100 protein-coding genes, 5 tRNA genes and 1 pseudogene (2 of these 106 cut by a window edge) are annotated in these 114617 nt (G+C 53.6%); 44 read left to right on the plus strand and 62 right to left on the minus strand.

Features of this window, described 5'->3' with window-relative positions:
* A protein-coding gene (gene tamL, locus HNQ92_RS05915; protein ID WP_343062968.1) for a translocation and assembly module lipoprotein TamL crosses the window boundary here: on the minus strand, nt 1-319 show its 5' end (the start). The gene continues 2117 nt to the left of window position 1, outside the view; the window shows 319 of its 2436 coding nt (coding positions 1-319); it begins with the start codon at nt 317-319; the stop codon falls past the left edge of the window.
* A gap of 17 nt (nt 320-336) precedes the next feature.
* Between tamL and HNQ92_RS05920 the strand changes: the two genes are divergently transcribed.
* Nucleotides 337-1098 (plus strand): TrmH family RNA methyltransferase, encoded by a 762-nt coding sequence (locus HNQ92_RS05920; protein WP_184172176.1) that lies wholly within the window; start codon nt 337-339, stop codon nt 1096-1098.
* Nucleotides 1099-1118: 20 nt separating this feature from the next.
* Here HNQ92_RS05920 and HNQ92_RS05925 read toward each other — a convergent pair whose 3' ends face one another.
* Nucleotides 1119-1910 (minus strand): queuosine precursor transporter, encoded by a 792-nt coding sequence (locus HNQ92_RS05925; protein WP_184172178.1) that lies wholly within the window; start codon nt 1908-1910, stop codon nt 1119-1121.
* A 193-nt stretch (nt 1911-2103) separates the two neighbouring features.
* On the opposite strand from HNQ92_RS05925, the gene HNQ92_RS05930 reads away from it, so the two are divergent.
* Both HNQ92_RS05930 and HNQ92_RS05935 read left to right on the plus strand, forming a co-directional pair.
* Nucleotides 2104-6261, plus strand: a complete 4158-nt coding sequence (locus tag HNQ92_RS05930) for a response regulator (RefSeq protein ID WP_184172180.1) — start codon at nt 2104-2106, stop codon at nt 6259-6261.
* A gap of 120 nt (nt 6262-6381) precedes the next feature.
* The gene (locus HNQ92_RS05935; RefSeq protein WP_184172182.1) at nt 6382-6834 is read left to right on the plus strand and encodes a hypothetical protein; all 453 of its coding nucleotides are present in this window, start codon (nt 6382-6384) and stop codon (nt 6832-6834) included.
* A gap of 37 nt (nt 6835-6871) precedes the next feature.
* On the opposite strand, the gene HNQ92_RS05940 is transcribed toward HNQ92_RS05935, so the two are convergent.
* A complete protein-coding gene (locus tag HNQ92_RS05940; protein ID WP_184172183.1) occupies nt 6872-8116 on the minus strand; it encodes a pyridoxal phosphate-dependent aminotransferase in 1245 nt (414 codons plus the stop codon).
* 258 nt (nt 8117-8374) lie between these two features.
* Here HNQ92_RS05940 and HNQ92_RS05945 point away from each other — a divergent pair, with 258 nt between their 5' ends.
* Complete coding sequence (locus HNQ92_RS05945) at nt 8375-9784, plus strand: arylsulfatase (RefSeq protein ID WP_246439712.1); 1410 nt, start codon at nt 8375-8377, stop codon at nt 9782-9784.
* A gap of 88 nt (nt 9785-9872) precedes the next feature.
* Here HNQ92_RS05945 and HNQ92_RS05950 read toward each other — a convergent pair whose 3' ends face one another.
* Nucleotides 9873-10448 (minus strand): collagen-like triple helix repeat-containing protein, encoded by a 576-nt coding sequence (locus HNQ92_RS05950; RefSeq protein ID WP_184172185.1) that lies wholly within the window; start codon nt 10446-10448, stop codon nt 9873-9875.
* 146 nt (nt 10449-10594) lie between these two features.
* Nucleotides 10595-10741, minus strand: coding sequence for a hypothetical protein (locus tag HNQ92_RS05955; RefSeq protein WP_184172187.1), 147 nt, complete (start codon nt 10739-10741; stop codon nt 10595-10597).
* 79 nt (nt 10742-10820) lie between these two features.
* Between HNQ92_RS05955 and HNQ92_RS05960 the strand changes: the two genes are divergently transcribed.
* From HNQ92_RS05960 to HNQ92_RS05970, 3 genes are all read left to right on the plus strand, one after another.
* Nucleotides 10821-11243 carry an OsmC family protein gene (locus HNQ92_RS05960; RefSeq protein WP_184172189.1) on the plus strand — a complete coding sequence of 141 codons (423 nt, stop codon included), beginning with the start codon at nt 10821-10823 and terminating at the stop codon, nt 11241-11243.
* 107 nt (nt 11244-11350) lie between these two features.
* Nucleotides 11351-12010 carry a hypothetical protein gene (locus tag HNQ92_RS05965; RefSeq protein WP_184172191.1) on the plus strand — a complete coding sequence of 220 codons (660 nt, stop codon included), beginning with the start codon at nt 11351-11353 and terminating at the stop codon, nt 12008-12010.
* Nucleotides 11994-12704: a DUF3307 domain-containing protein gene (locus HNQ92_RS05970; protein ID WP_184172193.1), complete on the plus strand. Its 711-nt coding sequence runs from the start codon at nt 11994-11996 to the stop codon at nt 12702-12704. The genes HNQ92_RS05965 and HNQ92_RS05970 overlap by 17 nt, the downstream gene beginning before the upstream one ends.
* Nucleotides 12705-12706: 2 nt before the next feature.
* Here HNQ92_RS05970 and HNQ92_RS05975 read toward each other — a convergent pair whose 3' ends face one another.
* The 9 genes from HNQ92_RS05975 to HNQ92_RS06015 all read right to left on the minus strand — a co-directional run bounded on the left by HNQ92_RS05975 (nt 12707) and on the right by HNQ92_RS06015 (nt 24287).
* On the minus strand, nt 12707-12964 hold the full coding sequence (locus tag HNQ92_RS05975) for a SemiSWEET transporter (protein ID WP_184172195.1): 258 nt from the start codon (nt 12962-12964) through the stop codon (nt 12707-12709).
* A 117-nt stretch (nt 12965-13081) separates the two neighbouring features.
* Nucleotides 13082-13459 (minus strand): response regulator, encoded by a 378-nt coding sequence (locus tag HNQ92_RS05980; RefSeq protein ID WP_184172197.1) that lies wholly within the window; start codon nt 13457-13459, stop codon nt 13082-13084.
* 188 nt (nt 13460-13647) lie between these two features.
* On the minus strand, nt 13648-15156 hold the full coding sequence (locus HNQ92_RS05985; RefSeq protein WP_184172199.1) for a glutamate synthase subunit beta: 1509 nt from the start codon (nt 15154-15156) through the stop codon (nt 13648-13650).
* 60 nt (nt 15157-15216) lie between these two features.
* Nucleotides 15217-19791, minus strand: coding sequence for a glutamate synthase large subunit (gltB, locus tag HNQ92_RS05990; RefSeq protein WP_184172201.1), 4575 nt, complete (start codon nt 19789-19791; stop codon nt 15217-15219).
* Between the two features lie 301 nt (nt 19792-20092).
* Complete coding sequence (locus HNQ92_RS05995) at nt 20093-21040, minus strand: ribonuclease Z (RefSeq protein WP_184172203.1); 948 nt, start codon at nt 21038-21040, stop codon at nt 20093-20095.
* A 36-nt stretch (nt 21041-21076) separates the two neighbouring features.
* Complete coding sequence (locus HNQ92_RS06000) at nt 21077-21499, minus strand: anti-anti-sigma factor (RefSeq protein WP_184172205.1); 423 nt, start codon at nt 21497-21499, stop codon at nt 21077-21079.
* A gap of 60 nt (nt 21500-21559) precedes the next feature.
* Complete coding sequence (locus tag HNQ92_RS06005; protein WP_184172207.1) at nt 21560-22501, minus strand: phosphoribosylaminoimidazolesuccinocarboxamide synthase; 942 nt, start codon at nt 22499-22501, stop codon at nt 21560-21562.
* 69 nt (nt 22502-22570) lie between these two features.
* Entirely contained in the window at nt 22571-23284 is a 714-nt protein-coding gene (locus tag HNQ92_RS06010; RefSeq protein WP_184172209.1) for a hypothetical protein, read from the minus strand.
* Nucleotides 23285-23324: 40 nt separating this feature from the next.
* Entirely contained in the window at nt 23325-24287 is a 963-nt protein-coding gene (locus HNQ92_RS06015; RefSeq protein WP_184172211.1) for a vWA domain-containing protein, read from the minus strand.
* A 125-nt stretch (nt 24288-24412) separates the two neighbouring features.
* Between HNQ92_RS06015 and HNQ92_RS06020 the strand changes: the two genes are divergently transcribed.
* The 3 genes from HNQ92_RS06020 to HNQ92_RS06030 all read left to right on the plus strand — a co-directional run bounded on the left by HNQ92_RS06020 (nt 24413) and on the right by HNQ92_RS06030 (nt 24895).
* Nucleotides 24413-24502, plus strand: a tRNA-Ser gene (locus HNQ92_RS06020).
* A gap of 58 nt (nt 24503-24560) precedes the next feature.
* Nucleotides 24561-24634, plus strand: a tRNA-Pro gene (locus tag HNQ92_RS06025).
* A 187-nt stretch (nt 24635-24821) separates the two neighbouring features.
* Nucleotides 24822-24895, plus strand: a tRNA-Arg gene (locus HNQ92_RS06030).
* A 194-nt stretch (nt 24896-25089) separates the two neighbouring features.
* Here HNQ92_RS06030 and HNQ92_RS06035 read toward each other — a convergent pair.
* A pseudogene (locus HNQ92_RS06035) lies at nt 25090-25524 on the minus strand (PIN domain-containing protein).
* Nucleotides 25521-25667 (minus strand): hypothetical protein, encoded by a 147-nt coding sequence (locus tag HNQ92_RS28610; RefSeq protein WP_246439718.1) that lies wholly within the window; start codon nt 25665-25667, stop codon nt 25521-25523. Before HNQ92_RS28610 ends, HNQ92_RS06035 begins: the two are co-directional and overlap by 4 nt.
* Nucleotides 25668-26101: 434 nt before the next feature.
* Between HNQ92_RS28610 and HNQ92_RS06045 the strand changes: the two genes are divergently transcribed.
* The 3 genes from HNQ92_RS06045 (at nt 26102) to HNQ92_RS06060 (ending at nt 30567) form a co-directional block, all read left to right on the plus strand.
* Nucleotides 26102-27124 (plus strand): exonuclease domain-containing protein, encoded by a 1023-nt coding sequence (locus tag HNQ92_RS06045; RefSeq protein WP_184172216.1) that lies wholly within the window; start codon nt 26102-26104, stop codon nt 27122-27124.
* Between the two features lie 540 nt (nt 27125-27664).
* Entirely contained in the window at nt 27665-28465 is an 801-nt protein-coding gene (locus tag HNQ92_RS06050) for a hypothetical protein (protein WP_184172218.1), read from the plus strand.
* Nucleotides 28466-28842: 377 nt separating this feature from the next.
* A complete protein-coding gene (locus tag HNQ92_RS06060; RefSeq protein ID WP_184172222.1) occupies nt 28843-30567 on the plus strand; it encodes a hypothetical protein in 1725 nt (574 codons plus the stop codon).
* A gap of 414 nt (nt 30568-30981) precedes the next feature.
* Here the strand turns inward: HNQ92_RS06060 and katG are convergent, their stop codons facing one another.
* From katG to HNQ92_RS06075, 3 genes are all read right to left on the minus strand, one after another.
* The gene (katG, locus tag HNQ92_RS06065; RefSeq protein ID WP_184172224.1) at nt 30982-33270 is read right to left on the minus strand and encodes a catalase/peroxidase HPI; all 2289 of its coding nucleotides are present in this window, start codon (nt 33268-33270) and stop codon (nt 30982-30984) included.
* A gap of 339 nt (nt 33271-33609) precedes the next feature.
* Complete coding sequence (locus tag HNQ92_RS06070) at nt 33610-34491, minus strand: pirin family protein (RefSeq protein ID WP_184172227.1); 882 nt, start codon at nt 34489-34491, stop codon at nt 33610-33612.
* 33 nt (nt 34492-34524) lie between these two features.
* Nucleotides 34525-34905 (minus strand): DoxX family protein, encoded by a 381-nt coding sequence (locus tag HNQ92_RS06075; protein WP_184172229.1) that lies wholly within the window; start codon nt 34903-34905, stop codon nt 34525-34527.
* A gap of 95 nt (nt 34906-35000) precedes the next feature.
* Between HNQ92_RS06075 and HNQ92_RS06080 the strand changes: the two genes are divergently transcribed.
* Nucleotides 35001-35348 (plus strand): winged helix-turn-helix transcriptional regulator, encoded by a 348-nt coding sequence (locus HNQ92_RS06080; protein ID WP_184172231.1) that lies wholly within the window; start codon nt 35001-35003, stop codon nt 35346-35348.
* A 6-nt stretch (nt 35349-35354) separates the two neighbouring features.
* On the opposite strand, the gene HNQ92_RS06085 is transcribed toward HNQ92_RS06080, so the two are convergent.
* From HNQ92_RS06085 to HNQ92_RS06100, 4 genes are all read right to left on the minus strand, one after another.
* Nucleotides 35355-35960, minus strand: coding sequence for a 2OG-Fe(II) oxygenase (locus tag HNQ92_RS06085; protein ID WP_184172233.1), 606 nt, complete (start codon nt 35958-35960; stop codon nt 35355-35357).
* Nucleotides 35961-36270: 310 nt separating this feature from the next.
* Nucleotides 36271-37434 carry a n-acyl-d-glucosamine 2-epimerase gene (locus tag HNQ92_RS06090; RefSeq protein ID WP_184172235.1) on the minus strand — a complete coding sequence of 388 codons (1164 nt, stop codon included), beginning with the start codon at nt 37432-37434 and terminating at the stop codon, nt 36271-36273.
* A 21-nt stretch (nt 37435-37455) separates the two neighbouring features.
* On the minus strand, nt 37456-38658 hold the full coding sequence (locus tag HNQ92_RS06095) for a sialidase family protein (protein ID WP_343062969.1): 1203 nt from the start codon (nt 38656-38658) through the stop codon (nt 37456-37458).
* 3 nt (nt 38659-38661) lie between these two features.
* Nucleotides 38662-39366 carry a FadR/GntR family transcriptional regulator gene (locus tag HNQ92_RS06100; protein WP_184172237.1) on the minus strand — a complete coding sequence of 235 codons (705 nt, stop codon included), beginning with the start codon at nt 39364-39366 and terminating at the stop codon, nt 38662-38664.
* 207 nt (nt 39367-39573) lie between these two features.
* Here HNQ92_RS06100 and HNQ92_RS06105 point away from each other — a divergent pair, with 207 nt between their 5' ends.
* The 5 genes from HNQ92_RS06105 (at nt 39574) to HNQ92_RS06125 (ending at nt 47844) form a co-directional block, all read left to right on the plus strand.
* Nucleotides 39574-42849, plus strand: coding sequence for a SusC/RagA family TonB-linked outer membrane protein (locus HNQ92_RS06105; RefSeq protein ID WP_246439720.1), 3276 nt, complete (start codon nt 39574-39576; stop codon nt 42847-42849).
* 20 nt (nt 42850-42869) lie between these two features.
* The gene (locus HNQ92_RS06110; RefSeq protein WP_184172241.1) at nt 42870-44384 is read left to right on the plus strand and encodes a RagB/SusD family nutrient uptake outer membrane protein; all 1515 of its coding nucleotides are present in this window, start codon (nt 42870-42872) and stop codon (nt 44382-44384) included.
* A 96-nt stretch (nt 44385-44480) separates the two neighbouring features.
* Nucleotides 44481-45416: a dihydrodipicolinate synthase family protein gene (locus HNQ92_RS06115; RefSeq protein WP_184172243.1), complete on the plus strand. Its 936-nt coding sequence runs from the start codon at nt 44481-44483 to the stop codon at nt 45414-45416.
* Between the two features lie 25 nt (nt 45417-45441).
* Nucleotides 45442-46560 carry a Kelch repeat-containing protein gene (locus tag HNQ92_RS06120; RefSeq protein WP_221307397.1) on the plus strand — a complete coding sequence of 373 codons (1119 nt, stop codon included), beginning with the start codon at nt 45442-45444 and terminating at the stop codon, nt 46558-46560.
* A 27-nt stretch (nt 46561-46587) separates the two neighbouring features.
* Nucleotides 46588-47844, plus strand: coding sequence for an MFS transporter (locus HNQ92_RS06125; protein WP_184172245.1), 1257 nt, complete (start codon nt 46588-46590; stop codon nt 47842-47844).
* Between the two features lie 47 nt (nt 47845-47891).
* On the opposite strand, the gene HNQ92_RS06130 is transcribed toward HNQ92_RS06125, so the two are convergent.
* The 6 genes from HNQ92_RS06130 to HNQ92_RS06155 all read right to left on the minus strand — a co-directional run bounded on the left by HNQ92_RS06130 (nt 47892) and on the right by HNQ92_RS06155 (nt 52938).
* Nucleotides 47892-48170 carry a YidH family protein gene (locus tag HNQ92_RS06130; protein WP_184172247.1) on the minus strand — a complete coding sequence of 93 codons (279 nt, stop codon included), beginning with the start codon at nt 48168-48170 and terminating at the stop codon, nt 47892-47894.
* A gap of 72 nt (nt 48171-48242) precedes the next feature.
* A complete protein-coding gene (locus tag HNQ92_RS06135) occupies nt 48243-49526 on the minus strand; it encodes a citrate synthase (protein WP_184172249.1) in 1284 nt (427 codons plus the stop codon).
* A gap of 315 nt (nt 49527-49841) precedes the next feature.
* On the minus strand, nt 49842-50276 hold the full coding sequence (locus HNQ92_RS06140) for a hypothetical protein (protein ID WP_184172251.1): 435 nt from the start codon (nt 50274-50276) through the stop codon (nt 49842-49844).
* Nucleotides 50277-50349: 73 nt separating this feature from the next.
* The gene (miaA, locus tag HNQ92_RS06145; protein WP_184172253.1) at nt 50350-51282 is read right to left on the minus strand and encodes a tRNA (adenosine(37)-N6)-dimethylallyltransferase MiaA; all 933 of its coding nucleotides are present in this window, start codon (nt 51280-51282) and stop codon (nt 50350-50352) included.
* 15 nt (nt 51283-51297) lie between these two features.
* Complete coding sequence (locus HNQ92_RS06150) at nt 51298-52206, minus strand: hypothetical protein (RefSeq protein WP_184172255.1); 909 nt, start codon at nt 52204-52206, stop codon at nt 51298-51300.
* 108 nt (nt 52207-52314) lie between these two features.
* Nucleotides 52315-52938: a hypothetical protein gene (locus HNQ92_RS06155; protein ID WP_184172257.1), complete on the minus strand. Its 624-nt coding sequence runs from the start codon at nt 52936-52938 to the stop codon at nt 52315-52317.
* Nucleotides 52939-53151: 213 nt separating this feature from the next.
* On the opposite strand from HNQ92_RS06155, the gene HNQ92_RS06160 reads away from it, so the two are divergent.
* The gene (locus HNQ92_RS06160) at nt 53152-54057 is read left to right on the plus strand and encodes a prohibitin family protein (protein ID WP_184172259.1); all 906 of its coding nucleotides are present in this window, start codon (nt 53152-53154) and stop codon (nt 54055-54057) included.
* Nucleotides 54058-54277: 220 nt separating this feature from the next.
* The gene (locus tag HNQ92_RS06165; RefSeq protein ID WP_184172261.1) at nt 54278-54637 is read left to right on the plus strand and encodes a SpoIIAA family protein; all 360 of its coding nucleotides are present in this window, start codon (nt 54278-54280) and stop codon (nt 54635-54637) included.
* Nucleotides 54638-54650: 13 nt separating this feature from the next.
* Here the strand turns inward: HNQ92_RS06165 and HNQ92_RS06170 are convergent, their stop codons facing one another.
* Nucleotides 54651-55478: an SGNH/GDSL hydrolase family protein gene (locus tag HNQ92_RS06170; protein ID WP_184172263.1), complete on the minus strand. Its 828-nt coding sequence runs from the start codon at nt 55476-55478 to the stop codon at nt 54651-54653.
* Between the two features lie 107 nt (nt 55479-55585).
* Here HNQ92_RS06170 and HNQ92_RS06175 point away from each other — a divergent pair, with 107 nt between their 5' ends.
* Both HNQ92_RS06175 and HNQ92_RS06180 read left to right on the plus strand, forming a co-directional pair.
* On the plus strand, nt 55586-55747 hold the full coding sequence (locus HNQ92_RS06175) for a hypothetical protein (protein WP_184172265.1): 162 nt from the start codon (nt 55586-55588) through the stop codon (nt 55745-55747).
* Between the two features lie 35 nt (nt 55748-55782).
* Nucleotides 55783-56049 carry a hypothetical protein gene (locus HNQ92_RS06180; protein WP_184172267.1) on the plus strand — a complete coding sequence of 89 codons (267 nt, stop codon included), beginning with the start codon at nt 55783-55785 and terminating at the stop codon, nt 56047-56049.
* A 42-nt stretch (nt 56050-56091) separates the two neighbouring features.
* Here the strand turns inward: HNQ92_RS06180 and HNQ92_RS06185 are convergent, their stop codons facing one another.
* The 4 genes from HNQ92_RS06185 to mnmE form a co-directional block, all read right to left on the minus strand.
* Nucleotides 56092-56553 (minus strand): hypothetical protein, encoded by a 462-nt coding sequence (locus tag HNQ92_RS06185; RefSeq protein ID WP_184172269.1) that lies wholly within the window; start codon nt 56551-56553, stop codon nt 56092-56094.
* Nucleotides 56554-56569: 16 nt separating this feature from the next.
* Nucleotides 56570-57031, minus strand: coding sequence for a DUF6644 family protein (locus HNQ92_RS06190; protein WP_184172271.1), 462 nt, complete (start codon nt 57029-57031; stop codon nt 56570-56572).
* 2 nt (nt 57032-57033) lie between these two features.
* Entirely contained in the window at nt 57034-57387 is a 354-nt protein-coding gene (locus HNQ92_RS06195) for a DUF6152 family protein (protein WP_184172273.1), read from the minus strand.
* Between the two features lie 284 nt (nt 57388-57671).
* On the minus strand, nt 57672-59555 hold the full coding sequence (gene mnmE, locus HNQ92_RS06200; protein ID WP_184172275.1) for a tRNA uridine-5-carboxymethylaminomethyl(34) synthesis GTPase MnmE: 1884 nt from the start codon (nt 59553-59555) through the stop codon (nt 57672-57674).
* A gap of 90 nt (nt 59556-59645) precedes the next feature.
* Between mnmE and HNQ92_RS06205 the strand changes: the two genes are divergently transcribed.
* Nucleotides 59646-60173 (plus strand): SixA phosphatase family protein, encoded by a 528-nt coding sequence (locus tag HNQ92_RS06205; protein WP_184172277.1) that lies wholly within the window; start codon nt 59646-59648, stop codon nt 60171-60173.
* Here the strand turns inward: HNQ92_RS06205 and HNQ92_RS06210 are convergent.
* Nucleotides 60170-61198, minus strand: a complete 1029-nt coding sequence (locus HNQ92_RS06210; RefSeq protein ID WP_184172279.1) for an oxygenase MpaB family protein — start codon at nt 61196-61198, stop codon at nt 60170-60172. The two genes, HNQ92_RS06205 and HNQ92_RS06210, sit on opposite strands and share 4 nt — an antisense overlap.
* A 146-nt stretch (nt 61199-61344) precedes the next feature.
* Between HNQ92_RS06210 and HNQ92_RS06215 the strand changes: the two genes are divergently transcribed.
* From HNQ92_RS06215 to bshB1, 5 genes are all read left to right on the plus strand, one after another.
* Nucleotides 61345-61926, plus strand: coding sequence for a 7-carboxy-7-deazaguanine synthase QueE (locus HNQ92_RS06215; RefSeq protein ID WP_184173733.1), 582 nt, complete (start codon nt 61345-61347; stop codon nt 61924-61926).
* 29 nt (nt 61927-61955) lie between these two features.
* Nucleotides 61956-63854 (plus strand): OmpA family protein, encoded by a 1899-nt coding sequence (locus tag HNQ92_RS06220; protein WP_184172281.1) that lies wholly within the window; start codon nt 61956-61958, stop codon nt 63852-63854.
* 133 nt (nt 63855-63987) lie between these two features.
* A complete protein-coding gene (gene trxB / locus HNQ92_RS06225; RefSeq protein WP_184172283.1) occupies nt 63988-64944 on the plus strand; it encodes a thioredoxin-disulfide reductase in 957 nt (318 codons plus the stop codon).
* Nucleotides 64945-65030: 86 nt separating this feature from the next.
* Nucleotides 65031-66119 (plus strand): M23 family metallopeptidase, encoded by a 1089-nt coding sequence (locus tag HNQ92_RS06230; RefSeq protein WP_184172285.1) that lies wholly within the window; start codon nt 65031-65033, stop codon nt 66117-66119.
* Between the two features lie 13 nt (nt 66120-66132).
* Nucleotides 66133-66864 carry a bacillithiol biosynthesis deacetylase BshB1 gene (gene bshB1, locus HNQ92_RS06235; RefSeq protein ID WP_184172287.1) on the plus strand — a complete coding sequence of 244 codons (732 nt, stop codon included), beginning with the start codon at nt 66133-66135 and terminating at the stop codon, nt 66862-66864.
* A 97-nt stretch (nt 66865-66961) separates the two neighbouring features.
* Here bshB1 and pdxH read toward each other — a convergent pair whose 3' ends face one another.
* Nucleotides 66962-67603 carry a pyridoxamine 5'-phosphate oxidase gene (gene pdxH, locus HNQ92_RS06240; protein WP_184172289.1) on the minus strand — a complete coding sequence of 214 codons (642 nt, stop codon included), beginning with the start codon at nt 67601-67603 and terminating at the stop codon, nt 66962-66964.
* Nucleotides 67604-67706: 103 nt separating this feature from the next.
* Here pdxH and HNQ92_RS06245 point away from each other — a divergent pair, with 103 nt between their 5' ends.
* The 3 genes from HNQ92_RS06245 to HNQ92_RS06255 all read left to right on the plus strand — a co-directional run bounded on the left by HNQ92_RS06245 (nt 67707) and on the right by HNQ92_RS06255 (nt 70324).
* Nucleotides 67707-69605: a DUF349 domain-containing protein gene (locus tag HNQ92_RS06245; RefSeq protein ID WP_184172291.1), complete on the plus strand. Its 1899-nt coding sequence runs from the start codon at nt 67707-67709 to the stop codon at nt 69603-69605.
* 120 nt (nt 69606-69725) lie between these two features.
* A tRNA-Thr gene (locus HNQ92_RS06250) sits at nt 69726-69798 on the plus strand.
* Between the two features lie 247 nt (nt 69799-70045).
* Nucleotides 70046-70324 (plus strand): hypothetical protein, encoded by a 279-nt coding sequence (locus tag HNQ92_RS06255; RefSeq protein ID WP_184172293.1) that lies wholly within the window; start codon nt 70046-70048, stop codon nt 70322-70324.
* A 133-nt stretch (nt 70325-70457) separates the two neighbouring features.
* Here the strand turns inward: HNQ92_RS06255 and HNQ92_RS06260 are convergent, their stop codons facing one another.
* The 4 genes from HNQ92_RS06260 to HNQ92_RS06275 all read right to left on the minus strand — a co-directional run bounded on the left by HNQ92_RS06260 (nt 70458) and on the right by HNQ92_RS06275 (nt 74672).
* On the minus strand, nt 70458-71531 hold the full coding sequence (locus HNQ92_RS06260; protein ID WP_184172295.1) for a dipeptidase: 1074 nt from the start codon (nt 71529-71531) through the stop codon (nt 70458-70460).
* A gap of 81 nt (nt 71532-71612) precedes the next feature.
* Nucleotides 71613-72722, minus strand: coding sequence for a D-TA family PLP-dependent enzyme (locus tag HNQ92_RS06265; protein ID WP_184172297.1), 1110 nt, complete (start codon nt 72720-72722; stop codon nt 71613-71615).
* Between the two features lie 35 nt (nt 72723-72757).
* The gene (locus tag HNQ92_RS06270; protein WP_184172299.1) at nt 72758-73222 is read right to left on the minus strand and encodes a RidA family protein; all 465 of its coding nucleotides are present in this window, start codon (nt 73220-73222) and stop codon (nt 72758-72760) included.
* A gap of 145 nt (nt 73223-73367) precedes the next feature.
* Nucleotides 73368-74672 carry a gluconate:H+ symporter gene (locus tag HNQ92_RS06275; protein ID WP_184172301.1) on the minus strand — a complete coding sequence of 435 codons (1305 nt, stop codon included), beginning with the start codon at nt 74670-74672 and terminating at the stop codon, nt 73368-73370.
* Between the two features lie 327 nt (nt 74673-74999).
* Between HNQ92_RS06275 and gyrA the strand changes: the two genes are divergently transcribed.
* The 6 genes from gyrA to HNQ92_RS06305 all read left to right on the plus strand — a co-directional run bounded on the left by gyrA (nt 75000) and on the right by HNQ92_RS06305 (nt 84573).
* Nucleotides 75000-77528 (plus strand): DNA gyrase subunit A, encoded by a 2529-nt coding sequence (gyrA, locus tag HNQ92_RS06280; protein WP_184172303.1) that lies wholly within the window; start codon nt 75000-75002, stop codon nt 77526-77528.
* A gap of 62 nt (nt 77529-77590) precedes the next feature.
* Nucleotides 77591-79045, plus strand: coding sequence for a tetratricopeptide repeat protein (locus HNQ92_RS06285; protein ID WP_184172305.1), 1455 nt, complete (start codon nt 77591-77593; stop codon nt 79043-79045).
* Between the two features lie 275 nt (nt 79046-79320).
* Nucleotides 79321-80448, plus strand: coding sequence for an ice-binding family protein (locus HNQ92_RS06290; protein ID WP_246439724.1), 1128 nt, complete (start codon nt 79321-79323; stop codon nt 80446-80448).
* A gap of 182 nt (nt 80449-80630) precedes the next feature.
* Entirely contained in the window at nt 80631-81224 is a 594-nt protein-coding gene (locus HNQ92_RS06295; protein ID WP_184172309.1) for a hypothetical protein, read from the plus strand.
* Nucleotides 81225-81883: 659 nt separating this feature from the next.
* A complete protein-coding gene (locus HNQ92_RS06300; protein ID WP_184172311.1) occupies nt 81884-82471 on the plus strand; it encodes a hypothetical protein in 588 nt (195 codons plus the stop codon).
* Between the two features lie 191 nt (nt 82472-82662).
* Nucleotides 82663-84573 (plus strand): T9SS type B sorting domain-containing protein, encoded by a 1911-nt coding sequence (locus tag HNQ92_RS06305; protein ID WP_184172313.1) that lies wholly within the window; start codon nt 82663-82665, stop codon nt 84571-84573.
* Nucleotides 84574-84849: 276 nt separating this feature from the next.
* Here the strand turns inward: HNQ92_RS06305 and HNQ92_RS06310 are convergent, their stop codons facing one another.
* From HNQ92_RS06310 to HNQ92_RS06325, 4 genes are all read right to left on the minus strand, one after another.
* Nucleotides 84850-85908: an alpha/beta hydrolase family protein gene (locus HNQ92_RS06310; RefSeq protein ID WP_184172314.1), complete on the minus strand. Its 1059-nt coding sequence runs from the start codon at nt 85906-85908 to the stop codon at nt 84850-84852.
* A gap of 134 nt (nt 85909-86042) precedes the next feature.
* Nucleotides 86043-87011 carry a carboxypeptidase-like regulatory domain-containing protein gene (locus HNQ92_RS06315; RefSeq protein WP_184172316.1) on the minus strand — a complete coding sequence of 323 codons (969 nt, stop codon included), beginning with the start codon at nt 87009-87011 and terminating at the stop codon, nt 86043-86045.
* Between the two features lie 78 nt (nt 87012-87089).
* Nucleotides 87090-87524 (minus strand): helix-turn-helix transcriptional regulator, encoded by a 435-nt coding sequence (locus HNQ92_RS06320; RefSeq protein WP_184172318.1) that lies wholly within the window; start codon nt 87522-87524, stop codon nt 87090-87092.
* Between the two features lie 247 nt (nt 87525-87771).
* Entirely contained in the window at nt 87772-88581 is an 810-nt protein-coding gene (locus tag HNQ92_RS06325) for a 2,3,4,5-tetrahydropyridine-2,6-dicarboxylate N-succinyltransferase (protein WP_184172320.1), read from the minus strand.
* Nucleotides 88582-89307: 726 nt separating this feature from the next.
* On the opposite strand from HNQ92_RS06325, the gene gap reads away from it, so the two are divergent.
* Both gap and HNQ92_RS06335 read left to right on the plus strand, forming a co-directional pair.
* Entirely contained in the window at nt 89308-90324 is a 1017-nt protein-coding gene (gap, locus tag HNQ92_RS06330) for a type I glyceraldehyde-3-phosphate dehydrogenase (RefSeq protein ID WP_184172322.1), read from the plus strand.
* A gap of 90 nt (nt 90325-90414) precedes the next feature.
* Nucleotides 90415-90600 (plus strand): TlpA family protein disulfide reductase, encoded by a 186-nt coding sequence (locus HNQ92_RS06335; protein WP_184172324.1) that lies wholly within the window; start codon nt 90415-90417, stop codon nt 90598-90600.
* Nucleotides 90601-90646: 46 nt separating this feature from the next.
* Here the strand turns inward: HNQ92_RS06335 and trmB are convergent, their stop codons facing one another.
* From trmB to HNQ92_RS06370, 7 genes are all read right to left on the minus strand, one after another.
* The gene (trmB, locus tag HNQ92_RS06340; protein ID WP_184172326.1) at nt 90647-91309 is read right to left on the minus strand and encodes a tRNA (guanosine(46)-N7)-methyltransferase TrmB; all 663 of its coding nucleotides are present in this window, start codon (nt 91307-91309) and stop codon (nt 90647-90649) included.
* Nucleotides 91310-91313: 4 nt separating this feature from the next.
* Nucleotides 91314-92615, minus strand: a complete 1302-nt coding sequence (locus HNQ92_RS06345) for a bifunctional folylpolyglutamate synthase/dihydrofolate synthase (protein WP_184172328.1) — start codon at nt 92613-92615, stop codon at nt 91314-91316.
* A gap of 9 nt (nt 92616-92624) precedes the next feature.
* Nucleotides 92625-93551, minus strand: coding sequence for a hypothetical protein (locus tag HNQ92_RS06350; RefSeq protein WP_184172330.1), 927 nt, complete (start codon nt 93549-93551; stop codon nt 92625-92627).
* Between the two features lie 110 nt (nt 93552-93661).
* Nucleotides 93662-94741, minus strand: coding sequence for an HU domain-containing protein (locus tag HNQ92_RS06355; RefSeq protein WP_184172332.1), 1080 nt, complete (start codon nt 94739-94741; stop codon nt 93662-93664).
* 60 nt (nt 94742-94801) lie between these two features.
* Complete coding sequence (locus HNQ92_RS06360) at nt 94802-96472, minus strand: TonB-dependent receptor (RefSeq protein ID WP_246439725.1); 1671 nt, start codon at nt 96470-96472, stop codon at nt 94802-94804.
* Between the two features lie 58 nt (nt 96473-96530).
* Complete coding sequence (locus HNQ92_RS06365; protein WP_184172334.1) at nt 96531-99545, minus strand: tetratricopeptide repeat protein; 3015 nt, start codon at nt 99543-99545, stop codon at nt 96531-96533.
* 120 nt (nt 99546-99665) lie between these two features.
* The gene (locus HNQ92_RS06370) at nt 99666-99920 is read right to left on the minus strand and encodes a hypothetical protein (protein ID WP_184172336.1); all 255 of its coding nucleotides are present in this window, start codon (nt 99918-99920) and stop codon (nt 99666-99668) included.
* 43 nt (nt 99921-99963) lie between these two features.
* Here HNQ92_RS06370 and HNQ92_RS06375 point away from each other — a divergent pair, with 43 nt between their 5' ends.
* The gene (locus tag HNQ92_RS06375; protein ID WP_184172337.1) at nt 99964-101007 is read left to right on the plus strand and encodes a tetratricopeptide repeat protein; all 1044 of its coding nucleotides are present in this window, start codon (nt 99964-99966) and stop codon (nt 101005-101007) included.
* 31 nt (nt 101008-101038) lie between these two features.
* Here HNQ92_RS06375 and menD read toward each other — a convergent pair whose 3' ends face one another.
* The 6 genes from menD to HNQ92_RS06405 form a co-directional block, all read right to left on the minus strand.
* Nucleotides 101039-102760 (minus strand): 2-succinyl-5-enolpyruvyl-6-hydroxy-3-cyclohexene-1-carboxylic-acid synthase, encoded by a 1722-nt coding sequence (gene menD, locus HNQ92_RS06380; protein ID WP_184172339.1) that lies wholly within the window; start codon nt 102758-102760, stop codon nt 101039-101041.
* 75 nt (nt 102761-102835) lie between these two features.
* Entirely contained in the window at nt 102836-103699 is an 864-nt protein-coding gene (locus tag HNQ92_RS06385; protein ID WP_184172341.1) for a sigma-70 family RNA polymerase sigma factor, read from the minus strand.
* A 77-nt stretch (nt 103700-103776) separates the two neighbouring features.
* The gene (gene pnp, locus HNQ92_RS06390) at nt 103777-105918 is read right to left on the minus strand and encodes a polyribonucleotide nucleotidyltransferase (protein WP_184172343.1); all 2142 of its coding nucleotides are present in this window, start codon (nt 105916-105918) and stop codon (nt 103777-103779) included.
* 223 nt (nt 105919-106141) lie between these two features.
* Nucleotides 106142-106417, minus strand: a complete 276-nt coding sequence (rpsO, locus tag HNQ92_RS06395; RefSeq protein ID WP_184172345.1) for a 30S ribosomal protein S15 — start codon at nt 106415-106417, stop codon at nt 106142-106144.
* 82 nt (nt 106418-106499) lie between these two features.
* Nucleotides 106500-108023 (minus strand): LptF/LptG family permease, encoded by a 1524-nt coding sequence (locus tag HNQ92_RS06400; protein WP_184172347.1) that lies wholly within the window; start codon nt 108021-108023, stop codon nt 106500-106502.
* On the minus strand, nt 108023-108415 hold the full coding sequence (locus HNQ92_RS06405; protein ID WP_184172349.1) for an START-like domain-containing protein: 393 nt from the start codon (nt 108413-108415) through the stop codon (nt 108023-108025). The genes HNQ92_RS06400 and HNQ92_RS06405 overlap by 1 nt, the downstream gene beginning before the upstream one ends.
* A gap of 223 nt (nt 108416-108638) precedes the next feature.
* On the opposite strand from HNQ92_RS06405, the gene HNQ92_RS06410 reads away from it, so the two are divergent.
* Nucleotides 108639-108712, plus strand: a tRNA-Met gene (locus HNQ92_RS06410).
* An 83-nt stretch (nt 108713-108795) separates the two neighbouring features.
* Here the strand turns inward: HNQ92_RS06410 and holA are convergent.
* Both holA and HNQ92_RS06420 read right to left on the minus strand, forming a co-directional pair.
* The gene (gene holA, locus HNQ92_RS06415; RefSeq protein WP_184172351.1) at nt 108796-109815 is read right to left on the minus strand and encodes a DNA polymerase III subunit delta; all 1020 of its coding nucleotides are present in this window, start codon (nt 109813-109815) and stop codon (nt 108796-108798) included.
* A 31-nt stretch (nt 109816-109846) separates the two neighbouring features.
* Nucleotides 109847-110461 carry an acyl carrier protein phosphodiesterase gene (locus HNQ92_RS06420; RefSeq protein ID WP_184172353.1) on the minus strand — a complete coding sequence of 205 codons (615 nt, stop codon included), beginning with the start codon at nt 110459-110461 and terminating at the stop codon, nt 109847-109849.
* Between the two features lie 106 nt (nt 110462-110567).
* Here HNQ92_RS06420 and HNQ92_RS06425 point away from each other — a divergent pair, with 106 nt between their 5' ends.
* Complete coding sequence (locus tag HNQ92_RS06425; protein ID WP_184172355.1) at nt 110568-111080, plus strand: FKBP-type peptidyl-prolyl cis-trans isomerase; 513 nt, start codon at nt 110568-110570, stop codon at nt 111078-111080.
* A gap of 56 nt (nt 111081-111136) precedes the next feature.
* On the opposite strand, the gene HNQ92_RS06430 is transcribed toward HNQ92_RS06425, so the two are convergent.
* Nucleotides 111137-111628: a deoxycytidylate deaminase gene (locus tag HNQ92_RS06430; RefSeq protein WP_184172357.1), complete on the minus strand. Its 492-nt coding sequence runs from the start codon at nt 111626-111628 to the stop codon at nt 111137-111139.
* Nucleotides 111629-111698: 70 nt separating this feature from the next.
* On the opposite strand from HNQ92_RS06430, the gene HNQ92_RS06435 reads away from it, so the two are divergent.
* The gene (locus tag HNQ92_RS06435) at nt 111699-112778 is read left to right on the plus strand and encodes a DUF922 domain-containing protein (protein WP_184172359.1); all 1080 of its coding nucleotides are present in this window, start codon (nt 111699-111701) and stop codon (nt 112776-112778) included.
* Nucleotides 112779-112784: 6 nt separating this feature from the next.
* Here HNQ92_RS06435 and HNQ92_RS06440 read toward each other — a convergent pair whose 3' ends face one another.
* Both HNQ92_RS06440 and HNQ92_RS06445 read right to left on the minus strand, forming a co-directional pair.
* On the minus strand, nt 112785-114110 hold the full coding sequence (locus HNQ92_RS06440) for an ABC1 kinase family protein (RefSeq protein WP_184172361.1): 1326 nt from the start codon (nt 114108-114110) through the stop codon (nt 112785-112787).
* Nucleotides 114107-114617 carry the 3' portion of a TetR family transcriptional regulator C-terminal domain-containing protein gene (locus tag HNQ92_RS06445; RefSeq protein ID WP_184172363.1) on the minus strand. Its footprint extends 143 nt past the window's final position, so only the last 511 of its 654 coding nucleotides appear in the window; the start codon falls outside the window, past its right edge; the stop codon is at nt 114107-114109. Before HNQ92_RS06445 ends, HNQ92_RS06440 begins: the two co-directional genes overlap by 4 nt.

The raw sequence follows: 114617 nt of genomic DNA on the forward strand, positions 1-114617 counted from the left end.
GGTCGGGGGCGTTTTCGAGTCCGGCGGCCTTTTGCTGGTATTCCTGGGTGATCTCCCTTAACTTGCGCTGTTTTTCTTCCCGGCTGTACACTACCTGCCCGGCCCGGTAGAGCGCCAGGTAGGGGAAGATGGGCAAACCCAGAAAACGGCGGTTTGGTTTTTGAGGAATGAGGGCTTCCAGTTCGCTGTCTTTGATGGTACTGTTTCCTTTAATGGAAGAAGTACCCAGCAGGTAGCTTCGGGCCCCATTCGTGTTCAGGCTGGGGGCACAGCCCACCAGGCCCGCCAGCAGGAAGCCCAGCAGCCCAAGTACTATCACACAACGTTCGCGGTTCAATGCTTTCAAAGAGTCAGATCAAGTATATCAATTCCCTCAAAATCAAAAAGTACCGTCAGCAGGAGCGGGCGTTTGTGGTAGAAGGTACCAAAAGCGTACTCGAGCTGCTGGACTCTGATTTTGAGGTAGAGCTGGTGGTAGCTACGGACGAATTCCGGCAAAAATACGCAAGTATTCTGTCTCACCACGCAGCAAAGGCAGAAACTGCTTCGCTTGCGGAGCTGGAGCGGCTGGGAACTTTCCAGACCAACGACTCCTGCCTGGCCGTAGCTAGAACGAAAGAGAATGCTTTTTTATGTGCCCGTCCGGGCGAATACGCGCTGCTGCTGGACGATATTCGTGACCCCGGCAACCTGGGTACGATCCTGCGCATTGCCGACTGGTACGGAATCACGAAAATTATTTGCTCCGCCAATACGACCGACCTCTACAACCCCAAGGTGATTGCAGCCAGCAAGGGCTCCTTTACCCGCGTCGCCGTTTACTACACCGACCTGCCTGCTTTTCTGGCCGCGCAGGTACTTCCCGCCCAGCACGTCGTGGGTGCCTTTCTGGGAGGTACTTCGCTTTACAAGTTCGCCTTCCCGGCGGCCGGAGGGTACCTGGTGCTAGGCAACGAGTCGCAGGGCATTGGGGCGGAAGTAGGTACCTTCGTCACCGACCGCGTCACGATTCCGCGTTTTGGCGGGGCGGAGTCGCTCAATGTGGGCATCGCTACGGCGGTACTTTGCGACAACCTGCGGCGGCAACTACCCTTGTAAGCAGTACCTTTATTAGGGCACTACATATACGACGACGCGGCCGCTTCTTCTACCATTTTCTCGGCGTTTGCTTTACCTAAGTACCTGTCAATGAAGTAATGCGCTCCGTACAGCAAAGGGGTACTTAGGATAGCAATGGTACCTTTGTAAAGGTAGTTGACGGTACCTACCGAAAGTACCTGTGTCATGCTCCAGTTGCCAAAAACGTAAAAAGCCACCGAAATAACCACAAAGCTATCGACCAGCTGCGAGAACATAGTGGACCCGGTGGCCCTCAGCCAGATATGCCGACTGCCGGTGCGTCTGCGGAGCCAGGAAAAAATGGATACGTCGAGCAGCTGGCCCAGGAGAAAAGCCGTGATGGAGCCAATCATGATCCCCAACCCCTGCCGGAAAATCCGGGAGAAGGCTTCGTTGATGTTGAAGGCGTTGCCACTGCTGTCGGTGCTATTGAGCTCAAGCCAGAACTGCGCCGGAGGCAGGTTGGTGGTGGCGTAGACCGTGATGAACATGTACACGATGAAAAGGGCCGTCAGGAAGGAGATGCGCCGCACGCCGCGCCGCCCAAAGTACTCATTGATGATGTCGGAGGTAATGAATACCACCGGCCAGTTCACCACCCCCGCCGACATGTTGAAGTCCAGCATTTGCCCACCCAGCGGGATTTGGGCGGGGTTCCAACCCATGAGCGTTTCGACGGAGAATATCTTGGTGCCAATGATTTCGGCGATCAGGGCGTTGGTTAAAAATAAGCCACAAAGGAATAGGAAAAGTCGCTGCCGTTTACGCTCAAAGGAGGCTGGTTGTTCCATGCAGAAGTGAGGGGGTAGAGTGGTTTCTAGTGGAGCAAACGCCCGAAAGACGGGATTTGGTTCCTCCACGGAGCCCGTCCGGCTATTTTATAAACGCGATCGGTTATCTTTGAAAGGGCGTGAAAAAATGTAACCATTTCCTGGGTTTTATTTTATACCTTTCTACGCCGAAAAACGCGACTCTCCCAACCCTATGAATACTGATTTTTACAAAAAAATGATTGATCAATCGATCTTAGGCTATGCCTATTGTCGAATTATTGTCAATGACCAGCAGGAACCCATCGACTATGAGTTTGTTGAAGTAAATTCCGCCTTTGAACGCCTGGCCGGCCATAAACCCGGTACGGTTTTACACCAGAAGCTCTCGGAGCTTTTTCCGGACATTCATCAGGACAATCTGGACTGGATTCGGATCTGCGGCCAGGTGGCACTCAACGACGGCAACGAAGAGCGGATGCACTACTCCAAAAGGCTCGACCGCTGGTACAAAGTGCAGATCTATTCCCCCGAGAAGTACTACTTCATAGGTACTTTCTCGGACATCACGGCCGAAATTAAAGAAAAAGAAAAGCTGGAACGCTTTTTCTCGGTGAACCTGGATCTGCTCTGCATTGCCGACAGCGAAGGGAATTTCGTCAAGGTCAATAAAGCATGGGAAACCATTCTGGGTTATCCTTCGGCGGAGCTCGAGCAGAAGAAGTTTTACGAATTCATTCATCCGGATGACTTGCCCGCGACCCACGCGACCATGCAAAAGTTAGCCAGGCAGGAGAAGGTCCACCATTTCACCAACCGGTACCGAACCAAAGACGGATCTTTCCGCTACATCGAATGGTGTTCGCACCCTTATGGTGACCTGATTTACGCCTCGGCCCGGGATATTACCGAGCGAAGACTGGCCGAAGAAGAACTTAACGTCCATAAAGACCTTTTGGATGAAACCGGAAAAATGGCCAAAGTGGGCGGCTGGGAGCTGGACGTAAAAACGCATAAGACCAAGTGGACCGAGGAAATATTTCACATTTATGAATTACCGCTTGACTTTGATTCGAACCTGGTAAACGGCATTAGCTACTACCATCCACAGGATCGGGGCATCATTGAGAATGCGGTGGAGAATGCTATGGTGAATGGGCAATCCTATGACATGGAGGTGCGCTTTATATCGGCTAAGGGAAAGCATAAATGGGTACATTGCATCGGAAAGCCGTACTATGAAAATGGAGAGATTAAAAAAATTGTAGGGGCATTTCAGGATATAACCGACCGAAAAATAACGGAGGAGAAGCTTAATAGCCTGATTGATCTGGACAACTTGATTATCAGAGCGAGCTCGGCGTTGATCCAATTGGATGAAGATTCCTTGGACGCGACGGTCAATAAGGTGCTGGAGGAGGTAGGTACTTACGCCGGCGTTGACCGCGCCTACCTTTTCGTTTTTGCCGAAGACGCCTCCACCGTCAGCAATACCCACGAATGGTGCGCGGAAGGGATTGATCCCGAAAAAGACAACCTGCAGGATATTCCTCAAGAGCTAATTCCGACCTGGATCGACACCCTGCGGGCTAAGCAGGAAGTACATATACCAGAAGTAAGCCAACTGCCCGAGAGCTGGAAGGCGGAGCGGGAGCTGCTGGAAAGCCAGGGAATCAAAACCTTGCTGGCCCTGCCCATCCTGGTAGGCTCCCAACTGTACGGGTTTATTGGCTTTGACGCCGTAAGAAATACCAAATCCTGGAACGAAACCGCCCGGCAGCTCCTGCGCGTCATGGCCGACAACCTGGGAAGTACCCTGGCTCGCCTGAAGGAAATCAAGGAGCGCAAGCAAATTGCCGAAACGCTAAAGTTGCAGATAGACGAGTTCCACGGGATTTTTAAAGCCATTCCCGATTTGTATTTCAAGCTCAACAAGGAGGGGATCATTCGAAGCTTTATGGCGGGTAAAAAATCCTTGCTTTACGCCGAACCGGAAGCCTTTCTTGGTAAAAACCTGGCGGAAGTTTTGCCACCTCCCGTAGTTGAAGCCGTGAAACAGGGTATCCAGCGGGCGCTGGACCAAAATAACCTGGTGTTGGTGGAATATTCCCTGCTGCTGCCCGACGGGGAACATATTTTCGAAGCCCGCATTCATCCGGCCGAAAACCAAAAAGTCATTGCCGTTTCGCGGGACATCACCGAGCGGAAGCGCTCGGAGGAGGCGCTCAAGGAGCAGTACAAGTTAGGAGAAGCTATTACGCGCGCCCAAACTCAATTTATAAAGCAAACCCAGGTGCGGCAGGCTTTTGAAAGCCTACTGGCCGATTTGCTATCGCTGACCCGCAGCGAATACGGATTCATTGGGGAGGTACTTTTCCGGGAGGATGGACTTCCCTACCTGAAAACCCACGCCATTACCAATATTGCCTGGAATGAAGCTACCCAAGAACTCTACGAGAATAGCGCGGCCACGGGCATGGTGTTTGACAATTTGGAGAGCTTGTTTGGCGCGGCCCTGACCACCAGAGAGCCCGTCATTTCCAACGACCCCTACCACGACCCACGCCGGGGAGGGCTGCCCGACGGCCATCCGGCTTTAAATTCTTTTTTGGCTATTCCCATTAACGTTTCCGGTCGGCTGGTCGGCATGATGGGCATCTCCAACCGGCCCGGCGGGTATACGCCCCAGCTCGTCCAGTTTTTGAAGCCCCTGACGAGCGTGATCGGGCAACTAATTGAGGCCTTGCGCGTCAAAACGGCTCAGCAAAAAGCCGAGCTGGAGTTGCAGGCGGCCAAAGAGCAAGCCGAACGGGCCAACCGGGCCAAGTCCGAGTTTCTGGCCAATATGAGCCACGAAATCCGAACGCCGCTGAACGGAGTCATTGGTTTTACCGAGCTACTGGCCAATACGCGACTGGAATCCGTACAAAGGCAATACGTACACTACGCCAATACGTCGGCGCATTCGTTGCTGGACATCATCAACAACATCCTGGATTTCTCAAAAATTGAAGCGGGCAAGCTCGAGCTGGAAAGCATCAAAACGGATGTGATCGAGCTGGTAGAACAAGTAGCCGATATCATCAAGCACAGTTCCTCCCAAAAAGGACTGGAACTCCTGCTCAACCTGGATGCCCGCGCCCCCCGGTTTATCATGACGGATCCCGTTCGTATCAAGCAGGTACTGACCAACCTGCTCAGCAACGCCGTGAAATTTACGGAAAAAGGAGAGATTGAAATAAAGCTGGAGTTTGAGCCCTCGGGCGCGTCGGAGCAGCAGGGGTACTTTGTTTTCTCGGTGCGCGACACCGGCATCGGCATCACCGACACCCAGCGCGAAAAACTCTTCAAGGCCTTCACCCAGGCAGACACCTCCACCACCCGTAAGTACGGCGGCACCGGGCTGGGCCTGGTTATTTCCAATCGGTTGCTGCAGAAAATGGATAGCGTGCTGGATCTCGAAAGCCGGGATGGCCGTGGAAGTACCTTCTCCTTTCGGTTGCTGCTTGATTTTGAAAATGGCCCTCCGCTGCTTTCGGCCGCGAGTAAGCTGGTGAAACGAGCCCTGATCGTTGACGACAACGCCAATAATCGGCTCATTTTGCAAAATACCCTCCAGCAGTGGGACATCGAGGTAGAGAGCGCGCCCAATGGACTGGAAGCCCTCGGTACGCTCGAAAAGGCGGCTTCTTTCGACGTGATCATTGTGGATTATAACATGCCCTACCTCAACGGCATCGAAACCATCCGTATGATCCGGGAAAAGCTGCGCCTGAGTCCCGGAAAGCAGCCTATCATCTTGCTCCACAGCTCCTCCGACGACCAGACGATCCATGAGGAATGCAATAAACTCGGTGTGGTGTTTCGGCTGGTGAAGCCCGTGAAGCAGAGCGAGTTGCTGCACTGCCTTCGCAATGTACGTGATAGCCAGCCCGCAAGTAGTGCGGAGGGACCCGCACTCGCCATCCCCACGGGTACGGCTGCTGCGCCCTCTGGCGTTAAGGTCCTGATTGTAGAAGATGTATCCGTGAATATGCTCCTGATTAAAACGCTCGTCGAACGGCTCGTTCCGGGGGTATTTATTGTGGAAGCCCACGACGGACTACAAGCCGTTGAGAAGGCCGGTCAATTCCAGCCCGACCTGATTTTTATGGATATACAGATGCCCCATCTGGATGGGTACGCCGCTACCCGCGAAATACGCGCACGGGAAAAAGACCAGCGGGTGCCGATCATCGCGCTCACCGCCGGGGCCATCGAAGGCGAAAAAGAACGCTGCCTGGACGCGGGCATGGACGACTACCTCACTAAGCCCATCGCGCTGCCCGCCTTGAAGCAAGTACTAAGTCAGTATATGCAGGAATTATCGTGAAGTACTTGCGCTCAGCATGGTAGCTAGCGGGCCGGGTACTTTATAAAAAAAATGTTGCTATGTTTGTAAGCACCGATTGGCTCCGCTACCGGTTTTCCTTACTATTTCAAACCTAACCCTATGAAGCAAATCCTTTCGCTCTCCATCGTCCTGCTGGGTAGTTTGCTGGCCTGCACTACCACCACCTCCGACACCCAGGAGCCGGAAGAAGGGACCGAAAACATCGAGACCTTCGCGTGCTACGCCTATACCCAAAAGCAGGATACCGTTTCGTTTCGGATCAGCATCATCGGGACCCTAGTCGTGGGTGATCTGGAGTACCGGCTCTCGGAAAAAGACCGCAACGAAGGCCTTTTCCAGGGTACCTTGTCGGGCGATACGCTCCTGGGCGACTACACCTTTCGTTCGGAAGGCGTGTTGTCGGTGCGGCAGGTGGCTTACCTCAAGAAAGGAAAGGAGCTCCTGGAAGGCTACGGCGAGGTAGAGGAAAAAGCGGGAAAGACCGTTTTTAAAAATAGAAGTACCCTCCGTTTTGGCGAAGGGATCACCTTACAGGAAGTAGATTGTGAATAGTACGATTTCCATTATTAAACTACCTTCCTAAAGGTACTTACCCCAGCACCTCTTCCACCGTACGCAGCGAAGGTACCCGGTGCGCCTCGAAGAACGCCTCGAACTTATTCATGGCCAGGTGCAGCTCTTCGGCCGTGGGCAGAAACACGATCCGGAAATGGTCGTCGCGGAAGTAGTTGAAGCCCGTACCGGCCACGACAAGTACCTTGTGCTCGCTCAGCAGGTCAAAGACAAACTGCTCGTCGTTTTTGAAATCAAACTGCGTGAGGTCAATTTTGGGGAAAAGGTACAGCGCGCCTTTGGGCCGGACGCAGCTAAGGCCCGGAATGGCCGTGAGGCGCTCGTAGACAAGGGTCATCTGCTTGTGCAGACGGCCCGTAGGTAGTACCAGGTCTTTGATGCTCTGGTACCCGCCCAGGGCCGTCTGGATCGCAAACTGCGTGGGTACATTGGCGCAAAGCCGCATACTGGCCAGGAACAAAATCCCCTCAATGTAAGACTTGGCGTACTGCTTGGCCCCGCTCAGGATCATCCAGCCGCCCCGGAAGCCCGCCGCGCGGTAGTTTTTGGAAAGCCCGCCGAAGGTCACGCAGAGCGTGTCGTGTACGAGCGTGGCCATGGGGTAGTGTACGGCCCCGTCGTAGAGAATCTTGTCGTAAATTTCGTCCGAAAAAATAATGAGGCCGTGGGTTTCGGCAATGCGCGCGATGCGCTCAAGTACCTCCCGGTCGTAAACGGCCCCGGTGGGGTTGTTGGGGTTGATCAGCACCAGGCCGCGCGTGCGGGGCGTGATTTTGCTCTCCAGGTCATCGAGGTCGGGGTTCCAGTCGGCGGCCTCGTCGCAGACGTAGTGGACGGGCTTGCCGCCGCTCAGGGCCACGGAGGTAGTCCAGAGCGGGTAGTCGGGCGAGGGTACCAGGATTTCGTCGCCGGGGTTGAGCAGGGCCTGCATCGACAGCAAGATCAGCTCACTCACGCCGTTGCCAATAAAAATATCGTTGATCTCGACGTTCGGGATGCCCAGCGTTTGGGTGTAGTGCATCACCGCCTTGCGCGCCGGAAAGAGGCCGCGCGAGTCGGAGTAACCCTGCGCGTTGCGGATGTTCATGATGATGTCGTGCACGATCTCGTCGGGCGCGTCGAAGCCAAAGGGGGCCGGATTACCGATGTTCAGATTGATGACTTTATAGCCTTGACTTTCCAGTTCGAGGGCTTTTTCGTAGACCGGGCCGCGGATGTCGTATTTGAGTGGCTCGAGGCGTTTGCTTTTCTGAAATTCCATCGGATAATGCTCGGAACGGCCGGAGCGATACCCGCCGTCGTTTTAGTACGTATTTTTACAAAGCCAAATATACAAAAAATGTGGAGTACGCCTTCTCCTTGACCCCAAGGGTACTTATTATTTGCTCAGCAAACGTACCCACGAGCCCGCAAGGCCGACGGTTTTTCTTTTACATATAAAGCCGAAACTTAGAAAGCCAGGCGTTAGAAGTACCGGCCGGGGTACTTTAAAGAGGGTACTTTACTTCGTTGTATTTTCATGAAAAATCGAATGCTAGTGGTAGGCCTGGGGGTACTTTTGGCGGCTCTTTTTGCTTTTACGTATTCCAAAAAAGAAACCCGTAAGGTACCTGCCAAACCCAACTTCATCTTTATCCTGGCCGATGACCTGGGCTACGGCGACCTCGGCTGCTACGGCCAAAAGCGCATCCAAACTCCCCACCTGGACCAAATGGCCGCCAACGGGGTGAGGTTCACCGATTTTTACACCGGAAGTACCGTCTGTGCTCCCTCGCGCTGCGCGCTTATGACGGGCAAGCACATGGGCCACGCCTACGTACGCGGCAACGGTGAGATCCCCCTGCGGGCCGAGGACGTGGTTATACCGGAGCGGCTGAAAACCGTGGGCTACACCACGGGTATGTTTGGGAAGTGGGGCCTGGGGCTGGCCGGAAACGCCGGCGCGCCGCCCCTCAAAGGCTGGGACGAGTTTTACGGCCACACGCACCACGTGGCGGCGCACTTCCAGCGTCCCGACTCGCTCTGGACCATCCGCGACGGCCAGTTGGTGCCGGAAGCCCAGCCGAAGGGTACTTTTGCCAACGAGGTTTTTACCAATAAAGCCCTTGCGTTCCTGCAGGACCACCAGAAGGAGCCGTTCTTTCTGTACCTGGCTTTCACCATCCCGCACGCCGAGCTGCATTTGCCCCCCAAGTACCTCGCTCCCTACCTCGACCAAAACGGACAAAGTACCTTTGCGCCCGAAAAACCCTGGGCCGACGGCCAGCACTACGGCGGACAGCCCAACCCCAAAGCGGCCTACGCCGGGCTGGTGACGTCCATCGACGACTACGTGGGTAAGGTACTTCAAAAACTCAAAGCGTTGGGACTGGAAGAAAACACCGTAGTGCTATTTGCCAGCGACAACGGCACCCACGTCGAAGGCGGACGAACGTCCGCCGACGTGGAGTACTTTCAAAGCAGCGGCCCGTTGAGGGGCGTTAAGCGCGATCTGTACGACGGCGGCATCCGGACGCCGCTGCTGGTGCAGTGGAAGGGCCACGCGCCCCGCGGCAAGGTAAGCCGCCACGTAGGGGCGTTTTGGGATGTACCCGCCACGCTCTACGAGCTGGCTGGGGCCGCAGCGGGGGCCGAACTGGACGGAATCTCGCTGGTACCTTCCATTTTGCAGAAAGGTACCCAGCCCCGGCACGAGTACCTCTACTGGGAGTTTTACGAGCGCGGCTTCGACCAGGCCGTGCGGCAGGGGGACTGGAAGGCCGTCAAGCAGCGCGACAAAGGGAATACCCTTGAGCTCTATAACCTCAAAACCGACCCCGGCGAAACCCAGAACGTGGCCGCTAAGTACCCCGAGCTAGTAGCCCGCCTGGAGCAAATCCTGCGGCAGGCGCACGTGAAGTCACCCATTTTTCCGTTGGCCAAAAAATAAAGAGCAGGTACTTTACCAAAAAAACCAGCCGACCGGAGTAAAGTACCCCCGGTCGGCTGGTTTGTGGTAAAAAGTACCCCAGGTACCTTTATTTTTGCTTGGCCTGGTAGGTGGGGATGTCTTTTTCCTGCAGGTTGAAATGCTTCTTCACCTCTTCGTAGTTGCTCATGTCCACGGCCGCCTGGCGACCGTTCGCAGCAAAGTCGGCGGGTAGTACCACCACCCGGAAGCGCTGGTTTTGGGTCCACTGCGAGGCCAGCCCACTCAGGTTGAACTGGGCGTCGATGAACACGCTCACGTCCAGGAAGGAGTGGTCGAAGCTATATTGCATCAAGCCCTGGGGCAGAAAAACCGTCTGGGGCAAAAGGCGATACACCGGCACTGGAGCCTGGCCGGGGTCTTGTACGGTTTCCCAGAGGCGGTACACAAACACCGCGTCGGTATCAAATACTTCCAGCTCCGCGGGCGGGAAATCGAAGTAGATCCGGTAGTCGTTGTTGGCGTTGAAGCTTCCGGTAATATCAAATACCGCGCTGAGTACATTGGTACCTTGCGGGCCCTGCGGGCCGGGGAGCCCTTCGGGACCTACCGGGCCTTGCGGGCCCTGGCAGCTCCACGTAACCAAACTACCTACACAGAGTAAAGCAAACAGTATTTTTTTCATGGCCGTTGAATGGGGATTAGTTGGATGTAAAGGGACACATTTGGGTTTTAGATGGTGCTACTGCACCTTGGTTTAACCCCGCAAAGGCTTTTTTATTGTTTGGCCTTCCCGCGCCTTCGGGGGGGTACCTTATAACTCCTTCATCCCTAGGGTTGTTTAACGGCTACGCGTCCATCCTTTTTTAGGTACTTTTTATTCAACGGAAGTACCTCCGCCTCCCAATCCCGCGCCCCAGGTACCCCGGAGGCAGCCTGCCGCTGGGAAAGTACCTCTGTGCCCGCGCTACCGTTCATAAAATTCCCTGAACCGGGCGGAGGGCATTTGGGTTATATAGGCTACATTTGACGATTACCAACTAAACCTACATCAACTATGATCAACCGCAAGGCCACCGCCGTTTGGAACGGGTCCGGAAAAACCGGGAAAGGCGTCGTAAGTACCCAAAGTACCGTACTTAGCGAAACGCAATATTCGTTCAATACCCGTTTTGAAGAAGGCGTAGGGACCAATCCTGAAGAGCTTATCGCCGCCGCCCACGCCAGCTGCTTTGCCATGAAGCTCAGCTTCGTGCTCAATGAGGCTGGTTTTACCGCCGATGAGCTGCACGCCACGGCTACCGTTTCGCTGGACCCCGCCAAAGGAGCCGTTACCAAAAGCCACCTGGTACTTAAGGCTAAAGTACCCAACCTTGACGCCGAGCGGTTTGAACAACTTGCCGCCGATGCCAAGGAAAATTGCCCCATTTCCAAACTCCTCAACGCCGAGATTACGCTGGATGCAGAATTCATCGCCTAGCTAGTGGTGGATGACAGAAAACTCAAAACCCGTCGATTGGCGGGTTTTTTTATAGATTATTTTATTTATAATAACTAAATATAGATATATAATTCTATATTTGGAGCATGAACTACTATGAGGTACTTACGGGTGATGTGGTCAACTCGGCTTCGCTGAGCCACGCGCAGCGGACGGAGTTGAAGGCGCTCTTTGACCAGCTGGCAGGTACCTCGGCGGGTACTTACGAGTACTTTATTCGGGGCGATAGCTTCCAGGTACTTCTGCGGGCGGAAGCACTGCGGGAAGCGCTGCGCATCAAGACTTTGCTGCACTTCCGGCTGTCGGTCCGGGTCCGGATCGCGATTGGCCTCGGAGCGGTGGAGTACCGGCGCGAAAAACTAGCTGATTCGGACGGCGAAGCCTTTCGCTTGTCGGGCCGCGCACTAGATGACATGAAAGTACACAACCAGCTGCTGCGCCTAAGTACCCCCGCGCACTGGGCGCAGGCCGAGTGGGCTCGGGCCGAATGGGCCATTCACAGCCAGGTACTTGACTACCTCGAATGGAGCCGGAGCGAGTCGCAGTCGGAAGCGCTGTACTGGCTGCTCCAGCACAAAACCCAGCAGGAAATAGCCCGGCAGATCGGGATCTCGCAACCTTCCGTGCACAGCCGCGCCCGGGCGGCGGCCTGGCCCCTGGTGGAGGTATTTTTGCGGCGCTACGCCGAGCTGGGAATGGCTTTATCTACCCTGAATCCTACAAGTACCCATGACGACCTTCTTTGAGCCCCTGCAAGGGGTGCTGCTCGTAAAGTTGCTGGTGGCTCACCTGCTCACCGATTTTTTTCTGCAACCTAGTCGCTGGGTGGAAGACAAGCAAGTACGAAAGGTGCGGTCGGTCAAGCTGATCTACCACGTGCTGCTGACGGGCCTCGGGGCCGGGCTGGCCTCGGGCAGCGTAGGGCTGGCGGTTTTTGTGGCACTGACGCACTACGCCATTGATTTGGGGAAAGTGTACAGTCGTCGGCAGGGGCTGGGGGTTTTCCTGCTGGACCAGCTGCTGCTGCTGGTGGGCTGGCTGTACGTAACCGACGGCTTCGAAAACCTGGCCAAACTAGGTACCTGGGCCAATGCCAACCTGAAGCTGTGGGCGGTGCTGGGTACCTACCTGCTGGGCACCTACCCGTTGGGAATACTCATCGGCATGGCTACCAAAAGCTGGCGGGAGCAACTAAAAAAACCACGTCCATCGCTGAGTGAAGCGGGGAAGTGGATCGGGATGCTGGAGCGTACGCTCATCTTGACTTTTTTACTCGGCAACCATTTTGAGGCCATCGGGCTACTTATCGCCGCCAAAGCGTTGCTACGCTTCAAAGACGACGATTTACTGCTCACCGAGTATGTACTCATAGGTACCTTGCTCAGCTTTACGGCCACCATTTTGCTGGGGCTGGGGCTGCGGGCCCTGCTGCTGGCGTAGCGTTAGGCTACTTTGTTGTACTTAAACTTAAAGAACAAGATCAGCAGCGACAGCAGCAGGGTTACGGCGTTGGCCGCTACCACGGGGAAGGAGTTAGTCATGATGCCGTAGGCGAGCCACATAAATACGCCCAGGGTGAAAAGAAGGAACATGGCCAACGAAACGTCCTTGGCCGATTTCGTTTTGTAAATTTGTAAAACCTGAGGGATAAAGGCCAGGGTGGTCAACAGACCCGCCACGTAGCCTACTGTTTCTAACATAGTACTTGAATCATTTGATTACGTTTCAAATATAATGGAAAAGTAATACGAAATGTTCCGTACGGAGCTGCTAATGTTGGAAAAATACAACAACTGAATTATTTAAGATAAGATTGCTCAGGCTTTGACCAAAAGGGTACCCAGAATTCGGGTGAAATCGCTGATGCGGGAGGGCTTGGTGATAAAAGCCTGAGCGCCGCCCTGAAGGGCTTGGTCGACGTAGATTTGTTCCGAGGACGTAGAATATAGGTAGACGGGAATGGTTTCCCAGCCGGGCTCTTTCCGGATTTCGGCCAGGCACTGCAGGCCGTTGAGCTTGGGCATGTTGAGGTCAATGAAGATGTAGTCAGCAACTACTGCTCCGCTTCGGATCAGGCTCAGGGCATCGACGGCATTATTTGCAAAGGTACTTTGGTAGTTTTGACCCAGTTCTCCCAGCGCGATAGAAAAAATTTCCTGATCGTCGAGATCATCTTCTATAACAAGGCAAGTCACCAAGGTAGTTAGCTATTTGTAGCGTATTTCTATAACGTGCGCAGGGCCAACAGAATCTGTTTTAACCCTACTATATACGTCTAACTACAATAAGGCACCTAATGTTGTGGCTTGGTGAAGAAAAGTACCCGGAATAAAAAAAAGCCCCAAACACCAGAGCGGCATTTGGGGCTTTGGGCTAAGGGTACTTATACGTGAGAGAAAGCCGGATTGAACATGGAAACGGCCTTGGCTTCCAGCAGCGACTCGCCCATGAGGTACTCATCCACGGCCCGGGCGGCTTCACGTCCTTCGCTGATGGCCCACACCACAAGCGACTGGCCGCGTCGGCAGTCGCCGGCGGTAAATACTTTTTCCTGGGTAGTTGTCTGGTAGTTGGTGGCTTTGATGTTTCCCCGTTCGTCAAATTCGACTCCCAGGTCATGCAGTAGTCCTTCTGGCTGGGGGTACAGGAAGCCCGCCGCCAGCAGCGCCAGCTCACAGGGGATTTCCTCCTCCGAGCCGGGTACTTCTTTCATTTGCATCCGGCCGGTTTCGGGGTCTTTTTGCCAGTCCAGTCGCACCATTTGCAGCGCCCGCAGGTTTCCGTTTTCGTCGCCCAGAAACGCCTTGGTGTTGATGGACCAGTGGCGCTCGCAGCCTTCCTCGTGCGAGGTAGAGGTGCGGAGCATCATGGGCCAGTGGGGCCAGGGGGTCGTTACGTCGCGGTCGGCGGGAGGCATGGGGAGCAGCTCGATCTGCGTCACCGACTTGGCCCCGTGGCGGTTGGAAGTACCTACGCAGTCGGAGCCGGTATCGCCCCCGCCAATCACGATCACGTTTTTGTCGGTAGCCCACAGCTCGCCTTGGGCGTAGGCGACGCCCCGGTGGTCTTTTTGGGGCTCAATACCCGCCACGCGCTTGTTTTGCTGGCTCAAAAACTCCATGGCAAAATGAACGCCTTTAAAGTGCCGCCCTTCGATCTTGAGGTCACGCGGTACGGTAGAGCCCATGGTCAGTACCACGGCGTCGAAGTCGCGCAGGAGCTCGTCGCTGGTAATATCCACGCCCACGTTCACGCCCGTCCGGAACTCGACACCTTCTTGCTGCATCACTTCCAGGCGGCGGTCAATGACCCGTTTCTCGAGCTTGAAGTCAGGAATGCCGTAGCGCAGCAGCCCGCCGATCTGGTCGGCCCGCTCAAAGAGCGTCACGCTATGGCCCGCCTGGTTGAGCTGCGCGGCGGCGGCCAGTCCGGCGGGGCCGGAGCCTACTACGGCCACTTTTTTGCCGGTGCGTTTGCGGGGCGCACGGGCCTGAACCAGGTTCAGCTCGAAGGCTTTTTCGGCAATAGACTTCTCTATGAACTCAATGGCTACAGGGGGCTTATTGATCCCCAGCACGCAGGACGCCTCGCAGGGAGCCGGGCAGATCCGCCCCGTAAATTCGGGGAAATTGTTAGTGGAGGCCAGGATCTCGTACGCCAGGGCCCAGTTGCCATCGTACACGGCGTCGTTGAATTCAGGAATGATGTTGCCGAGCGGACAGCCGTTATGACAGAACGGAATGCCGCAGTCCATGCAGCGGGCCGCCTGCTGTTTGGAGGTATCTTCACTGAAGGGTGTTTCAATCTCATTATAGTCCCGCAGGCGCTCTTCTACGCTACGCTTTTTGGGTAATTCGCGATCAAATTCTAAAAAACCGGTGGGCTTTCCCATACCTATTTATCTACTTAAACGAGGAATATAACAATGTTAAAAATAAAAACAGCCGTAAACTTACTCGTGATCAATGTCCACAACGATGTCCTTGTACACTACGTTTTTGTCGGCGATCTGCTGTGACAGCGTAATGCCACGGCTGGCCAGCGCCTCTTTGAAGTCGTTGGGAAGTACCTTCACGAACTGCTTGATGGCGTCGTCCCAGTTTTGGGTGAGCTGGAAGGCCACGTTGCTGGTGGTGTACTGGAAATGCTTTTCCACGAATTCCCGCAGGATGTGCTGATCTTCTTCGTTCAGAGGCGTAACGGACACCATCTCGTAGTTGACCTTTTCGCTGAAGTCTCCGTCTTTGTCCCATACGTAGGCCACCCCGCCCGACATCCCGGCGGCAAAGTTGCGGCCCGTGCTACCAAGTACCACGGCCACGCCGCCCGTCATGTACTCGCAGCCGTGGTCACCGGTACCTTCTACCACCACTTTGGCTCCGGAGTTCCGTACGCAGAAACGCTCCCCGGCGGTACCCCGGATGTAGGCTTCGCCGGACGTAGCGCCGTAAAAGGCTACGTTACCGATGATGATGTTGTCTTCGGGCTTAAACTTGGCGTCGCGGTCGGGGTAGACGATCAGCTCCGCCCCGCACAGGCCTTTGCCGAAGTAGTCGTTGGCGTCGCCTTCGAGCTCCAGGCGCAAGCCCGAGGTATTAAAGGCTCCGAAGCTTTGCCCGGCCGTTCCTCTGAACTTGAAATGAATGGTCCCTTTGGGCAGGCCGGGGCCGCCGTAGCGCTTGGATATCTCGTTGGAGAGCATATTGCCAACCGAGCGGTTGAGGTTGTTGATCACAAACTCCCCGTAGGCTTCTTCGGATTTTTCCAGGGCCGGTTTAGCGGTTTCGATGAGCTTCCAATCCAGTACCGCGTCGATGCCGTGGTCTTGCTCTTCCTGCTTAAACTGCGCCACGTCCATGCCGGACTCTTCCTTGTGCAGGATAGCCCCAAAGTTCAGGTTCTTGTATTTCCAGTGTTTCAGGTCGCTGCGGGGCTCTAGGTATTGGGCCTGGCCTACCATTTCTTCGATGGTCCGGAAGCCCAGGTTGGCCATGATTTCCCGCAGCTCCTGCGCCATGAACGTAAACATGTTCACCACGTGCTCGGGCTTGCCCGTAAAGAGCGCGCGGAGCTCTTTGCGCTGCGTGGCTACCCCCACGGGGCAGGTGTTGAGGTGGCACTTGCGCATCATGATGCAGCCCGCGGCTACCAGCGCGGCGGTGGCTACGCCCCATTCTTCGGCCCCCAGCAGGGCGGCTACGGCCAGGTCGCGCCCGGTGCGGAGTTGCCCGTCGGCCTGGACGGTTACGCGGCCTCTTAGCTTGTTCTTTACCAGCGTTTGGTGGGTTTCGGCCAGGCCCAGCTCCCAGGGCAGGCCGGCGTGACGGATGGAGCTCAGCGGCGAGGCCCCGGTACCGCCGTCGTGCCCGGCGATCAGGATGTGGTCGGCGTGGGCCTTGGCTACTCCGGCCGCAATGGTACCTACGCCCGCTTCGGACACCAGCTTCACGCTGATGCGGGCGGCGCGGTTGGCATTTTTGAGGTCAAAGATCAGCTGCGCCAAGTCCTCGATGGAGTAGATGTCGTGGTGGGGTGGGGGCGAAATAAGCCCTACGCCCGGCGTGGAGTGGCGCGTGCGCCCGATCCAGTCGTCTACTTTGTGGCCGGGTAGTTGCCCGCCTTCGCCGGGCTTGGCGCCCTGGGCCATTTTTATCTGAAGCTCCTGGGCGTTGGTAAGGTAGTGGCTAGTGACGCCAAAGCGCCCTGAGGCCACCTGCTTGATGCCGGAGTTGAGGTTATCACCGTTTTCGAGGGGTTTGAAGCGAAGTTCGTCTTCGCCACCTTCACCCGAGTTGGACTTCCCGCCAATGCGGTTCATGGCTACGGCCAGGGTCGTGTGGGCCTCCCAGGAAATGGAGCCAAAGGACATGGCTCCGGTAGCAAAGCGCTTAAATATGCTTTCGATGGGCTCTACTTCGTCCAGGGGAATGGGGGTACTTTTCTTGAAGCGCAACAAGCCCCGAAGCGTCATGGCCTTTTGGCTCTGGTCGTCGATCAGCTTGGAGTACTTCTTGAAGAGCTCGTAGCTGTTCGTTTTGGTCGAATGCTGGAGGAGGTGGATCGTCTGCGGGTTAAAGATGTGCGCTTCGCCGCGTTGTTTCCATTGGTAAAAGCCTCCCACTTCCAGCCGGGGACTTAGTACGGGCTTTTCGGGATAAGCCACCTTGTGCCGTACCTGTACTTCCTTCGCAATTTCGTTGATGCCCATCCCGCCAATGCGCGAGATGGTACCCGTAAAGTACTTGTCAACGACCTCTTTATTAAGCCCCAGGCATTCGAAGATCTGCGCACCCTGGTAGGACTGGAGCGTGGAGATTCCCATTTTGGAGAAAATCTTCAGGAGCTCCTTGTTCACCGCCTTGATGTAGTTGGTATGCAGCTTCTCGTCCGTATAGGCGCCTTCGATCAGGTTTTTCCGGTTCATGTAGGAAAGCGTCTCGAACGCCATGTAGGGGCACACGCCCGATATGCCGTAGCCGATCAGCGTGGCGTAGTGGTGCGTTTCCCACACATCACCTACCTCGGCCAGCAGTCCCACTTTGCCACGTAAGCCCTTCCGGATCAGGTAGTGATGCACGGCCGATACGGCCAGCAAGGAAGGAATGGGCGCGTGGTCGGAGTCGATGGCGCGGTCGGACAGAATCAAAATTTCGAAACCGTCTTCGATGGCGTCTTCGGCGTAGCGGCAAATCCGCTCCAGGGCTCTTTCGAGGGCTTTTCCGCCTTCGTCGGCCTTGAAGTAAATGTTGATGGTTTTGGCCTGGAAATGATTTTTATCCACAAAGCGCAGCTTGTCGAACTCCTCGATGGTAAGTACCGGGTGCAGGAGCTCGATCTGGCGGCAGTGCTGGGGCGTTTCGGTCAGGATGTTCTCCGTGGCTCCCACAAACGAGATCAGCGACATGATGGACCGCTCCCGAATGGAGTCAATGGGCGGGTTGGTGACCTGCGCAAACAGCTGCTTGAAGTAGTTCGAGAGGTGCTGGCTCTGCTCGGAAAGAATGGCCAGCGGCACGTCGGTACCCATGGAGCCCACGGCTTCCTTGCCTTCCTGGGCCATGGGGGCCAGGATCATGCGTAAGTCTTCGGACGTAAATCCAAAGGCCATCTGACGCTTCAGGAGCGAGTGGTCTTCGTACTGGCGGTAAGTACGGATGGGTTGGTTCAGGTCATCAACGCGGAGCTTGAATTCATCGAGCCACTCCTGGTAGGGTTGGCGCGAGCAAATATCGGCTTTAAGTTCTTCGTCGGGGATGATGCGTCCCTGCTCCATATCGACCACGAACATCCGGCCCGGCTGGAGGCGTCCTTTCATCACTACCCGCGCCTGATCGACGTCAAGTACCCCCGCTTCCGACGCCATGATGACGGTGTCGTCGTCAAGTACCCAGTAGCGCGAGGGGCGCAGGCCGTTGCGGTCGAGGGTAGCACCCACGATTTTTCCGTCGGTAAATGAGATGGAAGCCGGGCCGTCCCAGGGCTCCATGATGGCCGCGTGGTACTCATAAAAGGCCTTCCGGACGGGGTCCATCTGTTCGTTGCCGTCCCAGGCTTCGGGCACGAGCATCATCATGACGTGGGGTAAGGTACGTCCCGAGAGGTACAGCAGCTCGATGGCATTATCCAGGTTGGCGGAGTCGGACTGCTTCGTGTCGCAGATGGGCAGGATCATGTCCATCTCCTCTTTGGTAAAGTACTCGGAGCTGAAGGACCGCTCGCCCGCCCGAATCCAGTTGACGTTGCCTTTTACGGTGTTGATCTCGCCGTTGTGGGCAATGTACCGAAACGGCTGCGCCAGCTTCCAGGAAGGGAACGTATTGGTAGAAAAACGCGAGTGGATCACGGCAAAGGCCGACACCACCGACTCGTTTTCGAGGTCAGGGAAGTAGTATTTGAGCTGGGCGGTGGTCAATTGCCCTTTGTACGAGATCGTTTGGCTGGAAAGCGACGAATAGTAAAAATGGTCCTTGGCGCCCTTCACCTCGGCAATGAGCCGGGTGGTGATCTGGCGCAGGATGTAGAGCTTCCGCTCAAAGGCGAGGTCGTCTTCCAGGTGGTCGGGACGCTTGATGAAAAGCTGCTCCACGTGCGGCTCTACCGACAGCGAGCCTTCCCCCAGCGTATCGTTGAGGGTAGGTACTTTGCGGTACCCGAGCAGGGTCATGCCCAGTTTTTTGATTTTCCGGTTCAGGAGATCCCGGCATTCTTCGCGCACGGTTTCGTCACCGGGAAAGAAAATCATCCCTACCCCGTACTCGCTCGCGGCGGGTAGTTGAAAGCCCAGGGCGGTACATTCTTCCACGAAGTACTCGTGCGGGATCTGAATCAGGATGCCCGCGCCGTCGCCCGTATTGGGATCACAGCCACAAGCCCCGCGGTGGTCCATCCGTTCCAGCATGTGGATGGCATCCGCCACAATCTGGTGGGATTTTCGCCCTTTCATATTGGCACGAAAACCAATCCCGCACGCGTCGTGCTCAAACTCGGGGCGGTAGAGCCCTTGTTGATCTGTTACTACTTCTGACATTCGTATTCGGTTAAAAATAGAGGTACTTACATTCTAGACTTATGAATATTGGCAACGTTCGGCTTACTTGCAAATGAGGATGCAAAAATCAAAGCAGAACGGATACTGGAGATAGTGATGAAGCAAATTGATGCAAGATAATAAGAAAAAATATTTGGTTAAATAGGCAATTGGCAAAATATTATTGATGTAGTATAAAGTTGCTAGTTAATTTATACTATATGTGAAAATAGTAATAAACTTTCCGTAACGAGTCCCAGGAGGGGTACTTGATCGCTTTCAGACGGCAGCAAAAAGGGGGTTACTTGTTGTCGGAAACCAGCGTGTGCGGAAGATTCGCGATGTCGAAAACCTGGCCTTCTACGGCCATGACGGTGTTGGGGAAAATAGCCTGGGCTTCGGCCAGGGAAGGCTGGGGGTCCGGGTAGCGGGAAGAGAGGTGACCAATGAGCAGCTGACCCACCCCGGCGTCGCGGGCAATGGTAGCGGCCTGCCAGGCCGTGGAGTGGAACGTCTTCTCGGCCAGCTCGCTGAGGTCGGTCAGAAAGGTGGCTTCGTGGTAGAGGGCATCCACGCCCCGTATATAAGGTACCAGCTCCGGCCAGTAAAGAGTATCGGAGCAGTAGGCGTAGGCGCGGGGCCTGGGTGGAGGGAGCGTGTAGTCTTCGTTTTTATAGAGCAAAGTACCCCGCTCATCCAGTACATCCTGCCCTTCTTTCAGGAGCCGGATGTGCTCGTAGTGGATGGTGTCGGGGAGCTTATCTTTTTGGATGGACCGGAGCCGTTTTCGTTCGCGAAAAAGAAAGCCGGTACAAGGTACCCGGTGGCGGAGGGGGAGCGTTTCGACGGTTACGTTCGCCGTGGACCAGAGGGGGCCGGGCCGGTCGGGGTCGGTTTCCTGAAAATGCAGCGGGTAGGTGAGCTGGGTACCCGACTGCCGGAATACCTCGGGCAGGATCTCGCCCAGCCCGCGGGGACCAAACAGGTACAGGTCTTTGGTCCTTCCGCCCAGGCTGAGGGTATTGAGCAAGCCAAAGAGCCCAAAGTAGTGGTCGCCGTGCAGGTGGGTGATAAAAATGGAGGAAAGCCGCCCCAGCCGCACGTGGGCTTCCAGGAGGCGGTATTGGGTACCTTCGCCGCAGTCGATCAAAAAATGCTCATTCCCAACCGTAAGCAGTTGGGAAGAGGGATGACTTCCCATGACCGGAAAAGCCGAACCGGAGCCTAGTATGGTAACCTGGAATGTCAACGTGCGTGAATAAATAGTAGGGGTATAAGTCCCTGGTTAAACGTCTTTGGTTTCGCTGACGCCATCATAGTCTTCGTCGTCATAGTCATCGTCACCGGCACCGAATTCATTTTCCAGGTCGTTCATAAACACGGCGTCCACGGCTTCTTCCAGGGTAGGCAGAATGGTCAGGTCGGGAATTTTGGAGTCAGCCAGCAGATCCTCAAAGTCCTCGTCCTTGGTAATCACCACCAGAATACCCAGGTCGTTGATGCACAGTCGGTTGACCTTCCGTAGTACAATCACCCCGTTGCTATCGAGGGTTTTGGTTTCGTTCATGGCCACGATCAGGTTATGGTACCCTTCCCGAAATAGTTTCCGGACCAATTCTTCAAAGGTAGTAGGTACCTCCTCGGCAAAGGCTACTTCTTTGAGATCAATGAGGGCGTACTTCTCGCTTCGTTCCAGTTTGTAGTTCATTCGTGCTGTAAGGTTTATTAAAGAATAACGGGAGGTTTGACTAGGCTTTTGCGGGTGCTCCTATTGCGAAGTTAAGGAAGCTAGAATATTTTCTTCAATACGACGCAAAATATCTACACTGTCGGCTTTCTCAAAAAGCTTGCCTGCTACCTTTTCGTAGAGCTCAATGTACCGCTCCGAGATCAGGCTGATGCGCTGGTCGTCCATGGTAGGTACCTGCTGGCCCTCTTTGCCCTGAAAGCCGTTCTCGATGAGCCATTCGCGCACAAATTCCTTTGAAAGCTGCTTTTGGGGCAGGCCCTGCCGCTGGTTTTCCTCGTACTGGTCCAGGTAAAAGTACCGGGACGAGTCCGGCGTATGAATTTCGTCGATCAGGTATATGCGGCCGTCCAGTTTCCCAAATTCATACTTGGTATCTACCAAGATCAGGCCTTGAGCGGCGGCCATGTGGGTACCTCTCTCAAATAGCGCCAGCGCGTACCGCTCCATCTGTTCGTATTCGTCGGCAGGTACGATGCCCTGCGCCAGGATCTCCTCCCGCGAAATATCCTCATCGTGCCCTTCGTGCGCTTTGGTGGTCGGGGTCAGGATGGGCTGGGGTAGTTTGTCGTTTTCTTTGAGCCCCTCGGGCAGGATTACGCCGCACACGCTGCGTCGGCCGGCCCGGTACTCCCGCCAGGCGTGCCCGGCCAGGTACCCTCGCACCACCATCTCCACGGCGTAGGGCTCGCAGCGACGCCCTACGCCCACGTTGGGGTCGGGGGTACTTAGGAGCCAGTTGGGCACGATGTCGGCCGTGGCTTGCAGAAAGTGCGCCGCCAGCTGGTTCAGTACCTGGCCTTTGTAAGGAATGGGGCGGGGCAGGATGACGTCAAAGGCCGAGATCCGATCCGTGGCGATCATGACGAGGCGGTCGGAGAAGGAGTATACATCGCGCACCTTGCCGCGGTAAAAGCCGGTTTGGCCGGGAAATTCAAAGTTGGTTTCTTGAATGGCATTCATAGCAGAAGTAGGTAGTTGATAAGGGTAGTTGTCCGCGGGCGGCAGGTTGTTGTTGTCACAGAAAAAAAATCACCACTCGGTTTTGGTACTGCGGCTGGCTTGCGTGCTGTATTGGCGGCGGCGGAGCTGGTAGATGTACTGCATTTCGTTGGTTTTCATGGCGTCCAGAATGGCCCGCGCCTGGTCTTCAGACATGTTGAGCTGTTTGAGTTGGTTCAGAAGCTGTTCCCGTTGTTCTACCTGCTCCGGCGACTGCCCCTCTTCGGTGGGTGGGGAAGTACCTTCGCTGGCGGGAGGCTGTTCCTTGGGCGGCGGATTATCGGTGGGTTCCGTCGGGGGGATTTGCCCGGAAAAACGCTCTTTTAACAGCTCGTAATTAAACCGGGCCCGGTCGTTATCGGGGTTTTGCCGAAGGGCCGTTTTCAGGCGGCTGAGCGCTTCCAAGGTGTCTTTTTGGGGTGCGGAGGCGGCGATCAGGGCCAGTTGGGCATTGGCTTCTGAGGCTACCTCCAGATCTTCCACCCGAATCAGGAGCCCGTAATGCCGTTTGGCTTCGGATTGGTTACCTAGCTGGTAGTAGGCGTGGGCCAGGTTGAGGCGGGCGGCGGCTTCGGAAAAGATCGACCCGTACGTAATGCGCCGGTACAGGTCTGCTGCGGCCGGGTAGTTTCCTTGTGCGTAGGCTATTTCCGCCTGGGTTTTGGCACGATTACGGTCGGTAATGGCTTCAAAGGAACGGTTATCCCAGATCCAGAGGAGTAAGTAGAGCAAAAAGGTGGTCATATAGGAAGCGCGTTCGGGCCGTAAAAATAGTAATTGATGTTTATAGTCGGAACGTACGGACCGTGATTAGCACATCAATGGCCAGAAATAGCAGCGCAATGCCCAAAAAATAGTAGTATTTATTGCTGGCTACCGTCACCACCCGGCTGTCGATCACTTGTCCGGAAAGGGCGTTGAGATCGGCCAGCAAGCGCCCCAGGTCGTTGCGTTTGTTATTGAGCTCGTAGTAGGAGCCGTTGGTTTGCCGGGCTATTCGCTGAAGGCCTTTGGGGTTGAGCTTGGTTACTACGATGTCGCCGTCGTCGTCGCGCAGGGGCTCGCCATCCACCGGGATCGTCCCGCCCGAGAGGGTACCTACGCCCACGATAAAGACATGAAGGCCGTAGCGACGGATCGTGTTATACACCTGGCCGTTGCACGAGCCATCGTTTTCGCCATCGGTAAAAAGGACCATGATCTTGGATTTTTGCGAGCTAGGTACCTCGTCCAGGATTTTTTGGCTGGCCAGCTCCAGGGCACTGCATAGGTTGGTTCCGTGGCGGGGCAGCAGGCCCGTCTGGAGTGACTGCACAAAAAGGTCCAGGGCGGCCTGGTCGTAGGTGAGGGGGGCCTGCACGTAGGCTTCGTTGGCAAAGATGATAAGACCGATGCGATTACTGCCGGCTTTTTGAACCAGCCGATTGATCTCAAACTTTACTTTGTCCAGCCGGGAAGGTACCACGTCGGTGGCTTCCATGGATTTGGACAGATCCACCAGCAGATAAATATCTTTTCCTTCGGCCTTGATTTCCTGCTCGGCCTCCCCAAACGACGGGCCCAGGAGCGAAATGATCAACAGGGTGAAAGCGATACTGCGGACGAAAAACTTAATAAACAGCGAGCGGGACGTCGAGCTTAGTTGCCGGGCCACGCGCACGGTTCGGATGAAAAAGGCCGTGTACGCCATGACAAAGAGGGCAATAAACAGATATTCGGTGAGCCCGAAGGCGTAGTTCCAATTCATGCCGACAAAAAATCGTGAAGCGCAAAGTTGCTCAAAATTAGGCAATACGAACTTCTGGCGAAGTTTTTTTGTGAGAATGTTTGTTTAAATCAGATCTATCCTTCTATATTTGTGCTCCCAAAGACGGAGAGATGGGTGAGTGGCTGAAACCAGTAGTTTGCTAAACTGCCGTACTCGTGAGGGTACCGCGGGTTCGAATCCCGCTCTCTCCGCCATCATTTCAGGTACCTTGGTGTAGGTTTTGAAAGGGTTGGGAAAATAAGAAAATAAGTTCGGGGAGTGGCGCAGCCCGGTAGCGCATCTGGTTTGGGACCAGAGGGTCGCAGGTTCGAATCCTGTCTCCCCGACGAAAAGAAAGTGAAGAGGAAATAGGTAGCGCATCTGGTTTGGGACCAGAGAGTCGCAGACGGTCGCCCGGAGGAGCGCCTCCCGCTGGCGTTCGAATCCTGTCTCCCCGACGAAAAAAGTAATAAGTAGGCAGTAGGCCGTTCGCAGTAAAACTTTACTGCCACTGCTGACTGCCTGTTTTTTTTAGGTCCCGTAGCTCAGTTGGATAGAGCATCTGCCTTCTAAGCAGACGGTCTTTGGTTCGAATCCAAACGGGATCACACTTTTTAGGTCTTAAACCGCCAAATTAGCCCATTTTGGCCCTTTTTAGGGGTGAAGGCGAATCCATCAAAACGGTGTTTTTTAGCAAATCATGGTAAATCGTAGCCTATCTTTTGCTACCCGTTTGATACCGTAGTTCCCACGCTCTCTACCGTACAAGTCCCCATCGACTCCCCTGGACGGACTGCAGATCTCATTTGATCTTTTCATAAAGATCGCCAGTGGTGATAATACGATCAAAGCCCATAGCTTTCAGGTGAGTGATTAGCTTTTTGTCGCCCGTCCAAAGCCAACCATTTTTATGCAAGGTCAACGCTACAAAAGCAACATCGTCGGTGTCTACGCCTGACGTCAATCGAACGGCCTCTTTCAAGTGCTCGACCTCGATCATGCTTTCATTGAAGAAATCCACTTGCTTTAAAATTGTGTAAAGTACCGTACTTACCGTTTCGATGGATTATTTCGAAAGCTGAACTTTTTTTGCCTGATGCTTGAATAGCTCAGCGATAGCGTAGTAGCAGCTGGTGAGTTCAATGCCGGGAAGCTTATAGAAAAGAATTTCCGATATTTTATTATTGGGTGAGATACACGCGCTAAACAGAATATTCGTGTCAACAATAACGATCATGGAAGGAGCCGGGCTTTATTCTCGGACCACCACTTTTTGTTGACCTCCCGCGCTAGTTCGGCCGCTTCTTCTTCGGTCCCCTGATTTTTTGAAGTAATTTCCAGGATATTAATATAGTCAATGAGCTTTTGAACGGCTTCCATGTTGATGGAGTCGTCGGTTTCTATGATGATATTTCTATTTTGCCGTGTGATAACCTTAGCTATGCTTTTTTCAAATATAACGTAGCCTTTGCAGAAAATCAACATCTAACAAAAATCAGGCGCTTCATCTTGAGCTGAAGTACTACTCGTTTTAAAGTACCCGGCCCCACCTGAAAATGGGATTGATTTATTGATTTTTCCTATGTACATTGCCTATCCGATCCGTGGCGGAGCATGGAAGCTGATCCGCCGACTACTCCTTCTCCCATGAGTTGGTAGGTACCTAAAAAACCGGCGGCGGAGTGATAAAATCCGGATGGGAACCTTCTTTCGAAAACAGAGGTATCTAAAGAAAAAAATAGCTGCTTATAGCTGAGCACCCGCCCTCCGATGGAAAATCAAGATGACCCCAAAGTAGAACCCAAGCCCGCTTGATGCCCCAGTACGACAAGTACCAGCGTCCGATAGCTGGAATTTCTTACCATACCTATAAATTATTCCCCTCTGTGATCCCCGGCCTGAACTTTACCGCCCTTGATTTTGAGAATGCCAACAACTACCAACGGAGCGCGTGCTCCCTGGGGGTGGTACGGGTACGCGATGGCGAAATCGCGGAAACCAAGTACTGGCTCATCAAGCCCGACCCCCTGGAAGTAGGCATGTACCAGCAAAAGGTACATAAGCTGAGCCTGAATATGCTCCGCAACCAGCCCACCTTTGGCGAGCTCTGGGCCGAAATCCATCCTTACCTGCACGAGGAGATACTCGTAGCGCACAATACCGACTTTGATATTGGCGTGCTCGACCGCCTGTTGGATCATTATGGCCTGGATCTGACCATTCAGTACTCTTTCTGCACCCACAAAGCCAGTGCCGCCTGCTGGCCCGAGCAACCCCGCCACCGGCTCAGCAACCTGGCTACCTGGCTTGGTATTGAGCTCGACCACCACCATGCCGCCTCCGATGCTCTGGCCAGCGCTCAAATCGCCATTGCGCTGGCTGAACACCAAAAAGTAAATGATTTTGCCCAATTAAAGATCGATACCAGTAGCTGGGGGGTACCGATCAATCACACGAAACCCCTGCCAAACAGCGGCTTGGAACCCTACCTCCAAAACAAACGCCAAACCCAGGAAGTTAATCTGGATGGCATCCCCTGGTCAACCATCGACCCGGCTGGCTGGTCGTGGAAAGGCAAGTATGTGCACCTAACGGGAGAATTTGATAACTACCCCGAGCGAAAAGAGCTGGCCAACGAACTACGGGAATTAGGGGCCAAGGTGATGTCCTCGGTGAATAAAAGGCTTGATGTCGCGGTGATTGGGGCCTATCCCGGTCTCGGTAAAATTCAGAAGCTACTCGAACTGGCCGAGCAACGCCCGCTCTACCTTCTCCATGAGGCCCACTATATGGATGTACGTAGGCTGAGTGATCACTTAGTTGCCGCACAATCCTGAGGCTAGGATTATTTTAACGGGTAATTCTGGGTAGGAAAAGCGAAAGCGAGGTAGAATAATCCGGCTGAATAAAACTAGGCAAAAATTAAGTAATTAAACGATCCAAGAATCTTTAGATAGCCATAGTGAGTTTTAAAACTGAGTCCGTACAAAGATTTTAATGGTAGTTTTGAGTAAGGTCTTTTTGTGACCGCTTTCCAGCGCTTCATATTAAGCCTTTAGTGACAATGATTTTAATCGGTTAAGTTGTTGAATGCAAGTTTACAACTGCTCCGCTCCCGATAATCGAAAAGTTGCTATCCCCTAAAAATAGGGGGTGCGTATATTGAGAGCCGAACCGTAACTATAACCATATACACACATGCCTATGATATCTACCTGTACATTCCCCTAAGCTAAAGTACCTCCTTCACTATCAGCGTGCTGCTGTTAGAAGGGTCATACTTTCTCAAATTCTGTTATTCTGAAGCTTTTTCCCTTTTACACCTGGCAGGGGTGGGGAATGGAAAATTACTATTTAATAGTAATCCTCTTAAAGATATGATTGAAAAATTTACACAATGGTTTCAAGAGCATCCTGAGTTAAGCGCTATAGGAACGATACTTAGCTTATTATTAGGTTTCTGGGGGATATTACAAGCATATAAATACAGGAGCCTTAAGCGCTTCTCCTACTCAATTCAAGGTTATAACTTGATTAAAGATTATTCTGAAAAGATTAATGGGCTAAATATAAAATTTCAAGGAAGTAGTGTAAAAAATTTGACTGTTTCCAGGTTAGTCATTTGGAACAGTGGAAACCTTACTATTGATAGAACAGACATTGTAGAAAAAGATAGGCTACGAATTAAAGCATTTGATGGGTTCTCAATTTTTGATAGCTCAATAATTCAATTCAATGATCCTTCAAACAATCTATGTCTAAAGCAATTATCTCCTAGTGAATTAGAAATTAATTTCGATTATTTGGATAAATCGGATGGCTGTGTGATTCAGATAATTCATGATGGTACCAAATCATCAGTTATTAATTTGAAAGGGAAGATTAAAGGAATAAGTAAACTCAAGGAAATAGAAAATGATTATTCCTATCTGCAGGCTCCAGATGATCCAGAATATACTAAGGCGAAGAATATCGGCAAAAAGTTTAAGAATATATTGCCAATTGGGGTACTATATATCTTAATTACACTAATCTATAACCTGTATAGTGGTGCTGAATATCCATTTTTTATATGGATAATGATTTTCCTATTTATACCATATCTATATGTGGTCGCCTTAAGAATATTTAGGCCAAAGGTGCCTAATGGTTTAAATGCATTTAATGAGGAGCTATAGTTAAATGTTAACTATTCTAATGATACGAATCAATGACACCCCCACTAAACTGATGAAGTGCTTCCTGAACGGTAAGTCCACTGTTATTTCGGCAAAATTGCCCAAAGTCTAACATTTGCTCAATGGAGAAATTCCCCATACTATCCATGTTCGCCAGTAAGATACCCTCCTTGGTATACACCTCAAGGACTCTCCGCACGGCAGATGTTTTCCCATCGCCCCGCCGGTTCATGTCCGTCACGATAACTTCTTTTACTTCTATCATAGTTAAGCTTTGTTTAAGTGCGAGCGCAAGTATACAAAGAATAGAACCATAAAAAACGGAAAGTTGCTAAGATATATAAATCCTAACATTTAACTTGAATAAATAGGTATGTATGATGGATGAAAAAATAAAAATTTGCACCATTGATTTTGATTATGACGATGTAAAACTTTTAATTAACCAAGGGTTTGACGTTCACAATGGCTCGGCAGGAAATACATTAAAATTCGAGTCGATATATAGTTCAGAAAGATGTATATTGGATTACAGTTTCCCTCCTAATCTTCACGAATTTCAAGTATTAATTGTTAATATGATTAATACTGAACAAAAATTTTTTTTTAGGCACGAACATGAGTTTGATAAAATAAACTCTAATGGCGTAGTAAAATGGATTGTACAAGCACCTGAAAACATATTTGACCCAAGGCCTATTGCCTTTCATTATTTTCACAATAAGATTTTAGAATTTGGAAAGAAACCAAGTCTACTGATAGTGTTTGCCGATAAGTACTATGAAGCAGATTATTTTCCAGTTATAATAAAACATGGCGGTGAAAGAAGAGGGGAAAAAATCAAGCAATCTAATTATTCATTTTGGGAGTTTAGTTTAAAAGAACCTAAGACTGGTACTAAATCAACAGTCGTAACTACTAATCCAAAGCTTAAATCATTGCTAGAAGATTTTACTAAACTGACTTATTATCAAACTTTTCATTTAAAAACGGTAATAGATAGAGAAAAATCAATATCAATTCAAGATCCTCGTTTCCATAATATATTAGAAGATAGTACCGGAGATATAATTTCATATTCTTATATATTTAATGAATTAGTTTTATTCGTATTTCCTTATTTTGAAAATATAGGGGAGTTTACAAAGCGATTTATGACGGAGGTGGCTCCCGAAATATTACCAAATTTATTTACTGTTCTATCAACTTTTAGCTGGTTAGATGACAAGAAGTACTGGCTACCAGGACATGGCGAATTAATCGAACAAAAGAGCCAGGAAATCACAAGACATGAGCAAGAGCTAAAGAGAATAGATAAAGAGATCGAGGCGAATAAGAATACGTATAATTTCTTGCATGATTTGATAACAGAGACAGATGAAGAATTAGTTGATGCTGTATTATATATTTTACGCTGGTTAGGATTTGATAATGCTCGGAAGATGGATGAAGTGAGCACTTCTGGGGTCTTTGAGGAAGATATCCAACTAAGTGCTGACGAAAAGATACTAGTCATTGAAGTGAAGGGTATTAGAGGAACATCTAAAGACAGTGAGTGTAGCCAAATCGATAAAATCAAGCACCGAAGGATGAAGCAATTGAAAAGCTTTGATGTCTATGGGCTATACATTGTAAACCACCAAAGAACTCAACCATCCCTTAATAGGCAAAACCCTCCCTTTACTGATCATCAAATCCAGGATGCACTCAATACAGAAAGAGGTTTAATGACTACCTGGAGTCTTTATCAGCTTTACTGGGATATTGAAGCGGGTATATTTACCAAAGAAGAAGCTCGCATAAAATTTTTTGATTTCGGCTTGGTTGACTTTCGGTCGAAGTTGGAGACGATTGGTAAAGTCATCCGAAAATTTAACGAAGTAACAATTGGTGTCGAACTCAGTGGAACTGAAATAAAGGTTGGTGATGAAGTGCTTACAGAAGAAGATGGATTTATGGCAAAGTATCAGGTATTATCTATCCATCAAAATAATGTCTCGGTACCTTCTGCCTGCGAAGGAGAAACAGGTATTCAATTAGATAAGCCAATGAAAAAAAATGTAATTCTCTACAAAAAGCCTCAATATGTATCAAGGGACTAGTATCGGTACATCTGGAATATCACCCAGCGCCAAAGCTTAATGGTGTAGTTGTAATAATCGCTTTTTGCATTAGACATTCTTAGGGTTTTCGTGACAGTGATCATTGTGCTTGTTGTTTTGAGTTGAGCTCAATTTTACTACCTTCGAGCTACGAAAAAACGGAAAGTTGCAGGTAGGCAAGGGGAGAAGTTACAAGAATATGTTTCAGGAAAGGTAAAATTAATGAATTTCAATCATTTGAATAATAGTCACTTGTGGTTGTTTTGAGATAATCCAAACGGGATCATAAGTTTCTGTCTTTTAGGAAAGCCAACCCACCCAAGGTACTTCCAACAATGAACTTTTAGCCCCCAAAACAAAAAGGGCCATCTCAACGGAGACGGCCCTTTTCTTTTGGGTACTTATTTATAGCAACTACGCCAGATCAAACCGGTCCAGGTTCATCACTTTATTCCAGGCGGCCACAAAGTCCTTCACGAATTTCTCCTGGGCGTCGGCGCTGCCGTATACTTCGGCCAGGGCGCGTAGTTCGGCGTTGGAGCCAAATACCAGGTCGGCGCGGGTGGCGGTCCATTTGGGTTGGCCCGTTTTGCGGTCGGTACCCAGGTACAGTTCGCGGTCTTCCGACAGGGCCTTCCAGGCGGTATTCATGTCGAGCAGGTTCACGAAGAAATCGTTGGTCAGCGTGCCGGGGCGTTGCGTGAAAACCCCGTGCTTGGAGCCGTCGAAGTTGGTACCCAGGGCGCGCATACCTCCCAGCAGCACGGTGAGCTCGGGGCCGGTGAGGGTGAGCAGCTGCGCCTTATCGATCAGCAGCGCCTCGGTCGAGGCTGGAATGCTGGCATTGCGGTAGTTGCGGAAACCGTCGGCCTGAGGCTCCAGGAAACTCACCGACTCCACGTCGGTTTGCTCCTGCGAGGCATCCATGCGGCCCGGCGTGAACGGCACGCTGACGGAGAACCCGGCCTCTTGGGCGGCTTTTTCCACCGCGGCGGTACCGGCCAGCACGATCAAATCGGCCAGAGAAACTTTCTTGCCTCCTACTTGCGTGTCGTTGAACTCGCGCTGGATACTTTCCAGGGTACCTAGCACTTTTTGCAGCTGAATCGGGTTGTTGACCAGCCAGTCCTTTTGGGGCGCCAGGCGGATGCGGGCTCCGTTGGCACCACCCCGTTTGTCGGAACCCCGGAAGGTCGAAGCCGAGGCCCAGGCCGTTGCTACCAGCTCAGATACGCTCAGGCCCGAGGCCAGGATGTTGGCTTTCAGGCCGGCGATGTCGTTTTCATCCACCAGGGCGTGGTCCACTTCCGGAATAGGGTCTTGCCACAAAAGGACTTCCTCGGGTACCTCAGGACCCAGGTAGCGGGCGCGGGGGCCCATGTCGCGGTGCGTGAGTTTAAACCAGGCCCGGGCAAAGGCGTCGGCAAAGGCATCGGGATTTTCCAGGAAGCGCCGGGAAATTTTTTCGTACGCCGGGTCCAGCCGCAAGGCCAGGTCGGTGGTGAGCATGGTGGGTCGGTGCTTTTTGGAAGGATCGTACGCATCCGGAATAATACCCTCGGCGTCTTTGGCTACCCACTGGTGGGCTCCGCCGGGGCTTTTTGTCAATTCCCACTCAAAGCCAAACAGGTTCTCGAAGAAGTTGTTGCTCCACCGGGTGGGAGTAGTGGTCCAGGTTACTTCCAGTCCGCTGGTGATGGTGTCGGGGCCCTTGCCGGAGCCGTAGCTGTTGCTCCAGCCAAAGCCTTGCAATTCCAGGTCGGCGGCTTCGGGCTCATTCCCTACGTGCTCGGATGGAGCTGCGCCGTGGGTTTTACCGAAGCTGTGTCCACCCGCAATCAGGGCCACGGTTTCTTCGTCGTTCATGGCCATGCGGCCAAAGGTATCCCGGATGTCACGGGCGGCTGCAATGGGGTCCGGGTTGCCATCGGGTCCTTCGGGATTTACGTAAATCAACCCCATGTGGGCGGCGGCCAGCGGTTTTTCCAGGTCGCGCGAGTGGATTACGCCGTCGGCGTCTTCGTCCGAGCTAACTACGCCATGCCTTGCTTCAGCATGTGCGGTTAGGCCCGAAACCCCTTTGGAATAACGCGCCTCGTTGCCCAGCCAGGTAGTTTCAGCGCCCCAGTATACATCTTCGTCGGGCTCCCATACGTCGGCGCGCCCTCCGGCAAAGCCAAAGGTTTTGAAACCCATCGATTCCAGGGCTACGTTCCCGGTCAGGATCATCAAATCGGCCCAGGAAAGTTTACGGCCGTACTTTTGCTTGATGGGCCAGAGCAGCCGACGGGCTTTGTCCAGGCTCACGTTGTCGGGCCAGCTGTTCAGGGGCGCAAAGCGCTGCTGCCCGGAGCCGCCACCGCCCCGGCCGTCGGTGACGCGGTAGGTACCCGCGCTGTGCCAGGCCATGCGGATGAACAAGGGACCGTAATGCCCAAAGTCGGCCGGCCACCAGTCTTGGGAGTCGGTCATGAGGGCGTGCAGGTCTTGCTTTACCGCCGCCAGGTCAAGGCTTTTGAACGCTTCGGCGTAGTCAAAGTCGTCCTCCATCGGATTGGATTTGGAGGAGTGCTGGCGCAGGATATTGAGCTTGAGCTGGTTGGGCCACCAGTCGCGGTTTCTGGTGCCCCCACCGCCAACATTTTGCTTCATGCTGCCATTATGAAAGGGGCACTGGCTGATGTCGTTGGTTTCGTTTTCCATGTTGAAGAAATTTTTGGTTAAATGGTTTGCTGGCGCCGGGTACTTGGGCGCGACTGTAAAAGTAGGGCAATGGGGTAAATAATAAAAATCAATTAATTTTATGTTTCAATAGTATTTATCTATATAAATCAGAAAGTACCTGGTCCCGACAGGTACCTGCGAGCCTGGTTTTTAAACAAAAAGACGGGAAGCTAACAAATCTAGGTACTTTAGGTAAACTTTATTCCGGAAAGGGAGAGGAAGTTAACACGTATGGAGGAGAGCGTTCGGGGTTTGAAGCGAATAAAAAATGGGCTACCGCGCTTGGTAGCCCATTTTTTATAGGTAGCACCTTCCAGCCTAGGAGGTGGGGACCGCAGCCCGTTTCCGGTGCTGTACCTTACGGCTAGGGGGTAGTTCGTTCAGATGGGGCATTTTGCCCTGGCGGTATTCCTGGTACAACCGCTGGATGTCTTCCCGGCTATCCCCGACAAAGGGCCCGTGACTGACCACGGGTACTTGCTGCGGTTCGCCCGCGTAGAAGACCAACCGGGCACCCAGCTCCCCGGCCCTGAACGTAATGGCACTCTCTCCGCTTGGTTGGGGCTCGTCGAGCCAGGCCGCTTGTCCCTTTTCTACCTTGGTGTCACCGGCCCACAGGGTACCTTCCAGTACATACACAAAGCCGCTGTACGAGGCCGGTACGTCCTGGACCACCGCTGCCTCCTTAGTGAGGTGCAGGTCAACCAGACTAAACGGGGTGTGGTTTTGCAAAGGGGACACCAAGCCGTGGCTGGCACCGCTATATACCCTGATTTCGCCGTCCGCTGTTTTCTTGACGGGTACATCCTCCAGGAGGATTTGTTGCCACAAGGGCTCCGCCCACCTTTTTTCGGGGGGAAGTACCAGCCACAGCTGCAAGATCCGCAGCTGGGTTTGGGCCGTAATTTCTTCGGTATGAATGATGCCCTTGCCCGCGGTCATCAGCTCCAGGCTGCCGGTTTCCCAGTCGTTGTCGTTGCCTTGCAGCACCAGCGTGACGGTCTCAAACCCGGCGTGGGGGTGCGGCCCGCCCACGGGTGGTCCGCCAGGCAGGTTCAGCTGGTCGTCCATGAGCAGCAGGAACGGATCGGTTTGGGCGAAGTGATTGCCATCCACGACGGCCGCCGCCCGGTGCCCCGGCCCCAAAAAACCGGGCTGCAGCGGGCTGGTAGTAAGGCGAGCAATTTTACGTTGGATCATGGTTTTCATGGTTAAAGTAAAAATTACCTTTAGTTAAGCAGCCTGGCGCGTGGGAAGCAGCCGTTGGCGTAGTTCAGGAAAGCGTAGCGCTGCCGTAATCCAGAGCAGCACCTGAACGGCTACGGCCATGGCAATGGGCTGCTGGTGCTCAAGGTGCGTGACAATAGCCCCGCCCATGTAGGCAATGAGTAAGAGCGAACCAAGGACCCCGGTGCGGGGAACGATGAACAGGATCAGCGAAATGACTTCGATGACGCCGATTAGCTGATAGGTACTGGCTCCGATGCCTATCGCCGCGGCTTGCGCTAGGGCGGTTTCGTTTTGGGTAAGCTTCAGGAAAGCACTCATGGTGAAAAGGAGTGCCAGCACCAGGGTAAGTACCCAGCCGGTCGTTTTCATTACTTTTTGTGACATAAGAATTATTTATTAGTTGATGATGCAAAGGTACCGGGTAATGGTATATATTTGTAATCTGTTACATAAAGGATACCGATTACAAAAAGGATACTATGCATACGGAACATACCGCCGAAACGTGTAAAAAGGCCCGATTGGCCGTTCAGGATACGCTGGACGTAGTAGGGGGCAAATGGAAGCTGGTCCTGCTGACCATCCTGATGCACGGCAAGAGAAGGTTTCGGGAGCTGTCGCGGGAGGCGGGCATTACGCCCCGGATTTTATCGAAAGAGCTCCAGGAGATGGAAATGAACGGCCTGGTGAGCCGGACGGTCTGCGATACCCGGCCCGTGACGGTGGAGTACGCCCTAACGCCCTACAGTGAGACCCTGAAGGAAGTGCTGGACGCCATGGAGCATTGGGGGCAGCAGCACCGAAGAAAGATCATCGGCGGGTCGTAGGCGGGTTTATTTTCCCAGCCTGTCTACTTTCAGCCAGCCCGTTATACTCATTCGGGGTGCGTGCGTAAGTACCACTTCGTGTTCCAGTTCGCTGCTTTTGAAGAAGACACTCTGGCCATTTCGCGGGGCAATGTCCTGCGTGGAAGCCTCGTGATGGATGCGCAGTTCTCCGCCGTCGGCTTCCTGCCAGTCGGTATTCAGGTAATGAACCATGGAGTATTGGCGGCTGTCGTTGTTCTGAAACTGATCGAGGTGTTTTTTGTAGAAACTACCCTTTTCATAAAGGGTATAATGAAATTCATAGCCCGTAATGCCCGTGTAGCAGGTGCTGTTCAGGTACTTCACGAAGCGGTCCATCAGGTCAAAGAAATCGTTTTCGTGCGGGTTGTGGTGCTGGCGATCCAGCCAGTATATTTTATCCCGTCTGAAGGATTCATCGTGCGTCAGCTGGCGGCCGTTTCCCGTTCCGGCCGACTGGAGTCGCTTTCCTGCGTACAGCGCCGCCAGGTTTTCCCGGAGGTGCGAGGCGAGTGGTTCGCTTAGAAAATTTTCGGCAATGCCTACTTTATTGTCAATAAAACTCGTGATCAGGCTATCAAAGATCTTTTCCACTCAGGGTACTGGGGTAGGTAGGGGACAGCGTTGTTCCTTATGTGGTAAAGGTACCTTTAATTAATTGTAAATCTTTGTTTTAGGGTGTGTCGGGCCAAAGGTTGGGGGTGCTTTAGGTAGGGCAGAGGGTTAATTTGCAGAGGGCATGGGGCTAGGGGCAGAGGGTTTATTATTTTTTCATCAATAAGTACCCTAATACACCGTTCATTTCTATTGCCTATTCTCCCAGGAGGAAAGGTGTCTCGGTTAGGGTACTTGTACCGAAAGTACCCTAACCGAAACACCCAGGCCCCGCACCCTATGCCCTTTGCTACTGGCCTTCCAGCACCTGCCAGCATTGGTACAGGCCGCGGGGGACGTGGTAGCAGCCTTTCCATTTTCCGCCTTTGAGCGGCAAAAGTACCTCGCCGCGGCGGTTGAGGTACCCGTACCACTCGCCCTGCTCGGGGTCGGGGAAGTGGCTCCAGGTGTAGCTATGTACTTTTTCAAACCAGGCCTGGCATTCCGGTCGGCCGGTGAGCTGGTAGCCCTTGGCCAGGCTGATGAGCGTTTCGAGGTGTACCCACCAGAGTTTCTGGTCCCACTCGAGCTGCTGGGGCGGGTGGCCGTGGGCGTCCAGGAAGTAGTACAGACCGCCGTATTCGGCATCCCAGGCGTAGTCCAGCGTTTGGAGCGTGATGTCCACGGCGCGGTGGAGGAGAGGGCGGTTGTGGCGACGCTCGGCCAGATCCATGATGAACCACATGGCCTCGATGGCGTGGCCGGGGTTGAGCAATCTACCTTCAAATGAGTCGGACGGCTGCCCGTCGGGCGTGACGTTCTCCCGGATCAACCCCAGCGCCGGATCGTAAAATACCTCCATGACTTCGTGAATGCATTCGTCGATGGTACTTTCTACCAGCGCGGGGTCCAGGAGGTGTTCTATTTCCAGCGCCAGGTTGCAGAGGATCATGGGCAGGGCGAAGTTCTTAAGCGGACGGGTACTTGCCACGGCTTTGCTCCAGGTACCTTTGGGGTTATGGCGCCGGGCCAGGATCTGGTGGAAGGTACTTTGGGCGAGCTCGGCCTGAGCTTCGCTGCCCGTAGCCAGCGAAAGCTGCCCGAAGGCCATCGTGGCAAAGCAGTCCGAAAAAATATTGTAAGGCTGTACCAAAGGCTTACCCGCGCGCGTCAGCGAAAAGTACCAGCTGCCGTCGGCGGCCTGGCCGTAGCGTTGCAGGAAATCAGCTCCGTGCCGGGCCAGCTCGAGCCAGTCGGGGCGCGCCTCCAGGCGGTTGTAGAGCATCGCAAACGTCCAGACCTGCCGGGCCTGTAGCCAGATGAATTTGTCGGTATCGTATACCTGTCCGCGGCGGTCGAGGCAGGTAAAGTACCCACCGGCTGCGCGGTCGGGGGAGTACTTTTGCCAGAACGGCAGGACGTCGTTCAGCAGGGCGTCCCGGTACTGGGGCGCGTAGGTAGCAAGCGTAGGCATGGCGTAAAGGGGTACTTGGCGTTAGGGATTGAGCCAGTGAAACGGAAAGTGGGCGAAGTTGATTCGGCTGTACTCATCGCGCTCGTAGAGTATGCCGATGGTATTATCTTGTAGCACCACCAGGTCGGAGTAGGCCGAGGAGCCGCCGCAGATTTCCTTCGGGGCCGACCAGGTCCGTCCGTCGTCGGTGCTGGTGCGTACACTGAGTTTTTCGCGCTTGGTTTGGCTGTTGAGGTTGGCAAAAAGAAGGACCGACTGGCCCGCGGGCGTGCGGTAGTTGATCATACTGCCCTGGCAGACGGGGTCGGGGAGGTCGGTGGCTACCAGTACGGGTTGCCAGCTTTCGCCCGCGCTGGGCGAGGCCGCCAGCAGCCGGTTCTTCACGTCGCCCGCCTGGTTCCGCATGTTCATTAGCAGGCCCCCGTCGGAGGTTTCGGCGGCGGTACTTTCGTTGCCGCCGGGGTAGCCGAGGGTGGGGCTTAGTTTCCAGGTTTGGCCGTGGTCGTCGGAGTAGAAGCCGTGGGCGCGGTAGTCGCGAAACTGCGGCTGCGGGTCGCCCGCCGAGTGATTGGCCGCCACGAAGAGGCGTCCGCGGTAGGTACCCTGCTGGATTTGCAGCGCGTGGCCGGGCGTGTTGGCGTAGGAGCGCCAGTCTTCCGAAAAGCGGTAGGCCGGGTTCACGTCCGGCCGGTTGGGTCGGTTGACCTGCGCGGTAATGTTCACCGCCTCTGACCAGCTCTCGCCGCCGTCGGTGCTGGTTTTGTACCACACTTCCCGAATGGCTTTGCCCTTCCGGACGTCATTCTCCGAAGCAGTACCCGTATTATACACCAAAAACAGACGTCCGTTGGGGTAGCGGGGGTCAGTCAGGTCATAGACCGGGGCCGGGTTACCGGCCTGGTTGGTACCGTAGTCCACCACCAGGGTTTGGGTACCCCAGGTTTTTCCGCCGTCGCGGCTGGTACGTAGCACGATGTCCACGTCGCCAAAGTCTCCGCAGTTCGTTCGGCGGCCTTCGGCAAAGGCCAGTAAAGTACCCTCCGGCGCTTTCACAATGGCCGGAATCCGGTAGCATTGGTAACCGTCGCTGCCGTTTTGAAATACCGTTACTTCGTCGGGGGCTGGCTGTACTAGGGTCGGGCTATTCGCTGGTGGCTCCGGCACGGGGGTACTTGGGGCGCCTAGCCAAAGCAGGCTGGCCACCAGAGCGGTACGTATCATCATGGATTAAAAAATACGTTGAAAATTATTTTCGAAATGGTTGCGCATGGCGTTGCGGAAGGTTTCGGGGGTACCGTGCTGGAGCACATCCACCAGCCCCCGGTGCGACACAAACTTTTTGTGCTGTACCGGTTTTTTGAGAATACCGCTGTTGTGCACGTACTCGAAGGTAGGTAGCAGCATTCGCTGGAAGCGCTTCAGGGTGCGGTTTCCGGTAATTTCATACAGCTTGCCGTGGAAACGAATCTCCTTCTCCGCGTCGAAAATCACCTCCTCGGTATTCACGGGTTCGTCGGCCACGATGGTGTAGAGCTCGTCGATGTCGCGCTGCGTGATGCGCTCAAACAACAAATCGCCCATCCCGATTTCAAGGACCATCCGCAGCTCAAAAATATCGCGCAGGGTTTCGTCGTCCAGGATACCGGGGTACATCGTTTTTTCCAGCAATAGGAGCAAGTCAGGATTGGTAATCACCGTGCCGCGCTTTTTCTTGGTGTCCACCATGCCCCGCATTCGCAGCCGCTGCATGGCTTCCCGCACCACGGTCCGGCTTACGCCCAGCTGCACGGCCAGCTCTACCTCCTTCGGGATTACGTCGCCGGTTTTGTACTGTTGTTCCTGAAAAAAATCCAGCAGGTCGGTCTCGGCTTTATCGACCAACGACGAAGGTTCCTGAATCCGAAGTTCGTCGTTCATATTCGTATAGTTCATTATTATGTATAATTTAATATTGAGCAAAAGTAGCACTTAGGTACTTAATTCAAAATTATTCCGCATAAAATAAAATTATTATCAAATACTTGACAATTAAGTTATACATAATACCTTTGCTAAATCATACATAAACCAACAATTATGATGATTATGCAAAAATGTTTTACGGATTTAGTTACAAGTCGGTTTTATGTCATACTTATTATGGCCTTGCTCCTGGCTTCCCCCAGCTGGGCGCAGAGTAAACTGTTGGATGGTGTCGTGCGGGATGCGCAGACCGCCGAAGCCCTACCGGGCGTGAACGTGACGGTGAAAGGAACCAGCCGGGGTACCATGACCGACGCCGAGGGGCGGTTTTCGCTGAGCGTTGAGCCGGGGCAGGTGCTGGTCCTCTCGTTGATCGGGATGGTTTCGCAGGAGGTGATCGTAGGTACCCAAAGTACCCTGGAAGTACGGATGGCTGAAAGTACCCAAAGTCTGGACGAACTGGTGGTAGTAGGTTACGGCCAGCAGAGCCGCCGCACGCTCACGGGCTCGGTGTCGTCGGTGGACCCGGCGGTGTTCAAGTCGGTGCCGCGTACCAACGTGGCTACGGCCCTGCAAGGTACCGTGCCGGGGCTACGCATTCAGCAAACAACCGGCCAGCCCGGTGCAACGCCCACGATTTCGTTTCGGGGCGGAACCGACTTCAACGGCGGCGGTACCCCGCTCATCCTTGTGGATGGGGTGATCGTGCCCTCGCTGTTCGGGATCAATATGGAAGACGTGGAGACGATGGACCTGCTCAAAGACGCGGCCTCGACGGCCATCTACGGGGCCCGGGCCTCGAACGGGGTGATCCTGGTGACGACCCGTAAAGGGAAGAAAGGACAAACCCAGGTGACCTATAGCTTTAAGCACGCCACGAATTTTGTGCGGCGTAACCCGCTCAACTACCTGAGTGCCGAGGAGTACATCCGCTGGAACCGCCGGGGCCTGGCGGCGCGCTACGAAGCCGCCCAGGCCGACAACAATACCGCCGAAATGAACAACACCCGCAACCAACTGACGGGAGCCTGGGGCTGGGGCGTGAACGCAGGTTGGACCGCCCCGGATGGCAAGTACTCCACGCAGCTCCTGACCAATACCAACCGGTCTTTGCTCAACGACCCCCAATACCGGCTCCTGGTGGATGCCAATCCGTTTAATACGGGGCAGGTCGATAGCCTGCTCTATCGTTCCATTTCCCAGCGCGACCTGGAAAATCTCATTCTTCAGCAAAGTAATCTCAACGAGCACTACGTCAACGTGTCGGGCGGGAACGAGCAGGGGAACTTTGCGCTGGGCCTGGGCGGAATCAAAGACGTAGGTACTTTGATCGGGTCGTCGCTGGAGCGCCTGAATTTGAACTTCAACGGCGGACTTAACGTAGGGCAAAACCTGACCGTGGCGCTCAACGTGGCGGGCTACAGTACCAAGTCTTCGCCTTCGTACCTCACCGCCGACAACAGCGGGGCCGTCGGTGGGGGCGTGATCCAGCGCTTTACGGGCATTGCTCCGACGGCCCGGCTCACGCACGACCTCACGGGGGCCGAGCTGCCGGGCGTGGACGGAAGTACCCTGGGTAACCCCAGCTACTTCCGGGATAAATTTTACAACCAAAACGTGGAACAACGCTACAGCGGCGGCCTCAACCTTGAGTACCGCATCCTGCCGGGCCTGAAGGTACTGGCTTCGGGCTCGGGATTTTACCGTTACACGACCGCCAACAGCTTCACCAAAGCCTACATCAACGGCACGGGCGGGGTGCTAGTCAATACCCGCAACGCGTCTTTTTCCAACCAGCGCGTGAGCCAGTACCAGTACAACGGTTTTTTGCAATACGACAAAACTTTCGGCAAGCATAGCCTGTCGGCGCTGGGCGGCGGGGAGTTTTTTGAGTACCGGCAGTACGACTACGGCGCCTCGGCCAACCTGGCCGCTACCGATTTTATTCCGTGGCTGTCGGCTTCGACGGCGGCGGTGGGGGTACCTAGTTCGGCGTTTTCGAGCTGGCAACGGCTGGCGTCGGTCATCGGGCGGGTCAATTACAACTACGACAACCGGTACCTCCTGACCGTCAATGCCCGCTACGACGGTACCTCCCGCCTCACGACCCACCGCTACGGCTTTTTCCCCGGCCTGTCGCTGGGCTGGAACCTACACTTCGAAGATTTCTTTGCCGAGCTGGGCCTGAGCAAGTACGTCTCGACCCTGAAGCCGCGCATCAGCTGGGGCGAAAACGGCAGCATTGCGCCCCTGGGCGACTACGCCACCATTCCGCAGTACGGCAACGTGGGGATCTATAACGGCGCGCCGGGCTTTGCGGCGGGGGCCCTCACCAACACCGACCTGCGGTGGGAGCGGGCCAGTACCGTCAACTTCGGGCTGGACCTGGGTTTGTTTAATAATCGTATGACGATTCTGGCCGACTACTTTGTCCGGAACGTGTACGATAAGATCAGCTCCCTCACGATTCCGGCCTGGACGGGCTACAGCAGCTACGTGACCAACCTGGGCCAGCTCCAAAACCGGGGCCTGGAGCTGGAAGTACGGACGGCGATCATTCGGCCCAGTTCGGCGGGGGCGTGGTCGTGGAGCGTGGGGGCTAATCTCTTTCACGTGAAGAACTACGCCAAAAAACTACCCGACAACGGCCTGGACCGCAACCGCCAGAGCGCCATGCAGGTGTACGATCCGGCCCAGGGCGGGGTTGTGTGGGTAGGTGGGCTTCAGGAAGGCAAGCGCATTGGCCTCGACGAGATCTGGGCACCGGCCTACGACGGCATTTACACCACCCAGGCCGATCTCGACGCCCGCGCCAACCTGGTGAATACCTACCTGCCTTATACCAACAAGCGCATCAAGCTCCTGGGCGACGCCCGCTGGCGCGACCTCGACCAAAACGATACGCTCGATTTCCGCGATTTTGTGTACGTGGGCCGCACCACGCCCACGGTGCAGGGTGGGTTTTCATCGACCTTGCAGTGGAAGGGCTTCACGCTCTTTGGGCAATTCGACTACTCGCTGGGCTTCGTGATTGCCAACCAAATGTACCTGCGAGGCATGTCGCAGGTACAGGGCTCGCAAAACGGTCCGGTGGATATCCTCGATACCTGGTCGCCGGAAAACCCCACGGGTACCTTGCCTCGCTACTACTGGGCCAACTACGGCCGCAACTACTTTATGGACGCGGGTGGCAACACCACTGCCCCCGCCAACTACTGGCAGAAGGGCGACTACCTGGCCCTGCGCGAGCTCACGCTGAGCTACGACCTGACGGGTACCTTGATGGAGCGCCTGGCCCGTAACCGGATCAAAAGCCTGCGGCTGTTTCTGACGGGCTCCAACCTGGTGTACTTCACGCGCTACAACGGTACTTTCCCCGAGGTGGGCGGCAACGACGTGGGGCGGTTCCCGCTGCCGCGCGTAGCCACGGTAGGGGCCACGATCCATTTTTAAAACCAACGCTTCCAATTGCTATGAAAGCTACTCGAATACTTGTATTTGTCTTGGTCCTGGGAATGGGGCTGTTTTCCTGCCAGCGCCAGCTGGAAGAAGTAACCCCCCAAACCTCGCTCAACCAGCAGCTGGCCCTGACCGACGCCAACGCCGCCCTGACGCTCTATACCGGCGTGTACGCCTCGCTGCGTACCTACCACGGCACGCTGGTGCAGTTGGGTGAAATGCGCTCCGACCTGTGGGCCGACGGCCTGTTTACCGAGTCCGAAGACGCGGGCCTGAAGCAGTACTGGTCGCACAACATCAACGCCACCAACGTACCCGCGGGCAACTGGGGCGGATTGTATACCCTCCTCGACCGGATCAACACCGTCATCCAGCTGTTTCCGCAGGCTCCCCTGGACGACACCCGGCGCAATGCCGCCCTGGCCGAAATGCACGGCCTGCGGGCGTACGTATACTATACCTTATTGCGAAGCTGGGGCGGGGTACCCATCACTACCCAGCCCGTAGCGGCGGTGGGCTCCCTTACCGACCTCTACCGCGAGCGCGCCCGGCCCGAAGAGGTGATGGCCCTCATCAAAAGCGATCTCGAACAATCACTGAGCCTTTTTGCGGGCAATAACGCCTTCACGACCAAACGCGTGTACTGGAACCGCGCCGCGACGCTCACCCTCAAAGGCGACGCCTACCTCTGGTCAGGTACCCACCTGGGCGGCGGCGCGGCTGATTTTGGGGTGGCCAAGGCGGCGCTGGAAGAGGTGAAAGCGCTGCCCACGCTGGGGCTCCAGACTACCTACGCCGACGTATTCGATCCGACCCGGGAAGCCAATAACCGCGAAATTATTTTTGCCCTGAATTTTGAGCGAAACGAGGCCGTCATGGGGGCCTACGGTAGTTTCCTGGTCAATACCACCCAGGCGGGTACCTTGGTGCTGAACCCCGAGTCGGGGACGCCCGCGGCCGTAAACGCCGTGTACCCGCTGGTAGCGGGCGCGAGCCGGGTGGGGATGTCGCCCGCCATGCTGGAGCGCCTTAACGACCCGACGGACCAGCGCCTGCGGGTGAGCTTCCGCACCATGCACCGCACCACCGCCGGGTACCCGGTGGCGGGGGTACTTTTGACGAAGTTTATCGGCCGGGTGGATGCGGGCATCCAGCTGTACGACCAGGATTTTCCCGTTTATCGCTACGCCGAAGTACTTTTGCTGCTGGCTGAAGTCAACGCCAAGTTGGGCCAAAATCCTTCGGCGGAGATCAACGCCATCCGGGCGCGGGCCTACGGCAGCGGGTTCACACCCTACGCCAACGGCAGCCTTGAGGCCAATCTGAACGCCATTTTGGAAGAGTACCTGCGGGAATTCATCGGAGAGGGAAAACGCTGGTGGGCCCTCCGGCGGGCGGGCGACGCCTACGTGTTCAACGCCGTTGATCCCAGGTACCTTCCGGCCGCGCAACCCTATAAGCTGCTGCTGCCCGTGACGGTCACCATGCTCAACACCGACCCTAGGCTCACCCAAACGCCCGGCTATTAGGTACTTTGGAAAGCAGTAAAAAAGAGGTAGTTTCCCGTTTTCCGGGCAGCGCTGGAAAGTACCTTCCCTTTAAATAGTTACTTTTTTTAAAATTCCATGACAGTTATTCCCAAAATACAGGGGCTCGTGGCGGCTCCGTTTACGCCCATGCATGCCAGCGGCGATCTGAATCTTACGGTCATTGACCACTATGCCCAGCTGCTCGTCCAGAATGGCGTGAAAGGCGCATTTGTGGCCGGTTCGACGGGCGAGGGCGTTTCGCTGACCTTGGACGAAAAAAGGGCACTACTCCGGGCCTGGGGCGCGGTGGATCAGCCCAGCCTCCAGAAAATCATGCTGGTGGGAGGTACCTCGCTGGCCGAGTGCAAGGTGTTAGCCCAAGAAGCGGCGACGCAGGGTTTTCAGGCCATGGCGGTGCTGGCCCCTTACTACTTCAAGCCCGCCACGGCCCGGCTCCTGGCCGATTTTTGCGTGCAGATCGGGGAAGCGGCCCCCGAGCTGGGGCTGTACTTTTACCACATTCCGGCCCTGACCGGCGTACACCTGTCGATGCTGGATTTTCTGACCGAGATGGACGGCCGCCTGCCCAACTTCCGGGGGATCAAGTATACCCACAACGACCTGATGGAGTACCGGCAGTGCGTCCTTTTCAACCAGGGGCAGTACGACATTCTCTGGGGCTGGGACGAAATATTCCTGGCGGCGCTGGCCATGGGCGCGCGCGGGGCCGTGGGAAGTACCTTCAACTACGCCGCGCCGCTTTACAACGAGCTGATCGCCGCCTTCGACGCGGGCGACCTGGACCGGGCCCGGTCCCTGCAAGACCGCTCCATTGCCATCGTGCGGTTGTTGGGCAAATACGGCGGCATCGGCGTCGGGAAAACCTACATGCGGGCCCTGGGCCTCGACTGTGGCGATTTCCGGCTACCCGTACGCAATCCCAGGCCGGAGCAGTACGCGGAGTTTCAGCAAGATCTGCAAAGCATTGATTTTTGGAAATACGCCAGCGTGCTGCCGGTGCAGGTACCTTAGTACGTCCTTTTTTACCCTACATATCTTGCGACTATTCCTAACCCTTTTCCTGCTACTACCCCTATTGAGCCGGGCGCAATCGCGGCTGGAGCCCGTTCGCTGGCCCGACTTGCCCGCCCAGGACGTAGGCCCCCACCTGGGCGTGGCGGGAGCCTACTCGGGGGTGAGCCATGGGGCGTTGCTACTAGCCGGGGGCGCTAACTTCCCGCGGGGGTATCCCTGGGAGGGCGGTAACAAGGTGTGGCAGGCCGACATCTACCTACTGGACCGCCCCCAAGGTACCTGGCGACTCGTGGGGCGACTGCCCCGGCCCCAGGGCTACGGGGCGTCCGTCAGCTGGAACAACCGGGTACTTTGTGTGGGGGGCAACGACGCCCAGCGCCGCTACGCGGAGGTACTTGCGCTGCGTTGGGACGCCGCCACGGCCCGTCTCCTGACCGACTCGCTGCCGTCTTTGCCCAAGCCCCTGGCCAACCTGGCGGCGGCCGTGGCGGATGACAAGCTTTATGTATTTGGCGGGGAATCGGACCAGGGCGCGGAAAGTACCTTGTACGTGCTGGATTTGCAAAAACCGCAAAAAGGCTGGCAAAAGCGGGCGGCGCTACCCGCTCCCGCCCGCGCCTACACGGCACTGGTAGCGCAGACGGGACCGCGCGGACCGGCACTGTACGTACTGGGCGGACGACAAACCGTAGCAGACCACACGACCCTCTTCGCCGATGCGTACGAGTACCAGATCCGGCGCAACCGCTGGCGCGCGCTCCCGCCCCTGAACCGGGGGCTGTCGGCGCACGGAGCCGTGGCCCACGGGCCGCATACGGTACTGGTGGTGGGCGGGGACGACGGCGAGCGGCTTTTGCAAATTGAGGCGCTGAACAACCAGCTCAAAACGCGGCCGCCCGGTACCGAGGCCGACCGCCTCACGAGCGAGCGCAACGCCTTGCAGGCCGAGCATCCGGGATTCAGGCGGGAGGTGTGGGCGTACCATACCCTCCGGCGTACCTGGAGCCTGGTAGGTACTTTGCCCATTAAAGTACCCGTCACCACCCCGCTGGTACCTTGGGAAGAAGGTTTTCTTCTGCCGAGCGGCGAGGTAGCGCCGGGCGTCCGTACCCCCGCCGTGTGGCAGGTCGTTGTAAACTAAAATGCGTACAAATTTCCCTTTTTCCGCATGACACCAACTCCTCGTACTACGCAATCTACCAGCTACCCCTGGGTGCTGGTGGGGCTGCTGTGGGTGGTAGCGCTGCTCAACTACCTCGACCGCCAGATGCTGGCCACCATGAAACCCGCCATGCAGGTCGATATTGCCGAGCTGCAGTCGGCCACCAACTTTGGGTACCTGATGGCCATTTTCCTCTGGATCTACGGCCTCATGAGCCCCATTTCGGGGCTGGTTGCCGACCGGCTCAACCGGAAGTGGATCATCGTGGGTAGTTTGTTTGTGTGGTCGGCGGTGACGCTGCTCATGGGCTACGCCACGACGTTTGAGCAGCTCTACGGGCTGCGGGCGGTCATGGGCGTGAGCGAAGCCCTGTACATTCCGGCGGGGCTGTCGCTCATTGCCGACGCACACTCGTCCCGCACGCGCTCGCTGGCCGTGGGTATTCACATGACGGGCCTGTACATGGGCCAGGCGCTGGGCGGCTTTGGGGCTACCATCGCGGAGTCGTACTCGTGGCAAAGTACCTTTCAGGTGTTTGGCCTCGTCGGGATCATTTACGCGTTTATTCTCAGTATTTTTTTGCAAGAAATCAAAAAGCCCTACGCCGAGCCGGTGGACGCCCTGGCGTTACCCCAAAAAATCCCCGTCTTCCGGGGCTTGTCGGTGCTGCTGCTCAACCCGGCCTTTTGGGTTATTTTGCTTTACTACGCCGTGCCCAGCCTACCCGGATGGGCTACCAAAAACTGGCTTCCCACGCTTTTTGCCACCAACCTGGGCATCGACATGGCGCAGGCCGGGCCGTTGTCTACCATTACCATCGCGGCTTCTTCGTTTGTGGGGGTGATCACGGGCGGGCTGCTGTCGGACCGCTGGGTACAAAAAAACGTGCGGGGGCGCATCTACACCAGCGCCATTGGGCTGGCACTCACGATCCCTTCGCTGCTGCTGATTGGCTTTGGGCACTCGCTGGTGCACGTGGTGGGCGCGGCGCTTTGTTTTGGTTTTGGCTTCGGCATGTTCGATGCCAACAACATGCCCATTCTTTGCCAGTTTGTGTCGCCCCGCTACCGGGCTACCGGCTACGGCCTCATGAACATGGTGGGGGTATTTGCGGGCGCTTTTATCACCAACCTACTGGGCAAGTCTACCGACGCGGGGAGTTTGGGGCAGGATTTTGCGATGTTGGCGGGCATTGTGCTGCTGGCGCTGGCCGTGCAGCTGTACTTTCTACGACCCGTCGCCAACGACATGGCCGCAACCTGAGCTTTTTCTTGGAGCAACCCAAGGGTACTTTTTCGCCTAAAGGTACTTTACACCGTCGTGTAGTAGGCCCGGATGCGCTTCCTAACTACCCGGTACCGAATGAGGCCCGTCATGAGCACAGCGGGCGAAAGCACCAGCAGAAAGTACCCCGCATCGCTTACGTCTTTCAGAAGTTCCAGTCCCAAAAAAGTCAATCCGCCCGCCAGGAGGGCAATGCTGGTGCGAAAGTAGGCCAGAAAAGTACGCTCGTTGGCCAGGTTGGTGCGTTCTACGGCCAGCTTGTCGGCCAGGCTCAGAGCGTTTAGCTCGGGAGAAGAAGTAGGCATGGGTTGGTGTCTGAAGCAAAAGGCGTCGCTGAAACGAATCAGCGACGCCTTTTCGGCTTGGATTAGGGTTAATTAGCGATTTTCAAGCGCTACAAACTCGCGGAGTGTAGCCCCGGTATAGATTTGGCGCGGCCGACCGATGGGCTCCTTGTTGGCGCGCATTTCTTTCCACTGGGCAATCCAGCCCGGCAGACGCCCGATGGCAAACATCACCGTGAACATGTTGGTAGGAATACCCAGCGCGCGGTAGATGATGCCCGAGTAGAAGTCTACGTTAGGATAAAGCTTGCGCGAGACGAAGTACTCGTCCTTGAGGGCGGCTTCTTCCAGCTGGCGCGCAATGTCTAGTACCGGATCATTCACGCCCAGCTTGGTCAGCACGTCGTCGGCGGCCTTTTTGATGATGCGCGCGCGCGGATCGAAGTTTTTATACACGCGGTGTCCAAAACCAAACAGCCGGAAGCCGCTGGATTTGTCCTTGGCCATGTCAATGTACTTTTGGGTATCGCCGCCGTCGGCCCGAATGGCCTCCAGCATCTCGATCACCTCCTGGTTGGCTCCGCCGTGGAGCGGCCCCCAGAGGGCACTGATCCCCGCCGAAATGGACGAGTAGATGTTGGCCTGCGAGGAGCCCACCAGCCGCACCGTGGAGGTAGAGCAGTTTTGCTCGTGGTCGGCGTGCAGGATCAGCAGCTTGTTGAGGGCTTGCGACACCACGGGATCCACCTCGTAGTTTTCCACCGGCAGCGCAAACATCATGTTCAGGAAGTTGGAGCAGTAGTCGAGGTTGTTGTTGGGGTAGTTGACCGGATGCCCCTGCGATTTCTTAAAGGACCAGGTAGCGATGGTAGGTAGTTTGGCCAGCAACCGGATGATGTGCAGCTCGGTATCTTCGGGCGCCGTGGAGTCAAACGAGTCGGGGTAGAAGGCGCTCATGGCACTCACCAGCGACGAAAGTACCCCCATCGGGTGGGCGTTGACGGGGAAGCCCTCGAAGATTTTCCGCATGTCTTCGTTGACCAGCGTGTGCGTCCGGATCTCGTACTCGAAGTCGGCGTACTGCTGGGCAGTGGGTAGTTCGCCGTAGATGAGCAGGTAGGCTACTTCCAGAAACGTGGCTTTTTCGGCCAGGTCTTCGATGGAATAACCCCGGTAGTGCAAGATACCCTTTTCGCCGTCGAGGAAGGTAATGGCACTTTTTGTGGCCCCCGTATTTTTATAACCGTTATCAATCGTAATGTATCCGGTCTGGTCGCGCAGCTTGCTTATATCAATGGCTTTTTCCTGCTCACTGCCTTCGACCACCGGGAATTGGTAATTTTGACCGTCTATGGTTAATTCGGCTATCTGTGACATAGTAGTTAACTAGTGAAATTAAAGTTTACTTAAAAGAAGATCTAGGGTTAATTGGTAAAAACAATATTCTTAAATAAAACCAGAAAGGACCGTGTTGGTTTAGCCCTGAGTATCGTGGGGCAATGTTTCTGAGGTATCCCTACCCATTTTGCGCTCTGCTGCTGCCTATGCCGGGATTTTGCGAAGCCGCAATATCTAAAAAAACTCGGTATTTTCTAAGGCTAGTGCTACAATATTGGCATAAAATACCGCATATGTGCTATAATATTTTACTTTTCAACCATCCTGGCAATACGTTTCTTCCCGGCCCGGTACTCACACCTCCGGCTGCTTGCGGGCTTCAAAAATGGCCATGATGAGGTACCTCCCAAACAGGCCGATCAGCAGGATGGGCAGCAGGTGAGCCCCGTAGATGAAGGCCTTGCCCGTGAGGCGGTAGGTAAAAGACGAAAACGTGACGTACACGTAGGCAAACAGCGAGAGCCCCAGCACAAAGAGCATCAGGTACCAGCCCACGGCCACGCGCGGGCGGGCCTGCCACCGAATCACCTCACAGATGGCCAGCGAAGTACCTACCACCAAAAATACCGTGGCCAGCGCACGCGGGAAGGTTTTGAGGTAGTCGTGCTGGTAGATCAGTACCCCAATCCGGCCGATGAGGTTGGGGTGGGAGAGCAGGTAGGCGTCGGTTACGCCCAATATCACCAGGAGCAGGGTGGTGGTCAGGTTTTTTTTAAGGGAAGCAAGCATGCTAGAAGTGGGTTGTTTAGGGTGAAATTGAATTGACAAAAAAGCCAAAAGGTACCTACAAGGTACCTGGCCCTTACGAAGGGGCCAAGTACCTGACGTCTTCCTGAATCTGGTCGAGCCAGGCTTCGGGCGTTTGGGCGTGGTCGAGCCAGCGAATGGGCAGGCCGTCGCGCTCCATTTTACGGAAAAAAGTCATTTGTCGCTTCGCAAAGCGGTGGATCTCGGTTTCGAGCCGCTGGATCATGGGCGCGTACGGCAGGTCGCCGGTGCAGTAGTCGGTCACCCATTTGTACTCCAGGCCGTAGTACCGGAGCTGCTCGGGGGCCAGGCCGCGCTGGAGCAGTTGCTGTACTTCCTCTATGAGGCCGTTTTGCAGGCGCTGGTGCAGCCGCCGACTGATCCGCTGCCGACGAAGCGCCACGGGCGGGTCGAGGCCGTAGATGAGCGCGTCGGGGCGGGGTACCTTCGCCTGAGCGGGGTACTCCGGGTGCTGCCGAAGATAGGTACCTATTTCGAGCGCACGAAGCAGGCGCTTGCGCGTGGAGGTATCGGCCAGGGCCGAGTAGGCCGAAGGCAGGGCTTCGAACCGCGCCTGAAGTACCTCCGTGGGGTACTTTTCCAGCTCCTGCCGCAGCGCGTCATCGACGGGAATGCCCGTGTAGGTGTGTCCGCGCAGGACGGCGTCGAGGTACAGGCCGGTGCCACCGCAAACGATGGGGGTACTTCCCCGCGCCCGGATGGCCGCCAGCGCCGCCCCAAAATCTTGCTGAAAGCGGTGTACATGGTACTTTTCACCGGCGTCCAGGATGTCGATGAGGTGGTGGGGAATCAAAGTACCCTGCACCTGGTACTCGTCCAGGTCTTTGCCGGTGCCGATGTCCATGCCGCGGTATACCTGCCGCGAGTCGGCGCTGAGAATCTCCCCGCCCAGCCGGTGGGCGAGCCGGGTGGCGAGCTGGGTTTTGCCGGAAGCAGTGGGGCCAAGAATGACGATCAACGGGGGCATTGTACAAAACGGACTTTAAAGTACCTGGTCGGACCGGACGGGTGGCGGCACAAAGTACCTCACAAATTTAAGATTTCCGCGGTTATAAACCGGCAAGAATCCGGGCGGAGGGGTACTTGGGACGAGCTTGGTACCGACGAGCCGCTGCGGGTCGTGGCGACGGAGCGTCAGGAGGTCCAGCCAGAACAGCTGCGGAGGTGTAGCCGAATCGACCAGAAAACCCAGGTGCCGGTAGCTGTGGCCGCTAGACCAGTCGCGGTCGGCGTAGGTCATGAGGTCGTCGGGTTGCCATTCGTTCACAAACGTTTGTATGCATTTATTAAGCCCACCCACTACGGTATGGTACTTGAGGCTCGCGAAGCGGATCAGCTCGCAGGAGCGGAAGGCTCGTCCGCCCCGCCAGATGGTACGGGCATTGCTAAACCCCGCCACCGCTACCGGCTCCTCGGCGCTGGGAAGTGCTTTAGCAAAGGCCCGGCCAAGGTACCTGGGCTTCAGGAAAAGCCCGTACTTGATGCGCGCCGAGGCGGTACCCTGCAGGTGATGGGTTTTCAAAAAGGCATCCAACGTGGGCTGGCTGATCCGGCGAATTTCGCACAGCCGGGCGGGAATGCGCGTAGACTGCCCCAGCCGCGCCAGCAGCCGCGACTGCACGATGTCACGCTGCGTGAGCCAGGTATCTTCCCAAAGCTGCACCCAGGTACCTTCGTCAGGGGCTTTCAGCAGGTCTTCCGGCTCCGCCCGCCAGGTAGGTAGGTCAATGAGGCGAAGCGCCAAAGTACCCCCTGCGCGGGGCCGCTGAACCACCAGCGTAGGAAAAACGGAGGGCCGAAGTACCCGCAGGTACGAAACGTACCCCGCCGACCACAGCCACGCCTGCACTTGCTCGGCGAACGAAGGGACGGACGGGGTAGGTACTTTCATGCCACAAAGATAGGCGCAGGTACCCTAGGCGGGTAGCGGTGGGGCATAAAAAAAGTGCAGGCGGCGTGCCTGCACTTCTAGGAAAAGCTTTATAGGAAGCGTAGCGTCTTAGCGCTTGCCGATGCCGAACACCAAACCTACGTTGATACCCCCAAAGCGGGACGTCGACTCGAAGTCGATGTTGTCGGCGGTACCGACGTTGGCCCGGCGGTTTTCGTTGGCAAACACAAAGTGGTAAATGCCTTCCACCTGAATTCCTACCTGGCCAAGATCAAACAGAATACCGGCCCGGGGCGCGGCACCAAAGTTGCTCCGGCGGTCGGGGTCCAGGATGGTATTGCCGTTGAAGCTCGCGCGGGCCTTGCTGAAGTACACCCCCGCGTCACCCCCGATGTACGGACGAATGGCCCCGTCGGTCAGGAAGAAGTCCAGGGTACCCGTCACGGGCATCAAGGTACTTACGTAGTCCAGGTCCTGGCCCAGCAGCCGGTAGTTTTTGCCGTCGGCGTAAATTTTCCCGGCTATCCCAATGGCAAATTGGGGTCCCAGGAACACGCGGAGGTTGGCTCCCCCGCCATAAATGGTGTTGGCATCTTCGATGTTGGATTTGGCAATCCCTCCCTGCAAACCTAGCGAAAGCTGCGCCATGGCGCTTCCGGCCGTTAAGAGTACGCCTGTGAGAGCAATGGCTGCCAGACGAAGCGTTGCTTTGCGATTGAAATTCTTTTTCATGGTAAATAGTAGTTGATTAGTACTAAGTACGCTTCCCTGAAAAAAGGATGCCTACCCCCCAAAGCACCTTTTTGTATGGCTAACCGTGAAAAAAAATACCCGACTTACCATGCGTCGGGTACCCGTGGTGACAGCGGTTTAGAAAGAAGAAAGGTTAGATTATGATTATATTAATGTATATTAGAAATTATTCAATTTTAACCCTCTCTACCTATGTTTCTTCTCTTCCTCGGGGTCCTGCTGCTCCTCACCGGATTTGCCATTCAAGCCTCCGACTTTAACATTTCACGCTATGCTTCCCTCCTAAAAGTAGGTGGCCTGGTCGTATTGCTGCTGGGCGTCTTGACGGCCAGTATCCGGCAGATTGACGCCGGTACGATCGGGGTTCAATCCTTGTTTGGAAAAGTAAGTGACCGTACCCTCGAAAACGGACTTAACTTCGTAAATCCCCTGGTGGAGGTGGCCGTATTTGACACCAAGACCCAGAACTACACGATGGCCGCCGTAACGAGCGAAGGGGAAATACGGGGCGACGATGCCATCCGGGTACTTTCCGCGGACGGACTGGAAGTGATCATTGACCTCACGGTGCTCTACCGCATCCTGCCCGAAAAAGCGCCCGGTATCTACAAGGGCATCGGGACCGACTACAAGGACAAGATTGTGCGGCCCGTTACCCGCACACGCATCCGGGACAATGCCGTGTATTACGACGCCGTGGCGCTGTACTCCAAGCGACGCGACGAGTTTCAGGACCGTATTTACAAAACCATTGACAAGGATTTTAAAGAGCGCGGCTTAGTGTTGGAACAACTACTGATCCGGAACATCAACCTGCCGGAGTCGGTCAAGAAAAGCATCGAATCCAAGATCAACGCCGAGCAGGACGCCCAGAAAATGGAATTTGTACTGCAAAAAGAAAGACAAGAAGCCGAGCGCAAGCGCGTGGAAGCCAAAGGGATTTCTGATTACCAGACCATCATTGCCCTGAGCCTGACCGACCGCCAGCTGCAATACGAAATGATCACGGCCCAAAAAGAACTGGCCGCCTCTCCCAATACCAAGATCGTGGTGCTGGGCGGGAGAGGGAACACGCCTTTGCTCTTGACGGATAAGTAACCACGTTGCGATTTGGGTAAGGCAAGAGGTAGGCAATATGAGCTCCAGAGCTCATGCTGCCTGAGGGTACTTGCTGCGGTTGTTTTCTGACCAGGTACCTTGCCTACCTCGTTTTTTATACACAGTGGTCTGGAACGGTGTTTATTGTCCTTTCAACGAGGTTCTGTTCCACACAGGTAAATCCGTACGTGATACGTATACTTTTCAAAACCGACCGACCATGTTTAGCAAAATACAAACTACCCCGGAAAACGTACTGGGGGTACTTGTCACCGGGAAAATCACCAAGGCCGACTACGACTACCTGAATCCCCTCCTGGAAGCGCATAAGCAAAAGTACGGAGACCTACGCCTTTACGTGGAGCTGCACGACTTCCAGTGGCCCGACGCCCCGGCCCTGTGGGAAGACCTGAAAATGACGATCAAATACTTGGGCCCCACCACCAAGCTAGCCATAACGACCGAAACCGACTGGATCGAGAAAATAGCCGAAGGAGCCGGGGCCGTCATACCCGGAATGGAGGTGAAGGCGTTTCACCTACCCGAGCGTGAGCAGGCTTTAGTGTGGGCGTCGGCCTGAGGGGTACTTTGCCTCACCGCAGTCCTTTCCATTTTTGTACCAGCAGGTCGGTGATTCGCTCGTAGCCCTGGTCGGAAGGGTGCAGGCCGTCGTAGGTCATGTATATGGCTTCTTCGGGGTAGGGGTACTCGTCCTTTTCGGGGTCGAAGGGTACCTCCACGTAGTCGGGGTAGAGGTAGGGGCGGTACTGGCCGGTGGCGGGGTCTTTGAGGCGCTTGAAATGCACCATGTTTTCGGGCGTTATGCCGCTGTCGTGGTAGAGGTTCACGACGGGGTACTTGGCCCGCTTTCCTATCTCCACCAGCGCCTGGGCAAACTGCTCCAGGTACTGGTCATTTTTGGGTTTGTAGGAGCCGTAGGCGTTGTTTTTGTAATTATTGATATACACAAAATCCCCCCGCTGCATAGGCGTGATCAGGATGATGCGGGCCTTTTGGTTGAGCTGCTTCAGCTGGTCGGTAATGACCCGAAAGGAGCCGTAGACGGTACCCGTGCCGGTACTTTGTTCGTAGTCGGCCCAGGTACCCAGCGTTTTGCCCTGCCACCAGTCGTTGGTACCCAGAAAGACCGTGTACACGTCGGCCTTTACGAGCCCGAGCTTCTTGATGTTTTCGGCCACGCGGACGGCCGTCCAGCCGTTGTGGCCCTGGTTGGTGTAGGTCACGCGCGGGTACCGTTCCGTAAGTAGCGTCAGGTACCCTTTGGTCACGCGGTTTCCGGTTTCGTCGGGATGGTCGTTGAGGTAAGTGATGGAGTCGCCCAGGGCCACCCAGGTAATTTGGCGCGGGGCGGCGCCCAGGAAACAAACCGCGAAGAGAATAAGGAGTATTCTTTTTTGCATGGGTACAAAGCGTGAAGGGAATAGCTGGCTGCAATGATAAGAATAAACGACAAATAGTTGTTTTGTTACGTAACGTTACATACTTTCGTAAAGTACTGGCAACAAATATGAATAAGCAGCAATTAATTTTTAATCTGCGCATGGAGATCGCGGCGTTAAGGCAGGCCTTGCGGGATTCTGACGACGTAGGGTTGACAGAAGAGCAAATAAATACAATTCTGGATCGGATGAACTACCTGCTTGCCCTAGTAAGAAAGCTAGAGGAATAATAGGTAGTTGGAATTTTTATAATGAAAATAGAAAAATGAAAGCAACGGAAAAAGTAGATATCGATACGTTGATAAGCCGCGCGGATGCGCTGATCAAGGAAGGAACGGATTTTCTGATGAAAGAAGGAAAAATTCTCGAGTTGGACAATTGGCTGTCGATCACAGAATATGCCAAGAAGTACAATCTTTCTACTCAAAATGTGTCTCAATGGATACGTCGCGGCGTAATTTCCGAAGATGATTACATAGAGATAGGGAAGTTTGGCAAAAAACTCGTACGGGATGTTCCGTATAGGGAGTGAACTTTGCTGTGACAGGGAAGATATCAAAGAGAAATCGAGTACTCAGGAATATTCAACGATGACCGACTTTCTATTGAAAATGTAACTGAGCAAGAGTAAACAGGGAAGCGCAAGCCAACTGGTAAAGATAAGTTCTATTCCATTTTGCCCATCAATAACAAAGCATAAGGTCTGAGCAGTTGTAAAAAAAGGAACTAGTGCCACTTGAATGCAGCAATATTCTACTATATTAAACAGAGCTATCCTATTTTGAAGTGAATGGGGGTGATATAGAGTAAGGTTGCTGAGATTTTTGTAAAAAATGATGGGCAGAAGAATACTACCCATGGCACAAAGTACCCAGATTAAGTTAAGCGACTTTATGCAATCAAAACCTATATTTTGAAGTAAAGAAGCTAAACTTACTAAAGCAAAGGCACTAAAACCTCCCATAAATAATCCCGCCAAAGCAAAAATGCCGGTGGGCTTGATAAAGTTAAACCGTTCTTTTTTATAGTTAGGCATAGTAAGAAAAGTACCTTCAATAGGCCAGCAAGCGTCCGCAGGCAATGACTCCGATCCAAAGCAGGATGGACAGTACCGCCGAGATCCTGGAAAAAGCGGGCGGCTCGTCAGGGGTACTTTTGTTAATAAAAGAATGAAAAACCCACACGTTGAGGGCCGCCAGGGCGAGCAAGAGGAGCTTCAGCCCAAAGGTAGGATCGGTACCCAGCGTGCGGGCATTGGTGATGAACAGCAGCAGGCCGGAAGGAACGATCAGCCACAAGCCCCGCCGCGACCACGGCAGCAGGTGCCGGGCCAGCCCGCTCACGGGCAGGTACCGCGCCTGGCCCAACAGCCGGAGGTCGAACAAAAAGGCGGCCCCCACCAGCAGCACAATGCCTACGATGTGCACGATCTCCAGCGCGGGGTACAGCCACAGCGACTGCCGGATGCCCACCGCCCAGGCCGTTTGCTCGAGCCAGTCGAGGTACCTGAGCACGGCTAGCGGAGTTCGTATTTTTCGCCGTCAATGAAGATCCGCTCGGCCCGCATTTCTCCTTTGTCGGTTTTGTGCGGGTAGGCCACCAACCTTACGGAGGTACCTTTCTTAATCATTTCTTCGCTGACGCCCCGGGAATTCATGCGGCTGGTAGGGGCGAGGTAGATGGTCTGAGGCTGCTTTTTGTATTTGACCTTGATCAGCACGTGCGGATTTTCGTAGACCGACTCCTCAATGGTAGCCTTGAAATCCTGCGGCTTGGTTTGGTCATATTCTGACCAGCCGTGATGGAAAAAGGTGAAGGAGGCACAGAGCAACAGCGCGCCCACCAGCCAGGTACTTTGCAGTCGATTCATCGCTTGGTTTGGATTTAGTGATACATAAAGATAACTAAATCATTTTGTTAACTGCAAGGGGAGGGGGGCGAAGTTACTTTTTAACCTCTCTCAATGCATCAGCCAAATAGCCAACGTGAAATTTTGGCAACGTAGCCAAATTCATTATGAGAGGTAAATCCGTAAAAAAAGTGATTCGAAAGTGTTACTTGGAAATTACAAAAATAGGTCGATTCTGTAATTTGCAAATAACACTTTAGGGGTACTCTTTTAATTTGTTACCTTATCTACTGCTCGAGTAGTGGCTATTTCCCGATACAAAATTTACTGAAAATATTGGCCAGCAGGTCGTCACTGACGATGGTGCCGGTGATCTCGCCGAGGTGGTGCAGGGCCAGGCGGATGTCCTGCGCCAGGAAATCGCCGGTGATGCCCAGGTCGAGGCCGGTCAGTACCTCTTGCAACGCTTCGGAGGCTTTGACGAGCTGCTCGTAGTGGCGCAGGTTGGTCACGACGGTGTCGGAGGTACTTTGGGAAAGTACCTGCGCCGTAAGGGCTCGTTTGAGGGCATCGAGGCCTTGTTGGGTTTGGGCGGAGATGGGTATTACCTCAACCCCTAGCCCCTTCTCCTTGGAGGAGAAGGGGGACTGCTTAGAAAGAAGGGGAGATTGTTTCTCTTTCTTTTGGATTAAGCCTTGTTTCGCTTCAACAGCCTCTACCAGTTTGGCCAGGGCGAGCTCTGTATCGTAAAATACCTCTTGATTCGTGAATCGAATGACGTCAATGTTGTAGAGTCGCTTTAACTCTTCAGTTCGGGCGGTGTCGTATTGGCGTTGGTCGGTTTCCTCGTGTACCGAACCGTCCAGCTCGATACCCAGGCGGTACTCGGCGCAAAAAAAGTCCAGTACAAAACCTTCTTCTACCGGGTACTGCCGACGAAACTTCCAACCATTGAGCTGGCGATTACGGAGTAGTTCCCACAGAAGTACCTCCGCCTCGGTGGCGGTTTGGCGGAGGTGGCGGGCATTCTCCAATACCGGCTCGGGGATTTTCTGGATGAGGGATTTATACACCTCAACCCCTAGCCCCTTCTCCTTGGAGGAGAAGGGGGATTTTTCCCCTCTCCTGCTAGGAGAGGGGCCAGGGACGGTACGCCGCGCGGTGAGGTCCACCTTATTCCTCACCCAAAGTACCTTTTTATCGGCGGGCAAATCCGCCGCCAGGGCCTGTACGTCGGCCAGGGTTTCGTCACTGTCGAAGAGAAGCAGCACGATGTCGGCTTTGTGCATGGCCTGGCGTGAGCGCTCAATCCCGATGGACTCCACCAGGTCGGTGGTTTCGCGGATACCGGCCGTGTCGATGAAGCGGAATTTCAGGCCGTCGAGCACCATCGTATCCTCGATCACGTCGCGCGTGGTACCGGCGATGGCCGTCACGATGGCCTTTTCTTCGTTGAGCAGGGCGTTCAGTAGCGTTGATTTCCCCACGTTGGGCGCGCCGATGATGGCTACCGGTACCCCTTCCTTGAGGGCGTTGCCGTAGTCGAAAGACTCCACGAGCGGGGCTATCGCGCGGAGCAGGTCCAGGATGAGGCGGCGGAGGTCGTCGCGCTGGGCAAATTCCACGTCTTCTTCGCCAAAGTCCAGCTCCAGCTCCACCAGCGAGGCAAAATGGATCAGTTCCTGGCGCAGGGCGGCTAGTTTTTTAGAAAACCCGCCCCGCAGCTGGTTGATGGCCGTCCGGTGGCTGGCGGCGGAGTCGGCGGCAATGAGGTCGGCCACGGCTTCGGCTTGTACGAGGTCGAACTGGCCGTTGAGAAAAGCCCGCTGGGTGAATTCGCCCGGACGCGCCAGCCGGGCGCCCTGCTGCACGAGCAGCTTCAGGATCTGGCGAATGACGTAGTCGGAGCCGTGGCAGGCAATCTCAACCACGTCTTCTTTGGTGAAGGAGCGGGGCGATTTAAAAACCGAGATAAGTACTTCGTCCACGAGCGTGCCGTCGGCCTCCCGAATGGTACCGAAGTGGATGGTGTGGCTGTCGACCTGGGCGGGGTGACGACCGCGAAAAATGCGGTGAACGAGGTCGAAGGTCCCTTGGCCCGACACCCGAATGACGCCGATGGCACCCACGCCCGAGGGCGTAGCCACGGCACAAATAGCTTCCTGCTGTTGAATGGGTACTTGGTTCATGGTACAAAGATGCGACTTTCCGGCGTTGGGTACTCCATGCTTTTGTGTATGTTTGTACAAAGACGCCGTCCGTCAGGTACTTGTTTGCTTATGAAAATTTCGTCTCATTTCCTTCGCGTAGGGGTACTTTTGGTTTTGTGGGGTACTTTCACGCACTGCTCCACCACGACCATCTACTTGGTGCGCCACGCCGAAAAAGCGGCCGCCCCGGCAGCTGATCCGCCCCTGACCGAGGCCGGCCAGCAACGCGCCCGCGCCCTGGCCGATACCCTGCGGGGCCGCGGCGTGGGACTTATTTATTCTACCAACACGCTACGGACCCGCTCCACGGCCGCTCCCGTGGCCGACGAAGTGGGCGTGCCGATTCGTCCCTACAGCACCGACACGCTCTGGGAAGTGGCGCAGCTTCTCAAGAAAGTACCCCAGAAGACGGTACTGGTGGTAGGCCACAGCAACACGCTACTGCCGTTGCTGGAGCAGTTTCCGGTCAAAGCCAGCCTGCGCGAAATCCCCGATAGTGACTACGACAACCTGTTTGTTGTCACGGTGCGGCGGCGTTTTTTGCTGCCCACGCGGCTGAGCCTGCGGGAAAGTACCTACGGGGTACTTACGCCCTAGCGCCAGTACCGCTCCAACACGCCCGACTCGGGCCGTTGCATGGTGAGTAGCTGCGGAAAGATAGGTACCTGAAAGGCCAGATCAACCACGCGTTTTTCCCAGGTAGTGGGCGGTATGCCCAGCAGCTCGGCGAGCTCGTCGCCCAGAAAGTACCGCATCTGGGCCGCGGGGAGATTGCGTAGCGAAGGCGAAGGTACCTGCGCCTCGATGGTACTTAGTAATGCTTTGGTCAGGCCGCGCCCAGCTTCCGACGCCCGAAACTGCCGCCTGGCAATGGCGCGATCCAGCGTGTAGGCTTCCAGTAGCGAGCGCGGCAGAAGTACTTCTTCGGTACCCAGCAAGTACCCCACCACGTTCCAGAAATGCAGGTAGGCTTCCTCTTCGGACCGCGTGGCCCGGACGTGGAGCTTGCGCAGGCCGCGCAGGATGACGTACGAGAACGCCAGGTTGGTACCGGCCATGTCTTCCTGGCACACGGGGTACCCCCAGGCGGGATTCCAGCGGCCGCTGTGTAAAGTAAACCAACGCACCGCCGCGTGTAGCAGCCGGATCTTGGCAATGCGCTGAAAATTCAGGCCGCTTTTCCAGTCGCGCTCCTGCATGATCCCAAACACAAAGGCCCCGGTTTCTTCCAAACGCTGATGGGTTTTGGACTTGATTCGCTCCGAAATCCAAAGTACCTGAGCGCCGTTGGCCCCGGCATAGCAGTAGGGAAGCGCGTACGTACCCAGTAGCAGGGCAATGAGCCGGTAATGCTTCCAAAAGAAAGCGATTCCCTGGTTAAATAGCTCTTGGTCATATGCTTTAGGTACTTTGGTATTTTGATCGATAAAAAATTTAACATCGTTAGATTGTTCCGAAAAATCGAAATTGGCGTAATCGGTCAGGAACTTCATCAGCTCACCCACCGCGCGCGGACCACCCGCTCCGGCTACGGCAGCAATGACCGCGTCGGCGGGGGCGTCGCCTTGCTGCCGGAGCGGGTCGAGTAGGCTATTCGGAAAAGTACGGGTATCTTTGCGCATCTCGCGAAGGGGTTTGTGCTGGAAAGGAAACCCCGCGTAAAAGATTTTGGTTTAGTATAACAACAAATACCACTTGACCAGTGCTCCATTCTGAAAGTACCTTCACCGAGACTGCCCCACCGACCGACACCGACACGCTGCCGGTGATGGAAGCTTTTTATACTTTACAAGGCGAAGGCAAGCAGGCGGGCAAAGCCGCGTACTTCATTCGCCTGGGGGGCTGCGACGTAGGCTGCCACTGGTGCGACGTGAAGGAGTCGTGGGACGCCCAGGCGCATCCCCGCCAGGGCGTCGCTGCTATTGTGGCGGGCGCCCTCAAGTACCCCGGCCGCATGGCCGTCGTTACGGGTGGCGAGCCGTTGATGTACGATTTAGGTACTTTAACCAAAAGCCTGCAAGAGGCTGGATTTCAGACGAATATCGAAACGTCGGGCGTGTACCCGGTGACTGGGCGCTGGGACTGGATTTGTTTCTCGCCCAAGAAGTTTAAAGTACCCCACCCCGGTATTTATGAGGTAGCCCACGAGCTCAAGGTAATTATCTACAACCCAAGCGATTTTGCCTTTGCCGAGGCGCACGCCGCACGAGTAGCTGAGGGCTGTGCGTTGCTTTTACAACCGGAGTGGAGTAGGCATGAACGGATGCTGCCGCAGATAATCGATTACATCAAAGACAATCCGAAGTGGCAAATGTCGTTACAAACCCACAAGTACATGGATATTCCCTAGAACGGAATTCCCGGAAAGCCCAGGCTCTGATGCGCTATTTTTGTCTATACCTGCTACTCCTTATCCTGCTGCCGCCGCTGGCCGAGGCGCAGGAGGCCGTTTTATCCCGCCGTTCCCGCGAACTCTACGACAAAGCCAAGCTGGCCTGGCAGGAGCGGAAGCTGGACAACGCCCTGCTTCTTTACCAGAAACTCATCGAGCTAGAGCCGGGAATCCCTGAGGCCAACCTGCGGCTGGGGCAGCTCTACGACCTCCACCGCCAGCCCGACCTGGCGCGCCACCACTACCAGCGCGCTCAGCTACTACTGCCCGACGCGCCCGAAATGGCCATGGCCTACCAGTGGCTGGGGCGGGATGCTTTCCAGCGCGAATGCTACGACTCGGCTGTGGTGTACCTGGACAAAGCCAAGGCGCTATTCCCCGCGAAATCGAACCCGGCGCTGGTGGTAGAAAAGTTCGCTACCTCCGCCCGCTTTGCCCGCGAGGCGATCCGGAAGCCGGTGCGGGTTCGGAAAAGATCGCTGGGCGATACGGTTAATTTCTTGCATGCGCAATTTTTTCCGGTACTGACCGCCGACAACGAAACGCTCATTTTTACGGGCCTAACGCCCGAGCGCAACGAGAATATTTACGTAGCCCAGCGCGACGGCGACGGCTGGGAAGTACCCGAGAGTATTTCTGAAAGCATCAATTCGGCCAACAACGAAGGTACCTGCACGGTATCAGCCGACGGCCGTACGCTGGTTTTTACGGCCTGCAACCGCACCGACGGCTACGGTGGCTGTGACCTGTACATAACCTACAAAGACGGAAAGAAATGGAAGACTCCCCAGAATCTGGGCACGACCATCAACAGCCGCTACTGGGAGTCGCAGCCGTCGCTTTCGGCCGACGGCCGTACCCTTTACTTTGCCTCCGACCGCCCCGGGGGCCAGGGGCGCGCCGACATCTGGAAGGCCGAGCTGACGCCCGAAGGCGAATGGGACCAGCCCCGCAACCTGGGAGCTACCATCAACACGCCCGACGACGAAAACGCACCCTTCATCCACGCCAACGGGCGCACGCTATTCTACGCCTCCAACGGCCTACCGGGTATGGGCGGCTTCGATATTTTTCTTTCCCAACAACGGGACACCACCTGGTCGGCCCCGCGCAACATCGGCTACCCCATCAATACCGTAGCCGACCAAGTGGGGCTTTTTATTACATCCGATGGCCGCCAAGCCTACTACACCGACGACCGCAGCGACCGCGGCCAAAGGCGCTCGCTGATCTATACCTTCGAAGTACCCGACACCCTGCGCCAGCTGTTTACGCCCACGCGCTACGCCAAAGGCAAGGTACTTGACCAGAAAACCCAGCAACCGCTGGCGGCTACCATTGAGCTGCACGACCTGCGGAGCCAGGAAAAAGTGTCGGAGTTTTCGTCGCAGGCGGAAACGGGCCAGTACCTGGCCGTGCTGAACCGCGACAGCGAATACGCCTTTTACGTGCGCCGGGAGGGGTACTTGTTCAAGAGCCTGACGTTCACCGTGGCGGATTCGGTATCCAACCTGCGGCTGGATATTCCCCTGGAGCCCATTGAAAAAGACCGGGCGGAGGTACTTAGCAACCTCTTTTTTGCTACGGGCTCCTTTACGCTCGACGAAAAATCAAAGGTAGAACTGCGGCAACTGACCGAGTTTCTGACCAAAAACCCCAAGGTACGCATCGAGATTTCGGGCCATACCGACGACGTGGGCAGCGACAAGGACAACCTCGAGCTCTCGCGCCAACGGGCGCAGGCCGTAGTAGCGTACCTGACGCAGGCGGGCATCGGTGCCGAGCGGCTAAGCGCCCAGGGCTACGGCGAAACGCGCCCGCGGCTACCTAATAGCTCCGACGAAAACCGCCAGCAAAACCGCCGTATTGAATGGCGCATTCTGTAAAGTACCCCGGCCGTTTGAATGTCCGTTGGGTTTGTGTTTTATCGGGAAAAGTTGCACTTTTGCTTTTGATTCTGTGTTGCGAGATAAGAAAATGATTACTTCGTATCAAGAACAACTATTTTATTGCTGAATCATGACCTTTGAGAAAATTGATTGCCTGATCATCGGATCGGGTCCTGCTGGTTATACAGCCGCTATCTATGCTTCCCGAGCTGGTTTAAAACCAGTACTTTACCAAGGTCCCCAACCCGGCGGACAGCTTACCATCACGACCGAGGTCGACAACTACCCCGGCTACCCCGAGGGCGTGACGGGCCCCCAAATGATGATGGATTTAGAAAAGCAAGCCGCCCGTTTTGGCACCGACATCCGCTACGGACTGGTGACGAGCGTCGATTTTTCTTCCTACCCTCACAAGGCGGTCGTCGATAATAAAGTGGGGATCGAAGCCAATTCTGTCATTATTTCTACGGGGGCCTCGGCCAAATGGCTGGGCTTGCCCGCCGAGCAGCGCCTCAACGGCCGGGGCGTTTCGGCCTGTGCCGTCTGCGATGGCTTCTTTTTCCGGGGGCAGGATGTCGTGGTTGTAGGAGCCGGTGATACCGCCGCCGAAGAAGCCAGTTACCTGGCCAAGCTCTGCCGCAAGGTTTATCTGCTGGTCCGTCGCGACGAAATGCGGGCTTCACTGATCATGCAAAAGCGGGTCAAAGGAATGCCGAACATCGAAATCTTGTGGAATACCGAAACCGTTGACCTGCTCGGGAAAGAGGAGCTGGAAGGCGTTAAGGTAGTGAACAACAAAACCGGGCAGGAAAGCATCCTACCCGTGACGGGATTTTTCGTAGCCATTGGCCATAAGCCTAACACCGAACTTTTTACCGAGTACCTGGAGCTGGACGAAGCGGGCTACATCAAAACGGTGAAGGGAAGTACCCGCACCAACGTAGAAGGCGTATTTGCCTGCGGGGACGCCCAGGACAACATCTACCGGCAGGCCGTTACGGCGGCGGGTACCGGTTGCATGGCCGCGCTGGACGCCGAACGCTTCCTGGCCGAGCGCTCGGTGATGGTGGAAGAGCAGGTGATTTAAAAATCAAAATAGGTTATTATTATAGGTAGCGGGGCTGGGTTAGCGTTGATTTGGTAGTACACCCTCTCTATACGTGTTGATCAATTATGAAAAAAAAGCTTCTCATTGGATGTTGGTGCTTGGTTGTGTGTTTGGTAGTATCGTGGGATACGAACGCCCAGGAGCGGGGGAAATTCAAGAAAAATCCACAGATTAAGCAGAGCGGCACGAATACCCACACGCCCAATCCCAATTTTCCGGCCGTAGAGCCCCAGGCCAGCCCCGAAGCCGATTTTAAAGTCGAAACCTCCACCATCAATTTCCAGAGCCAGTTTGAGCCCGCCAAGCCACTTAACCCCGTGGTGAGCGAAGATACCAGTACCATCGACGAAGGCGAGACCAGCGTACTCGAGGTAGTGGACTCCATGATGGTGGGCGATGAGTGGGTGAAGATTGCTGATTACTACGTCATATGGGACTCCCGGACCATCGATCCCTACAACATGAATCCCCTGGAGTTTGACGAAACCATCGATCTCAAGCTCTACGATCCGGCCGAAAACCGGTTTTGGAACCTGCCGCTGGAAGGCGCCCGAACTACCTCTAACTTTGGGTTTCGGTGGGGGCGCTGGCACAACGGCACCGACCTGAACCTGGACACCGGCGATCCGATCTATTCTACTTACGACGGCATGGTCCGGATTGTGGCCTGGGATGGCAGTGGCTACGGGCGCTTCGTAATGGTGCGCCACTACAACGGCCTCGAAACGCTTTACGGGCACATGTCCAAGCCCATGGTGGAATCTGGACAAATGGTGAAAGCCGGTGATCTGCTGGGGCTGGGCGGGAGCACCGGGCGTAGTACGGGGCCGCACCTGCACTACGAAAACCGCTACGAGGGCAATCCCTTTGACCCCAAACATATCTTTGACTGGGAGAACCAGCAAATTCGTTCGGATCATTTTCTGTTGACCGCCCGCGTGTGGGACCACCTGCGGGGGCGCTCGTCAAAAAGCGAGTACGAGGCGGGGGATAAGCCCGCTTACAGCCGCACGCTGCTGCACAAGGTACGCTCCGGCGAGACTCTTTCATCCATTGCGAGCCGCTACGGCCTCTCGGCGTCGGCGCTGGCCAAAAAAAATCACATTTCCCTTCGATCTACCTTGCGGGTAGGGCAGAAGCTCCGCGTAAAATAATGAGTACTCATTCATGAAATTAGACATCCTGGCCATTGCCGCCCACCCCGACGACGTAGAGTTGAGCTGTGCCGGTACCTTACTGAGCCAAGCCGCGTTGGGCAAGAAAATCGGGATCCTGGATTTGACCCGGGGTGAGCTGGGTACCCGGGGCACACCCGAAGGCCGATTGCAGGAAGCGGACGAAGCAGGCCGGATACTGGGTGTGGCAGCCCGGGAAAATGTAGGAATCGCGGACGGATTTTTCCGAAACGACGAAGCCCACCAGCGCGCCCTCATTCCTTTTATCCGAAAGTACCAGCCCGACATTGTCCTGGCCAATGGCATCGACGACCGGCACCCCGACCACGGCCGGGCGGCGCAGCTCATTTACGAGAGCTGCTTTTACTCGGGCTTGCGTAGGATCGAAACCTTCGACGAAGCCGGAAACCCGCAAGTACCCTGGCGTCCCCGGCAGGTATTCCATTTTATTCAGGATAAATTCATTACACCCGACTTTGTGGTGGACGTTACGCCCTATTGGGAACAAAAAAAGGCGGCTATCATGGCTTTTCGCAGCCAGTTTCACGTGCCTGAATACAAAGCTACCACGGACGAGCCCGCCAGCTATATTTCCAATCCCGAATTTCTGGAGTTTATCCAAGCCCGGAGCGAAGAAATGGGGCACGCCATTGGCGTCAAGTACGGCGAAGGGTTCACGACCCGCCGCAAGCTAGGCGTGAGTGATATTTCGGTTTTTTTGTAGTGGTGACCCATAGGGGAATCGAACCTCTGATTCGACCGCGCAGGGTTCATGTCCTGCTCCGGCGCATGAAGCAGGCTTTTAGGTAAAAGAAGCTTCTCTACGGCGAAAGCCGCTCCAAGGTCCAGGTACCTTCCTGCCGCGTATAGGCCAGGCGGTCGTGCAGGCGGCTGGGGCGGCCCTGCCAAAACTCCAGGTAAGCCGGTACCAGGCGGTAGCCTCCCCAGTGGGGCGGGCGGGGTACTTCCCGGCCTTCAAACTGTTTTTCGTAAAATTCCTGCTTTTCCAGAAGTACCTCGCGGCCGGCAATGACCTCGCTCTGGCTCGACACCCAGGCTCCCAGCTGGCTGCCGCGCGGGCGGCTGGCGAAGTACTCGTCCGACTCCCGTTCGGCCACTTTTTCAATGTACCCTTCGATCCGAACCTGCCGTTCCAGCTCTACCCAGAAGAACGTAAGTGCCGCGTAGGGATGCGCATCCAGCTGGTGGCCTTTGCGGCTGTGGTAGTTGGTAAAGAACACGAAGCCGCTCAAATCCAGATCTTTCAGCAGCACGATGCGGCCACTGGGGCGGTGGTCGGGCCCGACGGTGCTAAGGTACATGGCGTTGGGCTCAGGTACCCCGGCCCGCAGGGCTTCGTCGAACCATTGCCTGAACTGAACCAACGGATTTCCGGAAACATCTTCTTCTTTTAGCCCGGTTAGCGTATACTCTTTTCGTAGTTCAGCAATCGTTTGGTTCATACCAAGGGGGAATTAGTTCGAGGATAGTCGGACAAATTTAACCATTTCATAGGAAAGATTGTTATTTTTGCAGTTCCCACGTACTTTACGAAATACAACCACGATGGCACACGAAGAACGCGAAGAAAATACGGAGCAGGACCAAGAGTTGGAACAGAAGCCAACCGATACCCTGGAAATAGGCCAGCACGATGACCTGGAAGACGAAACGGAAACGGAAGAAAGCCACGAGGTAGATTACAGCCAGCTCACAAAAGAAGAGCTGATTGCTGCACTTGAGAAGGAACTGGCTACGCTCAAAGCCGAAACCCGAACCTCCGCCCACGTCAAGCGAGCCGATACCGTAGTTCGTGAAGTACGCCCGGTGCTGGATCAACTCAAACGTGGCGAGTGGGAGGAAGCCCGCGGGAAGTACATTGCCGACAACGAAAGTGAGGAAGGCTTTGAATACAAGCACGAGGCCCAAACCCAGCGTATTGAGGAGCTCTGCCGGGAGATACGCGGACAAAAGACCAGCTACTACCAGAGCCTGGAAAAAGACAAGGAAAAGAATTTTGCCGTGAAAACGGCCCTATTGCAGCGGCTGCGGGAGCTCCTGGAGGCGGAGGAGTCTCGGGAAACCGACGCGTCGGACATGAAAACCAGCTGGGAGGAGTTTAAGAAAATCCAGGAGGAATGGAAGGCCGCCGGAAACATCGCCTCTCCCCACAACGGGACTCTATGGGCTACCTACAATGCGCTCATCGACCGCTATTTTAGCAATCGGAATATATACTTTGAGCTAAAGGAACTCGACCGCAAGCGGAATGCCGAGCTGAAAGCCGAGCTGTGCGAGAAGCTGGAAAGCCTGGTGGCGACCCTGGCCGAACGTCCCATGTCCAAAGAGGTACTGAACGAAGCCAACCAGATTTTTGAGGAGTACAAGCACGTAGGGCCCGCTCCCCGCGAGATTCAGGAAGAGCTGTGGCAGCGCTTCAAGAAATCCATGGATGTGCTGTACGATGCCCGCCGGAACCAAAGCGACGAGCAGAAAAAATCCATGGCGGAGATTTACCAGGCCAAATCAAAAATTTATGAAGATATAGTACCCTTTACTTCGTTTACGTCGGGTAGCATCAACGACTGGAACGCCAAAACCAAGGAGATTCTGGCTTTTCAGGACCAATGGGTAGCCGTGAAAGGCCCCATGCCTCGGGAAGAAGGCAAGGAGCTGAGTAAAAAATTCTGGGCGGCGCTCAAAGCATTCTTCCACAACAAGGGGGAGTTCTTCAAGCAGCTGGAAGCCAAGCGCGAGCAAAACTTGAAGGCCAAAACGGCCTTGTGTGAGGAGGTGGAGGAAATCATCGCTACGGGCGAAGACAACCCCCAAAACACCCAGCGCGTCATCGAGTTTCAGAAAAAATGGAAGGCCATCGGCCAGGTACCTGAAAAATTCAAGGACTCGATCTACGCCCGCTTCAAACAAGCCTGCGATGCTTACTTCAACCAGAAGCGCGCCAAGAACAAAGAGGTAGAACGTGATTTTGAGGAGAACCTGGCCAAGAAAAAAGAGCTCTGCGAGCGCATTGAAGCCGCCGCCGAGCAGGACGCCACCATTGCTCAGCTCAACCACTTTAAGCAAGAGTGGGCGGCCCTGGGGTTTGTACCCAAGAAGGACATGCAGGCCATTCAGAAGCGCTACATTGCCGCCATCAACGCCTACGTGGGAGCCATTGGTAAGCTTTCTTCGAAGGAAAGAGAGCAGGTAGTACTGGAAAGCGAAGTGGAAATGGTGCGCGAAGGAGAAACCAACCGGGGTCTTTACCGCAAGGAAAGTGACATCCGGCGGAAAATCTCGCAGCTGGAAAGTGACATAGCCGTGTGGGAAAATAACATTCAGTTTTTTGGAAACTCTAAAGGGTCCAATAAGCTGAAGGCTGATTTTGAAAGAAGAATTGAGAAAGCCTCTGAGCAACTGAATGAGCTCAAGCATCAACTCTCTATTATTCAGGAAGCTATATAAAACTTAAAAAAATAGCGGCGGGGCACTTGCGTCGTACGTGCTCAGCCGCTATTTTTGCACCACGTTTAAGCGATCTAGAGTTCTACTTTAAGACACTAGATAGTTAACGCAGCCTAATGCGCCTCCTTAGCTCAGCTGGTAGAGCAACTGACTTGTAATCAGTAGGTCGCTGGTTCGATCCCGGCAGGGGGCTCTTCAAAATCAAGCACCTAGCAGTTCTGCTAGGTGCTTTTTTGTATTGGGATGGGTCAAATCCTTGTAGAGCTGGTATTCAGCCATTTTTTCGAAAATGGATACCCCTCACACCATCCGCCAAATTCACGTGGTAAAAAGTACCCCATTGTGGTCGTTGACGCCTCAGTTCCGGCCTATAAAGTGGCTGGTATTTTTTTAGGAAGGGTACCTGGTACTCATAAAATTCGCCACAAAAAAGTACGATCATGAAAAAAAGACCTATAGCACTCGCTGCCTTGGTTATGGTAAGCACGCTCACCTTCACCGGCTGCAACAGCGAATCCGAGCATAAGGAAACCCCTAATTCGGAAACCAACCGCGCTAATGAGGGTGAGAATACCGATGGTGCAAGCCGTAAAGCGATGGGGACAGCCGAAGGCGATCAAAACGAAGGCCTGGGAGATGGGCATCCGGATAACCAGCAGAACCTGCACCCCGATTCGACCCGGGACACCACTCAGAAAAAATTACCGCCCCGGCCCTAAGGTACCTGGCCAGGTACTTCGGTACTCATTGTCAAATGAAAGTACCCCCTACGGAATACGTGTGAAAGTACGTTCGTCGGGGGTACTTGGTGCTTAAGGGGTACTTGGGAGTACAAAAAGTGCCTTTGCTGCGTTAAGGGTTCCAGGCTTTTTCCAGGAAATCGACCCAGTTGCGCCACATGATGCCTTCAATGTCGGCTTCGGTATAGCCCCGTTGGCGGAGTAGGTCCGGGATGGTCTGTAGGTCAGCGATGGAGTCCAGATCCAGCGGACACTGCTCCTTGCCAAAGGCACCGTCGAGGTCGGAACCAATACCCACGTGCCGGGCGTTGCCGGTGAGCTGGCAGATGTGGTCGAGGTGGTCAATGGCGTGCGCTATGGTTACCCCGGCGCTCCGGGGCGTAGTGACACCGCGCACCCAGCCGGGCACCATCATCCAGGCGTCGAAGGCCATGCCGATTACCGCGCCCCGCTTGGCAAGTACCTTGATCTGCTCATCCGAAAACTGACGGTTGTGCGGCGTGAGGTGGCGTACCAGATTATGACTGGCCCAGACCGGCCCGCCATACAGTGCCATAGCATCCCAGAAAGCGCTGTCACATAAATGGGTAGCGTCCAGGATGATGTTCAATTTTTCCATCTCCCGCAACAATTCCCGTCCCCGGTCGTTCAGGGGCTGGTCGGAGTCGGTGCCGTGGGCGTAGATCCCCGGGCCGTAGTGGGCCGGTCCCACGGCCCGCAGACCATCCTGGTAGGCCTGGTGTAAGTGCTCCAGGCTAAGTATCGAATCGGCCCCTTCGAGGCTGAGTATGTAGCCGATCGGTAACTGCTCCGTGGTGTCGGCTTGTTGCCACAGGGTTAGGTGCTTTTGCAAACTAGCCCAATCCCGGATCTGAACCATTTCTCCGGCCTGTTCCATGGCCTGGTACCAGGCGAGCTGCCCCTGCGTTTGCGCCCAGGCCTGCGCCGGTGAATGCCAGCCCGGCAGGGTACTTTGCGGGCTGACGTAGCGGGCGATCTGGGTCGCGACGCAGAGGCCAATGCGGCCCCGGCGCATTTCCGGAAAAGAAACGACTCCCTGGCCGCGGTCGGGCTTGTCGGTGAGCTTCTGCTCCCGCTGGCGGAGGGTGGCCAGCTCCTGGGTCAGGTCGCGGTTCCATTCCAGGGCATTCATGGAAAGATCGAGGTGGGCGTCAAACAAAAACATCGGCCGGGCGGGGAGGAGTTGATATTGATAAAAAAGAACTTACTACAAGCAAGGTACTTCCGGGAAGGTACTTGAAAGTACCTAGTACGTAAGCTGGCGGCTCCGGGCTACTACCTCCCAGGTTTCGCTACAGGTACCTTCCTGAATGACGTAGGCCTTGGCGTGCAGGGCCACCGTAGGACAAATGTGGTAGGGCAGGGCGTAGAGCACATCGCCGGCTTTCATTTCTTCCCACGTGCTGGAAGGTACCTCCACCACGCCGTGCTCTTCGCTCTGGCTGCGGAGGCGGTAGTCGTTCAGATTCAGGAAGCGAAACCGAAGGTCGATGGGATTCTCGGCGGAGACGGCCTTGTGGCCCAGGTCTACGGTCACGATGCCGGGAGACGGCTTGGAAATGACGCGCGTCAGCAATACCGCCGCGTGCTGAAAGGGCTGGTCCAGGAAGCGGTCGCCGTAGCCCCAGTCCCAGAGCAGGCAGGTACCTGGGCTGCAGTAAATACCGTCGCGTAGCACGTGCACGTTAAAGGTAGGTGAGCCGCCCGCGATGATGATCGGGTCGGGGAGCTGGGCTTTACCCAAATTTTGGCGCAATTGATCAATATGACCAAACGCTTGATCACTGTTAGTTTTCCGAACGTCAAAATTTTCGTCCCGAATATGCCCATCGTACACGTGCAGGCCCAGCAAACGCAGGTTAGGTAGTTTGAGCACAAAATGATACAGCGCTTCCAGGTCTTCGTCCACCGGGTGGCCCGAGCGGTCCATGCCGTTGTTTACGTCAATAAAAACGATGGCCGTTTTGTTGGCTTGGTGGTAGTGTTCGTTCAGGGCCGTGGCCGTTTCGCGGCTATCGACCAGTGAGCCAAACTGCACGTGGTGAAAAGCTTCGGCCAGGTCCAGGTACCTCTTGAGGTTGGGCCCTACGAGCTGGTAGGCCAAAAGTACCCAGGTAGCGCCCGCGTCGGCCAGCATTTCGGCTTCGGCAATGGTGGCACACTTAAATTTGGTAATACCCGCCGCCAGCTGCATCCGCACCACTTCGGCCATCTTGTGCGTCTTGACGTGTGGCACCAGGCGCTCGGCGCTACCCGCCAGCTGAATCATGGTTTGGATATTGGCGGCAATTCTGTCGGGGTAGAGGAGCAGCGAGGGGGAAGGTACCTGGTCCGGGTCTTTGAGTTCAAACCACATAGGGAGCAAAGCAGCTATTTACTAAAAATTTACGATCAAACAAGTTCAAATAAAGCCTCGATTTCCACCGGGATGTTGTCGGGGAGGGAGCCCATGCCCACGGCGCTGCGTACACCAATGCCGTTATCCTCCCCCCAAACGGCCGCGAAGAGTTCGCTGCATCCGTTGATGATGTAGGGGTGGCGCTCGAAGTCGGCGGTGCAATTGACCATCCCAAGTACCTTTACTACCCGTTTTACGCGGTTGAGGGTACCCAGGTTTTCCTTGATCGTAGCCAGAATGGCCAGCCCTACCTGACGAGCGGCCAGTTTGCCTTCTTCCATCGTCAGGTCAGCTCCGATGCGCCCTTTGATCAAACTCCCGTCGCTCTGTACCGTACCGTGGCCCGACACGTAGAGCCAGCGCTCATCGACGAGCAAACAGGGTTTATAGACGCCCAGGGGCTTAGGCGCGGGAGGTAGTTCGAGCTTGAGTTGGGAGAAGCTATGTTCCGGATTCATGAGAAAAGGTACTTGTAGTTGATGGATCAAACGAACGGCTGTCGGTTCAGGGCCGTCCCGACAGCCGTAAAGGTAAGCGAATAGGTACTTTCCTGAGACAGCAAAAACAGATAATTATTCGGCAAAGACAAAAGTACCCTGGGTACTAGATGAACATATTCAGGATAAGTACCCCCACGAGCCCCACCACCGACACGATGGATTCCATGATGGACCAGGTCAGGATGGTGTCTTTGATGCTAAGGTTGAAGTACTCCTTGAAAAGCCAGAAGCCCCCGTCGTTGAGGTGAGAGAACATCAGGCTGCCCGCGCCAATAGAAAGTACCATCAGTTCGGGGGGAGCTGCTTCCTGTACCAGCATGGGCGCCAAAATACCCACCGTCGTGAGACCCGCCACCGTGGCCGAGCCCACGCACACCCGGATGATCGCGGCGATCCCCCAGGCTAGTACCAAAGGCGACACGTCTACCCCTTTGAGGCCTTCGGCAATGTACTGGTTTACGCCGCTTTCGGTCATGATCTGCTTGAATACCCCCGCGCCCGCAATGATAAGCAGGATCACCGACACGCCCTTGAAAGCTTCTTCGAACGACTTGGTGAGGGTCGCCATGCGCATGCCGCGCCGGATACCCAGCGTATAGGCCGCAAACAGGACGGATACCAGCATCCCAAAGTAGGGTTCGGCCAAGAGGTCAATGATGGCGTAGCCGGGAAGCAGCGCCTTCACACCCGACATGCTGGTGAGTAAGAAAACCGGCAGCAGGGCGGTGACAGCACTCAGCGCCAGGCCGGGTAGTTCCTCTTTGGGCCGAGGCGTGACGTGGAACAGATCGGGGTCCGGCTGGGGATTGAAGCGCTTAAGGGTACGTCCGAAGATGGGACCGGCCAGGGCAATGGCCGGAATGGCCACGATAATTCCGTACAGAAGGGTTTTGCCAATGTCGGCGTTGATCTGCGAGGCAATGGCCGAAGGCGAAGGATGAGGAGGCAGGTACCCGTGGGCCACCGACAGCGCCGACAGCATGGGAATGCCCACGTACAGCAGGGGCAGGCGTGCCGAAGCAGAAATCATGAAGATGAGCGGTATTACGATGACAAAGCCCGCATTGTAAAAGAGCGGAATGCCAATCACAAAACCGGCCAGGGCTAACCCCCACTGGATGTTCTTGCGGCCAAAGATCCCGATGAGGGCGTCGGTGATGCGTTGGGCCGCGCCGCTGTCAGCAACCAGTTTTCCGAGCATGGCCCCAAAGCCGATGATCAGCACCAAATCTCCTAAGGTACTTCCGACGCCTTTTTGAATGGCGACTCCCACCGAGGCCACGTCCATACCACTGGCGAGCCCCAGCCCAATGGAAACCAGCAGGAAGGAAATAAAGGTGTCGAGTTTGAGCCAGGCAATCAAAAGAATCAGGCACAGAATAGCCAGAAAGGTCAGGAGCAGGGGCATAGCAGAAGAGAGCGTTGATTTAGGGTTGTTTGGCTTTATAAGCGCGTAGGTACTGTTTTTTAATGATAAAACCCGCAAATTGGCTAAAAATAGTACGCAAAGTACCCCCAGAAACGAAGCGCCCGGCCGGGCGGAAACGCCCTCCCAAACCCTGGGTACTTGCCGGATACTCTTTAGGACGATAAGCCAAGGGAGTAATGTTTGTTTTAACCAGTAAAAATCACGAAATTTGGTTGTTTTTAGGGATAATTATTGAACGTTGGCTTCAATTTATGGTATAAAACCCATCTCATCAACTTTAATTCTTCGATTCGTTACTAATTATTTATGGCAGAAACTTCAAGTGGAAACATCATCCCAATAAATATTGAGGATGAAATGCGGGGAGCCTACATTGACTACTCCATGTCGGTTATTATTTCCCGAGCGCTACCCGATGTGCGCGATGGACTTAAACCCGTGCATCGGCGGGTCTTGTTCGGGATGTCAGAGCTGGGTGTAAGCTACAACAAATCATACAAAAAATCGGCGCGTATAGTAGGGGAGGTGTTGGGTAAGTACCACCCACACGGTGATTCTTCCGTGTACGATACCATGGTGCGTATGGCCCAGGAATGGTCGCTGCGGTATCCGCTGGTGGACGGCCAGGGAAACTTCGGCTCCGTGGACGGCGACTCACCCGCCGCCATGCGGTATACCGAAGCCCGCCTCAAGCGCATCGCCGACGAGCTACTGAATGACATCAATAAAGATACCGTTGATTTTCAGCCCAACTTCGACGATTCGCTGCAGGAGCCGTCGGTGTTGCCCGCCAAATTTCCGAACCTGCTCGTCAACGGCTCGTCCGGGATTGCCGTCGGGATGGCCACCAACATGGCTCCCCACAACCTCAGAGAAGTCATTGAAGGCGTAATGGCCTACATTGATAATAATGATATTACGATTGCGGAGCTGATGGAGTTCATCAAAGCGCCCGATTTCCCAACGGGAGGTACCATCTACGGGTACCAGGGCGTGCGCTCGGCTTTTGAAACCGGCCGCGGACGGGTGATTGTGCGGGCCAATGCTTTCTTCGATGTTTCCAAAGCGGGCAAGGAGCAAATCATCATCACCGAGATTCCGTACATGACTAATAAGGCCACGATGATTGAGAAAATCGCGGGGCTGATCAATGAAAAGAAACTGGACGGTATCTCGGACATTCGGGATGAGTCGGACCGTGACGGTATGCGCATCGTCTTTGATTTGAAGAAAGATGCCATCCCGAACATTGTCCTTAATCACCTCTACAAGTATACGCCGTTGCAGTCTTCCTTCGGGGTCAATAACGTAGCGCTGGTGAAAGGACGGCCCATGCTGCTGAACCTTAAGGATCTCATCAAGCATTACGTGGACCACCGCGTGGTGGTGATTACCCGCCGGACCGAGTACGAGCTACGCGAAGCCGAGAAACGGGCCCACATTCTGGAAGGGTTGCTCATTGCGCTGGATAACCTGGACGCGGTGATCAAGCTGATCCGCGAAGCCCGCGACCCGGAAACGGCCCGCGCCGGCCTGATGGGGCAGTTCAGCCTTTCCGAAGTACAGGCCCGGGCTATCCTTGACCTGCGTCTGCAACGCCTCACCGGCCTGGAGCGCGACAAGATTGTGAAGGAGTACGAAGAGATCATGCTGCTCATCACGGATTTGAAAGAAATTCTGGCCAGTGAGATCCGTAAATTCGAGCTGATCAAGACCGAGCTCGCGGAAGTAAAAGACCGCTACGGAGACGACCGCCGGACCAAGATCGAATACGCCGCCGAGGAGTTTAGCGACGAAGACATGATTGCCGATGAGGAAATGCTCATCACGATCTCGCACCAGGGGTACATCAAGCGCACGCCGCTTACCGAGTACCGGACTCAGAGCCGGGGTGGGGTAGGAGCGCGGGGCGTCAAAACCAAGGACGACGACTTTACGGAGCATTTGTTCTCGGCTACCATGCTGAACTACCTGCTGATCTTTACCGAATACGGAAAGCTGTACTGGCTGAAAGTCTACGAAGTACCCGAAGGGACCAAGATCTCAAAGGGACGGCCTATCCAAAACCTCATCAGTATCGAGTCCGGAGATACGATTCGGGCCGTGATCAACGTTCGTACCCTGAGCGACGACGATTACATCAATAATAACTACCTTATTATGTGTACCGAGCAAGGTACCATCAAGAAAACCTTGCTGGAAGCCTACTCCCGGCCGCGCCAGAATGGCATCATTGCCATTTCTATTCACGAAGGAGACCGGCTGCTCAACGTAGCGCTTACCAACGGGGATAACGACATCGTAATAGCTTCAAGTGCGGGCCGCGCGGTACGCTTCAATGAAAAAGGGGTACGGCCCATGGGAAGAACGGCTTCCGGTGTACGGGGCATCAACCTCGACGACCCGAACAATAAGGTCGTGGGGATGGTTTGTATAAATCGTGAAGATGCTCAGCTGCTGGTGGTTTCTCAAAACGGCTACGGCAAGCGCTCACCCATTGAAGACTACCGCATTACCAACCGGGGTGGGAAGGGCGTCTCCACAATGAATGCTACCGAAAAGGTTGGGAAGCTCGTAGCCATTAAAGAGGTTACGGAGCAAGACGACCTGATGATCATTACCCGGAAAGGAGTGGCCATTCGGATGGATATTCTGGACGTGCGCCAGACGGGACGTAACACCCAGGGCGTTAAATTAATACGACTGAACAATGCTGACGAAATATCGTCCGTGACCCGTATTCAGAAAGACGAAACGGAGGGAGAATCCGAAGAGCCTAAACTGGATGGCGATTTGCCGCTGAACGAAGCATCGGATAACGGCGTGGCCGAGTAGCTAGTACAATTTTTATGCAATAAAGTAAGAACCTAATCAATCAAAACCAATCCTTGAATTTTATGAGAAAACTATTTTTTGTTTCTGCGTTTAGCCTATGTAGCATCGCCGCGTTCGCGCAGGATGCCATCAACCAGGCTATGTTGGACCAAGCCCGCAAAGACAAGGAGAAAAGCGATAAAAGCATTTTGGACGAAAAAAGCAGCGCCAAAGCTTCTACGTGGATGGACCGGGCTAAAACCTACGAGAATATAGCTTTGCAGTTTACCGAGCTGGACTCCAATGCCGCCATCACGGCCTACGACTCGTACAAAAAGGTGGTAGAGCTGGACGTGACCAAAAAAGGTGACGCCGGACGGAGTGCCAAGGAAGCCCAGAAGATTCTGGAAGGAGCGGAAGGTTCGCTGTACAATGCTTTTGTCAAGCAGGGGGCCGAAAAGTACCAGGCTCAAAACATGAACGATGCCCTGAAGTTGTTCCAGATGGCGCAGGCGATCAATCCTAAAGATACGCTAGCAGCTCTGTACGGAGGTATCTCGGCCCAGCAGGCGGAGAAGAAAGAAGAAGCGATGGCGCAGTTTGAGAAGTACATTGTCAATGGCGGTAAAGATCCCAGCGTATATTACGGACTGGCCCAGCTCTACCGGACCGACAATAACTTTGACAAAGCCATCAGTACCCTGGAGGCAGGCTTGAAAGAATCGCCTGACAATAAAGATCTTAAGTCGGAGATCGTCAACATTCACCTGGCTTCCGGAAACGAAGAAAAGGCGGTTGCTCAGCTGAGAGAACTGATCGACAAAGACCCCACGAACGTACAGAATATCTCGAACTTAGGTATTATGTACGACAATGCTTATTTAAAAGCAAGCGGCGAAATACGTACCCTGGAAGATAAGATCGGTGCGTCGGGTAGCAAATCGGCTTCGATGAAAAAGCAATTGGAGGAGGAAAAAGGCAAGCTGGAGGCTTTTTCGGGTGAAGTGACTCGTCTGACCGGCCGGATCAAGGCTCAGCCCAAAAATGCGGATCTGAAACGCCAGCTTGATGAAGTGACACAAGCCCGGAAAGACGCCCAGGAGACTGTTAAGAAACTGGAAGCAGATCTGAAAACGGCTGAAACAGCTGCCAGCAATGTGGATAAATCAGGCTTGGAAAAACAACTCGCCGATCTGAAAGCAAAGCAGCAAACGAGCAAGCAAGCGGCGATTGATGCGTATACCAAAGCCCTGGGGGTAGATCCTAACAACTACGACGCTCTCTTTAACTTAGGGGTTATTTACTTCAACGAGGCCGTAGAGCTAAAAAAAGAAGTAGATAACATGAACATGCAGGAGTACCAGCAGCGTGGCAAGGAAGTGGAAGGAAAAGTATGTGGCCGCTTCAAAAAAGCCAAGCCTTACTTCGAAAATGCCGTAAAGGCACGTGACGAAGAAGAAGCCAAGTCAACCCTGGAGACCGTAAATAACGTGCTGGCCCAGTTTGAAGGCAAAAACCTGCAGTGTATAACTGAATAGTAGCGTAAAAGTCAGATTTTTTAAAAAAGGAAGGGTGTCCAAAATAATTGGACACCCTTCCTTTTTTAATGTGTGAATTATGTAACTTTTTTCCTTCCAGATGTAATTTTTACCAGGGTATCGTCTGTACCTTACTGAGGCGTATTATATGTACGTAATTATCTCAACGATACATGAAAAAACAGTTACTGTTGCTAGCGGCCCTTGGCTTGTTAGTAACGCCGAAAACCACATTCGGACAAGCACCGGCTCTTGGAACAACCTCTTCTTTTGCCTTGTTTACGGCAGCAGGAGCCTTCAATAACGTAGGAGCCAGCCAAATAACGGGGGATATAGGTACCAATGTGGGCGCATTTTCCGGTTTTCCGCCGGGTACGGTAGTAGGGCAAATTCACGTAGCGGACCCAACTTCGGCCCAGGCTGCTCTGGATGTGGAGAGCGCCTACAATGAGTTGAGCGCCGTGACCTGCGGATCAACCATCAGTCCTACCTTAGGAGCTGGCCAGGTACTTACTCCGGGTGTGTATTGTATAGGAGAAGTTGCTACTTTAAACGGAACGCTTACACTGGATGGGGAGGGCGATCCTAACGCCTTGTTTATTATTAAGATTGATGGCGCGCTGACCATGGGCGCGTCAGCAGACATCCAGCTGATCAACGGCGCTACCTGGGCCAATGTGTATTGGCAGATCAACGGGCAAGTGGATATAGGTGAAGGCTCTTTATTTAGAGGTACCATTCTGGCGAACGGAGCGATAAATCTTTTGGAAGGTTCATTTCTCGAGGGGAGAGGCCTTTCACGCGCGGGGGCTATTTCGGTAAGCAACGCCCGGGTTAGTAATTCAGTCCTGGCACCGCTGCCCGTATCACTGGTGTCCTTTACGGCCAATGTACAAGACAACCGTACCGTCAGGCTTGCCTGGACTACTTCCCAGGAATCCCACAACAAGGGTTTTATGATAGAACGAAGCAAGGACATGAAAGACTTCGAGAAGGTAGGGGAGGTAGGTGACGTAGCCTCGGTAAGTACGGCGCTAAAAGACTACCGCCTCATTGATCAATGGCCTTATGCCGGTACCAGCTACTACCGTCTCCGGCAAACCGACCGGGATGGTAAGACAACCATTTACCCCGCCATTTCGGTCATTCTTCGGGATGAAGCCTACGGCGTGTTTCCAAACCCCGTTATGGATGATGGATCGCTTACCCTGCGCCTGGATGAACCCGAAACGGCCACGGTATCACTTCACAGTCTAAACGGGTATGTTTTGCCTTTTCAAAAAACGGGAATTCAGGCGGGAAATCTGTTGCTGAAAAGTACCGCGAAACTGTCGTCGGGCGTTTATATCATCCGGGTACAGGAACGGGGCCAGACGCGCTCGCATCGGTTGGTTATCCAGTAGCTAGTCCTATCGTTTAGTTAGTATAGTATTCATGGAGCTTATTTCCTTTCAATTTGAAAGGGGATAAGCTCCATGTCTTTATAGGGCAACGGTCGCTAATGTGCGAGCCCAGGTTGAGGGGAAAGCCGGCCGTGCGTTGAGTAGTTATTTATTTTAGGGTGCTTTTGTATCTAAAAAAATCCATGCGACACACCATTTTACTAAGCCTGCTGCTGGCAGTGGGGCATTCCGCCGCGGCCCAAGAGCCGGCCCTTCAAACCGTTAAAGCGGGCGTCTCGTATATCCTGTTTGGTTCGGGGGATATGACCGGCATCAACTACTACAACGAATACAACCGGCAGCTCAATCGGTTTATGGCTTTCGGTCCGTCGGTTCATCTGGGCTACGGGTCAAGTGATATAGGATACCTGCGCTTTACGAAGGCGTCGTTTGCCCTGGACCCCAATCTTTATTTTTCACCCATGCGGTTTGATCGGAGCAAGGTACGGATAGGCGTCGGGCCATCGTTCCGTTTTCTGTCGGATTCTCATCCTAACGGCTACGGGATCTATTTTCAGGGAGCCATTCCTAATCTACCGTCTAGCATGGAGTACGTCATCGGCCCACTCCAGTACGAGCGCCCCCAAAACTACTGGACCGTTGGTTATACGGTTGTCTTGGAGGCCGAACTTAAGGTAGCTACGCGCTGGATGCTAGGGGCCAGGGCTTCCTTTCAAAGTTATACAAGTGGAGAAACGGCCGCCACGCTGGGCTTGAATGTAGGCTATCTGTTTTAACCGCAAAAAGAGACCTTTACAACCATGCTAAAATGCTTGAAATTCGCGCTGGCTTTTATTCTATGGCTGGGCACAATTAGCTGTAATCCCCTTATTTTTTTCATTTTCTAAGGATATGAAGCAGCTTATAGTTACACCCAACGAGAAAGCGGATACAATTCGATGGGTTAAACCTGAAGAAGTCTTTATTGAGGCAGATGACCGGCTCCGCCTCATCAATAAACGACGCTTGTATACAAAAGAAGGAGTGAAAGAGGTAATCATTACCACTGTTTATGAGCGGTTTACCATAATTACTTAATGTTGGATAAGTAGTAAAGGAGTAAGGAAAGTTAGTTTTTTGAATAATCTATTTAACATAATATAAATTATAAAACATTTATACAAAATAAATAAGCAAAGGGGGTAAGGATGATTGATATTAATTAATTTATATAGGAAATTGATATTATTATAAGTATAGGTATCTTTGGGAAGTCCTTGTATTCACATCAACTTAATTAATAAGCATGAAACAATTAGTACGCATAATTATTTTTTGGGCCGTGACGCTGACGCTGAGCTGTGAGAAACAGGAAGTACCTCGGCCGTAGGAAGCGATTACATTTAACTGTAGCGATAATCTGTCGGCGTACTACTGCCGGGCTCAGGTACGGGGCATGGATCTTTGCTACTCAACCAACGACCCGCTGCATTTTAATTACGGCTACCTGGGTTCGTCTTACGTGACGGGCAGTGATACGATCAGCGTCAAGCCGGGCGATGGCGTCAGCGCTCTGGGCCAGACCATCACCATGGGAATTGGCAACGTGGGTATCACCGAGCAAGGCGCGCCCATAGATCCGCCCCCTTATCACTTCTACATTCAAACCCCGGCCTTCAAAAAAGACCCTATCGCTTTCCTGAGAGAGGAATTTGTGGTGGGCCGGAAGCTGGACTTCGATGTTTCACTGGTACCCCTTGAAAAGCGTACGGCTGAGTTTTACCGTACCAAGTACCATATTAATTTATGGGTCTTATATCCAGACCCGCCGCATTATAGCCGAAGGAGTATGCATTTAACGAGTTCACGGGAGCAGGATCCCGAAACGGCCTACCTAAAAGTACTGGAGTTTGAAGAGCGCGAAGATGGCTCTTTCGACTTGGCGCTAGCCTTTCGTTGTAAACTGTACGGGGGTATCCATGATAAAGATAGCAGACTGTTTGGGGAAGTAACCAACGGAATTATACGGTTGAATCTGAAATAGTAAGCTCTACCCTACTGCATGGCAAAGTACCCCAAGAAACTACCTTTCTCGGGGTACTTTTTGTTAAAGATCTTCTGTACCAATAACTGTTACTTTGCCTGCCACAGCAGGAATTAATCTGCGTATTGTCATTAGATACAGATTTTCAGTACTTTTAAGTATGAAACAGTAGTTGGTATAACGGTAGTGGTATGCGAAAAATAGGTTTACTCTTTCTGATTACGGTACTACATCTGAGTTTTGGGCTCCCAACGGCGCGGGCCCGGCATATTGTAGGTGGCGAATTACGGATGCGACCGGCCGCCCTGGCCAACCAGTACGAAATCATCCTGACCCAGATTTGGGACGAAAATACCCTCACGATTGGTACCAACGGGATGAACGGAAACCGCGACCCAACGGCAGACATTCTCATCTACCGGAAAAGGGATCATCAACTAATGAATCAGGTAACGCTGCGGTACACAAGCTCCCAAAATATCAGCTACCAGAACAGAGCCTGCGCCGTATCCCGAGCCCTAAAAACCCTCATGGGTACCTACCGAGGTGTAACCGTAATGAATCAAGCTGACTACAACGACCCGGCGGGCTATTACATGGTCTGGGAGCGGTGTTGTCGGAATGAAGACATCAACAACATCGTTGCTCCGGGAGGCAGCGGCATGACGTTCTACCTGGAATTTTCGCCCCTCAGCATCCAAAGCGCTTCGCCGGAGTTTAGCGCGCCCAACGGCGCCTACATTTGTAAAGACCAGCCCTTTAAGATGAGCATGGCTGCCCGCGACGACGACGGCGACGAGCTCCGCTACTCGCTGGTGACGCCCCTGCGCGGCCATACCACACCCAGCCGGCCCACGGGCGACGCCACGCCCAAAAACGGTTTCTATCCCGAGGTAGTTTGGGAAGCGGGTATTTCGGCTCAGAATGCCATTCCGGGCAATCCCGCCCTGAGTATTCATCCGCGCACGGGCGAGCTCACCGTGACAGCCAGCACCTTAGGGCTGTATGTATTTGCGGTCCAGTGCGAAGAGTACCGCAACGGCCAGCGTATCGGGCTCGTTCGGCGCGACTTCCAGCTGCTCGTGATCGAGTGTAACCCTACCACCCCACCCGACCCCCTGGTTACCTACCAGCAGCAACGCGTGGAGCGGCTCGAGTTTTGCTCCGAGCGCCCATTGACCCTGGAAACCTCCGACTCGCCCGACTGGGCCTACCAATGGCAGCTCAACGGACTGAACCTCGTGGGTGAAACCAACGCCCGCATTACCGTACAGGACACGGGTCGCTACTCGGTGGTCAAGAGCTTCAGGACCATCTGCTCGCGCGATACGGCTTCGCAAGTCGTGGAGGTCATTTTTGGGCAAGACCCTCCCGCGGTGATCAACCGCGACGCGGAAATATTTTGCCAGGGAGATCAGCTCCGGCTCTTGGCCAACGACGGCACCAAAGTACCTACCTACACTTACCAGTGGCAGCAGGGTACCCGAGCGCTCACCACCACCGATGCTTTTTGTGTAGTAGAGCAAGCAGGTACCTATCGGTTACTAATTACCGACGAAGCCAACGGCTGCCAGGCCAGCGATAGCGTGGCCATTGCCGTAGAGTCAGTAGAAGCTACCCTACCGCCCCGCCAAAGCGTGCAGCGCGGTGGCTCGATCCGGCTCGTGCCCACAGTGAGCCCCGGTGGAGGTACCTACGAGTACGCGTGGACTCCCACGCCGGGGCTGATCTCGGCTACGGACTCCGTTACCACGGCGACGCCCTCCGAAACCACCACCTATACCTTCACCGTGACGTCTCCGCTGGGGTGTCAGGCGGAGGCCAGCGTGGAGGTACTTGTGTTTGATAAGGTTTACATTCCGGACGCCTTCAGTCCCAACGGCGACGGTATCAATGACCTCTGGGAGATCCGCAATGCGCAGGATCAGCTGGAAGAAATCAGTGTCTATAACCGCTGGGGTGAGTTGGTGTTTCACGCTAAAAGCTATGAAGTACCCTGGAACGGCCGCTACCTGGGTGTGCAGGTACCCGGAGGTACTTACCAGTACAGCATCAAAACCATCCACCATCACTACAAAGGGGCCGTTTTGGTGATGTATTAGTCCGGAGGGACTTGTCGGTAGGTACTTATCCACCGCCCATGTGCCTTGGGGTGTTAATTGTCTTAAAATTAGGTAGTTAACAATCCACGTGGAACGTTTTACTGTTAATTGTTTGATAGTGAGTGCTATAGGCTCAAAAAATAAGTACCGGCAAGTACCCTTGGAAGAGGTACCTGCCGATACTATCAGCCAGCTCAAGGAGTTATCAGTCTTCGCGAAGCTCTACGGTAGCCCCGAAGGAGAAGAAAGGTACAATTTAAAAAGGTACAGCAACCTTCACGGGTAGGATTTGACAGACTTTTGCTCTACCCAGGCCAATATTTTATCAACATAACTGGGACTATCTGCTTTCCTATTTTCGGAACTACCTAAATAATGATTGCAGCCTACGCAAGTATCATAAACTAAATTTGTCTTTCCTAGACGCAGAAATTCAAGTCGAACATAATCCAGCCCGTAAATGGGTGAACTGTCATCCTGGCTGGCAGCAATCATATAAATTGGAATCGTCAATTTGCGTAACTGCTCAAAGGGGATGACTGTGCCGAAACTCGCCCAGCGCAGGTAAGAATGGCCACCTGTTTCTTTATCCGTCTCGGTCGGATTTTCATAAATTTCTGCAATGCGCCTAAAAGAAACTTCCACACTATCCTGAGCCTGCTGCTGGCTTAGCTCACCTTTGGCAGCTTTGATGCGCCATTTAATGATTCCATCATACAGTTGATTAAGTCCACTTCCGACAACAGAGGCTATGTGGGTAACCCGCTTATCTTCAGCTGCTAGCGATGGAACTACCTGTCCACCTTCGGAGTAGCCATAGGCCACTATTTTTGTTTTATCCCAAAAGCCATGCTTAATCAAATAACTTATAACAGCCTGGGTCGCCTGCACGCGCCAATATAAACTAAGGCGTTTCGTATATTCCTTAGAAGGCTTATGGGCGAAAATAACTTGTGACGGATTCTTTTGATACTCTGTGACAGTTAGATCGAGGTTCAAAGTATCACAAAAAGAGGTGCCTGGCTTGCCAAGGATGATATAGTGATACCTGTCTTTCGTCTTGCTGAATAATTCTTCATTGAAAGTAGTGGGTGTCGTTACAAATCTATTTCCCTGAATATAAAGGCATAAGGGAAGCCCCCCGCTACCATTGACTTCAATAAATAAAGGTGCTTTTAATCGGATATTTACGGTATCAACATAAAATTGGATTAGGCCTAATTTCTTGTCATTGATTGAAAATTCCTTTAACCCGTACCCCTTAGGTGTTACAGACTGAGCTATTATTATATTTTTAATTGACAGTAGAGCAATTAATAGTAATATGTTTCTCATGAATTAAGATTTATAGTAAAGGCTGGCAACTCAGATATCGCCACAAAAAGACGCATTCAGGTGATAAGAGTTGCATGCAGGCTTTAAAAAACCAGGGTTTTCCTACCGGTACTAACAGCCAGCTCAAGGAGTTATCAGTCCTCGCGAAGCTCTCCGGTAGCCCCAAAGGAAAAGGTACCGAACGCATCACCTTCCAGTCCCCACCCCCGGTGAGGTTCCCATTTGCCACCCCAGGCCGAATAGGCACTGTAAGAAGTACTACTTTTGGTCATAGGCACCATGGGCGCTACTGGGTAGCTACGGGCTATTTTCAGTTTTTTTGTGCTTCGACGGTTTTTTAAGTCATGCTTCCCAAACTCGTACGTCTTGAGCTCATGGTACACCGAGTCGCGGCTTACGTAGCCCACGCACTCCATTCCCACCCACAGCCCCTCGGACGGGAAAACGATCCCGTACTGGGCCACGGGCTGAACAATCTCCTTTTGGGTATCCGTTACGTCGATCACGAGTTGTTCGGGCAGTAGATCGCGGCCCGGCAGTCCACCCGGTGTGGCCGCCAGCGCCCGGAGCCGAATCCGGTAGCGAAGCGGTACCTCGGTATGTTTACTTCCCCTCATCCTTAGTAAGTATTTTAGTTGGCTGAGGGTTCCATTCAGATCCTGCGGATTTGGCAAAAAGGTGGCAATACTTATACCGGAATTAACGCTTTCCGAGTGTCCAAAATTTCGCTTTTTAAAGGCCTGATCGGCAAAGCCAACTTCCCGTAGCGGTGGCTTACGTTCACGGGGAGCTTTGACCACTACCTCCCGGAGCTGGGTAGCTACTGGTACCAGCCATAGGGTATCGTGGGCCATAAAGTCCGACCGGGAAAGCAGCCTAGGTTGGTAGCCGAGGCAGGAAACGGCAACGCTGTCGGTGGTAGTTGGTACGCCGAGACAAAAAGTACCCCGATCCGAGCTGTAGGTGCCGCTGGCGAAGGGCCTCGTGACCACCGTAGCGTAAGGAACGGGCTGGCGGGTATGCTGATCTACAATTACTCCACACTTATTCTGGGCCTGGGTGAAGCCTAAGGTAAATACCAGCAAAAAGCAAGGGAGCTTCATACATTGCGAAGAAAAGAATGTGGATGTAATTAATTGTATTTAGTCTAAATTAATATAGTAGATTGACTAACAAACTAGTTAACTTGACTTGTATTCCTTAAAGGTGCCATCGGAGTAAAAAATCAAAATGCGCTCGATTTCTGGACGAACGGGGCTCTCTGGCTGGGCTCTGAGGTTTGTTTGGTTGGTACTTGGTGCGGGCAGGCTTTCTCTGCGCGATTCTAAGCCCCTGGTATGGGGTCGGTTTTGGGGGTACTTTGGTTCGTAGATTTCTGATTTTAAAGCGCTTGGACCGCCCGAATAAACGGTTTCTTCTTCGTCGTCCAAAATCCAATCCAGGCCAATATCCGGGTACCTTTTCACAATTTTCTGGATAATGTCCAAACTAGGTCGGTTTCGGCCCGCCAGAATGTGGGAAATGCTAGATCGCTGCACGCCGATCTCATCGGCGAAGTGCGAGGGCGATACATTTTTGTCAACCAGGATCTGCTTAATCTTCTCGTTTAATTCCATACATACACAGCGATAATAGATGTTTACAAAAGTAATCAAATAGATTTAATTCACAAATATAAATAAACCACATTGGTAAACTATTTAATAAGGTAAATGTAAATTGAGAAAAAGTGAGTTTACTTTTGTAATTTACAGAATTCATCAGCTGCTACGATGTCCAGAGTGCACAAAAAAAGACGAAGCCATCACAGCCCCGTCTTTTTAGCAATTTAGTATTCTAAATTGGAGTTGAACGAGTAGTTTACTAAACTATCACGTTGTTATCGCGCAAGGCGTCGTTCAGCGAAGTCTTCAGATCGGTGCTCGCCTTGCGCTTGCCAATGATCAGCGCGCAAGGTACCTGGAAAGTACCCGCTGGGAATACCTTAGGCAAAGTACCCGGAATCACCACCGAGTCGGCCGGTACGAAGCCTTTATACTCGACCGGCTCCGAACCCGTGACGTCGATGATCTTGGAACTACCCGTGATGGTCACCCCGGCTCCGAGTACGGCCCTGGCTCCGATATGTGCTCCTTCTACCACAATACAACGCGAGCCGATGAAGGCCCCATCTTCCACAATTACGGGCGAAGCCTGGACAGGCTCAAGTACCCCTCCGATGCCTACTCCCCCGCTCAGGTGCACATGCTTCCCGATCTGCGCGCAACTACCAACCGTGGCCCAGGTATCTACCATGGTGCCCTCATCGACGTACGCGCCTATATTGACGTAGGATGGCATCAAGATCACGCCTGGCGCCAGGAAGCTGCCGTAACGCGCCACGGCGGGCGGCACTACCCTCACGCCCAGCTCGGCATAGTTATTTTTAAGGTTCATTTTATCGTGGTACTCGAAGATACCCGCTTCCAGTACCTCCATCTTTTGGATGGGAAAATAGAGAATGATGGCTTTTTTTACCCACTGGTTGATCTGCCAGGTACCATCCGATTGGGGTTGGGCGGCCCGCAGTTCACCTTTATCTACTTTTTCGATGACCGCTTTAATGGCCTCCACGGTTTCGGTTTGTTGCAAAAGGGAGCGATCTTCCCAGCATTGTTCAATAATTGATTGCATAATTGATTAGAGTGAAAGTTTAATTTAAGGTATTTAACTCATTCATTTATAGGAACTTATATTCTATTTAAATATTAAATAATGATATGTAGTTATTGATTTTTGAATTCCAGCATACCTCACTCAAACTATATTCTTCCTTTTACATCTTGCATGCTTCATCTACTAGTTGCTACATTCGTTTCAAAGCTACTCATCTCACATCCCTACTAGCGATTCAGAGGTACCTACATTCTCTTTTAAAGAATCATTATCGCTTTTTCGCGCTTACCCACGCAAATTATTACATCGATACTTTTGCTTCTTGTACGGTAAGAATAGCGTAGTACTAGATGGATAACTAAGCGGTAAGTATAAGTAAGTACCCTCCGCGTGGCCGTTTGGAGCAAGCTTCGTATGGATGATTTCAATCGTAAAGATAGGTAAACTCAAAAGCGAAGGGTCTACCCTACCAGGAATTATTATAAGCATGTACTCTTAAGGGAAGTATTAGGAAATAAAGGTAACTATATACTATTATTTTTAGTAAAAAACAAAACTAAATTAGCAAAATACTAACCAAAATATTGCTAATTACTAAATATGATAGTTAGTATACCTTATGTGCATTAGCACTCTATGGATTATAAATTCTTCTCAGCAGCAGGTTCGGCTGAAATATCTATTATTTTACTTCTAGCGTATAGTTTAGTATTTTTGCTCCCTGAAAACATAACCTTAATGAACATGGCAAAAGTTAAAGTAGCGATCAATGGTTTTGGACGGATTGGCCGTCTGGTATTCCGTAAAATTTACGACATGGAAGGCATTGATGTTGTAGCCATCAATGACCTAACCAGTCCCTCCGTATTGGCTCATTTGTTGAAATATGATACAGCACAAGGTAGATTTGAAGTAGATGTAAAAGCAACGGACAACTCCATTGTAGTAAATGGCGAGGATGTTGTTATCTACGCCCAGAAAGATCCCGCTCAAATTCCCTGGGGCAAGCATGAAGTAGACGTAGTACTGGAATGTACCGGTTTCTTTACCAGCGATGAGAAAGCATCAGCACACATCACAGCCGGTGCCAAAAAGGTAGTTATTTCTGCACCAGCTACGGGAGATTTGAAAACCGTTGTTTTCAACGTAAACCATGACATCCTGGATGGCTCAGAAACCATCATCAGCTGCGCCTCATGTACTACGAACTGCCTCGCTCCTATGGCGCAGGTACTTGACGAGCAGTTTGGCGGCATCATCAACGGACTGATGACCACCATCCACGCGTATACCAACGACCAAAACACGCAGGATTCTCCGCACGCCAAAGGGGATCTAAGAAGAGCACGCGCGGCCGCTCAGAACATTGTTCCTAACAGCACGGGCGCCGCTAAAGCCATTGGTTTGGTACTTCCCAATCTTAAAGGCAAGTTGGATGGCTCGGCCCAACGGGTACCTACGCTTACCGGCTCACTCACGGAACTGACCTGTATTGTAGGGAAAGAGACTACCAAGGAGGAAGTAAATGCGGCCATGAAGGCAGCAGCCAACGAAAGCTTTGGCTACACGGAAGACGAAATCGTGAGCAGTGATATTATTGGCATTGGCTTTGGCTCGCTCTTTGACGCCACCCAAACCAAGGTACAGAAGATTGGTGATACGCAACTGGTGAGAGCCGTGAGCTGGTACGACAACGAGATGTCCTACGTATCGCAGCTGGTACGTACGGTACATTACTTCGCCAACTTGATGAGCAAGTAATCCAGGTACTTGGAAACTTTTTGTTTGGAATCAAAGTACCCCCGGTAGCTGCCGGGGGTACTTTTTTGTGGGTGGGTCTCCCCTACCTTTTTGGCACATTCTACCCTACCTACGCCACCCGTCCTGGAAGGGGGTACTTCGTTTTGGGAAGCTTGTCAACTCAGCAGCATTCCACGCTACATCCTGATCGACCAGGAAGGCAAATTGGTGAAGGTGACTGCACCGGCTCCCTCCTCGGCTCAAATCCGGGAAGAAATAGGTCGACTGCTGCGCTAGTTTTATAGCGCCCCCAAAGTACCCAAGGAAGTGCCCGCGCTTTTGCCTACTTTTCTACCCGGGCTTTGATGTGGTGGACCGTAGAGCCTTTATTGACGAAAATGCGCTCGTAGTGGGTGACAATGCCGTGATGCTCTTCCAGCAGCGGGGAGGTGTAAAGATCAGCGGTATGGGCGAGTAAGGTGTAGTCCGGATGCGCGGCGAGGGTTCGCAAACTATATTCATAGAGAAACACGCTGTCGGTTTTTAGGTGAAAAATCCCCCCCGGCTTGAGGTACCTGGCGTACTGGGACAAAAAGGCCGGATTGGTAAGGCGTACATTTTCTTCGCGTTCCCGCACGCGCGGATCCGGATGAATCAGCCAGATCTCGCTGATTTCCTGGGGCACAAAAAATTCGTCGAGGTACTTGATGCCCGCCCGCAGAAAGGCTACATTGTCCAATCCTAGCTCCAGGGCTTCGCGGCTCCCCTTCGCAATCCGGTCTCCCTTGATATCAATTCCAATAAAATTTTTGTCCGGAAATCGTTGCGCCAGTCCCAGGGTATATTCCCCTTTTCCGCAGGCTAACTCCAGTACCAGGGGATTGGCATTTTTAAAATAAAGCTCGTTCCAGCGGCCCTGAATGGTGGTGTAAAACTCCTTTCCTCTTTCAATGACATTCTCAACCTGGGCAACAAAATGAAAGCGTTCTAATTTTTTTCTTCCCACTGGATTACAAACTAGTTAAATCAGCCACAACAAAAGTACTACCTCCGACGTACAGGACATCTTCCGGCGAGGCCTCCGCAAAGGCCATTTTCAGGGCCTCATTTACTTCCGGAAACACTTCCCCCCTAAGCCCATGCTCCAGGGCCCGCAGTCTCAATTCAGAGGCCTTCAAGGCCCTTTGGTTGGAGGGTTCGCAAAAGTAATAGGTAGCATCGGTGGGAAACAAGGGAAGAACGGAAGAAATATCCTTGTCGGCTACAAAGCCCAGGATAAACCGCCACTGCCGGGCGGGCAGGCTAAGTACCTGCGAAAGTACCTCTGAAAGGCCCGCATGGTTGTGGGCTGTGTCGCAGTACGTCAGGGGTACTTCGGCTAGTTTTTGCCAGCGGCCTTTCAGGCCCGTCGTGGCCACCACCCCAGCCAGGCCCGCGTAGATGGCCTCCCTAGGTACCCCGAAGCCCCGCTCCCGAAGTACCTCAAGGGCGCAAAGTACCCCTAGGATATTTTTCTGCTGGTAGGTACCGGCCAGGTCCAGCGTCAGGACAGGATACCTACTGAAAGGCTCCCGCTGGGGTACCACGTCCAGCTGCAAGCTACCTTCGTGCAGGTGGGCATTTTCCACCCTGAGGTAGTGCGAAGCAAAATAAAGGGGGGAATCCTGCTCAGATGCGACCCGCCGGAATACCTCGTTCACTTCCTCCAGGGTACTTTCACTCACCACAATAGGTACTTTGGGCTTAATGATCCCGGCCTTTTCGAACGCGATTTTGGGCAGGGTATCGCCCAGGTACTGCGTGTGGTCGTAGCTGATGTTAGTAATCAGGGCCAGCTCCGGCGTGATGATGTTGGTGGAATCCAGCCGCCCGCCCATGCCTACTTCTACCACTGCTACATCCACGCCCTGCTGCGCAAAGTAGTGAAAAGCCATGCCCACGGTTGCCTCAAAAAAAGAAGGCTGAATGGCTTCGATGTAGGTACGGTGTTGGGTGACGAAGTCGGCCACGTACGCCTCTTCCACCGGCTGGCCGTTTACTCGGATACGTTCGGTGAAGGATTTTAAGTGAGGAGAGGTATACAGCCCTACCTTATAGCCAGCCCGTTGCAGCACCGCCGCCAACATATGAGAAGAACTCCCCTTGCCGTTGGTACCGCCCACGTGGATGGACCGAAAACTCGTTTGGGGGTCGCCTAGGTACTTGCAAAGCTGGCGGGTAGTATGAAGGCCCGGCTTGTAAGCACGGGCCCCTTGATCTTGAAATACAGGCAAACGACCGTAAAGATACGCAGTCGCTTCTGGGTACGTCATAGGTACTTTTTAATTGGCGCGAATCTTGAACGTGATGGTACCTTCGGACTCATCCGGCACGTTGGCCGACTTGGCAATAAAGGTAAGGGCACGTACCGCATTTTTGTATTGGTTCACCACTGAGTAGTCCGTCACGGTGGTACTTTGGGTAATCACATTTTTGACCCGACCGTTGCGATCCACGAATATTTTGAAAGTGATATCACCGGTCGCATCCGATTTATCATTGACAACCGGAGGCCGTGACCAGCCCCAGCCGTTGAGGTTAAGCCCCACGTTGGTTCCGCCACCACCGCCGCCACCGTTGTAATTTTTAGAATAAAGGCTACCATCCTTGGCCCCTTTATCGCCTACACCGCTGGCGTCGTCGCCGTTGTTGTTACCACCTACCCCACTCTTAGTACCCGAGGTACCATTGCTGCCGGAGCTACTGCCCGAGGATTTTTTGAAAAGCGCATCGTTATTGATTTTCTTTTCGGGCTCCGCTTTGGCCACGGGAGCCGTAGCGGGGGTACTTGCGCTGGTTACTTTTTTGGGCTCGGGCTTCTCGGCTTCTTCTACCGGGCTTTCCACGCGTGATGCAATCACCTTTTCGGTAGCGCGGGTGGTTGGTTTGGTGGGCTCGGGACGAGGCGTGGGGGGAGTAGGTACAGTGCGAGGGGGGGTAACGGCTTTCTGCTCCCGGGGTTCGTCGTCCCGGCGCATGTTTTCGGCCACTTTGGAGTCATTCGCCTTGTTGAAGGTCTGGATATTGCCACTACCTACTTTATCAACACCGTAGTTTACTTCCAGAAATAATTCCATCGGTACCGCTTGGGGCGTGGACCGACTCAGCCGGATAAAATAGAACGTAGTAAGGACCAACAGCGTGATGCCAATGGACATGGCCCAGGAAAGGGCGATGCGTTGGCGGTCTTCGGCGTTTACGGCTAACATAAGCTTGAATGATTTTTTGGGAATAACGTAAAAGTAGAGCTGTTTCGTGTAATAACAAAAAAAGGAGCCAGAAGGCTCCTTGAATGCAAACTATGACTACGAAATAGCCCTTATTTTTTCTTTTTCTTTTCGTAAACCCACACGCCTTTGCCTGCTACCTTTTCCAATTGCTTCAGCTCGGCGTAGGCGCTTTTTTGGGTATCAAATCCCGCAGCCGATACTTTGATCAGTCCGCGGCTTTCAAGAATATGTGCTTCCGGATAGCCTTGCCGCTTCAGTTCCACCAACAAATCTTCGGCGTTGTCAACTTTATTAAAGCTACCGGCTACCAGCTGGTAGCGCTTACTCTTAGCGAGGTTGGCTTCGGAATGTACTTCCGGAGCCTTTGCTGCCGGAGTAGCGGGTACGTACGCCACGGCCAGCAAGGTGGGCACTTCCTCCTTCGGCGTTTCAACGGGTGAGGCCGAAGGGTTGCTTACTGACTCCACAGCGGGTACTTGCGCGTTGGCAAGTTCCGAGCCAGGTACTCCTTTTTCTACCATCGGCTGAACGTAGTCGATCAGGCTATAAAAAGGATTCAGGGAACTCAGGGTGCTATCCGAAACGGTAGGGGCATAAAAGGCACTCACGTAAAAAGCCAGGCCCACCACCGCGGCGGCCGCAGCCCAACGCACCCAGCCCAGGGGCCGCATGATCGGGCTCGTCTCTACCGCTTCCTGATCATCGGCCCGGATTTCTTCGGCATTTAGCTCTGGCTCAGACGCAGGCTGCTTTAACTCCATGGCCTTAACATCCTGAAAACCATACCATTCCGAGTTAAAGTTTTGCGAAAGTGTAGGCTCAAACACCAGTTTTCCTTCGCTATTGGTACGAAACGCCCCGATTCCATTCACCTCGGCGACTCCTTGTTGCTGTAGCTGGTTCCGAAGTCCTTCGGTATATTGCTTCACGTACCCCTGTGCTTCTTCCCGCGCCATGCGCTCGTTTTCGGAAATAAAATAGGTCAAAAGCCCGTCGTCGAACTTAAGTACCTCGTTGAAAGCGACACGTTTTTGGGAAGGAGTAAAAGTACCTTGGCGGCTATTGTACTGAGCCTGAACCTGGTGCGTCAATAACCCCCCAAAATCAGGGATGATCACGCAATCTTGCTCGTAGAGTAGCTTCCGGAGGTACTTGTCAACAGCAACCATAGCTTCCTGTGGGGGTTTAGGGGTACAACTCAGTGGTTAAAGTGATTTAACGAAACGAAGTTAAAAAGAAAACGACAATCCACCAATAAAGTTTAATCCCTGCTGGGGGTAGTACTGGTACCGCTGGTACTGCTTTCCGATGAGGTTGTTGATGGATACAAAGGCCGAGAAGTTCTTGGTTAACAGGTAGTCTATCTTCAAATTCAGGTCGGCAATCATAGGCAATTTAGTCACGACTCCGCTCTGGAAATTTTTTGCTTTCAGGCCATTTAATATATAAAAGTCGGTAGTCACGAATAATTTTTTATTTATCGTTAAAGCGTTAAACCAGTTTAACGTAAACGTGGGCCGGTGCCAGGCTGCCTCAAGGCTGTCGAGGGCGTAGTTGAAAAAATTGGCTTTGAGCGCGGTCTTGAACTGGTCGTTGACGGTGTAGCCCGCCTGGCCCGAAAGGGTAAGTACCTTGGTATTCTGCCCGTCGTAGAGAATCGAAAACTTGGACGTGTCGGCCTGGGAGTTGTTAAAGAAATAGAAATTGCGGTAGTTGGTATACGACACCTTGCCTTCATAGTTGAAGCCATTACCCGACTCCCCTTTTACTCCCGCAAAAACGTCATACTTCTTTTCGGTGTTGGCCACCAGTACGTTAGGGCCCAGCCACTGGTTTTCGGCCAGCATGGACCGTAGCGTGTTCCGGACCAGGTCGCCATTCCAACCCGCGTAGATGTGCAGGCCCGATACCGGCATAACGTCCAGATTAAGAACGGGATAAAGGCGGGTCCGGTTTAAATCCATACCATTGTCAGTTTCGTTAACAACGTTAACCCCGGCCGTGATGGCAAACATTTCGGACGCATACTTGAAAGTAGGCTTGGCTCTGAACAGGTTCCGGTTAAAAGTTTCGGCGTCGACGCGCTGCGACAGGTAGGCATCCGCTTCGAGCGACGCGGAGAATCGCTCGCCCAAAGGTACCGAGGCCGTAAGGTTGGTGCCCCAGTCCAGTTCGGAGGCGTTGTACCGGTCGCGCAGGTTGTAAAGGCCGGTTTTTACCGAGTAGTCTACGATGGTGGCGGGGTCTGTGTTCTCAAACCCGATCTGAACGCCAAAGCGATTAATGAGCTGGCGGATGCTGTCGCGGTTTACCTCCACGCCTTCCGGCTGGGGCCGGTAGCCGTAGAAGTAGTAGTTGTGCCGGTTGTAGTCCACCATTCCGTCCACCTTGAAGGCATTCCGAATGTACTTCCCGCCCAGCCGAAAATCGGTATTGGCCTCGGCGGAATTCTTGCCGTACTGCGGCCCGGTGGCAGCCGAAAGGTGCTTAAGCTGGCCCGTAAACACCAGGTCATCCGCGGCGCGGGTACTTACAAATACATCACCCAGAAAACGGCCGTAGTTGCCCGCTCCCAGCTTGATGTAGTTGTTGAGCGGCTCGGGAAGCTCCTGCCGGTTTTTCTCGTCGGAAGACGTGATCACCGACGGCGTCATTTTGGGCGAGGCCAGGTTGATGGCGGGATCAATGAACTGGTAATTTACTTTCTTATCGCCCGACTTGGGTTGAATGGGCTGCATTTTATCGAACAGGCGGTTGGCCGCCGGAAATTCGATGCTTTTTTCTTTAACAATTTCGTAGGTCTGGCTTTCAATGGCACCCCGCTGGGCCAGCGCGGGCAGTAAGGGAACGGCCGAAAGAAGGGCCAGGGACGCAATGCGAAATGAGAGGCTATGATTCATACGTATCTAAAAGGATCTAAAATCGTCGGATGGTAGGTAAAACGGGGGGCGCGAAGCGCTATTTTCGGTCGATCTCGGCCAGCTTGGTTTTCGCCAGGCCTACCGCTTCCTGATCGTCGGAATTTTCGATGATCGAGCTCAGCGTTGCTTTGGCCTGCGCCACTTCGTTCATGCCCATGTACACGTCCGCGAGCAGGATGAACGACCGAACCCGCCAGTAGTCTTCGCCCTCAAATTCCTTGCTCAGCTCAAAGATCACCTTTTCGGCTTCCTGGTACTTTTTATCCTTATACAGAATCATGCTGAGCCAGTACTTTGACTCGGCCCCCACGGCATCCTTCGAGGTCGCCGCTACTTTCTTGAACTCCTCGGTCGCTTTGGCATAATCGCCCCGCTCGTAGGGTACTTTACCAAAATACAGCTGGGCTTTTCCCACGCCACCCGGTACGATATTCCCCACGTTCACGACCTCGCGGGCGTAGTGCAGGGTTGAATCGTAGCTCTTTAACGTAAAATAGGTGTCCATGAGGCCGATCCAGGCAATGGTTTGCTCTTTTTTATTTTCCGCGTTGCGTAAAAGTACCCGGAAATTACCGACGGCATCGCGGTAGTTGCCGCGGGCAATCTGTAGTTCGGCGGATTTCTGCGCTGCTGACGCCACAAAAGACGACCGGTTGTCTTGCACTACCATGGTGTAGTATTGCAGCGCTTGCTGAATATCATCCGTTTTTTCGTAGGAAGCGCCAATGAAGTACTTGGCATCGTAGATCGAATTGCTGCCCGGATAGCTTTTCAAAAAAGCCTGGAAGGCCTCGCGGGCCTTGTCGTAGCGCTCGGCGTAGAAAAGGTTGCGGGCGTTGTCAAACTCTACTTCTTCCAGCTTGGTATTCCCGGGGTTGTTCTTACGGACAATCGCCAGGATCTGGGTAAACTCTTCGGGGCGCCCCACGGCGTTGAAACTTTCCTGGATTCCTTCCAGCGCACTACCCGCCGAAGGGGAAGACGAATAGTCAGTCAGGATGCGGCGGAAGTCCACGATGGCCTGCTCGTGTACCCCAATGTTGTAGTAGGCTTGCCCCCGCCGCAGCAGCGCAGCCGGAATCACGGGGCTTTTGGGCCTTTCGTTGATCAGGCGCGTAAACGAACGTACCGCCTGCTGGTAAGCTTTGTTTTGAAAGTCGAGGTCGGCAATTTGGAACAGAGCGTCCTCGACGTAGCGTGAATTGGGAAACTGGCTGATGAGCAGCTCAAATTGGCGCTTGGCCTCCTGCTCCCGGCTCATGTATACGTAGGCGCGTCCTTTTTGCAGCAAGGCGTAGTCTTTGTCTACCTTTCCCTTGGCCGATACTTCGTCGTAGGTACGGATGGCTTCGGAGTAGCTTTTGCCAGCCATGTAGGTATCGGCCAAACGCACGTGCGCGTCTTCAATCACCTGGCTTTCTATTCCCTCCAGGTTTTTCACAAAGTCTTTGAAGTACCCCTGCGCCCGAGCGTAGTTCTTCTGATTGTAGTAGGCGTAGCCCAGCGCGTAGAGACTTTTACGGCCGTAAATACCGGCCTTTGGATTTTTTGTAAGTTGATTGTAAATCGGGATGGCGTCATCGTAACGATTCAGGGCTGAGAAAGCATCGCCCTTGAGGTAGTTGGAAGCCACAAATATTTCTTCGTCGATAGGGTACTTCAACGATTTGTCGAAGTTAACAATGGCCTGCTGGTAGCGCTCCTGGTTGAAGTCCACGACGCCCTGGTTATACGTCAGGCGCTGGTAGGTCGCGTTGATGGCCGGACTCCGCTTCCGGAGGCCTTCAATGTAGGTAATGGCCCCGGCGTTGTTGCTGGCTCCGGAGTAGGCCTCGGCGATTAGCTGGGTGGTTTCTTCTTCGTGCCTGCTGCTGGGGTACTTGGCCAAAAAATCATTGAATTCCTTGATGGCTTCGTTGTTGCTGCCCAGCTCCAGCTGTACTTTGGCGTGGTTAAAAGCGGCCTCTTCTTGAACCACCGGGTTAAACGTCAGACGCGCGGCATTCTCAAAGGCAGTGCGGGCGTAGGCCGGGTTGCTCTGCTGAAGGTAGCTGATCCCCACCAGGTAGGCGGCGTACTGGGCCACCGAGTCCTTGCCCGTAGCGATGCCCTTCATGGCTTCCACGGCCCCGGCATAATTCTCGGACCGAAACTGAGCGTGGCCGTAGTGCAGGGCTACGGTGGGGGGCAAAGTACCCCGATTCAGTCGTTTGTAGCGCTCGTAGGCCGTTACAGCACCTTTGTAGTCACCTTTTTCGTAATACACTTCTGCTACGTACAGGGCCACGTCGTCGAGCTTGGTGTTGCCCCGCTGGGTGTTCAAAGTACGTTCGCCGTACTGCAAGAGCTCGTCGTATTTTTTTAATTGGTACAGCGAGGACACAATCCAGTTGGGTACCTCGTTTTTGTAGTAGGCATGATTCTCGATCAAAAGGAAATCCTGGTAGGCTTCCTGGTAGTTGCCAGCCCGGTAGCTGATCACCCCGGCGTAGTAGGCAGCGTCTCCGGCGTTCTCAAAGGCGTTGTCTTCTTTGATTTGGTTAAATAACGGCAGTGCTTCTTTGAACCGCTGGGTGTTGTAGTACGACATCGCCAGCCGGTACACGCTCTCCTGCTTTTTGCTCACGTTACTCGTCGCCTGGACCGATTTCTCCAGGTACCCAATCGCCTTGTCGTATTCCCCGGCTTCGTAGTAATACCTCCCCAAATCACTAAAAATAAGCTGAGCCTTGGGGTGCTCAGCGTGGTTACGGACAAAACGATCTACCTGTACTTCGGCCTCGGGGTAGTTCAGGTACAAGCCCGTCACCGCAATGTAGTACTCGGCCGTTACGCTGTTGTAATCACTGGTATTGAGCAGCTTGTCCTGCCGCTTAAGATACTCGGCAAACTCCTGCCGGGCGGCTACAAAATTCGATTTCTCAAAATATTCCAGTCCGTTTCGGTAGTGGGCTTCGGGGGCCGTGTAAGAAAGGGTACTCTGGGCATTGACCGCGCAGCAGCCGCCTCCCAGGCATAGTATAAGCGCGATAAGGCTACGTTTAAGGAACATAGGTATGTTTAGGGGTATGAGTAAGACGGGTATAGGTACTAAACGAATGGTGTTAAAAAACCGTATAGAAGCCATTTTATTTAACGATTTGGGGTACTTTGAGCCCGCAGTGAGGTCGGCCTAGTACAAGATTTCGTGGCGACGAAGGCTATCCGTCAACGAACGGTGCATGGCACCGAAGCGCTCTGTCACTTCCTGCAAAAAAGGCTCATCCACGAGTTGGTCCAGCTCGTCGGCGCTGGTCAGGTCGGTTTCATCCACTTTGTAGGTTTGTTCGTACCGACCGCCCGCTTCAAATTTAATTATATACTTCCCGTTCCACTGATATACGCTAATTTTGTAGGTCGGGTTGGGAATGTCTTTCAGGTACCTCATGTCCGTATGTTTTTTGCAAAAGTAAACAATTCATCTAAAGGCTATGAATCCGATCCAGCTTCATTTGGGGGTACTGCTGTTTTTTACGCTTTTTTTTGCCGGTTGTACTTCCGTTGATCAGGAAGATGCCTCTAATTTTTTTCTTCGGGGAAACATTCAGCTTAGCCAGCGAAATTATGAGGAAGCCATTCGTCTCTACGACGAAGCCATTGCCAAGTACCCGGATCTGACGGATGCCTACCTCAACAAAGGCATTGCTCTCCTGGAACTCGACCGGACCCAAGCCGCGTACGAGGTACTTTCTGTAGCCATAGAGCGTGAAGGAGACGATGCCTCCGGCCCCGCTTACCTGACCCGGGCCGAAGCGGCCCTCCGCCTGGGTGACACCGAAACGGCGACCAGCGACCTGGCTAAAATAACCCAAGCCTACCGCGATTCGGCTCAGTACTTTCTCATCCACGGCAACTTGATGGTGGCAAAAAGTAACGCCGCCGAAGCACTCTCCGACTACGACCGGGCCCTACGTCTTCGCCCGGCCTTTGAAGAAGCGCTGGTCAATCGCGGGGCACTCTATTTCGAGCAAAAAGCGTACACCAACGCCGAGGCCGATTTTTTAAAGGCTTTACAGATTGCCCCCAACCAGCCGCAGGCGCTCAACAACATGGGCCTGCTCGAAAGCCGACGGGAAAACTGGGCCAAAGCCCTGGGGTACTTTGAGCAAGCGCTGGCCCTGAACCCGGCCGACCCGCTGGCCCTGAATAACAAAGGATACGCCTTACTCCGCACGGGGAAGGCCGAAGAAGCTTTCCGGCTTGTGAGCCGCTCGCTTTCCCTCCAGCCCGAAAACGGCTATGCCCTGCGCAACCTGGGGATCTACTACCTGCAAAGCGGTAAGCTCGCCGAAGCCATTGCCCAGTTTGACCAGGCCATGAAGCTAGCCCAGCCGGTGGAAGAACTCTACGGCTGGGCCGGACGCGCCTACCAAAGCCAGGGGCAGCTAGACCGGGCCTGCGGCATCTGGCAAAAAGGTACTTTACTGGACGACCCCCTGGCGAAGCAACAGTACGCCGCGCTTTGCCAGCGGTAGAAAGTACCTGCCGTGCTTGAAAAAGAAATGCTCAGTGGTTGGTTTTCAGGTAAATCTTTAAGCCTTTAAGTACCTGGGCATTGGTTTCCGGGTCCGTGAAAATCTCGAGCACGAAGCTTCGCCTGGCCTGGTGAAATTCGTCTAGTGCGTCGGGGAGCTGCTCCATTGCGGTCACTGCCCGGTACCCCATCCCACTTTCCAGGGCGGTACTTTGGGCGGTATAGGCGTGGCGGGTTTCGAAATACTCCTCCAACTCCGGCTGCGCGGCGGGTCCGTCAATCATTCGGAAGATATTCCCACCCCCATTATTGAGTACTAAAATTTTAAACTGGTCCGGCAGCGGCCGCATCAAAAGCCCGTTCCGGTCGTATAGAAAAGCTACATCTCCCACGAGCAGGTAGGTAGGTACCTGGTTGACCGCAGCGGCCCCCAGGGCGGTACTTACGCAGCCGTCGATTCCGCTCGTGCCGCGGTTCGCGAATACTTCGCATGACGGGTGCGTGAGTCCTAACATGTTGACGTAGCGCACCGGCATACTGTTGGCCAGGTGCAGCTGACACCGCGCCGGTAAGCTCTCAAGTACCTTTTCTAACACCTGTAGCTCGCTGATCACTGTTAGATTTTGCAAATACTCCCGTAGCAAGCGCCTCGATTTCCGCTCCAGAGCTTGCCAATGGGCTAGGTAGTTTTCGTCAACCTCCGTGTCTGTATGTTGCACAAATTTCTGGTAGTCAATATCTTCGTAAAGCTTAGGCCAAAAATAAGCCGGCGAAACGGGTACCTGAGTCGTGAGGGTTTGAAACGTGTCGATCAAATGGTTCTCCTCACCAATGTGCCAGTGCCGAAGCGGAGGGTACTTGCGCAGAAATTGCTTCAAACTTTTCGATAGAAAGGACTTCCCAAAGGTAACCAGCAGGTCGGGCCGGAGGGCAGCTCCTTCCGAAGTACCTAAAAAAAGATCGTGGTGCGTAATAAGCCCCTCCCCGCTCCCGAGGTTACTGATGACATCGCCCAGTACAGGTACCCGCCATTCTTCCGCAATTCGCGCAAGTACCTCTTGCAGCTGGTCATTCCGGGCTTGCTGCCCCCCGGCTATGAGAATTCGTTCGCTGGCGTCCCACGCATCCAGCAGCGGATGCCACTGCTCCGGAGCCAGTGTGGCGACGGCCGGTACCTGCTGGATGTACCTTAGCCCCGGTGTAGGTACCATTTCCTCTCCGGGGTTTGGATAGAAGGGCTCCCGGATGGGCACGTTGATGTGCACCGGGCCAGGGGGTTGCGCCAGGCTGGTCAGGATAGCCTCGTTGACCGAGCGGTTGATAAACCAGGGCGCGTCTTCGTGCTGGTAGTCGGCGGGTAGGTCGTAGGAACGCTTAACGTGCTTACCGTACAGCTCGGTTTGGTAGATAGTCTGTCCGTCCAGCTGGTGAATCCATTCTTTAGGCCGATCGGCCGTCAGCACGAGCAGCGGGATCTGCTGAAAAAAAGCTTCTACGACGGCCGGGGCGTAATTGTAGGCGGCACTCCCGGACGTACACACCAACACCACAGGTACCCCCAGCTGCTGCGCCATGCCCAGCGCCACAAAGCCAGCGGCCCGCTCGTCCATCACGACCCGGCACGCAAAGCGTCCGTTTCGGGTAAAGGCCAGCGTGAGGGCAGCAGAGCGGGAGCCGGGCGACAGGACCACGTGCCGAAGGCCGTGCAGGGCACACAGCTCGGCTAGATCCACCAGGGGTTGTAAAATGGCCATAAAAGCGAATTCAAGCGGCAACAAAAAAGCCTCTCCAGGGAAGAGGCCTCTTTGCGGCTACTGCTATAAACTAATTTATCCTAAGTATGTTTTTAGTGCTTTGCTCCGGGAAGCGTGGCGCAGTCGACGGATGGCTTTTTCTTTGATTTGGCGTACGCGCTCTCGGGTGAGGTTGAATTTCTCGCCAATTTCTTCGAGGGTCATGGCGTGCTCACCGTTCAGTCCGAAGTAGAGGGCTATTACGTCCGCCTCGCGCTGGGTGAGGGTACATAGCGCCCGTTGTACTTCTTTGCGCAACGACTCGTTCACCAGACCGGAGTCGGGCTTATCCTCCAAATCATTTTCCAATACATCCAGCAGGCTATTTTCTTCACCCTGCACAAAAGGCGCGTCCATAGATACGTGGCGACCGGAGATTTTCATGGTATCAACTACCTCGGAAGAAGATATTTCCAGTACCTCAGCCAGCTCCTCGGGAGAAGGCTCCCGCTCGAAGCGTTGCTCTAGTTCAGAGAAGGTCTTCGATATTTTATTGAGTGAGCCAACGCGGTTTAGCGGTAAGCGCACAATCCGAGATTGTTCGGCCAGGGCTTGCAGGATTGACTGGCGAATCCACCACACAGCGTAAGAAATGAACTTGAAACCGCGGGTTTCATCAAAACGTTGCGCTGCTTTAATCAATCCTAAATTCCCTTCGTTGATCAAGTCACCTAACGACAAACCCTGGTTTTGGTACTGCTTGGCGACCGAAACCACGAACCGGAGGTTCGCTTTGGTAAGACGTTCCAGTGAAAGCTGATCTCCCTCGCGAATTTTTTGAGCCAACGTCACTTCCTCATCCGGCGTCAACAAATCCACCTTACCAATTTCCTGTAGATACTTATCCAGTGATTGGCTTTCGCGGTTGGTAATCTGCTTACTGATCTTTAGCTGTCTCATTTACTTTCAAGTGTTATTTATTAAGTGTATAACGCAATCCCTGCTCAAATCATTTCTAATAAGAAAAATAATATTTATCAGGATTTTTTATTCTCCGGTTTTGGAAGTAATATTTTCCGGGACAAACGGTACTTTCCGGTCTTTTTGTCCACGTCTATCAACTTCACACGTACTTCTTCTCCTACTTCCAGTACGCCTTCCATAGCCTCGAGTCGTTCCCACTTAATCTCAGAAATATGCAATAACCCGTCTTTTCCGGGCAAGAATTCAACAAAAGCCCCAAACGGCATGATTGTTTTCACTTTCCCGTTGTACTCTTCGCCAATTTCGGGTACCGTCACGATGCCCCGAATGCGGGAAACCGCCTTGTCCATCGCCTCTTTGTTAGCCGAGAAGATGCTCACAAAACCGGCGTTATCGCGCTCTTCAATGGATACCGTCGCGCCGGACTCCTTCTGAATGTCCTGAACTACCTTACCACCGGGTCCAATGACCGCTCCAATCATCTCCCGATCAATTTTGATAACGACTGCCCGAGGTGTATGCGGTTTCAAATCAGGCCGCGGCTCACTGATGGCTTTGGTCATTTCGTTTAGGATGTGCAAACGCCCGGCTTTGGCTTGTTGCAAAGCCTCGGTTAGTACATCAAATGAAAGGCCGTCTACCTTAATATCCATTTGGCAGGCCGTGATACCCTTCTCCGTACCGGTAACTTTAAAATCCATATCACCCAGGTGATCTTCATCGCCCAGAATATCCGACAAAATGGCGTATTTTCCCGTCTTGGCGTCGGAGATCAGCCCCATGGCGATGCCGGATACGGGAGCTTTCACTTTGAGGCCCGAATCCATCAGTGCCAGAGACGCGGCACAGACTGTCGCCATGGAGGACGAACCGTTTGACTCGAGAATATCCGAAACGATCCGGATGGTATAGGGGTTATCCTCTCCCTTGGGAAGTACCCCACGCAACGCCCGAAGGGCCAGGTTGCCGTGGCCCACCTCGCGGCGGCCGGGACCGCGGTTGGGTTTTACTTCCCCGGTCGAGAAGCCCGGAAAGTTGTAGTGGAGCATTAACTTGCTATAGCCGTAGTTCATGGCCGTATCAACAATCTGCTCGTCCATTTTGGTACCCAGCGTTACGGTAGTGAGCGACTGCGTTTCGCCACGGGTGAACAGGGCCGAGCCGTGCGCACCGGGCAGAAAATCGACTTCACTGGCAATGGCTCTAATTTCGTCGAGTTTACGTCCGTCCAGGCGACGACGTTCGTCCAGCACCAGGCGCCGAGAAGCTTCCCACTCCAGGTCATGAAAATAGCGCTTAACCAGGGACATGTTCACGACGGCCAGCTCCTCTTCGGTAAATGTGGCTATGAACTCTTCGTAGACGGCCTTGAATCCTTCCTTTCTTAAGGTTTTGTTGGCCGAGCCCAGTTGCGCTACGGTATAGATACGATCGTAGCAGAAGTCACGTACCCTGGCTTCGAGCACGGGGTCCTGTACATCGCCGGGGTACTCCCGCTTTACGGTCTTACCTACTTCCGCTTCGAGCTCCTTCATGGCGGTGCATTGGAGCCGGATCGCTTCGTGGCCTACTTTCAGGGCTTCGATGATTTCTTCTTCCGATACCTCGGCCATTTCGCCTTCTACCATGGTAATATCCTGGTAGGTGGCTCCCACCATGACGTCCAGCGTAGCCCGGGCCTGCTCACTGGCCCCCGGATTGACGATGTACTGACCGTCTACTTTAGCTACCCGTACTTCAGACACGGGGCCGTTGAACGGAATATCGGATACAAGCAAGGCCGCGTTGGCCGCCAGAGCCGCCAGGGCATCGGGAAGGGCTTCGGCATCGGCTGATATAAGGAAAATATTAATCTGGATCTCGGCGTGATAATCTTCCGGAAATAACGGACGAATGGCCCGGTCAACCAGGCGGCAAACCAGGATTTCGTGGTCAGACAGACGTCCTTCCCGGCGCTGAAAGCTTCCCGGGATACGACCCGCCGAAGCAAATTTTTCCTGATAATCGACCGATAGGGGGAGGAAATCGATTCCTTCTCTTATTTCTTTGTTAGCTACCACCGTGGCTAGCAGCATCGTGTCACCCATTCGTACTACGACGGAGCCGTTGGCTTGCTTGGCTAATTTTCCGGTTTCAATAGTAATGGTTCTGCCGTCGGGCAGGGTGATTGTCTTTGTTACGACGTTAAAGAGCATAAATGTTGGATTGTTGAATGATTAACCGCTTTATAAACCGCTTTAAATAGAAACTCTTTTCTAAGGAGGCTAGCATTAAAAGGAAGCGACCTACTATATATATCTATGTACAGGAAGAAAATGTTATTAAAAGTTTTTAATAACAGGCATGACAGAAAATTTGGAAGAAATTCAAACAAAAATCAGGGAACTTGCATGAGCAAATTCCCTGATGAAGCGATAATTACTTACGAAGATTCAACTCGGCGATGATAGAACGGTAGCGGTTGATGTCCTTTTTGTAAAGGTAATCCAACAGTCTCCGGCGCTTTCCTACCATTTTCAGAAGTCCCAAACGAGTATCGTTATCCTTCTTGTGGATTTTAAGGTGCTCGGTCAAGTAGTTGATCCGATACGTAAACAGGGCGATCTGTGATTCGGGAGAACCGGTGTCCCCTGCTTCCTTCTTGTGACCTTTGCTTTCAAAGATCTCTTTTTTCTTGTCCGTAGTTAAATACATAATTGTAACAACAGATATGGTTAAATAAGTAATAAAAAATAAAACAGCCGCAAAAGTACGACTTATTTTTGATATTTTAAAGTCAAATCTCCATTTCTTCCGCCATCAACGATTGAGCCTTTTTGGATTGTCGACGAGCCTGGATTCTATCTCTCATCTTCTTTATAAAGACCTGATAGCTATCTTTCTCAAACAGCCGGGAGTCGTTGCGGGCCCGATCAATGAAGTACATCCCCGCCATAAATAGCACGCCATTGGCCAGCCAGGCACCAAATAGAACGCCCACCAGCCCTTCCTTGACAAACTTATCTCCCTGGATCGTCAGGACGTACATCAGAATAAAGAACACAATGGATACCAGCACAGGCACGCCAAAGCCCCCTTTTTTGATAATGGCCCCCAGGGGTGCCCCGATCAAAAACATGATCAGGCAGGAGAGCGCCTCGGTATATTTGTGCTGCTTTTGGAGTTCGTAGCGGCTGCGTTCCTTGTTTTTGTTGGATAGGTACTCCTTGTTGGTGGTGGCGAAGCTGGCCACGCTGTTGGCCGAGCTAAGGGCGTTGGTAATGATTTCTTTTCGTACGCTGTCCACAACCGGCCGCCGCAGTAAGGAATCCACCCACTTGCCCGGCGTCAGGCGGTTTCCGTAGTCCGCTTCGGACTTAAATGTATAGGAATAGTATTGCTGGCTGTTAGGAATGAGGTTTTTTTGCGCCTGGTCCACGTCTTTTCGTATGGAATCCGCCGCCTGGTTGAGGGCGTCGATGTTCTTCATGAATTCGTGGTACTTAAACTGCTCCTCGTCCGTACTTTTCATCCCAAACGACTCCAGACTCTCGACGAGCTTATAGTTCTGAAACTCATTCCGTACAAACTTGGCACTCAGAGCTGAATTCCCCGAAGCCGCCGGATAAACCGGCTGCCGGTTATCAAATCCCTCCACCATCTCCTGGTAGTTGCTTCCGTCGAAAAGCTCAATGACCAGGTAGGTATTGTCATGAATGGAATAAATGCGCCCCGAATCGGCCAGAATGATCTGCGTATTGCCGCGCTCATACGAACGGCTGTCGTGCTTATAAATGACCATTCCCTTCATGGTCCTGCCGTCGGGAAGTTTTTTATCTACCTTAATGCTATAGCCCGGCAAATCATTATAAAAGATTCCCTCCTTTATTTTGAGCGTAGCTTTGGTCGTTTTGATGTCATAAAGCAAGCTATAGCCTTTCAGGTTGGCCCAGGGCACCACGCGGTCGTTGAAAAAAAACGAAAAAACGCTCACAAACACGGCAATAATAAACAGCGGCCGCATGGCCCTGACCACCGAAATACCGGCACTCTTGATGGCGGTGAGCTCAAAAAATTCGCCCAGGTTGCCAAAGGCCATCAGGGACGACAGCAGCATGGCCAGCGGAAGGGCGATGGGAATGGTACTTAATGAAAAATAGAAAAAAAGGCGGGAGTACTCCGATAAGCCCAAATCTTTGGACACAAAATCGTCGATGTAGAAAATCATGATCCGCATCAGGAAAATGAATACTACCACCGAGAGGGTAACCACAAAAGGCCCCCAAAAGGACTGAATTACCAGCTTGTCAAGCTTTTTCATCAACTACCTACTATTTCTTTTAAACTATCAATAAACCCATTCCAGAGGGAAGATAGTTCTTGCTCGTCTTTATTATCCGAATAGTCAACGACGCGCAGGTAGGTAGATTGCGTCAGGTCACTTACTTCCAGTTTCATTTCTACGTAGCTGGTGTTGCCATCCTCACCGGCTCCGTTCTCAAATTCATACCGAACGGCCTTATTGAGCCGATGTGCCGTCTGGCGGGCCAGGTGGCTTTCGCCATCCCACTGGAAATCAAACCGTTGGTCGGGCAGAATCATTACCTTCTCGGCAAACCACTGTTCAAGCCCGGAAGCGGTACTTATGTAAGGGAAAAGTACCTTGGGCGAGGAACGCAGCTCGAATTCAGCAATAAATTTGAATTTATCCATAGTTGGCAATGGGTTAAAAGATTCGAAAAATCCAAAACACAAAAAGTAAAAAAGGCCCTTACTATCAAATAATTACTCAGTCTATGGCCCCTAAGCTAAAGAAAATCCTGCGGGGCCATTTTGCAGGAGTAGGATTCTTGTAATTTAAACGACCGCAGCGAAATATACAAAATATGTTGCGGCATATTTTTTTTTAGCCTAGTTTTGCCAAAAAATAAGACGCGGCGGGGTAGCTCAGATGGTTAGAGCGCAGGATTCATAACCCTGAGGTCACGAGTTCGATTCTCGTCTCCGCTACGCAGAAAGGGCCTTTTTCGGGCCCTTTCTTTTTTTGGTACAACCTAGCTAAAACTCGAACAAAAGGTACCTGGGTGGCCTTCCTAATGCAGCATCTTAAAAACCAGCTCTTTCAAAAGTTCTCCTTCGCTGGTAGCGCCCCCTTCCACGCCCTTCAGCTGGCTGTCGCAGTGGCGTAGGTAATGAATGATCCGGGCCGCTTTGGCCATGGGATAATGACGGGCCGCGAGCGTATAGTCTTTGACAAAGTACGGATTAACGCCCAACGCGCTGGCCAGGCCGCGCTCGGAACGGTCGGCGGTGGCGTGGGTAATCAGTACCTTGCTAAAAAAGCCGTAGAGAATGATCAGCATCGGGGCCAGGGGATTATCCTTGGGATTGGCGGCAAAGTGAGCGGCAATCTGATTGGCCTTCAGAACATCGCGCTGGATGAGGGCTTTCTGAAACTCAAACACATTGTACTCTTTGCTAATACCCACGTAGCGCTCCACCAGGTCGGCGTCGATGCCATCGCCCACACGCAGGTTCACCATTACTTTCTGGATCTCGTTCGTCAAGCGCTTGAGGTCGTTACCGATGTTATCTACCAGCATCTGGATGGCCTTAGGGCTAATCTTCACGCCTTCCGCCCGGCAGTAGTTTCCTACCCACTCGGGTAGTTTGTTATCATACAACTTTTTGGATTGAACCACCACGCCGTGTTGGTTAAAGGCCTTCACGAACGTTTTGCGCTCGTCGGCTTTGGCATGAAAGCAAAAGACCAGTACCGTACTGCTCAGCGGATTCAGAACGTAGTCTTCCAGCCGGGCCTGGTGGTCTTTTTGATCGATTCCGCCCAGCCGTTGTGCTTCTTTGACCAGCACCAGCTGGCGCTCAGCCATGAAGGGGTACCTGCGGGCGTAGCTAAGTACCCCCGCTACGTCGGTATCTTTCCCATAAAGCACAAACTGGTTGAAGTCTTTTTCGGATTCGGGGACTACCCTATTTTCCAGCTCCTCGGACAGCGTATCCAGGTAGTAGGGTTCGTCGCCGTACAGGAAATAAACGGGCTTAAACTGCTTGCTGCGAATTTCTTTCAGAACGGATTCGGGCGTAGTGGCCATAAGTCGGGGGGTACTTTGAATAGAACTAACTTTACCGGGTGTGGTGATCTTGGTGCTGAAGAATAAACAAGGCCGAGGCTTGCATCAGCTCCGGAAAAAAAAGCTTAAAGGCTGTATGGTAGTAATCAAAATGGGTCAGCAATTCTTTTTCGGCGCCCCGGAGGTCCTGCATGAAAGCAAAGCGCCGCGACAGCCCGTCCAGCGAACGCCGGATGCCGTCGATGCTCCGATAGCCGCGCAGCCAGTCGTACTGGATCATAGCCTGCGCCATGGGACGCATCGCCTGCGGGATGGCACTGTTTTTTTGTTGGATGAGCGCATACATTGTATCGACAAATATAGAAAACGGTACCTGATTATAGTGGTTAAAATCCAGCGCTAAAAAATGGTCAAAATAGATATCCCCCGCCACGCCGGCAGTTTTCCCATGCTGCACTGCAATGCGGCGCTTCATATCCCTTACCACCGGATGCGCATCGGTGTACGAGTCGATAAACCGGTGCAAACGTACCCCCAGCAGGAAGTCCGGATGCCAGGACCGGGTCTTTTCGTCGGTCAGGCGTCCTTTAATAAAGTCGGCCACGAAATTCCCCAGGATGATCTCCTCGTTGGTTCCGGACAGGAGCAAATGGGCTAAAAAATTCATCGAAAGGGAGATTTTTACAAAATAAACGTAGGTTTGCGTAAGCGTAGTCTCAGCAAACCTAGCATAGATTTACCAATAAAAACCATTATTCTAACCAAACAAGCAAATGAAAATAGAAAAAAATAAGGTAGTTGTGTTGGCTTATAATCTCAGCATCCCGGATCAGGACGGCGAGATGGATCTGGTAGAAACCGTTAACGATTCGGAACCGATGGCGTTTATATTTGGGCACAGCGGACTACCCGATGGCTTTGAAGTAGAGCTGGACGGCCTGTCGGCGGGCGATACTTTTGACTTCACCATTGACCCGGAAGGTGGCTACGGAGAATTTGACCCCGAAGCGGTGGTGGAGCTCCCCAAAGACATTTTTCAGGTAGATGACGTGGATCAGGCCGAGCTGCTCGAAATCGGAAACATGATCCCGATGACCAACGAAGAAGGTGAGCGCCTCCAGGGCCAGGTCGTGGAAGTAAAGGACGACGTGGTGGTGATGGACTTCAACCATCCCTTGGCCGGCAAAGCCATGCACTTCGAAGGCCGGGTACTTTCCGTGCGGGATGCCACGCCCGAGGAGCTGGATCACGGCCACGTACACGGCCAGGGCGGTGTTGACCACTAAAAAGTACCCGCTTGGCCCGGATCGTTTTGTTTTATAAAGTACCCCCCAAAGGTACTTTATAAAACAACCCCGGTACCCGCTCCGTATTGCTCCACCTCCACGCCAAATCTTCTTAAAAATTCTACTCCTTCCTCCACGCCGATTCCTTTATAGGCGGCGTACGAATCCAGGTAAAGTACCTTTTGAATTTTCATGGTATAAATCACCCGCGCGCAGGCAATGCAGGGGGCCAGCGTAATGTATAAGGTAGAACCTTCGATGTTGGATCCGTTCTTGACGGCGTACAAGATGGCGTTTTGCTCGGCGTGAAGCGCCAGCGAGCAGCTCCCTTTAGCGTCGCGCGGGCAGCCCGTCTCGGGAAATTCCTCGTCGCAATTGTGCGTACCGGCGGGGGGGCCGTTGTAGCCAATGGAAATAATACGGGTATCTTTGGCCAGTACGGCTCCCACCTGCGCCTTAAGACAGTGCGACCGGCGCGCCAGATTCTTGGCCAGCTCCATGAATATATCGTCAAAATTGGGGCGGGGATTCAATATGGTTTTGCTCATTACCGGCGTTTATGTAAAGAATTTGCAAATTAGAAAAAGCATGGCGTTGATTCCAAGGTTTACCCCAAACTTGCTGAAAATTGGTTGGCTGCTGGTGCTGCTACTGCCTACCCTTTCGGCTTGGGCTCAGGAGCCGCTCCTGCTTTCACTACAAAAAGACAAAATCAGCTTGCCGTCCAGCCGCTTGTACTACGTACTGGACGTGTTGGATAAACGTACTTCCCGCCCCCGGGCTTTCGGTGAGCTGATTGAATACACCCGCCCCCGCCCCGTTGCATTTTCTTCGTCGATGGAGCGCAGCTTGTACGAATTTTGGTCCAACTCCACGCCGCATCGCCGCGAGGAATCCATTCCGCTGGTGATTACGCTGGACGAGCTCCGGCTGAACGAGAAACGAATTGGCCCTAACCGGGTCGAAGGAAAACTTTCTATCTCCGTGATTTTTGGCTGGAACCGGCAGGGAACCGACCTCCAGCTCACGACCTACCAGGCCAACACCGCTTACACCCGGCCCGAAACGCCCTACGATCACGAGCTACTGGTGCGCCGGATGCTCAGCGCGGCCCTCACGCATTTTGATACCTGGATGAAAGTCAACGAGGGTCGGCACCCGCTGCTGGTTCGGGGTGTAAAGCTGGTCATTCGGGACGTAGAACACGCCGATAAGTTGGATACCGTTTTTTATCATCCGCAGCGCCCCCTTACCTGGAACGACTTCCGGGGCAGCAGCGACCGGCCGGCCAGCCGCTACGGTGCGGCAGTTTTTACCAGCCTGGCCTACGAGGGGAACTCCCGGGTGAACGGCAAGTACCTGGAGGCTGAGGTACGCGTGAAGGTATACATGGTACGGAGCTTGTCCTGGGGCCTACCCAGCCAGCGAAACAGCTACACGCTGCGGCACGAGCAGCTTCACTTCGACATCACGCGCCTGGTGGCGGAACGTTTCAAGGAGCGCCTCAAAAAAATGGATCTGACCGTCGAGGATTACGACAGCCAGATCCAGTATGAGTTTTTGGAAGCGTACCGGGAAATGGACCGGGAACAGAAAAAATACGACAGAGAAACCAACCACGGGCTCAACATCAGTACCCAGGCGGCCTTCGACCGGAGTATTTCGGAAGAAATTGCCCGCATTTATCAGCTCAACTAAGTACCCCTAGCCAAGTACCTTCTGGCTCCGCAGCCACGCGGGCTTGTGCGTCACCACCCGGGCTTTCAGTTCGTTCAGGATCGAGTAGAGGCCAAAGTAGGTGCGGTTGACGTACAGCCCGTGCTGAGACCCCCGCGCTACTTTAGAGTTTTTCAGGGCCTCTACTTTGGCCAACTCATCGGCAAAAGCATAGACCGAGTCGAAGTACGTTTCATCACCAAAGTCAAATGCATCGGCGGCAAAGGGTTTGCCCAGCAGCCGGGTCATCTCTTTGAAGAGCTCCGTGAAGAGCTGCTTGTCGCGCGCGTTATCCTCGGCCACAATAAATTCCAATTCCAGGAAAATCTGGTTCGTAAGTACCTCGTCGTCGAGCGTATCAGGATTAATGAGGGCAAAGTAGCTATCGTAGAAATCGTCGGGAATGACCTTCACGCAGCCAAAATCAATGACGCCCAAGGTACCATCCGGCCGCATCAGGAAATTGCCGGGGTGCGGGTCGGCGTGAACCTGCCGCAGGCTATGTACCTGAAAATCATAAAAATCCCAGAGCGCCTGCCCAATCTGGTCGCGTACGGTCTGTGATGGATTCTCCTTCAGAAAATCTTTCAGGTGCTGGCCCTCCAGCCAGTCCATGGTCAGAATGCGGCTCGCCGACAGCTCGGGGTAGTAGTTGGGAAATACCAGCCGGGGAATGTGCGCGCAGGCCTGCGAGATTTCCTGCGAGCGCCGTAGCTCCAGTTCGTAGTTGGTTTCTTCCAGCAGCTTGGATTCTACCTCGCCCATGTAGCGATCCAGGTCCTGCTCATTCAGACTAAAAAGCCGCACGGCCATGGGACGTACCATGCGTAGGTCGGAGCTGATGCTGTCGGCCACGCCGGGGTACTGGATTTTCACGGCCAGCTTTTTACCGTCTTTGTGCGCCACGTGTACCTGCCCAATGGAAGCCGCATTGGCGGCTTTCATCTCGAATTCATCATAAAGTTCCGTGGGTGTTTGGCCCAGGTACTTTCGAAAGGTCTTCACCACCAGCGGCCCCGAAAGCGGCGGTGCCGAGTACTGCGACATCTGAAACCGATCCACGTAGGCGCGCGGCAGGATGTTCCGGTCCATACTGAGCATCTGAGCTACTTTCAGAGCCGAGCCCTTGAGCTCGCTCAGCGAGTCGTAAATATCGGTGGCGTTGTCCTGGTGGAGTTCTTCTTTGGTTAACGAAGGGTCAACCATCTTTTTTACGTTGTATTTCAGGTAGTTTCCTCCAATTTTCACCCCCGTTTTTACAAAGCGCGTGGCGCGGGCTACTTTGGAGGTAGGAATTGATGCTTGCTCTTTCATGGCATACGGTTCTGATACATAAATTTGGCCAGGTCCAGCACGGAGTCTACGACCGACGGCCCTAGCAGGTCAAAGCTGGTGTTGACGGTTTTCTCAATGGCCGTGTCGGTACTTTCAAAGCCCCGACTGGTGTCTTTGACCCAAAAATCCAGCAAGTACAGGCACTGCGCCCACAGCCCGTCCACGTAGCGGTCCGAAAGTACCGGGCGGATCACCACCTCCTTACTCTCCCGGCCTTCCAGCATGAGCTCGGTGGCAAAATTGTAAAAAGCGGTTTTGAAAGCCGCCAAATGCCCTACCGGCCTGGTCATGGGCAGGCGCTGGGAAGTAGACGGCAGGCGCTTGTAGCTATAAACCACAAAGCTACGGTCCTTTTTCAGGATCTCGACCCAGGTGTAGTAAAAGGCCAGTAGCTTCTCGCGCACAGAGTACTGCTGGTATACTTCTTCTGCCTCGACGGCACCCAGCGCCTGCTCGAAGTACCTCAACCAGGCATCCTGTTCGATG

Origin of the sequence: Rhabdobacter roseus, assembly GCF_014202275.1 — a bacterium.
In the GTDB taxonomy this organism is placed as follows: Bacteria; Bacteroidota; Bacteroidia; order Cytophagales; family Spirosomataceae; genus Rhabdobacter; species Rhabdobacter roseus.

What these genes read in the sequence shown, in the direction of transcription:
- HNQ92_RS05920 (WP_184172176.1), top strand. Translation starts at nt 337, where the DNA reads ATGCTTTCAAAGAGTCAGATCAAGTATATCAATTCCCTCAAAATCAAA.
- HNQ92_RS05925 (WP_184172178.1), bottom strand. Translation starts at nt 1,910, where the DNA reads ATGGAACAACCAGCCTCCTTTGAGCGTAAACGGCAGCGACTTTTCCTA.
- HNQ92_RS05930 (WP_184172180.1), top strand. Translation starts at nt 2,104, where the DNA reads ATGAATACTGATTTTTACAAAAAAATGATTGATCAATCGATCTTAGGC.
- HNQ92_RS05935 (WP_184172182.1), top strand. Translation starts at nt 6,382, where the DNA reads ATGAAGCAAATCCTTTCGCTCTCCATCGTCCTGCTGGGTAGTTTGCTG.
- HNQ92_RS05940 (WP_184172183.1), bottom strand. Translation starts at nt 8,116, where the DNA reads ATGGAATTTCAGAAAAGCAAACGCCTCGAGCCACTCAAATACGACATC.
- HNQ92_RS05945 (WP_246439712.1), top strand. Translation starts at nt 8,375, where the DNA reads ATGAAAAATCGAATGCTAGTGGTAGGCCTGGGGGTACTTTTGGCGGCT.
- HNQ92_RS05950 (WP_184172185.1), bottom strand. Translation starts at nt 10,448, where the DNA reads ATGAAAAAAATACTGTTTGCTTTACTCTGTGTAGGTAGTTTGGTTACG.
- HNQ92_RS05955 (WP_184172187.1), bottom strand. Translation starts at nt 10,741, where the DNA reads ATGAACGGTAGCGCGGGCACAGAGGTACTTTCCCAGCGGCAGGCTGCC.
- HNQ92_RS05960 (WP_184172189.1), top strand. Translation starts at nt 10,821, where the DNA reads ATGATCAACCGCAAGGCCACCGCCGTTTGGAACGGGTCCGGAAAAACC.
- HNQ92_RS05965 (WP_184172191.1), top strand. Translation starts at nt 11,351, where the DNA reads ATGAACTACTATGAGGTACTTACGGGTGATGTGGTCAACTCGGCTTCG.
- HNQ92_RS05970 (WP_184172193.1), top strand. Translation starts at nt 11,994, where the DNA reads ATGACGACCTTCTTTGAGCCCCTGCAAGGGGTGCTGCTCGTAAAGTTG.
- HNQ92_RS05975 (WP_184172195.1), bottom strand. Translation starts at nt 12,964, where the DNA reads ATGTTAGAAACAGTAGGCTACGTGGCGGGTCTGTTGACCACCCTGGCC.
- HNQ92_RS05985 (WP_184172199.1), bottom strand. Translation starts at nt 15,156, where the DNA reads ATGGGAAAGCCCACCGGTTTTTTAGAATTTGATCGCGAATTACCCAAA.
- gltB (WP_184172201.1), bottom strand. Translation starts at nt 19,791, where the DNA reads ATGTCAGAAGTAGTAACAGATCAACAAGGGCTCTACCGCCCCGAGTTT.
- HNQ92_RS06000 (WP_184172205.1), bottom strand. Translation starts at nt 21,499, where the DNA reads ATGAACTACAAACTGGAACGAAGCGAGAAGTACGCCCTCATTGATCTC.
- HNQ92_RS06005 (WP_184172207.1), bottom strand. Translation starts at nt 22,501, where the DNA reads ATGAATGCCATTCAAGAAACCAACTTTGAATTTCCCGGCCAAACCGGC.
- HNQ92_RS06010 (WP_184172209.1), bottom strand. Translation starts at nt 23,284, where the DNA reads ATGACCACCTTTTTGCTCTACTTACTCCTCTGGATCTGGGATAACCGT.
- HNQ92_RS06015 (WP_184172211.1), bottom strand. Translation starts at nt 24,287, where the DNA reads ATGAATTGGAACTACGCCTTCGGGCTCACCGAATATCTGTTTATTGCC.
- HNQ92_RS28610 (WP_246439718.1), bottom strand. Translation starts at nt 25,667, where the DNA reads ATGGAAGCCGTTCAAAAGCTCATTGACTATATTAATATCCTGGAAATT.
- HNQ92_RS06045 (WP_184172216.1), top strand. Translation starts at nt 26,102, where the DNA reads ATGCCCCAGTACGACAAGTACCAGCGTCCGATAGCTGGAATTTCTTAC.
- HNQ92_RS06050 (WP_184172218.1), top strand. Translation starts at nt 27,665, where the DNA reads ATGATTGAAAAATTTACACAATGGTTTCAAGAGCATCCTGAGTTAAGC.
- HNQ92_RS06060 (WP_184172222.1), top strand. Translation starts at nt 28,843, where the DNA reads ATGATGGATGAAAAAATAAAAATTTGCACCATTGATTTTGATTATGAC.
- katG (WP_184172224.1), bottom strand. Translation starts at nt 33,270, where the DNA reads ATGGAAAACGAAACCAACGACATCAGCCAGTGCCCCTTTCATAATGGC.
- HNQ92_RS06070 (WP_184172227.1), bottom strand. Translation starts at nt 34,491, where the DNA reads ATGATCCAACGTAAAATTGCTCGCCTTACTACCAGCCCGCTGCAGCCC.
- HNQ92_RS06075 (WP_184172229.1), bottom strand. Translation starts at nt 34,905, where the DNA reads ATGTCACAAAAAGTAATGAAAACGACCGGCTGGGTACTTACCCTGGTG.
- HNQ92_RS06080 (WP_184172231.1), top strand. Translation starts at nt 35,001, where the DNA reads ATGCATACGGAACATACCGCCGAAACGTGTAAAAAGGCCCGATTGGCC.
- HNQ92_RS06090 (WP_184172235.1), bottom strand. Translation starts at nt 37,434, where the DNA reads ATGCCTACGCTTGCTACCTACGCGCCCCAGTACCGGGACGCCCTGCTG.
- HNQ92_RS06095 (WP_343062969.1), bottom strand. Translation starts at nt 38,658, where the DNA reads ATGATGATACGTACCGCTCTGGTGGCCAGCCTGCTTTGGCTAGGCGCC.
- HNQ92_RS06100 (WP_184172237.1), bottom strand. Translation starts at nt 39,366, where the DNA reads ATGAACTATACGAATATGAACGACGAACTTCGGATTCAGGAACCTTCG.
- HNQ92_RS06105 (WP_246439720.1), top strand. Translation starts at nt 39,574, where the DNA reads ATGGCCTTGCTCCTGGCTTCCCCCAGCTGGGCGCAGAGTAAACTGTTG.
- HNQ92_RS06110 (WP_184172241.1), top strand. Translation starts at nt 42,870, where the DNA reads ATGAAAGCTACTCGAATACTTGTATTTGTCTTGGTCCTGGGAATGGGG.
- HNQ92_RS06115 (WP_184172243.1), top strand. Translation starts at nt 44,481, where the DNA reads ATGACAGTTATTCCCAAAATACAGGGGCTCGTGGCGGCTCCGTTTACG.
- HNQ92_RS06125 (WP_184172245.1), top strand. Translation starts at nt 46,588, where the DNA reads ATGACACCAACTCCTCGTACTACGCAATCTACCAGCTACCCCTGGGTG.
- HNQ92_RS06130 (WP_184172247.1), bottom strand. Translation starts at nt 48,170, where the DNA reads ATGCCTACTTCTTCTCCCGAGCTAAACGCTCTGAGCCTGGCCGACAAG.
- HNQ92_RS06135 (WP_184172249.1), bottom strand. Translation starts at nt 49,526, where the DNA reads ATGTCACAGATAGCCGAATTAACCATAGACGGTCAAAATTACCAATTC.
- HNQ92_RS06140 (WP_184172251.1), bottom strand. Translation starts at nt 50,276, where the DNA reads ATGCTTGCTTCCCTTAAAAAAAACCTGACCACCACCCTGCTCCTGGTG.
- miaA (WP_184172253.1), bottom strand. Translation starts at nt 51,282, where the DNA reads ATGCCCCCGTTGATCGTCATTCTTGGCCCCACTGCTTCCGGCAAAACC.
- HNQ92_RS06150 (WP_184172255.1), bottom strand. Translation starts at nt 52,206, where the DNA reads ATGAAAGTACCTACCCCGTCCGTCCCTTCGTTCGCCGAGCAAGTGCAG.
- HNQ92_RS06155 (WP_184172257.1), bottom strand. Translation starts at nt 52,938, where the DNA reads ATGAAAAAGAATTTCAATCGCAAAGCAACGCTTCGTCTGGCAGCCATT.
- HNQ92_RS06160 (WP_184172259.1), top strand. Translation starts at nt 53,152, where the DNA reads ATGTTTCTTCTCTTCCTCGGGGTCCTGCTGCTCCTCACCGGATTTGCC.
- HNQ92_RS06165 (WP_184172261.1), top strand. Translation starts at nt 54,278, where the DNA reads ATGTTTAGCAAAATACAAACTACCCCGGAAAACGTACTGGGGGTACTT.
- HNQ92_RS06170 (WP_184172263.1), bottom strand. Translation starts at nt 55,478, where the DNA reads ATGCAAAAAAGAATACTCCTTATTCTCTTCGCGGTTTGTTTCCTGGGC.
- HNQ92_RS06175 (WP_184172265.1), top strand. Translation starts at nt 55,586, where the DNA reads ATGAATAAGCAGCAATTAATTTTTAATCTGCGCATGGAGATCGCGGCG.
- HNQ92_RS06180 (WP_184172267.1), top strand. Translation starts at nt 55,783, where the DNA reads ATGAAAGCAACGGAAAAAGTAGATATCGATACGTTGATAAGCCGCGCG.
- HNQ92_RS06185 (WP_184172269.1), bottom strand. Translation starts at nt 56,553, where the DNA reads ATGCCTAACTATAAAAAAGAACGGTTTAACTTTATCAAGCCCACCGGC.
- HNQ92_RS06195 (WP_184172273.1), bottom strand. Translation starts at nt 57,387, where the DNA reads ATGAATCGACTGCAAAGTACCTGGCTGGTGGGCGCGCTGTTGCTCTGT.
- mnmE (WP_184172275.1), bottom strand. Translation starts at nt 59,555, where the DNA reads ATGAACCAAGTACCCATTCAACAGCAGGAAGCTATTTGTGCCGTGGCT.
- HNQ92_RS06205 (WP_184172277.1), top strand. Translation starts at nt 59,646, where the DNA reads ATGAAAATTTCGTCTCATTTCCTTCGCGTAGGGGTACTTTTGGTTTTG.
- HNQ92_RS06210 (WP_184172279.1), bottom strand. Translation starts at nt 61,198, where the DNA reads ATGCGCAAAGATACCCGTACTTTTCCGAATAGCCTACTCGACCCGCTC.
- HNQ92_RS06215 (WP_184173733.1), top strand. Translation starts at nt 61,345, where the DNA reads ATGGAAGCTTTTTATACTTTACAAGGCGAAGGCAAGCAGGCGGGCAAA.
- HNQ92_RS06220 (WP_184172281.1), top strand. Translation starts at nt 61,956, where the DNA reads ATGCGCTATTTTTGTCTATACCTGCTACTCCTTATCCTGCTGCCGCCG.
- trxB (WP_184172283.1), top strand. Translation starts at nt 63,988, where the DNA reads ATGACCTTTGAGAAAATTGATTGCCTGATCATCGGATCGGGTCCTGCT.
- HNQ92_RS06230 (WP_184172285.1), top strand. Translation starts at nt 65,031, where the DNA reads ATGAAAAAAAAGCTTCTCATTGGATGTTGGTGCTTGGTTGTGTGTTTG.
- bshB1 (WP_184172287.1), top strand. Translation starts at nt 66,133, where the DNA reads ATGAAATTAGACATCCTGGCCATTGCCGCCCACCCCGACGACGTAGAG.
- pdxH (WP_184172289.1), bottom strand. Translation starts at nt 67,603, where the DNA reads ATGAACCAAACGATTGCTGAACTACGAAAAGAGTATACGCTAACCGGG.
- HNQ92_RS06245 (WP_184172291.1), top strand. Translation starts at nt 67,707, where the DNA reads ATGGCACACGAAGAACGCGAAGAAAATACGGAGCAGGACCAAGAGTTG.
- HNQ92_RS06255 (WP_184172293.1), top strand. Translation starts at nt 70,046, where the DNA reads ATGAAAAAAAGACCTATAGCACTCGCTGCCTTGGTTATGGTAAGCACG.
- HNQ92_RS06260 (WP_184172295.1), bottom strand. Translation starts at nt 71,531, where the DNA reads ATGTTTTTGTTTGACGCCCACCTCGATCTTTCCATGAATGCCCTGGAA.
- HNQ92_RS06265 (WP_184172297.1), bottom strand. Translation starts at nt 72,722, where the DNA reads ATGTGGTTTGAACTCAAAGACCCGGACCAGGTACCTTCCCCCTCGCTG.
- HNQ92_RS06270 (WP_184172299.1), bottom strand. Translation starts at nt 73,222, where the DNA reads ATGAATCCGGAACATAGCTTCTCCCAACTCAAGCTCGAACTACCTCCC.
- HNQ92_RS06275 (WP_184172301.1), bottom strand. Translation starts at nt 74,672, where the DNA reads ATGCCCCTGCTCCTGACCTTTCTGGCTATTCTGTGCCTGATTCTTTTG.
- gyrA (WP_184172303.1), top strand. Translation starts at nt 75,000, where the DNA reads ATGGCAGAAACTTCAAGTGGAAACATCATCCCAATAAATATTGAGGAT.
- HNQ92_RS06285 (WP_184172305.1), top strand. Translation starts at nt 77,591, where the DNA reads ATGAGAAAACTATTTTTTGTTTCTGCGTTTAGCCTATGTAGCATCGCC.
- HNQ92_RS06295 (WP_184172309.1), top strand. Translation starts at nt 80,631, where the DNA reads ATGCGACACACCATTTTACTAAGCCTGCTGCTGGCAGTGGGGCATTCC.
- HNQ92_RS06300 (WP_184172311.1), top strand. Translation starts at nt 81,884, where the DNA reads ATGGATCTTTGCTACTCAACCAACGACCCGCTGCATTTTAATTACGGC.
- HNQ92_RS06305 (WP_184172313.1), top strand. Translation starts at nt 82,663, where the DNA reads ATGCGAAAAATAGGTTTACTCTTTCTGATTACGGTACTACATCTGAGT.
- HNQ92_RS06310 (WP_184172314.1), bottom strand. Translation starts at nt 85,908, where the DNA reads ATGAGAAACATATTACTATTAATTGCTCTACTGTCAATTAAAAATATA.
- HNQ92_RS06315 (WP_184172316.1), bottom strand. Translation starts at nt 87,011, where the DNA reads ATGAAGCTCCCTTGCTTTTTGCTGGTATTTACCTTAGGCTTCACCCAG.
- HNQ92_RS06320 (WP_184172318.1), bottom strand. Translation starts at nt 87,524, where the DNA reads ATGGAATTAAACGAGAAGATTAAGCAGATCCTGGTTGACAAAAATGTA.
- HNQ92_RS06325 (WP_184172320.1), bottom strand. Translation starts at nt 88,581, where the DNA reads ATGCAATCAATTATTGAACAATGCTGGGAAGATCGCTCCCTTTTGCAA.
- gap (WP_184172322.1), top strand. Translation starts at nt 89,308, where the DNA reads ATGGCAAAAGTTAAAGTAGCGATCAATGGTTTTGGACGGATTGGCCGT.
- HNQ92_RS06345 (WP_184172328.1), bottom strand. Translation starts at nt 92,615, where the DNA reads ATGACGTACCCAGAAGCGACTGCGTATCTTTACGGTCGTTTGCCTGTA.
- HNQ92_RS06350 (WP_184172330.1), bottom strand. Translation starts at nt 93,551, where the DNA reads ATGTTAGCCGTAAACGCCGAAGACCGCCAACGCATCGCCCTTTCCTGG.
- HNQ92_RS06355 (WP_184172332.1), bottom strand. Translation starts at nt 94,741, where the DNA reads ATGGTTGCTGTTGACAAGTACCTCCGGAAGCTACTCTACGAGCAAGAT.
- HNQ92_RS06360 (WP_246439725.1), bottom strand. Translation starts at nt 96,472, where the DNA reads ATGAATCATAGCCTCTCATTTCGCATTGCGTCCCTGGCCCTTCTTTCG.
- HNQ92_RS06365 (WP_184172334.1), bottom strand. Translation starts at nt 99,545, where the DNA reads ATGTTCCTTAAACGTAGCCTTATCGCGCTTATACTATGCCTGGGAGGC.
- HNQ92_RS06370 (WP_184172336.1), bottom strand. Translation starts at nt 99,920, where the DNA reads ATGAGGTACCTGAAAGACATTCCCAACCCGACCTACAAAATTAGCGTA.
- HNQ92_RS06375 (WP_184172337.1), top strand. Translation starts at nt 99,964, where the DNA reads ATGAATCCGATCCAGCTTCATTTGGGGGTACTGCTGTTTTTTACGCTT.
- menD (WP_184172339.1), bottom strand. Translation starts at nt 102,760, where the DNA reads ATGGCCATTTTACAACCCCTGGTGGATCTAGCCGAGCTGTGTGCCCTG.
- HNQ92_RS06385 (WP_184172341.1), bottom strand. Translation starts at nt 103,699, where the DNA reads ATGAGACAGCTAAAGATCAGTAAGCAGATTACCAACCGCGAAAGCCAA.
- pnp (WP_184172343.1), bottom strand. Translation starts at nt 105,918, where the DNA reads ATGCTCTTTAACGTCGTAACAAAGACAATCACCCTGCCCGACGGCAGA.
- rpsO (WP_184172345.1), bottom strand. Translation starts at nt 106,417, where the DNA reads ATGTATTTAACTACGGACAAGAAAAAAGAGATCTTTGAAAGCAAAGGT.
- HNQ92_RS06400 (WP_184172347.1), bottom strand. Translation starts at nt 108,023, where the DNA reads ATGAAAAAGCTTGACAAGCTGGTAATTCAGTCCTTTTGGGGGCCTTTT.
- HNQ92_RS06405 (WP_184172349.1), bottom strand. Translation starts at nt 108,415, where the DNA reads ATGGATAAATTCAAATTTATTGCTGAATTCGAGCTGCGTTCCTCGCCC.
- holA (WP_184172351.1), bottom strand. Translation starts at nt 109,815, where the DNA reads ATGGCCACTACGCCCGAATCCGTTCTGAAAGAAATTCGCAGCAAGCAG.
- HNQ92_RS06420 (WP_184172353.1), bottom strand. Translation starts at nt 110,461, where the DNA reads ATGAATTTTTTAGCCCATTTGCTCCTGTCCGGAACCAACGAGGAGATC.
- HNQ92_RS06425 (WP_184172355.1), top strand. Translation starts at nt 110,568, where the DNA reads ATGAAAATAGAAAAAAATAAGGTAGTTGTGTTGGCTTATAATCTCAGC.
- HNQ92_RS06430 (WP_184172357.1), bottom strand. Translation starts at nt 111,628, where the DNA reads ATGAGCAAAACCATATTGAATCCCCGCCCCAATTTTGACGATATATTC.
- HNQ92_RS06440 (WP_184172361.1), bottom strand. Translation starts at nt 114,110, where the DNA reads ATGAAAGAGCAAGCATCAATTCCTACCTCCAAAGTAGCCCGCGCCACG.